This window comes from Planococcus antarcticus DSM 14505 (assembly GCF_001687565.2).
GTDB classification, from domain to species: Bacteria; Bacillota; Bacilli; order Bacillales_A; family Planococcaceae; genus Planococcus; species Planococcus antarcticus.
In genome coordinates this window covers 3,444,960-3,560,302 of sequence record NZ_CP016534.2, presented here as the reverse complement: position 1 = coordinate 3,560,302, position 115,343 = coordinate 3,444,960, and the positions used below count along the sequence as shown (strand labels likewise).

Here is a 115,343-nt window from a genome sequence, read left to right as displayed (position 1 = left end):
AAGCGATTACCCATGAGAATAGTACGGTGAAAAAACGTGGACCTGCGGTGATTACCCTTTCGATTAATGCTTTAAAATCGCTTTTTAATTATTTAACGAAAGAAACCGAGACTGAGGACGGAGAATCGTACTTCTACCGAAATGTCATGAGCAAAATCGTGCTTCATACAAAGAAAGAAACGGCTAGCCGTCGTGCGCAGAAAATTAGTTCCGTCATCCTGAATGAACATGAAATCAATGATTTCATGCAGTTCATCGAATACGCATACGAGGCTACTCTGGAAAGTGGACTTGCTCGCCAACGGTTCAATCGGGACAAGGAGCGGGATCTGGCCATTCTTTCCCTTTTCCTCGGAAGCGGCATCCGGCTCGGCGAAACGGCCCGTATCCTGGTGAAGAAAATCAATCTGAAGAAACAACTAATTGATATCAAGCGGAAAGGTGCAAAAGAAGATACCGTCCGTGTCATGGATCAGGCTATTCAACATGTAAAAGACTACTTGGATATTCGGGAGACTCGGTATACCGGATCGAAAGAAGTCCCTTTCCTATTCGTTACGCTTTATGGAGGGACAGCACGACCTCTCTCCCGTCGCGCCATTGAAAATTTGGTAACTAAGTATACTGCTGCCTTCGTCCAGGGAGAAGGCATGAGCCCGCATAAGCTGCGGCATAGCTTTGCGGCAGACTTCATCCGAAATGGCGGAAGCATTGTTCTCCTTCGGGACCAATTAGGCCACAGCAATATTGAAACCACTTCTCTCTATACAAACCTGTCCAATAAGGACAATGAGCAAGTGTTGACCCGTATGGAAGAAAATCGATTAAAGCAGTAGATATTGATAACCAGCAATGGCTATGGAAAAAAGACAAATGGCGTTTGAAAGCCGGTTGTCTTTTTATCCTTGAAGAATTTTAATGCTGGAGGTTCTTTTAATAGGTATTTTGCGAATAAATAGATGGTGAAAGTACGTAGGATACTCTCTCTCTTCTTTCGTCTATCTATTAATTAGTTCTAACTGGCTTTTCTTGCCGATGACCGTATCGATTTCCCAATGACCGAATTCGGTCCGGTCTTCCACGGCTTCCGGTCGCTCTTCGATACTGCGGCCAAGCACGCGCTTGTTCACTCGGATCCGCCGCTTTTTTGTATTCAGCCGCACTTTCATCGGGAGGTCGATGTTTTTGACCCCGATGTAGCCAAGCTCGATGTAAGTGTAAAGCGTTTTGGTGCACACCGGTTTCCCTTCGAATTGTTCATGGAGTGTTGCAGATCCGCAGACCGCGTCGGGTGACCAATGGTCGTCCAAGATTTTGGTTTCTGCGTACTGGATAAATTCGATGGCGTCATCTAGCTTGAGTTTGGCTCCACAGGCTTGGCGGTTTTCTTCGTATTTCAGCTGTCCGGTTTCCGGAAAGTAGGCTTCGAATGTCGCGCGGCCGGTCTTCATCTGCGTGACGATGCCACGTTTGAGTTCTCGGCTGATTGTGCTTTTGTCGCAGCCAATCGCTTCTGCAATAGCGGTTTGGGGTTTTTCCCTCCTCCTGAAGCGCGGCGATTCGCCCGCGGTCGAAAGGGATCATGTGTTTAAACGAGCGTTTTGATGTGGTAGACTGTATGTGCCATAGATAAACCTCCGTATCGATTGATGTTTCGTCGACTTAATCATACACGGTTTATCTGTGGCTTTTTCTGTTTTTTTAGCAAGTTAGCTGTTGCATTTCATTTTACAACTATATAAGTTGAACTAAACAAGTATCATATTGTAAATCGCTTCGGTCGCTTTGGGCATGGCTCTCGCTATGAGCCGAGAAGAACACTCGTCTCATAGCTTCGCCTAGCCCCTTGCCGCGCCTCCGCTAAGATATCTCTCGATATGGAGAAAAGCGTCTGTCTGGAGCGATTTCTTCTTTTACCCACCCTCATTGAGTTGAAAAAGCTATTTCTTTAGTTCAACTTATATAGCCTTTTTTTATTCTATTAAGCGATTTCAATAGAAAGCAGGGATCTTATGACGATTTTAGTTACAGGTTTTACTGGAAAAGTAGGATATGAAGTTGCGGAAAAATTAAAAGAAGAAGACCTTCCATTTAAATGTGCTGTTCGAAACGTTGAAAAAGCAAAAGAAAAATACGGAGAAAGTTATGAATTTGTCAGTCTTGACTTTTCAAAGCCTGTTACTTTTGGGGCTGCATTGAATGGAATTGACAAGATCTTTTTAATGTATCCTCCAGGTGATCATCTTCAATTTGAAAGATTTATCGAGAAGGCAAAAGAAGAGGGAGTCAAGCATATTGTCTATCTGTCTTTAAAAGATGTTCAATTCATGCCCTTTGTTCATCATTATAAAAATGAAAAATTAATAAGAAATTCTCTTATTCCGTATACTTTTCTGCGTGCTGGCTACTTTATGCAAAATTTAAACGATTTTCTTCATAGAGAGATCAAAGAAAGAAAGCGGATTTTTGTGCCCGCGGGAAAAGGGAAAACCAGCTTTGTGGATGCTAGAGATATTGCAGAGCTCGCCATGATTGCTTTAAAAGATACGGCAACACATACAAACAAAAAGTACATTGTGACAGGTGATGAAGCCTTAGACTTTTATGAAGTCTCGCAAATTCTTTCAGATGTGCTGCAGGTAAAGGTCGAATACACAAACCCATCTGTGAAGGATTTCAAAGAATACATGGTTTCAAGAGGAGAGCAGAAAGAATTTGTTAATGTTGTTGTGGGCATTCATTTCCCGACAAAGCTCGGCCTCGCCAAAGGAATAAGATCCGACTTTGAACAAGTTGCGAAAAGAAAACCGACAAAAATAAGAAAATATATTGAAGACTATAAAGAAAGTTGGATTTAAAAAATGACTAGGGAGGAATCTTAAATGAAGATTATTATTTTCGGTGCAAGTGGAAGAACGGGAAAACCTCTTGTAATGCAGGCCCTGGAAAGAGGGCATGAAGTGACGGCTTTTGTCAGAAGTAAAGCCAAACTTCCCATTCAACATGAAAATCTAACCATTTTTGAAGGAGATGTATTGATTTATGAGGACGTAGAGCTGGCTGTAAGAGGACAGGCTGCTGTACTGAGTGTCCTGGGACACACGAAAAATAGCCCAAAAAACCTTTTGACTCGGGCCATGGAGAATATTACAAAGGCTATGGATCTCTGCGGTATTAAGAGGTTAATCAATTTGACCGGTGCGGGAGTAAAAGTGGAGAAGGATGTGAAACAGGGATTGGTCAGCCGGTTATTTGGACTGGGACTAAAAGTAGTAGCCAAAGAATTGTGGATCGATTCCGTCAATCATAAAGAGTGCATTATCAAAGCTGATTTAGACTGGACAATTGTTCGAGCACCAAGACTAGTGGATGGAGAAAAAACAGAACAATATAGAACAGGTTATTTTAAGTTTAAAAAACCTTTCGTTCGTCGCTCTGATGTTGCCCATTTTATGCTGGAAGAATTAACGAAAAATGAGTACGTCAAAAAATATCCGCTAATCGGTGCGGTTTAATAGGCGAAGTAAAAACAGTATCTACAAAAGTGTAAGGTTATGGAACACTTACAGATATAAAGAAAATAACGACAATGATCTCCATTGTGGGAGAGATCACGTCGTATCGCCTTTGGTGGAACAGGAAATTGTCCCGATTGGTTGGCTTAATGAGGGAGCATTTTGAAGGTTATGGTGCTACGCGAGCCGATGGATTTTGCGTCGGTCGCGATTCTTTTTAGCGTGCTGGTCTATTAGAAACTGAAGCTTTGAATAATTATGATTTGCGGATCGCTTCTCATCTTGTTATAACGGTAGAGAAAGAACGATTTGTATAGCTGAAAAAGATAACTATCATTCGAAAAAATCACCCTCTGCATAAAAGCTGATTTAGCACTAGCTTTTATGCAAAGGGTGATTTCTATTGTTGATTTCAAAAATTTTTTATAAAGATTTGTCGTGTTTGAAGTTTTAACCCCTGTTTTGGAAGTCAATACATGGATAGTTAGGAAAGCTCAATCTATAGACTATTTGTTATCCGTTCAGCTGCCTGGCGAGCTCCAGAGATATTTCGGGCAATGGGTCCGATTTCAAGTTCTGCCAAAGCACCCATCACGTATAAATTGGGTCCCCATTGCAAAGTTTCAGAGATTATGGGATATCCGCAATCTGCGCATTTCAATTGATGCTTCTTGATAACAGGCGTCAACCATTCTTGCCCTGGAAGCGTCGGAATAAAACCGGTTGCTAATAAAACAGTCCCAGTTTGCTGAACTAAACGGCCTTGCTCATCGTAAAGCTTAACAGAGTCCTTTTCCATTCTTGCTTGATGAACCTGGCCGTCCGAAACCAGTAAATGATTTTGGCGTATTTGGTGACGTAACTTGATATACAAATCCCGTGGAATCGAACCTTTATGCCGAGCATGAACAATTTTTTCGCGGCGCTTTTTGTAAGAGCCGGTTTTGCGAAAAGCTGTTTGGTTTTTAGGGCCAAGCCAGCCCGGATCACTGTCGAAATCATGCATACGAAAGGGATGGCGTTTTAGCAAGCGTACTTGTTTAGGAAACAGCGTATTTAGTTTGAGGGTTAAATGAACAGCTGTGATTCCACCTCCGACGACAGTAAAGGGGGCTTGCATCTCTTTAAAGTCTGGAAGAGCCGGATCGAAAATATGATAGACCGAGGAAACAGCGTCTTTTTTCAGTTTTTTGGCCCATTCAGGCCAAGATAACTGCTCGCTGATGCCGATGGCCAATATCATGTTCTCCCCTTGCAGCAATTGTCCACTTTGAAGCTGGACTTGCCACCCATTCTGCGCTCGGTCGATGGTTTGAACAGAGCCCTGGACCCAGCTTCTTTTTAGCGACAAATCCTTGACCAAATGTTCGCAATGGTCCTGAAATAAAAGACGAGAAGGGCGCTTTAATCTTCCGAGAAAAGAAGAACCTTCGTTGTGTCCATTGTCTTTCACAAACGCCTCCAAGCTAAAGGGGTTCACATCGATGTGGTGGACAGATGGAGAGCGCAGAAAAGGCATCGAAATGGCATTTGTGTAGCGGTTCCAGTTGGCTAATGGTTCAGTATGCGGATCAATAATTGCCAACTCATCACTCGCGACTTTGTGTTGTTTCAACAAAAAATTCGCCATCGTCGTTCCCTGGATTCCTCCACCAACAATTATCCATTTATACATAGACCATCTTCTCCTTTCCCGTGCGAGTATCTTTTCTAGAAGTAAGATATTAAAAAGCACCGCAAGTTTCGCAGTACTTCGACTTACTTCAGAATGGTTTCCAACACGTCACGATTCTTTTCCATCAACGTGAAATAGGTCTCCCCGTTATCCAGATTTTCTTGAGTCAAGACGCTTAAATTATGCATCTCAATCGCCTCCGCACCGACTTCTTTTTGGATGATTTCTGTTAAATCGGATGATACATTCTGTTCAAAAACGATATAGTCAATTTCTTTCTCTTTTGCAAGATCAACAATCTCCGTCAATTCTTTTTGAGAGGGTTCATCCTCGCTGTTCAACCCGGCAACCGCCACTTGTTCAAACCCGTATGTGTCCGCAAGGTATCCAAATGCAGCATGTGAAACGAAGAATGTCTTGTTTTCAACCTGGTCTGATAATTCAGCGAAAGACTGATCCAGTTGTACCAATTCACTGACAAGCTCATCAAAATTTGCTTCGTATAGTTCAGCGCCTTCTGCATCTGCCTCTACTAGTGAGTTTTTAATTGATTCAGCAAGCTTCTGACTCAACACTGGAGAAATCCAAAGATGTGGATCTACAGACCCATGATCATGCTCATCATGACCTTCTTCTTTATGAGAATCATCGTCATGGCTTTCCTCTTCAGCATGATTATCGTGATTTTCTTCGTCATGGTGTTCATGTTCGTGATTCTCAAGACTTTCTTCTCCATGCGATTGACCAGATTCCAATTCTTCATCGGAAATGGCATCAGCAGTGGCGACAAGTTCCACATTTTCTTCGCTAAGTGTATTTTTGGCGCTGTCAATAAACCCTTCGAGGCCAAGACCGATATAAAAGAGCAGATCGGATTCGGCGAATGCGATCATGTCTTGCTGTGTAGGTTCAAACACGTGTACATTTCCCCCGGGGGGATAAATTGACTCTACATTGACCCGTTCACCACCGATACGCTTTGTGAAATAAGCAAGCGGATAAACGGTCGTATATACTTCAAGTTCTGATGCGGCGGGTGCACCAGCTACTTCAGTTGATTTCGAATCGTCTTCCTCTGTTATTGTCGGCTGACTGCATGCGGCAACAAATAAGGTAGGTATTAAAAGAAATAAGAGTTTTTTCATATACACCCTCCTTAAATCGTAATCATTACACTTTTCTATCAAACGAAATGATACACGCTCCATGAGAAAAAAACAAGCTATAATTAAAATAATTAAAGCAGTTTAGAATGCGATTACTAGTTAGAAAGAAAATAAGGAGTAAATGCACCGATTTGTTAACTATTTAGATTGAAGAACTTATTGAAGAGAATATGAAAAAGAAAAAGTGAAATAATTATTGCTGTAAAGAAAGCCTATTTATACACAATGATTGACGGTGTCGAAGAAATCCCTTATCATACGAATCGTAATGATTACTATTTATGCGATAACTTAACGATAGCCGTTTATAGATATTCAGAAACAAAAAACATGAAGGTGGCGATTTATTTGGGAGAACCCATCCATTTATTTATCTTAAGCGGATTTTTAGGCAGTGGAAAATCCACCTTATTGAAAGAGCTCGCAGAGAATGAAAAAGCAACTGGGAAGAAAGTAGCAGTAATTATGAATGAACTCGGCGAATACTCGGTGGATTCGGAAATTATTGGTTCGGATATGACCATTTTGGAATTATTAGATGGCTGCATTTGCTGCACCATGAAAGATGAGTTGGAAATGCAGTTACTGGAGCTGTACAGGAACGAACAACCGGATGTGATTTTTATAGAAGCAACCGGAGTCGCGCATCCAGTGGATATATTGGATGCCTGCCTGTCGCCAGTCCTTGCTCCATATATGGTTGTAAAACCGCTCATCACAGTAGTGGATTCAAAAAGGTGGGTGCACCGTGCGGAATTGAGCCCTCCAGTTCAGAAGTTATTGGAAGAGCAAGTCAAGTATGCGGATCATGTTCTATTGAATAAAGCTGATACAGTTTCTCCTCAAGAAATAGATTTCTTGCAACAAACCATCAAAGAAATCAATCCGACTGCGCAGCAGTCGATTACTACGTATGCGAAGACGGAGATAACAGATATGGAACATGCAAGGAAAATAGGAGACTTGAAGGACCATGAATCTCTGCATGTTGTCCACCATTTACGTATCCAATCTATGACTCATACATTTCAAAGCGAAGTCGACCGATCCGACTTTGAAGATTGGTTAGAAAAAACATCATCAAGTTTATTTCGGTTAAAGGGTTTTTTGCGCTTCACTGGAGAAAAAGAAACCTTTTTAATCCAGTTGGCATATGGCAAGCCTTTCATGTTACCCCTGCCAATTAACTTACCGATGAACATAGTCATCATTGGAGAAGATTTAGACAAGGAGCAGATAACAGAAGAATTATCTGAATTGGAAACTAAAGAGGGAAGCCAGTATGCACCAATCAACAATTTATGAAGGGGGTATTAAAATATGATTACAATTATTGGTGCAGGACCAGCTGGAATCGGGATGGGAGTTCTGCTCAGACAAAGCGGAGTGGAGGATTTTGTGATCATCGAAAAAGATACGGTAGGTTCGACTTTTTTTCAATGGCCAAGTGAAACTAAGCTCATCACGCCTTCTTTTACCGCCCATGGGTTCGGGCAATTGGATTTGAATGCGATCCTGCCTGACACTTCGCCTGCCTATACATTTGGAAAAGAACACTTATCGGGAGAGGAATACGGGGATTATTTGGATTTGATCGCGGGTCATTATGATTTGCCGGTTCGTGAACACACGATGGTCCATCATATTGAAAAAAGAGGAGAGCAGTATTGGATACAAACGGACGAAAATGGGGATGGCCACTTGTCGGCTTCCATCATTGTGGCTTGTGGCGAGTTCCAGTTTCCAAAGCGCCCCTTCTCTGCTGGACTGCATTATAGAGATGTAGTTTCGTGGGCAGAATTAGAAGGAACCAGAATGATTATAGGAGGTGGGGAGAGTTCGGCTGATGCAGCTTACCATTTAGCGTCCAAAGGCGAAAACGTCGATGTCTACTATTCGGCAGGTTCCTGGTTTGACACATCGGTGGATCCGAGTCGAACTTTATCCCCCTTTACAAGAGAGCGCTTAAGTTCATCAGCTATAACAGGGAAAATTACAGAGCATACACATAAAAAGGCGATCTCAGTTGAACAAGATGCGGATCTGCTGGGCTATACCGTGACTTTCGATGACGGAACAAGTATCGCAACAGAAAATGAACCGATCATCTGTACAGGATTCAGCCACGGGGCAAAACAATTTGGGGAATTATTCGAGTGGAACGAAGAAGGGCTTCCATTGCTGACGGATAAGGATGAATCCACCATTGCCCCATCAATATTCTTGATCGGTCCGAGCGTCCGTCAAGCCAACACGATTTTTTGTTTCATTTATAAATTTCGTCAGCGATTCGCCATTGTGGCTGAAGAAATATTCAAACGCCACCAACTGGCTCATAACCCAGCGATTTTTGACTCGTATAAAGCAGCTTCCATGTATTTGAGTGACTTATCCTGCTGTGAAAAAGATTGCGCGTGCTAGGAGAATTTGAATGAGAATTGTATTAGTAGGACTGGAGTCTTCGGGAAAGACAACTTTGCTCAATCGTTTATCTCCCAAAAAATATCCTTCCCAAGGATCGAATGTCAGAGGAGCAACTTCAAGGATAGGGGAAGTAAAAGAGCAACACCATCATTACATCGATACACCGGGAGTTCGTCTGGGGAGTGAATTGGTCACAAGCAAGTATACGAAAAAAACGGCAGCCACAGCCGACCAGCTGTGGCTGGTCGTTCGGGGAACGCATTTTTTAGAAGAGTTAAAAGCGCTGGAAAGCCTATTCTCTATTAAAGAAGTTCCGACAGCGATTATTGTCACGTTTCAGGACAAAATGGATGAAAGTTCCAAAAAGGCATTAATGGGATTTAAGGATGCCAGGGACTTTCCGCTATGCCTCATCGATACTCGCTCATATAACCCCGAACTCGTAAAGCAACTGAACGACAGTGCCCGGCAGGTAACTAATGAGGAGTTAATAAAAATCTATCGATTGCCGCTAAAAAAGGTAAAAACGTCAAAGCCTCTATTCCATCATCCGATATGGGGGCCTTATTTTGCCCTTACTGTCTTGATGAGCGTATATGTGCTTCCTATTTTTCTGGCTTACCAATTTTCTAGTCGAGCCGAAGCTTTTGTGGACCTTCATGTGCTGGCTCATCTGGAGAAATGGAGTTCGGCATTGCCGGAACCGTTTTATACTCTGACATTAGGAGACTATGGGCTTATTTCACTCGGCATCTATTCTTTTGTATGGGCTTTTCCGGTCGTTTTGCTGTTTTCGATGACTGTAGCAATTACAGAGGAGAGTGGGTTAAAAGATCTGATTACGGATGGACTTGACTCCGCCATGCGAAGATTCGGATTGACAGGACAGGATCTCGTGCCGATTATTAGCGGCTTCGGGTGCAATGTGGTTGCGATGGAAGCGACTCGCAGCTGCAATGTCTGTTCGAGGAAAAACTGCATCTCCGTCATTTCATTTGGTTCAGCCTGCAGTTACCAAATGGGTGCAACCCTTTCAGTGTTCGGAGCTTCCGGCAATATAATATTGGTTGTGCCTTATACAGCAGCGTTGATGATGGTGTCCTTGATTCATGTGAAGATTTGGAACCGCTCAATTGCTATTCCAAAACTCCAAAAGCATCAGTCTTTTCTACAAAGACCTTCGCTCAAGACGATTTCCTATCGGACTAAACCGGTCATTAGCCAATTTCTGTTTCAAGCAATGCCGATTTTCCTAATTATTTGCCTGGTAGCTTCCGTCATGGAAATGATTGGAGGCATGGCGGTTTTAAGCCTGTTTGCGGCACCATTTCTGGCTTTGTTCGGCTTGCCTGAGCAAGTGGCCCCAGCTTTCATTGCAAGTATTTTTCGGAAAGACGGCATTTTGCTATTGAATCAAGGATCCGGGAGCCTGCTGGAACAAATCACAACTGGACAGTTATTTTTGGCGGTATTTTTCTGCAGCACATTTACTGCATGTCTTGTGACCTTGATGAAAATAGCGAAGGAATTATCAATAAAAGATGCCTTAGCCATCGCCGGCAAACAAATGGCGACGAGCAGTGCCAGTGTAGCCGTCTTTGCGTTTATTCTTTATGTCATTCTATAGTAGCCAATTTTTAAAGGAAATAAGTACTATACTCTAAATGAGCATTTTTGCAGTTAAAAATTCCCAACGAATGTGAACAGACGGGTGCCTACGCTGGCTGTAGCTCATTTTTGATGTGGTCAAGCGCCACTCCGTTCTGGCATTCCTCATAGACAAACTCGATGAGACTGCCCATCTTTTGGCGCCGTAGTTGCCGGATGGCAATCTGGAAAACCTCGTCCCGCAAATACATCGCGAAGACGTAGGTGAACTGGACGATTGTCCAGTAGCGGCGGATCGCCCGTTCGTTTCGGATTTGATAGCCCGCGAACCCAAGCTGTTTTTTGACGGTCTGAAAGTAGGTCTCGATGCTCCACCGTTCGCCATAATAACGGAGAATCTGTTCGCTGGTTAATGTTGCATCCGTGCTGAAAAAACAGCGCATCAGCTTGGGATCCATCGGCTGATCCGGGGTCCAGGACAAGAGGACAGTGCCTGTCGTCCCATCGCTCAGCGGGCCTACGTAGCGGTACACCCGGTAGGTGGCTTTTCCGACTGTCACCAAGTCGGTGTCCACCTCCTGAATGGAAGCGGCGAATTCCTTCACCTGGATACGGATCCCATTGGGATAGATGATCCGATTGCTTTTTAGTGCGCTGATGACATGGAGATTTTTTGACCGGGCAGCTTTGATGAGGGAACTGGCCGTATACCAAGTATCAAACAGCACATAGGCAGTCTGCTTCAAAGTGGGAAGCTGACGGATCATGTCATCTGCCAATTGAATTTTGCTTTCCCCTGTCTCTTTGGTATACAGCCGGAAGTCAAACGGAAACGCCCGGCCAGCCGACTTCACCATCATCTCCACCCCCTGGTGGCCCCAAACACTTTTTCCGTCTGCATGCGAATAATGAAACCCGCAGGCATCTATTGGAGACTTGGCCCGTGACGAAGGCTTTGTCTTTTTACAGATGGTGTCGTCTATCAGGACGAAAAGGGGTTCGTCTTTCGCTACCTTTCGCAAAATGTGCTGCTGGGTCTGTCCGAGGAGGAATTGTTCATTCCAAACGCCCTGTTTCAAGAAATGCCCCAAAAGGGTCCGGTGATTCTCATTTCGGCTAGCGGTGTGGATTTCCGTCAACTTGCCGGTGAATCCAATACTTAAGATGCCATCGGTAAAATGGGCCAGGTGCTTCAGAACCGGTTTCGAGAAGTAAAAACCAAGGTTCCAGTCGGCGAATCCATTGTCGATCTCCTGTTGATATGATAATCTGTTCATGGGCAAACGACGCTCCTTTGGATAGATATTGGTTTAGGCACCTTGATTCTATCCCAAATTAGCGCGTTTGTCTTTTTTCGTTGTTTTAACTGGTAAAAAATGGTTCTAAATTTGCTCATTTAGAGTACTATAGAAAAAGACTGTCAGATTTTTCAACCTGACAGCCTTACGGTTTTTGAAGAATATGCTTTTCAATCATAAAACAAAGGGATTATGTAATTTACTAGTAATGACCATTCATTTAAGTTCTTCATCCAAATGTATCTTGCTTTCCAATGCCCGGTTCTGGCCAAAATACTTGCCATTATAGGCTGGTCCTTCCTGGTCCAATTCAGCCAGCACGATTTGGCAAATTCTTCTCCCGGCAATCAATTCAATCGGCACTTGGTTAGCATTATAAAGTTCAAGTGTAATATTCCCTTCAAACCCGGGGTCCACCCACCCGGCATTTTGAATGAACAGCCCGAGCCTGCCGATGGAACTTCGGCCTTCAACGAAAGCCGTGACGTTTTTAGGAAGCTTTATCCATTCAAGAGTCGTGCCGAGGATAAATCCATGAGGGGGAATCAGTATTCTCTCTTCGAAAACTTCTTTATAGGCAGCTGCTTTTTCAAGCGAAAGATGAGCAACAGATGATTCGTCCAGGCTCAAAAAATGATTGCCTAAACGAAGGTCCACTGAAGCCGGTTGATACTGGGCATTGGTAATAGGTGTGATTTCAAGCTCATGATCCTGTATTTTCTTTTTTATCGATTGATTGGAAAGAATCATCCATCAAGACCTCCTAAATCTTTTTTAGTAGCTATAGCATGCACTATAAATCGTAACAATTACGATTTATAGTGCATATACAATCTATCATTTTATGCAATTTCAAACAAGCTCTTCAAACCCAGCAGATATGAACCTACTGTTAAAAAGAGCCTCGCAACAGTACGAAATATGAAAGGGGCAGTCAGATGAAAACGAGTAACAACTGGCATTTCCAAGTTGGGGAATTTAAACTCATCGCTTTATCAGATGGGGCGTTTCCGGTATCCAAGGAATTCTTTTTTTCGAATACGCCTCAGGACATAATTGAACATATTCCTGAAGAGTTCAATGCTCCCCTAAACTTTTTGCTTATTGATACAGGAGAGAAAAAAATACTAATAGACGCAGGCTTTGGTGAGGAATTTTTTCCGACTGGGGGCTACTTGCTAAGGCAGCTTCAACAGGAAGGGATCCGGCCTGAAGATATTCACACAATCATCATTACTCACGGCCATTTAGATCATATCGGGGGGCTTTCCCAAAATGGAAAACCCGTCTTTTCCAATGCTGAACATCTGATTACAGCTGAAGAGTGGAATTACTGGTCAAAGCATCCGGAAACTACGGAATCAATGACCTTGGCTGCACTAAAAGGCCAGATCACCTTCATTCATTCTAATTTTCACATTTGTCGGGGCATCTCAGTTAAGCATACTCCAGGCCATACAGAAGGCCATCTGACGGTTTCTATTGAGTCGCAAGGCACACGCTTGTTGGTCGCTTCCGATATTCTCAACGACCCAGTCACTCTTTCACATCCTGCCTCTCATATTGCTGCCGAACTGGATCCTGGCAAGGGCATGGAGACACGCCAGGCTTTTTTGCAAGAAGCCCATGAGCAATCAGCACAAGTTTTTGCATGTCATTATCCGTTTCCAGGACTGGGTAAAGTGAAGAAAGTCGAAGGGCAATGGACATGGGTGCCCCTGGATAACTAAAAGAGGCGGTTCAGCAGAGAAGCACCGATGTGAATGCGAATCCTCTGCACCAAAGCTAGTGGAAGGAGTGAAAAAAGTGAAATTCCCCAGCAAAGCTGAACGGCTGGTTTTATTTGGATCCAAACCACCTGGTCCCAGAAATAAACCAGTGGAAAAAGAAGAGATGAAAGATTTACAGAATCAATCCGGGAAATACTTATTTCCGATTCAGGCAGTTGGGGTCAGCAACGTTAAGTATCCAATCGGAATTTCTTCGAGCCTGGATCCTGCAAAGCAGCAGGCTTTGGCTACATTCAGCCTCACCGCGAGTCTGTCGAGCTCCATGAAAGGTACCAATATGAGCCGCTTCATCGAGCAACTGGAAGAAACAAGAGTTGCAGGTGAGCTGACAGCTGATTTTGAATCGCTGACGGAATTGAGCCGCAAACTTGCCTGGCGGTTGAATCAGCAGGAAGTTTGCGTACGAGTCGAGTTCCCTTTATTGTTTGCAAGAAAAGGCCCATCTACACATTTGGAAGGCCTAAATCATGCGCAAGCCACTATGGAAGTAAATAAGGTGGAATCCTCCACAAGAAAAAAAGCGATTCTCACCTGCGCTGTTACTACACTGTGCCCGTGTTCGAAGGAAATAAGCGAGTACAGTGCGCATAACCAGCGGGGCTATATCACGATGGAAATCGAGCTCAACGAACGCTATACAGAAGGGTGGGACTGGAAAGCGGATCTGCTTGAGGCGGCAGAATCGAATGCAAGCGCCCTTATCCATCCGGTGCTGAAGCGGCCGGATGAAAAGATGGTGACAGAAAATGCATACGAAAATCCAAGGTTTGTCGAGGATATGGTGCGATTGGTGGCGGCCGACCTTTATGAAATCGATTATATCGATCGTTTTCGTGTTGAGTGCCGGAACGAGGAATCCATCCATCTCCACGATGCCTATGCGGAATTGACGGTCAGCAAGAACACTTAATGAAGTATAGGAAGTCCTACAGCCGAGTTACTTGAAGAGCTTTCCAAAGAGACAGGAATCACAGTTTTAAAATAGACAGAGCGACTATACAGGAAGCATAACTCATGGGGAAAATACCAGTAACAGTTCTAAGTGGCTATTTAGGGGGCAGGGAAAACAACCATACTGAATCATATTCTTCATAACCAGGATGGCTTGAAGGTAGCGGTCATTGTTAACGACATGAGTGAAGTAAATATCGATGCACAAACCATCAAGCGAGGTGGAGGACTAAAGAGGACAGAAGAAAAGCTAGTGGAAATGTCTAATGGATGCATCTGCTGAACGCTCCGTGAAGATTTGCTGATTGAAGTTGAAAAACTAGCGACGGAAGGAAACATTGATTACATCATTATCGAATCCACCGGAATCAGCGAGCCTGCCCCGGTCGCGCAAATCTTTTCATATATAGATGAAGAACTCGGCATCGACCTCATCCGTTTTTGTCAACTGGACACGATGGTCACGATCGTCGACGCTAACCGATTTTGGCATGACTTCAGATCAGGGGACAGCTTACTGGATCGGAAAGAGGCATTAGGGGGGAGATGATCGGGAAATTGCGGACTTGTTATTGGCTCAAATCGAATTCTGTGATGTGTTGATCATCAATAAAAGCGATCTTGTAGAGGAAGCAGAGTTGATTCATTTAGAAAAAGTTCTGCATAAGCTTCAGCCAGCGGCACGACTGATCCGGACAAGTAAAGAGGAAATCCAGCCGAGCGATATCCTGAATACCGGGCTTTTGATTTCGAGAAAGCCAATGAATCAGCTGGATGGATAAAGGAACTGTTGCCTGGATATCACGAACATCAACCGGAAACCGAAGAATATGGCATTACTTCATTTGTCTACAACCGGAAATTGCCTTTCCACAGCGAGCGGTTTTATCAATTGATGTATACACTCAGGAAAAATGTGGTCAGAGTAAAGGGCATCGCTTGGTGTGCGACACGGAACAATCTAGCTCTTTCTGTTTCGCAGGCAGGCCCATCTATTTCCATTGAGCCGGTATCTTATTGGGTAGCATGCTTGCAGGAGTGGGAACAAAAATAAATTATCGAAGAAAACCCCTATGTCATGGAAGAATGGAATCCTGAATTTGGAGACCGGAAGACCCAGCTGGTGTTCATCGGGACCGGTATGAATGAGCGGGAAGTATCCGCGCAATTAGGATTTTTGTTTGTTGACTGGCGGCGAGTTTGACGGGGATTGGAGGGCCTTAAATGATCCGTTCAAATGGAATATACCTGAAAGAGCGCGCTGAAAAAATTTGTTTTATGTGACATTCGAAATTAACAGGTCAACGCCAGGAAATTATTTATTCCTACTGCTGGCCTGTTTCTTTATGGGGTTCTTTTTCTAATGAAACGGACGTTTCATAGTAAAAAGTACTGCGAGCGATTTGCAGGACATTACATATTGCTGATACCGAATAGAGGTGTTGATTCTGTTGAATAATCTCTATTTTCGTCCCATGATCAGCGCTGCAAGACTCACATATCCACTTCCATCTCCAACTGTTTGTTTCGTTTCTTATAGACAAGTAATTCTGCCTCCAGTGGGCTTCGATTGTCCTTCTCTTCGAATGAACCCGTTTGATTGGATTGGGCAATCCATCGATCGAGTGCGGAAGCCGTTAGGTCATATTCTCGAACAATATCTGCCAGGCTTTTTCCACCTGCATGCAGTGCAACCACCTGTTTTTTGAATTTTGCAGAAAATGCGCGTCTCTTTTGGGTCATAGTAGATTCTTCTCACGTATTGTGGACTATTCTACGCCCCTTATATTTTCTGTCCAACTAAGTATAGACTATCCAACATGGTTAAATGAGCTTTAAAATTTCTTCTGGCCTCTTTTAAGGAGTAATCTCCATTTGACCTTCCACTAACTTTCTCAGGATTGTGCTCACTATAAGTCTCATCCTCCCAATCACAAAGCATACAGATTTCGTCATAAGATCTTTGTTTTAAGGATGGATAGCCACGAAAGGGACAGTTTTCTCTCTTCATTTACAAGCTCCTTTGTTGGAAAAGTTCCTTGATTTGATCCTTATTTTCATAAATGAGGAATTACTCATTTTGTTAAGTAAAAAGATATTTATTAATGTTATTTACAGAAAATTATAGAGAATTCTCACTCAACTTGAATGTAACGTAAGTCTAATTAAGTTACTTTCGAAACCTTAATACCATTGTGTTGTTAGAAAAAGAAATTCTCACAGTTTCTTAAGAAAATAAGTTGCACTCAAACCATTAATTCTAAAGGTTCTATAGGAAAAATCTTTGGGAATGGTCGTTTTGCACAACAGCAATTATCAGAAGCTGCACGGATAAAAGAAAGCGGAATAGCTGAAGTGAAAAGGAAGAGAAGGCGACAATAAAGGTCATACCAGCTACAGTCCAAACCGGAGTTTTAAGCCAACCACCCAAAAACTCAAGAAATGCTGTTGCATAACTTTGGTCCAATCGGTGTTCATGTTAATGGTCTGCCTATTAAGGTTTTCATAATAAAAGCCTGAAAGAAAACTGTTTAAGCAGTTTTCGTCCAAACTTCTATCTTTAATTTTCTTATCTTAAAAAGTAACGATGATTCAGTGAAGTTAAAAAACTAAAATACTTTAGGTTCTACTTATAAATGCTGTACTCGTCCTGATCAGATTTCTTGGCTTCATATAGAGCCATATCGGCGTATTTCATCAGCTGTTTTTCATTGACAGAGTCATCTGGATAAAGAGAAATCCCGATTCCTGCCCCTATTTTGATTTCAAATCCATTAAAGTTGAAAGGCTCTCTATACGACTTCAGAATCCGTTTTGCCGTGTCTTCGGCCACTTCCAACGAATCAAGTTCAGGCAAAATAACCCCCATTTCATCGCCGCCTAACCGTGCTGCTGTATCAATAGGACGAACACAGGCTTGCAGCCGGTTAGCCATTTCCTTGATCACAGCGTCTCCTGCATCATGGCCGAACTGATCGTTGATCTGTTTGAATTTTCGTCCATCCAACATTAAAATCGCTACTTTCCTGCCAGAACGGGTTGCTTGATAAATGGCCTTTTGCAGTCTGTCATCAAAAGTGCGCCGGTTTGGTATTCCCGACAAATGGTCATAGAAGGCCATTTTTGCAATTTTGTCCTGGAGCCGTTTTCTTTCGGTAATATCCCTGGCAATGGTCAGTAATTGGTTCACTTTTCCATTCTCTATGACAGGGGTAGGGAAAACTTCCATCCAGATAGAATGGCCGTCTTGATGAAGAAATCGGACTTCAATAGTGGCCGGTTTATCTCCATCCATAAGGGAAGTAACAGTTTCAATTAAACCAACTGCATCTTCAGGATGTACGTTTGTGGTAAAGGGATTTCCAATATAGGCTGTATCCGGATATCCCAGAATCTTCTCATTTGAAGGAGACACGTATTCAATCAGACCCGAGGAGTTAATCAGCGTAATGACATCAAAAGCGCTTTCCGTAATCAGCTTGTATTTCTCTTGGCTTTTTTGCAGTTCTTTTTCCGTTTTTTTAAGCTCGGTCACATTTTTGTAAAAAATGGTGGCCCCAATGATTTCTCGATTTTCATCTCGAACAGGGGTATAGGACGAAATGATATTTACTAGTTCTCCACTCTTGGTTATACGCATGGTTTCGTGCGAATTCACGGTCTCGCCTTTTTTGAGTCTCTTCACAATGGCTAAGGGATCAGCTTTCATATACTGTGGGACGATAGAACCTTTCTGATTCATCATTTCTTCTTCTGAGTATCCGAACGTTTCTTCAAATGCGGGGTTGACTTTCATTATTTCTCCTCTTGTGTTGATAAAAAAGACAGGGTCTGTGGTATTTTCCCAAAAAACTTCAAGTTTTTCTTTTGTTTCAATCAAAGCCTTTTGTGCTCGGTTTATTTCGGTGACATCTGTCACAATGCCATGTATCCCCACCAATTGTTCATCCACAATGATGGGGATATTGATCACCTGAAGCTCGATTTGTTGGCCGTTTTTGTGATGGAATGCCAATTCATAACGCCCAGGCTGTTTTTCCTCGATCGCTTTATAAAAGTGATCCCTCATTTTTTCAATGTCTTGGGGTACAATCATTCGCATAAACAATTTCCCTGCTAATTCTTCCATGGAATAACCTGTAATGTTTTCTGCCCCAGCATTTCCACTTGTTAAGTTGCCGTTCTTATCGTAAGTGAAAATTCCATGCGGATGGTTGTCGAATAACGATTTATACCACTGCTCACTTTCTTGTAAAAGGCGTTCCAGTTTTTTCTGTTCGGTAATTTCTTTGGCAATTGCATAAACGCCTGTTATTATTTCATCAACAATAATAGGCGTCGTATTCACAAGGAATAGAGCCTTCTGACCGTTACTCGTGTAGATGGACGTTTCGAATTCATCGGTATTACCATTTGAAGCCTTTTCAAAATGCGAAATAGTATCCTCTAGATATTCTTCAACAATTAGTGACATGTAAGACGTGCCGAGAAGATCTTGTTCACCCAAACCAGTCATTTCAGTAACCATTTTATTTATACTGACGAAATTTCCTTCTTGGTCGCACTCAAAAATAGCATTTCCATTGTTTTCTACAAGGGAATTCAACCTTTTTCGATCTTTTTCTAATTCTCTTTTCGTCTCTTGAAGTTCTTGCTCTTTCCGCTCTCTTTCGGTTACATCCCTTACGATGGCTAAAATATATTTGCAATGGCCGTTTTCTGTCAGGATAGGATTTAGCACGGTTTCTCCAATGAGTTCTCCGCTTTCAACTTCTATCCTTTGGATGAATTCAACCGGGTTTTGTGTAGAGTGAACTTCGCGGTAATTCTGGATCAGTATCTGAGCTTGTTCTGGTGACATCACGTCTTCTATTCGGCTTCCAATCACCGTCTTTGGAAGGTGCAGAATTTTGAATGCGGACGGATTTGCGTAAACGTAACGAAACGTCTCGTGATCTTTCTCCATCAAAAAAACCAAGTCTTTTATCAAATCAAAAAGAGCAGTAGATGTTAAAATGTCTTGTCCTATCTTTTCTGAAAAGTAGTTCATGTGTGCTTGTCTCCCCTTGTCGGTAAATAAAGATAATCGTTCCAGTCAGACTAATTCTCTGTATTCCAGCATTTCATGAGAAATACTTCAGTTTTTGTCTCTGCTCATATCTCACGGACTCCCATGAGTTGTTGGACAGCCATGACCCATTCCTTCGCCCCGATAGCGTGGGGTTACAAAAGCATGACAGATAGTGAAATAGTTTTGCTCTATTTCTATTTCGATCAGTCCGATAAAATCTTCTCTTTTTTCAAAAGGCGCAACTGGCAATCGGGATGTTCTTCTTACCACTGCATTGTTTATTGTAATGTTTTCAGCTGTTGTTCGCCAGGCATGAAAGATCACAGACCTATGTAATTTTTTTATATGATTTCTTGTATTTATTTAACATAACCCATCTCCAGTAGTATGATCTTTTCTTTTGTTATCAAGTGAGATCACGATCAATTTGCTGTCATTTGAACAGAAAGTAATAAACACATTTCAAATAATCTTCTTGAGCATTGAGCGTTTTAATATAACAGTCCACGTCTATAAACTCTCCTTTTTTTAGCGGAGTGGCCGCAAAAAAACACCGATCTCCTGTATACCAACTTTAATGGATAGTTTTTTTAGAGGATCGATTAAGCATTTCATCGAGCTGAATCTCCTTTAAAATAAAAAAGGTATTAATTCCCATGTTCCTTAAGTTTAATTGATTCATCAATAGCAAGATAGTAAATTCTAATATATTTTTGAAAATTCTTAATTATTTCTAAAAACATCCTCCATCTTAACTGCTTTCTTATGCCGGTAGTCTATTTTATAAAAATTAACATCATCATTTTTCGGTCAACATATGACGAATTATCAGAAGTAACATAAAGTGAAAAGCTCGATTAAGTAGAAGAGAAAAAAACTATTTCGAAAAGAATCTTTCTTTCTTTTTAATGAAGAAGGTTGATCGGATAAATACTAAAGGAATAATCACTTGTTATATGCAGATACGTCGTAAATACTAAGTGTCTAAATAGCATTTTGAGGAGCTTATTCGTATGCTGGAAATCAAGCGAAAAGTTAGTTATTAAGAGGTTTAACTTCAGAATTGGATTAACAGTATAGCGGTTCGATTTATAAAAAATCTCCTGCAGGAAGCCAAATTCGATGAAACTGAGGATACTGTACTTGATGTAGAGATTGAACCAAATCGAATTTTTTTGGTTCGAACAAACAAGTTGACTCCATTCCAAAAATTATTTGTTGGATACAATGGCGGAAAGCCTGAACCTCTCTGAGATGAAGTAGAACCGGTCGGAAAAAAAGATTGGAAATCTGTTAATAGGCTTAAAAATCATTTGCCTGTACTTAATTTCTCAATGGAAAAGTACAGGCGCTATTTAATTGGAGGAGAAGTGATGACAAATTTTCTTGAAGTGGGTAACATCATAAAGGCATGAACACCAGGCTTATCGACCAGCTATCGTAGGTTCAGAAGAAAATATACAAAAAGAGACTGATTTAGTAGAGGTCTTGCCAATCACCAACAGGGATAGAGGATACCCAACTCATATACCGGTAAATGGCAGAACCAAGAATAACAAAACAAACGGGGCAAGCAATCAGACAACTGGGTATGTATTGTGCGAAAAGATAAAGGGGGATTGAACCGTTGACCAGGATAGCAAGATTAGCAGATGAGGTCGATCAAGACTTGATTGAAGATTGTAAGGCAATTATTGATGCCCTTACTTATAGCGGATGAATAAAGCATGGACCAATCAGTAGGGTTGGTCTTTTTGAATACCAAAATTTTTATCAAACCGCTCGTGCAAGTGTACATTTACGAACGGTTTAATAGAAATTCATACACGGACTTGTCCTGACAACATGATGCCGAATACGTTAATCGAACTCTCCCACGTAACATTAAACACGATGGCATAGTGGTTCCGGGTCATATGTCCTTTTATGTTAAGATTATTTTTTAACAAAATAAAAAACCGGCATCTCAGAAGAGATACCGGTTTTTGACATATTATCGTACGTATGGAGCAGGATTGACCGCGTTTGACCGCGCGCCATTCCAAGGTCCTACGTGAATTTCAAAGTGAAGATGTGTGCCGGTTGAACGGCCTGTATTGCCCATTCCACCGACTTGTTGTCCTTGTGAAACTGATTGGCCCACAGATACATTAATTGAATTCATATGTGCATAGACAGTCGCGTGTGTCTGTCCGTTGATGGAATGTGTAAGAATAACGACATTTCCATATCCGCCCATGTTGCCGGCATAGGAAACCATACCGCTCGCCGCAGCAATAATCGGTGTTCCAGGTGAGTTTGCAATGTCCATTCCAAGGTGCGATTCTGCTCCGGCACCGATGTCACGGCCACCGTATCCAGAAGTGAATCGCCCAGTTGAAGGCAGGATGAATGTTGAACTGCCGGCACTAGAAGAAACAGAAGCTTGTGTAACATCCGCTGCAGGAGCTGGTGCCGAAGCTGCGGCTTGGCGCTGGGCTTCCGCTTTACGTGCCGCTGCTTCTCTGGCTAAACGTGCTTCTTCTGCTTTGCGTGCGATTTCTGCAAGACGTGCTTGTTCTGAGGCAATCTTCTTCTCAAGAGCTGCACTGATGTCTGCTGTTTCATTGTGCTCCATCTCAAGTGTTGATTTTTCTTTAGCTAAACGTTCTTGTTCAGCTTTCAAGTCGCTTTCGAGTTGAGCTTGTTCATTTTTTTGTGCATCAAGTGAATTTTTCAAGTTGACCAATTCGGCTTTTTTAGCTTCTTGTTCAGCTAGCTTCGTTTCAACTTCCGCTTGTTGTTCCGCTAAAAGTTTCTTGTCTTCTGCTTGCTCACGCATAATTTCACGGTCTGCTTCAATTAAGATGTTGACTGCTGAAAAGCGGTCAATAAAATCGACAAAGCTGTTTGCACCAAGAAGTACATCTATGTAATCGACTGATCCACCACTTAATTGAATTGCACGTGCTCGTTCTTTTAAAAGTTCTTCGCGTTCTGCAATTTTTCTTTCCAATTCTTCAATGGACTTTCTCAATTCATCGATTTCAACTTTTGTTTGATCGATTTCAGCTTGAGCAACGTCAATTTTAGTTTGTGTTTCGATAATTTGATTGTCCAGCTCGCGGATTTTTGCGATGATTTTTTCAAGTGTGGTTTGGTTTTGAGAGATTTCGCTCGTTTTTTGTTGAATCCCGGAGTTCAATTCACTTTGCTTCTGTTGAACCTCCTGTTGTTTTTTCTCTAAATCGCTTAACTTGTCAGCATTCGCATTAGGTAAAAACGTCGTTAAAGCCAATACAGCTGATAGAGCGATCATCATAAATTTTGATAATGGTTTCAAACTCTTGCTCCCCTTTCGTTTTCCGTGGCTATCTATAAGTCTTCCTAAATTTTACTAAATCATTGATTTTTCATAGCAATCCAGTTGCAAAATGAAAAATCCAGCAGACCTATTGTACCATCGTATAAACCTGTTTATTATTACAGTTTCTTATCAATTTGACTTCGAACATGACAAAATGTTAGGCATCTGTAATATATAGTGCTAAAGAGTATCTTAATGAACTGACTCGGATTGTCAGCGGATGAAGGGAGCAGAGGAACCGTATGAAAGAGGAAAAAAGACCAAAAAAAACCTTCCCCCAATCTTTACTGGGGAAAGGCATACATCTATTCGTCTGCTAGTACATCTGCTTGTTCTCTGCGAACAATTAGCACATCACATTTTGCTGTGCGGACAATTCGTTCGGAGACGCTACCCATTATAAATCGTTCAGCGGCATTCAATCCAGTCGCACCGCAAATGATGACATCGGCATTGAGTTTGGGTGCCAATTCTTTTGGAATGGCGATTTTGGGAATTCCGTATTCAACGATGACGTTTACGTTTTCTACCCCAGCAGCTATTGCTTCTTCTTTATACTTGGTTAATAGTTCTTGGGATGTTTTTTTTGTGCGGTCAGCTATGGTGCGGTCGTAGGCTTCAATGGAACCAAATGAACGGTTGTCGATAATATGTGCCAGATGCAATGTAGCGTTGTTGCGGGCAGCTGCAGCTGCACCTTTCTTGAATGCCAATTCGGATTCTTTGGAACCGTCTACTGCTACTAGAATATTGGAATATTTTAAAGACATTTAACTTTCCTCCTCTTCTCTATAATTAGTGGATTCGCTATCATTGAACAGAGTTCCTTCTTATTCTTTCACAATCTTTTAATGATAGATGTCCAAGTGGTGAATTTTCGAATAATTAACGGGAGATTTATGGTAAAGTGAAACAAACTGAACAGTTCGGAAAACAGCAGGAGAGGCTGGTGCGATTTGAAAAATAAGATTGAAAGCACGAACTCATTGACAGGCATAGAAGAGTTGCTGTCCATCCGCCATCAAGTCAAAGAATTAAAAAAAGATCATTATTTATTTCATGAAGGAGATGCTATCGAGGGAATCTTCATTATTCGCTCCGGCAAAATTAGGATTGAGAAAGTGACACCGAACGGCCGTGAACTGACATTGAAGATTTGTGGTCCAGATCAATTGGTCGGCGAAGTGACTATTTTTTCTGAAGCGCCTAAATATATGCTGGATGCCCGTGCAATTGAAGATACGGTTTGCCTTCATATCTCCATAAATGATTTGGAAGAGGCATTACTGTCAAATGGACGTCTAGCCATGGCCTTTATGAAATGGATGGGCATCGATCAGCAGAAAACCCAGACGAAATTTCGAGACTTGCTGCTGCATGGCAAAAAAGGCGCGCTGTATTCGACGTTGATCAGACTTTCCAATAGCTATGGTGTCCAGACAGAAAAGGGCATATTGATTGATATAGTGTTGACGAATCAAGACTTAGCGAATTTCTGTGGAATGACAAGAGAGGTGGTCAATCGTTTGCTGAGAGATTTGAACAAAAACGGAATTTTGAGTTTGTATGAAGGGAAAATCCTGCTTCATGACAGAGAACATTTAAAGACAGAAACAAATTGTGAAAATTGTCCGATCTATTTATGCAAAATCGATTAGCGGAAAAGCTTGCCTATAAGGCGGGCTTTTTTTTGTCTAAAATTTGTTAGTTTATCAAAAATCGGTAGCGGGTGTGAGAAATGTCACAGTATGAAATAGCAGAATAGCATAGGCTAAAAGTAAGAATGATATGCATAAGAGGTGAGAGAGAATGAGTCAAGAAAACCGGGAGCCGGAAGCCAGTCTGAAAGGTACTTTTATTAGTGTTCTCATAGTGGGGCTAATCATCATTGCGATGTGGGTCACCGTTTATTTACTATACGTAGCTCGTTAAATCAGGATGAAAGGAGTGGGTCTAAATGCATCTTCATAAATATGAAAAAATTTGGCTGGTGTTAGGTATTGCATCGCTGATTGTGTTTTTAAGCGTGGTAGGAGTGAGCGCATTCTCTCAAGATCACACCCCCGCTGGAGGAATGGAAACCATCGATCCCAAAAAGGTGAATGAAACTGCCCCATTTGATAATCCAGGAGTGACTCAATTAGATGACGACACGTATCAAGCGACGATTGTGGCTATGGCTTTCGGATACACGGCACCAGAATTAAAAGTTCCAGTTGGCAAAGAAGTTATTTTTAAAGTGACCAGCACCGATGTGGTCCACAGTTTCACCATCGATAATACAAAAGTTAATATGATGGTTGTTCCAGGACGTATTACGACAAAATCCTACACATTTGAAGAACCCGGCACCTATTTGATTCTTTGCAATGAATACTGCGGAACGGGGCACCATATGATGTATACAGAGATAGAGGTGTACGAAGAATGATTGCTTTGCAAGATCGCAAACTCGCTTTATGGAATATCGGGGTAGCTTATATCGCATTTTTAATTGGTACATTATGTGGGCTGCTTCAAGTGTTTATCCGCAATGATGCACTTCAGCTGCCAGCTTGGTTGGATTATTATCAAATTTTAACGGCACATGGTGTGCTGCTCGCACTTATATTTACGACATTCTTCATTTTTGGTTTCTTCATTACCGGTATGAGCAAGAGTCTTGGAAGTTTCGGTCCGAAAGTCCGGTTGTTTTCCTGGGTCGGCTTCTGGGTAACACTGCTTGGTACTGTAATGGCGACTGCAATGATTGTCGCTGGAGAAGCCTCGGTTCTCTACACCTTTTATGCACCACTTAAAGCAAGCGGATTTTATTATGTTGGCCTCGCGTTGGTGATTATTGGAACGTGGATCAGTAGCTTCGCACTGGTCGGACATTACAGAGTGTGGCGAAAAAACAATAAAGGACAGTTGAGCCCATTATTCGCTTTCATGACCATCACAACCATCATCATGTGGATTATTGCGTGTCTTGGTGTGGTCACAACAGTATTATTTCAATACATCCCGTGGGCATTCGGCTGGACCGACACCATTGACGTGGAGCTTAGCCGCACCTTGTTCTGGTTTTTCGGACATCCATTAGTGTACTTCTGGCTCTTGCCGGCATATATGGCTTGGTACGTCATTGTACCGAAAATTCTTGGTGTAAAAGTATTCAGTGATTCGTTGGCACGTCTTTCTTTTGTTCTCTTTATCCTGTTTTCCATCCCAGTTGGCTTCCACCATCAGTTGACTGAACCGGGAATTTCGAACTTTTGGAAGTTTCTTCAGGTTGTCCTGACATTTATGGTCATTGTTCCTTCTTTGATGACAGCATTCTCGATGTTCGCAACCTTTGAAATTGCGGGACGCAAAAATGGCGGAAAAGGCCTTTTCGGGTGGTTTACAAAGCTGCCATGGAAAGATATTCGTTTTACGTCCATTTTCATCGCAATGGCGTTCTTTATTCCCGGCGGAGCTGGCGGTATCATTAATGCCAGCTTCCAATTGAACGAAGTGGTCCACAATACATTATGGATTGTCGGGCATTTCCACATTACAGTTGGAACTCCGGTAGCCATGACATTCATGGGGTTAACGTTCTGGCTGATCCCTTATCTGACGGGAAGAAAATTCACTAAGTCTATGAAAGTACTAGGACTGATTCAAATCATCACCTGGTCGATTGGGATGCTGTTGATGTCAACGGCACAGCATCTCTTGGGTCTTCTTGGAGCGCCAAGAAGAACAGCTTACTCCAGTTATAATGACCACCCTGCCGCGATGGAGTGGTTTGATGGCATCTTGACAAATCACGTCACCATGGCAATCGGGGGAAGCATCCTTTTCGTTTCAGCGATGATTCTCATTTATATCGTTGTCATGACGATGTTCCTTTCACCTAAAGCTGTTGAAGCTAAAGACGTTGTCGATTTCCCAATGGCAGAAAGCGACATGTCCAATACACCAAAATGGCTAGAAAATTGGTGGATTTGGATCGGTCTTGCTGTGTTGCTTATTGTAATTGCTTACGCGATTCCATTAAGCCATATGATTCAACATGCACCGCCAGGCTCGGAAGGATTCAAAACTTGGTAGGAGTTGAGGAACAATGTTCACGATGGTAATTTCATTAACGATTGTCATTATCGTATTTACAGCAATGCTGGTCGAAGTCTCTTCTATGGAAGATTAAGTAAAAGACGGGCAAGGCATCTGGTTTCAAGATGCCTTGCCCGTCTTTTTTTGTAAGGTCAACTGGATGGATTTTTCAGATTAGCGAAAGCTGGAAATTGTATTCTTTCGGAGTGTTCTATAATATTGAAAGGAGAGAAACAGGAAGTTGAGGATTGTGATATGACCATTATCGAAATGATTTTTACAGCTGTAAGCTTAGTTTGGGTTAGTGAATTCCTATTGTTCCGAAATCGGGGCATAGGACAGGGAGACCCCTTGGAAAAACGTACTTTCTTTGCTATTTTAGCGGCTTTGATTGGCACAATTGTTTTGGGTCTGGTATTTCATGAGTTAACGCCATTCGAAAGTCTTGGTTTTATCAGTCAATTGTTAGGATTGTTTTTATTGTCAGTAGGTGTTTTTCTACGGTTTTGGGGAATTTTGCATTTGAAGTCGCAATTCACACGTTACGTCACAGTTCGTGAAGGAGATGAAATCGTTAGCACGGGACCTTACCGGAAGCTGCGCCATCCACTTTATACCGGGCTGCTTTTAATTACACTCGGTATGGCATTGTTCTTCAACAGCTTACTTGCAGCGGTCATCGGAGGCATTGTGATGGTTTGGGCATTGCTGCAGCGGATCAATTATGAGGAAAAGTTGCTCATCGAAAAATTCGGACCGGATTATCAAGAATGGATGAAAGAGCGTGCCCGGCTGATTCCGTTCCTTTATTAAAGACATAAAACAATGACCGTTTAACTAGAAGCTGTTATTCTCCTTACTGGCGAATAACAGCTTTTTTATTTTATATTAAGTTGCACTAATGGTTCCACCTATCGCGATTCCGCGAACTAGCTGTCATTAGTTTGAGCCGAACTAATCTGTGCAGGACTCTAAAGTAAATTTCTTTAATTCAGTCTCTGCATAATCCTAAGCAATTGTTTTTACATCATACACGATTTAATTGGATGGAGGAACAGTTATAATGAAAACACTATTTGAAACAACAATGACCAATACGGGTGGAAGAGACGGCGCAGCTTATTCACTGGATAACATTTTCTATTTGGACGTAGCAAAACCACAGGCTCTTGGCGGTTCAGCAACAACGGCGACGAATCCCGAACAGCTTTTAGCGGCAGGCTATAGCGCATGCTTTAACAGCGCATTGGAATTGGTGCCAGAAGCTGGTAAAGTGGAAATAGAGAAAAGTGAAGTGATAGCAACTGTAGCATGGATTGGAGATAAGGATAATGGCGGCGTTAAATTGGCCGTGAAACTTGTCGTCGATATTATTGGAATTGATGAAGAGCTAAAAAAGGAATACGTAGAAAAAGCACATCAGTATTGCCCGTATTCAAAAGCGATCAAAGAGTCAGTGGATATGGAAACGAGCGTTTTATAATACAAAGTATAGGTGAGATGTAAATGGAAAAACCCACAAAACTTGAACAGCAATTATGTTTTGAAGTCTATAAAGCTTCCAGCAATTTTTCGAAAATGTATGTTAAAGCATTAGAATCGTTCAATCTGACATTTTCGCAGTATCTCGTGCTCCTTGTTCTATGGGAGGAAGACAAGCTGCTGACCAAAAAAATAGGTGTACGATTGGGTCTTGGCACGGGAACATTAACCCCATTATCAATCGGATGATTGAGCATGGCAGACTGACTAAGCAGCAGTCCGAAAAGGATAAACGTGAATTTGTAATTTCATTGACAGAAAAAGCCCGAAGTGAACAAATAGCGGTCGAACAGGCTGTCTTTGAGAAAGTCACAGCTGCAATTTCATAGAAGTCAGCGCAATCAAGCTGATGAAAAACCTGAAAGAGCTGAATGCTTCTTTTAAAACGATGGATTTGTAAGAGAACCTATCTTGAGCTATCAAATGAGGAGTGATGCCGGATGAATATTTATGATATTACTGTGACTAAGCCGAACGGAGAGGACTATCAATTAAGTGAATACAGAGGCAAGGCCATGCTGATTGTCAATACGGCAACAAAATGCGGACTGAGAGATCAGTTTAACGGCCTGGAAAAAATGTATGAAGACTATAAGGATCAAGGATTAGTAGTTTTAGGCTTCCCGTCCAATCAATTTAAACAAGAAGAAGCCACTGGAGAAGAAGCGCAGGAAGCTTGCCGCATGACGTATGGTATTACTTTCCCCATGCACGACTTAGTAAAGGTTAACGGCGAAGATGCACATCCGCTTTTTACCTATTTGACTAGCAATACAAAAGGGTTTCTAACAAGTGGCATTAAGTGGAACTTCACAAAATTTTTGATTGACCAAAACGGCAACATCGTTTCACGATTTTCGCCAAAAGACACACCCGAATCGTTTGCAAAGGACGTTCAAAAAATACTTGCTAAGTAAAGGCAAGGAGGAAGAGCAAAGCCTTGCTTTTAGGGGCTTGCTCTTTTTGACATGAAAAATTATGCGTTGTCACCGTGCAGGAACTGTATCCCTGTATTTGCGGAAAATTGGCAAGTCGGTATTCATAATGAATCAGGATTTCTAAAAAGGTCTCCTTCCCGTAAATCAGGAGAACATTTAAGTTTCACTCTAGGCCTTGATGTGATAAACTGTACTTCATCGTAGCAGTAATGGAGTGATTAGAATGAGCAAAGCGAAAGCGAAAAGCGGTACAGGTCAGGGAACTGGCAAAAAAGGATGGACCCGCTGGAAAGCCGGCGCCAATAAAGCCAAGAGTTTTAAGCCTTACACAAGCAAAAACACTAAAAAAGCCGAGGAACCTAAAACAGAAAAAGAAAAAGCTTCTGAATGGATCGATGCATAGATAGGAAAGTAGGGGTTGTCCACGTGGGCAACTTTTTTTATTCGATATTAAGTTGAGAATTCTTAAAATCTCAAAAACCCCTTTACTCTCGGAGTAAAGGGGTTTTTGAAGATCCAATTTTTTTTCGTTGAGCAGTTTTTCTAGCACGATTTCCTTATCCAGCAAGAAGCCTATTTCTTTAGAAGAATTTTGAATTAGGAAGGGAGTGAACGCTGTCAAACGGATAATATGAAACCTTGCCAAAGCAAGTGGATAAAAAAGAAGCTGATAAACAACATCACTAGACTCGTCAAAAATTAATGAAACAGCAGGCGACGGCCAAGCAAATGGAAACAGCAATGACCATTTTCCGTGAATCATTGCGGTCGATTAAGCGTTCGATAAAAATCGGGTTAGAACAAGTTGTCGGGAACCAGAGAAAAATTGAGACAAAGCAGAGACCTCAATACTGAACCAGCCCCAATGAGAGGCGTTTCTTATAAATTGTTTCATCGCGCATCTCCAATTACTGTGACGTAATGTAAGGGTATTTTTGGAAAACAGATTAAAAATATTATAAAATAACAATTTCCTTTCACAGTATATTTATACTGTTTTAAAATAGTTAAGATATAACGATAAGTAATAGAATAATTCAGCTATTTACCATAGTAGGATGAAGCATGAAAGTTTTTCTAGAAAAGTGTAAGATGAAAGGTGAGGCAGTTTCTTAGCCAGAAGGAGTGAAGGAAAATGCCGACAGTATCATCTCCGTTATTGAGCATTCCAGAAAAAGAAGAATTGTATCAGCAAATTACGGATTATTCTCATGAAACAACTATTATTCATTCAAATCAGAAGGTTTTATACATAAATCAATCAGGTGCTGATTTTTTTAAAGCTAGCAAAGCCGCAGTTGTTGGGGCGAATGTAGTAGATGTTTTTACAGAAGACTATAAAGAATTGATCACCGAGCGTATCCGCAAAGGTATGGAGGACAGAACCATTGGGGAATTGATGGATACGACTGTTAAACGTTTTGACGGGACCAGAGCTGACGTCGAATTGTACTGCTACCCGGTTCAATACGGCAATACCACTGCAATCCAATCCATCTTGCACGATGTGACTGCTAAGAAAAAAACAGAACGCGATTTACTGCAATTGAAAAACGAAGTTTCAACGCCCATCGTTCCTATTATTGACGGCTTGGCTGTTTTGCCGCTTGTGGGATCGGTTGATGGTGACCGAAGCATGCGCTTGCTTGATATCATCCCGCAGAAAATTCAGGGAGAGAATCTGCATTGTCTGATCATTGATGTTTCAGGAATCTACAATATTGATAACGTCGTTGCGGAATTCTTGTACAAGATTGACCAAATTATGCGCTTGTTGGGCATTCAGCTAATCTTCACGGGAATTCGTCCGGAATTGGCATTAAAAGCTGTAGACGTACGTGTAGACTTCAGCCAATTGAAAACTATGGGCACAGTTAAACAGGCTTTGAAACTATATTTGATGGCTAACTAAGAAGCATTTATTCTCTAATTGAAATGTCTTGTCAAAGATATAAAAGTGGTTTATAGTTTACAGATACAATACTTAGTGTTTTTTCTAAATGAAAAAACTATATATAGTGAAATTCAATAACGAAGGTGCCTGAAAAGGCTTAAAAGGGAATCCGGTGAAATCCCGGAGCTGTTCCCGCAACTGTAAGTGCTGACGAGCTATCACAATCCACTGTCCAACGGGCGGGAAGGAGATAGCAGAGGATGATGCACAAGCCAGGAGACCTGCCTTTGTTATAGTTTATGATCTTCTTCGGGAGTTGAGAAGGATAACGAAGATATTCTGCGCGGACAGTTATTTTTTGCTGTCTTTATCCGCTATTCTGCGTTTTCCAACCCATCCTCCCCGAGAGGATGGGTTTTTTTTTTACATAGAAGGAGGAATCACAATGATGACAGAACCATTAGCTGCAGGTGTAGCAAGAACCATTCAAACAAAATTAGTGCTGCCGCCTGATACCAATCATTTAGGAACCATATTCGGTGGAACTGTACTCGCGTATATTGATGAAATTGCGGCTATTACAGCGATGAGACATAGTGGAAAAGCAGTTGTAACAGCTTCGATCGACACGGTGAACTTTTTGTCTTCTGCCAAAGTGGGCGATATCTTCATTTTAGAAGGTGTTGTGATATCGACAGGAAGAACGTCGATGGAAGTGTACGTCAAAGCCGAATGTCAGCAAATCGAAACTGGCGTTAAAAATTTGACAACTACAGCCATTTTAACAATGGTAGCAGTCGACAGTGACGGCAAACCGACACCGGTAACAGGAGTCATTCCGGAAACCGCTGCCGAGAAGAAATTATTTCAAAGTGCACAAGAGCGAAAACAACGGCGCATGAAAGTGAACGAATACGCAAAGGAGTTGTGCTGATATGAATATGAAAACTGAAACAACAGAAATGGATGCAGTAGAAAAAGCGCTCAAGCGGGCAACCGAGGTTTACGGTCTAGATACGCGCGAGCTACTTGAGCAAACAGCAAAACTCGCTGAACAAGCAAAAGGCGAGCAATCCTTACTTTATGCGTTAAACCGCATCACAATGGACGAACCGGATTGGACTTACGTGGCGGCAGAGTTATACATCAGTGATTTGTATAAGAAATCAGCAAACAGCCGCAATTATTCCGCTGCTAAAAAATATGGCGACTTTTACGAGTTAATTAAAGCATTAACACAAGTTGGCATTTATTCAAAAGACCTTTTAGCTGCTTATTCGCAAGAAGAAATTGCTGAAATTGGTCAAGAAATCGACCCCGAGCGGGATTTGCTGTTTAATTACATCGGTTTGTTTTTGCTGGCAGATCGTTATTTGGCGAAGGATTACGAAGGACGATTGTTTGAACTTCCGCAAGAGCGCTTTTTAGTTATTGCCATGACGTTGATGCAAAACGAACCAAAAGAGCGCCGTTTAGAACTGGTTAAAGAAGCTTATTGGGCAATGAGCCATCTGTATATGACAGTGGCAACGCCTACTTTATCGAATGCCGGTAAAAGCTTCGGCCAATTGTCTTCTTGCTTTATCGACACCGTTGACGATTCACTAGACGGCATTTATTTAAACAACTGGGATATTGCACGTCTCAGTAAAGACGGCGGCGGCATTGGAATTTACTACGGCAAAGTACGTGCGTTGGGCTCAGACATCAAAAAATTCAAAGGCAATTCTTCAGGCGTTGTGCCGTGGATTCGCTTGCTCAACGATACAGCAGTCAGCGTCGATCAATTGGGTCAGCGCCAAGGTGCAGTTGCGATTTACTTGGACGTCTTTCATAAAGACATCATGAACGGTTTCTTAGATTTAAAAACCAATAACGGTGACGAACGCCGTAAAGCGCATGATATTTTCACTGGCGTATCGATTCCCGATTTGTTTATGGAACGTCTGCAAGAAAAAGATGCAAACGGCCGCAGTATTGGCGAGTGGCATACATTCTGTCCACACCAAGTCAAGCAAGTGATGGGTTGGAAAGACGACAACGGGACGCCGCTCGGGCTTGAAGATTATTACGATGAAAAAGACAATAGATACTTTAGCGATAAATACCAAGAAGCTGTCGACCATCCATTATTGCCGCGCAAAACTTACCGTGCAATGGAAATTATGGCGCGCATTATGGTTTCTCAGCTGGAAACCGGCACACCGTATATGTTCTACCGAGACGAAGTTAATCGCCAAAACCCGAACAAGCATACAAGAGGCCGCGGGCTAACATCGATTTATTGCAGTAATTTGTGCACAGAAATAATGCAAAATATGTCAGCTACTACGATCGTCAAAGAATATACCGATGAAGAGGGCAACCTTGTAATGGTCCGTAAGCCAGGCGATTTTGTTGTTTGCAACTTGTCATCGATTAACTTGCCGAGAGCGGTTAAGGCAGATGTTTTGGAGCGGTTAATTCCAATTCAAACACGCATGCTGGACAACGTCATCGATTTGAATACGATTTCTGTTGGGCAAGCTGAAGCAACCAATAAAAAATACCGCGCTATTGGTTTAGGTACGTTCGGATGGCACCACTTATTAGCGCTTGAAGGCATTCATTGGGAAACTGAAAAAGCTGTGGAATATGCCGATACGCTATACGAAGAAATTGCCTATCAAACAATTCGTGCTTCGATGCAATTAGCCGAAGAAAAAGGTGTGTTTAGCCAGTTTTCAGGATCTGAATGGCAAACGGGTGAATATTTTGAACGTCGCAACTACACGAGTGAACGTTGGAACAACTTAAAACAAGAAGTTGCAACGACGGGTGTTCGCAATGGCTGGATGATGGCCGTCGCACCAAACTCATCCACTGCGAAAATTGGCGGTTCAACAGACGGCATCGATCCATTATATGCCGTTGAATACGCGGAAGAGAAAAAGAACTTCAAATTTAAAGTGACAGCGCCCGACTTGGATCACAACACCTACGATTATTACCGTCGTTCGCGTCATGTGCTAGACCAAAAATGGAGCATCCGCCAAAATGCAGCACGCCAACGACACATTGATCAATCCATTAGTTTTAATTTTTATGTGCCGCATACGATTAAAGCAAAAGAGTTGTTGGAACTTCATTTAGAAGCGTGGAAGCAAAACTTGAAAACAACTTATTATGTCCGTAGTACGTCTCAAGCGGAAATTGAAGAATGCGAAGCATGCCAAAGCTAAAGGAGGATTCTTATGACCATACATGAACCGTTAACAAAGATTAAATTATTAAATCCGGAGCATCCGAACAGATCGACTGGCGTCTTGAACGGCCAGTCTTCGGGGCTATTAAACTGGAACGATATTGCGTACCCGCAAATGTATGATTTGTATCAAGCGCTGCTTGCTAACTTCTGGAAAGCACAAGAGATTAATATGCAAGATGACATTAAGCAATGGGATAGCTTGAGCGATGTCGAAAAGGATGTCTTTTTGCGTATCAACACGCAACTGGCATCACTCGACAGCTTGCAAACGCCGACGATGAGTCAGGCAATGGATTACGTGACAGATTCCAGCTTTAAAGCCATTTTTGCGGTTATTTCTCAGCAAGAAGCAGTACACACAGAATCGTATTCGTATATATTGAGTTCACTGGTATCCGTGAGCGAGCAAAACGCACGTTTCGATCAAGCAAAAAGCGATCCGGTTGTTCAAAAACGCAATGATTTAATTTTAGACGCTTACGAAGAATTCAGACAAAATCCAACGCCGCAAAACTTATTTAAGCTGAGCGTCAATTCTATTAATCTGGAAGGCATTTATTTTTATGCAGGATTTGCCTTTTTCTATCACTTGGCGCGCCAACAGAAAATGCTGAAAACCAGTACGATGATCAGCTATATTCAACGAGACGAGATGCAGCACGCGTATTTTATTGCGCAGTTTATCCGCATCATGCTGACGGAAAATCCAGAACTGCATACGGATGAAAACATTCAATACATCTACACGACAATCGACCGAGCAGTCCAGCTTGAAAAAGAATGGGCGCATTACATTTTGGCCGATATTGAAGGATTGGATTTGGTAGAATTTGAAGGCTACGTCGAGTATTTAGCCAACAAACGTCTGCGTCAGCTTGGACTGGACAATTTATACGAAGAACGCAGCAATCCGATGCCTTGGATTCAAGTGTTTGGCGATGACATGATGAACGAGACAAAATCCGATTTCTTCGAACAGAAATCAAGAACATATACCAAAGTGTCGCAGTCGAATGGCTTTGACGAATTATAGGCCAAAACGCGCAATCGTCTACACTTCTGTTACTGGCAACACAGAACAATTAGCAGAAATGTTGCAGACAGCTATGCTAAATCAAGGACTCCAGAGTATGCTATACCGGATAGAAGACTTTCCGCTGACAGCATTGACCAGTTTCGACACCCTGCTAATCGGAACGTATACATGGGGAAGCGGAGAAATTCCGGAAGAAATGCGCGACTTATACGAAGCCATCGAAAGACTCGATAGAAAAGAACTGCAGACAGCTGCTTTCGGTACCGGGGACAGTTTTTTCGCAGAGTTTTGCGGAGCGGTCGACCGTTTCCGCGACATGCTGTACATGAAGACACAGCTGGTGGCGACACTGAAAGTGGAATTGATGCCGCAGCCAAGTGATAGCAGACGCTGTGAAAAATTGGTGGAACTGATCAAGCTACAAGGAATGCAGCTGTTTTTCTCAGAAGATCAAGGGGATAGGTGACTACACATCGTTATTTTGAGGAGCATATGCCGTGAGCAAAATTATCGAAGATGTACACTGCCGTTTTTTATCCATAGGTAGGCTTGCCTCCTTCGGCAATAGAAAAGAGGATATCGGCATAAATGATACAGAGTCACAAGACGGTTCATCTGAAGAGCAGAAATATTCTGGAAAGGGAGATTCAGCTTGATCGAAATCTCTACTCCCTAAGATGAAACAAAGCTTAGTTTAAAATCGCTGAAAGGCGGTTTTTTATTTTGACTGAAAAGAGTTTTATCTGAAAAGAAAGGGTATATGGAGAAAAAGGGAATAGATTGCAACCTTATTTTCCGCCACTCTGGCTGCAAGAACAACTGGTTTTTCTCGGCGTGAATCCTTGTTGTTCAAAGGTAGATTCGGCGCTAAAGGATGCGTTTTGGTCAATTCGTTCATCGAGAGAGCAACAAAAAGAAAAAAGTTTAACTTTTCCTTCGAAAGACCATAAATCGTTTGAGAACGAAGAAACAACTTTTTCCATTTAAAAAATCTGTTTTGACTTTGTTCGTTAGATCAAAAGAATATAGAAAATGTCCATGAATTAGTTGGCTGGATGCGACAGACGATAGCGCTGTAAACAACGCCGAAAAGAATTTTTCCAATTCTTTTCGGCGTTTTTGTATGCAAAATTACTGTTTTTAACAATAATTTATAGCATTTGGGAAAAATAGAAAGGATGAGCAAGATGGAACAGTTAGAGCAAGTAGCTGAGCAAGTTGGCATACTGTTAAATTCACAAGTGGAATTGGAAGCCGGTGAGTGTTTAATCAAAAGAAAAAGAACCATTAATATTTCTTCCTATAATAAAAGTTTTACCTGTACCTTAGATCATGATATCTCCTTTAAGAATCTCAAGGATAGTGGCAAAGCTTTAAACCAAGCAGAAGTGTTTCTGCTACCAGGAGAGCTGGCTTCATTTGTAAATGCGCTTCACTGGCACCCAATTCCGTTGCCGAACACTTATCAGCACCGGATGGATATCAATCCGGATATCATTTGCGTATATTTGTCTTCAGAGGAACCACCTGAGGACTTTGCCGCCAGGCTGTCAGTCGCTTTCGACATCATTGAGCAAAGTTCTCTTGTTTGAGTAGTTGATAGAGGAAAGGGGGGAGCCCCATGCTAACTAGATACAAGCGGTCAAATGAAAAAATCGCTATGGGCCTGTTGTCATTCATGCCTAAAGAGCGGAATTTCAAACAGCTGAAAAAGACCATGGAATTGTACAACGAACAAGCAGACTGGCAGCTTTTTCTCTGGAAAGTAGGCGATAGTTACGTGGGTGCCATCGGTATTCATATAGAAGACGCTGAAAGCTTTACAGTCCATCATATTTCAGTGATTCCATCATTTCGGAGAGAAGGAATCGGCCATAAAATGGTGATGCGTGTTGAAGGGTTAATGGCTCATCGAAGAGCAAAGCCAACTGAGGAAACACAAACCTTTATGATGAAGTGCGGGGTTTAAAAATACGACTCACAGAAAAAGTCGACTGTGTTAATTCGCGGTCGGCTTTTCCTTATGGAGAAATTTCCATCTCGGCCTATTTACAGCGTATAATAAAGGCATCTGACAGATCTAACTAAAGTGAAATTAAGAGGTGTTCATCATGATCATCATTATCGATAACCAGGATTCGTTCACTTATAACCTCGTTCATTACTTTGAGCAGCTGGACGATACAGTGCTCGTTTTTCAAAATGGTGAACTTACAACAAAACAAATAGAGCATCTTATGCCGGACCTGATTGTGCTGTCACCTGGCTCAGGGCGTCCTGCTGCACATGGCGCAGGGAAGATGGTGCTGACGGAGCTGAGCGGACACATTCCCATACTCGGCGTCTGTCTCGGGCATCAAACCATTATTGAGCATTTTGGGGGACGGATTGTTAAGGGAAGCCGGCCCATGCACGGAAAAATCTCTTTGCTGACGCATGATGGCAAAGGACTATTCAAAGAGATTTCCAACCCTTCAGCTGTGACCCGCTATCATTCCTTGGTGGCGGAAGAGCCGCTGCCTGAATGCTTATCAGTGACGGCCCGTTCAGACGATGGAGCAATCATGGCTATCCGCCATCATACGCTTCCGATCGAAGGCATACAGTTTCATCCAGAATCGATTTTGACTGTGGAAGGCTTCAACATGCTAAAAAACAGTTATGAACTAGCTAAGCGGTGGAAAGAAAATAATAAGGGAGGTGCCGATCATGCCAAACCCTTACCTATTGTATGAGTTTCGGAACGAAAGTGGAGAAATTGAACCGCTTCTTTTCAGTGAACCCTTGAACGTCCTTGAAACAAATGTGCTTTCAGAAGTGCCAAAGATTATGGAGGAAATTGAGAAGGCAGTCGGCGACGGATTTTACGCTGCGGGCTACGTTTCTTATGAAGCAGCTCCAGCTTTTCATCCCGAAATGCGCGTGCATTCACAAGGAGAAATGCCACTCCTTTGGTTCGGTATTTTCAATGGGCCACAAAAAAATCCGCCTGTTTTTGAAGGACAAAAATCATACACTGTTTCAGAATGGGAAATGGCGAGTTCTGTAGATCAGTACAAAAACGGAATTCAGCAGATCAAACAGGCAATTGAAGAAGGTGATACTTACCAAGTAAATTACACCGAGCGCCTATTTGCAGAATTCACAGGAAGCGACTTGGCGTTTTACCGTCAACTTGCGAGAAACCAGCAAGCCGATTATGGTGCCTATTTGAATCTAGGTAGGTTCCGTGTATTGTCAGCATCTCCAGAACTGTTCTTTAAAGTCCACAATGGCGAATTGACAGCCAAGCCGATGAAAGGCACTGCACCAAGAGGAACCACAACGCAAGAAGACGAAGAACATATTAAGGCGCTACTAAGTTCTGAGAAAGAACGGGCTGAAAACCTGATGATTGTCGATTTGCTCAGGAACGATATGAGTCGATTAGCCAAACGGGGAACGGTCAAAGCGAATCCTTTGTTTACGGTAGAAACGTATCCGACAGTTCATCAGTTGACGTCGACAGTCAAAGCGGAGCTAGCTGAAAGAACGACTATCTTAAACTGGTTTCAGGCATTATTTCCATGCGGATCGATTACAGGTGCACCTAAAATTAGCACCATGAAATATATAGCTGCTTTGGAACAAACACCAAGGGAAGTGTATTGCGGAGCCATAGGCTTTATCACTCCTGAAAAAAACGCGATCTTTAACGTACCCATCCGGACGGTTGTCATTGATCGGGAAAAAGACATGGCACGTTATGGTGTAGGTGGCGGTATCACTTGGGATTCAACTTCTGAAGGAGAATATAGAGAGTTGCAGACAAAAGCAGAAGTGCTGACTGCCAAACGGCCGGTGTTCAGTCTGCTGGAATCCTTGAAACTGGAGGATGGGAAATATCCATTGCTTCAGTATCATTTGGCGCGTCTTAAAGATTCTTCAAGCTATTTTCATTTCCCGGGAAATATTCAGCAAATCGAAAGAGAGTTGATAAAAATCTCAGAAAAATATCCGACCGGTGTCTACAAAATTCGGTTGCTGTTGGACATAAAAGGTCAAACAGAACTGCAGGTACAAGAGGTGATTTCTGTGGAAGAGCCGATAAAATGCTCACTAGCGCTTTCAACTGTAGACAGTAAAGATCCATTTTTATTCCACAAAACCACCCATCGAAAAGTATATGAAGAAGCTAGTGGAAAACTGCGTGAGGGTATATTTTCTACTTTATTATGGAATGAAAAACAGCAAATTACAGAGTTTACCATTGGTAATGTAGTGCTTGAAAAAAACGGTAAATTTTTCACGCCTCCAGTTTCCTGCGGCTTGCTCGCTGGTACGTTTAGGCAGCAGTTGTTGGACCAGCAGCTTATCGAAGAAAAAATTATCTATAAAGAAGAACTTGAGGACTGTGACGCTATTTGGCTAATCAATGGCGTGCGAGGCTGGCTATCCGTGGAACTAATGAGCAACGTAGAAATAAGTTGAACCAACAACCGGGCAATGAGTGGAGTGCGATGGAAAAGGAGGTCTTGTTATTTCATTTGACAAGGAAATGCGAATTTTGGATGAGTTGATGGAGAAAATTGAATCAAAGCAATTTTCAGCAGGCGAGAAGCTGCCTTCAGAAAATGAACTGGCGGATTGCTACAGAGTGCCGCGCATGACAGTGCGAGCGGCGTTGACGAAGCTGGAGGAGCGGGGCTACATTTATTCGAAGCAAGGCAAGGGAAGATTTTTAAAAGAAGAGTCCATACCGATCCAACTGCATTTAACCGGGAAAGTCAGCTTTACTGAAAAGATGGAACAGGCAGGCTACGATTTAGAAACACGCCTCATCAGCTGTGAAAAAATTAGTTATGAAGAAAAAATCTACAAACTGCTAGAGTGTGAGCGAGAGGATAAGGTTTATAAGGTTTCCAGAATCCGAATTATCGACGGGCAAACGATGGCTATCCACAATTCTTTTGTGAGCGAGAAGATGTTTCCTGAAATTGAAAAAGAAGGAGTCTGCATCAGCTCGATGTTCGCTTATTACCGGAAGCACGGGCACACCGAATTTGCTAGCAGCAAAACCATGCTTGGCATCTCCTTTCCGACGTCAACAGAACAGCAGCTTTTGCATTGTCAAAGTATGGTCCCCCTTATTATGGTGGAAAGTGACTGCGTCGACGCAGCGACAGGAGATGTTCTGGAGCACACAAGAATCCTATACCGCAGCGATAAATTCAAATACGACATCACCATGGATTAGGTGAACAGGCAAAGGAGAGTTTCTCCTTTGCCTGTTTTTTATGCTTAAGAAGTTTTGAGTTTTTCATTTTAGTGTTCAGACTCCAGCGCCCAGGTTCAAGGGTCACAAGCCACTCCAATGGCTAGTTCTTTGGGATGTAAGCTGATCCGGTGTCCAGTTGCAATTGTCTAGCTCTTCGGGTCATAAGTATACCCAACTGTGTGGTAAGGAGCGCCACACTGCAGATCTTCCTTATGTTTGCCAGAGCTGGACAGGCACTTCCACTTTTTGTGCTGTCATTGTGAAGCGGCTTTACATAAGCTTTACGAGAGTTTAAAACATAGCCACTTGGCGACAAGTTACGATGAACTTACAGAAGAGGAGGCAGTGAATTATGAAGAGACGCAAAAGAACTGAAATTCTCATTCAAGGAGACGGGCGTTTGGCAAAGAATTTGGCAGCCGGCATCGCAGAGAAATACGAATGCCGTGAAATCACTGCGCCGGAGCAAGGAATGGTTATGGTCAAAATGAGAGAATCAGCAAAAAATTCCTTATTTTATATAGGAGAAGTCCTGATAACGGTAGTGAAAGTGGAGGTAGCAGGGAAAATCGGAACTGGCTTGCTGGTGGGTATGGACGAACAACGAGCCATGCATTTGGCAATCATTGACGCCGCCTATAAAGCCCAGTTGCCTGAGACAGCTGAATGGGAACCTCAGCTTTTGGAGGAAGAACAGCAGATCAGTATAGCCAAAGCGCAGCAGCAAGCGGAGCTTTTCGAGACAAAAGTCAGCTTTGAAACGATGGAAGTCTAAGAGAACAAACTAAACTAAACGATCAGGAGAGATTATATGGCGATTGATCAAATACACGACTTGCAGCAGGTTTATCGGAAACTATTAAATAGTATGTCACGGCCAGGAACCATTTCGTTGATTGAACAAGAGACCGAAAGAGTGGATGTGGATTTCGGCTGTGCCAACGCTCTGATGTTAAGTGCGATGGTGCTGCTGGATGCAGAAGTCACTTTTCATGTCCTGTCGGAAAACCGGCGGGATCTGATTGAGAAAATTTCGGAATACACTTCAGCCCGTTTTGCTCCTTTGCAGGAAGCCGATTTCATCATTGTTCTGCAGAAAGACGAAGAATCGGAAATTTTAGCGGCAATGGCACAATGCAAAATCGGCAGCTTGATCGATCCGCAGCAATCTGCAACCTGGATAATTGAAACTACGGTTTTATCGAATAGTGGCGCATTGCTGCTGACAGGACCGGGGATCGAAACAGAAGCCCAGTTGTCGACGGGGCAATCGATCCGATTTTGGCAAGCCAGAGACAGCCGCATCAAGGAACATCCAATGGGCCTCGATATGATTTTTGCGGATGGCTCTTCTCAGATCGCTTGTCTACCGAGAACAGTTTCAGCAATTCCGATGGAGGTGGAGTAAATGGGCTATGTTCCTGTTAAAGGTGGAACTCAGGCTATTGCGGCTTCGATCAAACGCCTGACTTATGAACGGCTAAAAGGCGAAGAAATTTTAGAGATTAACACAATCTTAGCGACGATGGGCAGCATGGTGGATCAGGTGATGTCGGAAAGTAGTCTATATTCACCGGAACTTGCGGCTTTGGCCATCAAGCAAGGAGAAGGCAGTATGGAAGAAGCTGTGTTCCTGATGCGCGCGCATCGCTCCACTTTGCCGCGCCATTACTACAGCGAGGCAGTCGAAGCGGAAACGATGTTGGTCGAACGGCGGATATCGGCAAGCTTTAAGGATATTCCAGGTGGCCAGTTATTAGGTGCCACTTATGATTACACACACCGGTTGCTGGATTTCAGGTTATTGGAAGAAAGCGCGGAAACCAATCGGGGGTGGCTGCAGGATTATCAAGACAGCCTGCCGATGATTCAAGCAGGACAGGAAGTGGTCTATTTTCCGAAAGTCGTCGACTATCTGCGGCAGGAAGGCTTATTTGAGACATACCAACCAGACAATACACGCCCAACCGATGTCACCAAGCAAAGTCTGCAGTTTCCGACAACAAGAAGCGCCCGGCTGCAGGTGTTGACACGTGGCCAAACAGGCGCGGTCACATCATTTGGTTACGCGTCTCTGCGGGGATATGGTCAAGTCCATCCGACTGTAGGTGAAGTCCGTGTTGGTAAAATGCCGATTTACACAGTGCAACCGAACGAAATGGATCAGGAGCCGGAAGATCAGTTCTATATCGGCGAAATCCGGATAACGGAAGTGGAATCGTTTGTACCGGTAACCGTAAAAAATGACGAAAACGAAGACGAATTGGAGTTTGAAATCGGCTACGGCGTCTGCTACGGAAAAAATGAAACAAAAGCGATCGCGATGAGCATCCTGGATCAATGCTTGGAACATCCGAATTCGAATTTTCCGACTCATGACGAAGAATTTGTCTTATTGCATATCGATTCAGTGGAGTCCACAGGTTTTATTTCCCATTTGAAACTCCCGCATTATGTCACCTTCCAGTCGAAGCTAGACAGTATCCGTCAAGTAAAGAAAGGGGTGCAGAAAGTTGAGAGCTAATATGCATTTTGCATTTTTTGATGAAGGATCCAAAAAAGAGATTCGGCGGGCTACGCTGAAAGCTGTCGCTATTCCGGGCTACCAGGTACCCTTCGCTTCACGGGAAATGCCGATTGCACGCGGTTGGGGAACAGGCGGCTTGCAGTTAACCTTGTCTTTAATCGGCAAAATGGACGTGCTGAAAGTCATCGACCAAGGCGCCGATGAATCGGTCAATGCGGTCAGTATCAAAAAGTTGGTTCAGGAAACAACAGGGGTTCAAATTACTGATCAAACCAAAGATGCGGATCTTATTCAGTCACGCCATCGCATCCCTGAAACACCGCTGACCAAAGACCAAATCCTGGTTCTTCAAGTGCCGATGCCTGAACCTCTGCGTCCTGTCGAAGCACGCGAATATATGACCAAACGCATGCACTCTGAAGACGACTACAGCGGTGCCTGGCTGATGCTGTTCGAGCAGATTGTCAAATACGGTAGAACAGCAACAGCCGCGGATCATCCGGTTTATGTCAACGGCCGCTATGTAATGGCGCCGAGCCCGATTCCGCGCTTTGATAATCCCAAAATGCATCTGTCAGAAGCACTGATTTTACTCGGTGCAGGACGCGAGAAGAAAATCTATGCCGTCCCGCCCTATACAACTGTAGAATCTTTGGCTTTTGAAGATTACCCGTTTGCTGTTGAATCATTTGAAGGCCAGGAATGCCAGTTATGCGGATCAGCTCACGTCTTTCTTGATGAAGTGATTGACCAGAAAACGGGGAAAACCGTTTATCAATGCAACGATACCAGTTATTGCATGGAGCAATTGAACAGCAGAGAGAAAGCTGAGGTGGAGAGCAACTATGCATGAAGAACCGATTTTGAAAGTTCGTAACTTGCGAAAACAATTTGGGCCCGGGTGTTCTTATTGTGACAATTTGGATTCTGATCGATTGGAGAAAAACTACTGCACGGTATGCAGCACAGTCTATGCCGTCCGCGATGTGTCACTCGATCTATATCCTGGTGAAATTCTGGGGATTGTCGGGGAAAGCGGCAGCGGCAAGTCCACATTGATGCAATGCTTGTACTTCGACACTGACGTTGCGTCAGGAGAAGCATATATCCATACACCTGCTCTGGCGGGTATCAATGTCTTTAAATTGTCTTCCCAGCAAAAGCGTTCGATCCGTAACCACGATTATGGAATGGTTTATCAAAATCCAGTGCATGGCTTGAAAATGAATTTTTCCTCTGTGGGAAATATTGCGGAAAAACTCATTGCGGCGGGCAACCGGAATGTTGGAGATATGGAAGCGACAAGCAAAAGACTGCTGGAAAATGTCCATATCCCGCTGCATCGCATGAAAGAAGAACCACGCAATTTTTCAGGCGGTATGCAGCAGCGCGTCCAGATAGCTAAGGCATTATCGAATAATCCGCCCATTCTGTTTCTAGACGAAGTGACAACTGGACTCGATTTGTCGGTTCAGGCCAATGTCTTGGACCTGATCAAAAAAATTCAGCGTGAGCTTGGCATCAGCATGGTAGTGGTATCGCATGATTTGGCGGTTATCCGCATGCTGGCTGACCGGACCATTGTCATGTTGAATGGTGAAATCATCGAACAGGGCTTGACCGATCAAGTATTAGAAGACCCACAACATGCGTATACGCAACAACTTGTGTACTCATTACTCTAGGAGGATCGATATTTTGTATATTATCCATAATGGCAAAATCGTAACCGAGCAATCGATAGCAGAAGGATTCGCGGTCGTAGTGGAACAGGAGACCATTCAGGCAATCATCCCGCAAGAGCAGGTAGCGGATTATCCTGATGCTCAGCTAATCGACGCCAACGGGGGCTATATCTCTCCAGGCTTTATCGACATTCATTCCGATTACATCGAAACCATCGCTTCTCCGCGTCCGACCAGCATGATGGACTTCGACATCAGTTTGCGTGAAGCGGAAAAGATCCTTATCAGCCATGGCATCACGACGATGTTCCATTCGCTGTCATTCTACAAAGAAGATGTTTTCTCACATAAGCCAATGCGCAATCCTCACAATATCCAACGCATGGTGGATGCTATCGAAGCGACACATAACCGTCTGCATTTAATTCGCCATCGTCTGCATGCCCGTTTTGAAATCGATAATATCGGGGAAGTGGATCAATTGGTGAAAAATATCGAAGACGATAAAGTGCATCTATTGTCATTCATGGACCACACACCGGGACAAGGCCAATACCGTAACTTGGAAGTATACCGCGAGACTTTAAAAGGCTACCGGGAAATTTCCGATGACGACGTCAATATCCTCATTGCGGAGCGGCAAAGCACCGAGTGCCTAGCAGCAGAAAAAATCAAAGAAGTGGCGGATATTGCGCTGGCCAAAGGAATCGCTGTCGCTTCCCACGACGACGATGACGTTAAGAAGCTGGATTTGGTGAAAAGCTTCGGCACCACCATCAGCGAGTTTCCGATTACGCTTGAAGTCGCCATCAAAGCCAAAGAGCTGGGCATTCACACCATCGCTGGAGCTCCCAATGTGATGCTTGGCGGTTCACATTCCGGCAACCTGTCAGCTGCGGAAGCGATCAGCAATGGCTGCATGGACATCCTGTGCAGTGACTATTACCCGCCTGCTTTGCTGCACGCTGTCTTTGATCTGCATGAGAAATACGGCAATGACTTGCATGCGATGTTCATGATGGTCACCTTAAACCCGGCAAAAGCAGTAAAGCTGGATGACGAACTGGGTTCAATTAAACCAGGGAAAAGAGCCGATCTCCTAGTGATTGAACGCATGGATGATGGCTATCCGATGCTGACAGCAACAATGGTCAATGGGGCGTTGATTACCACGACGAATTACCGTATAAAATAGCATTCAACGGAAGGAGGCAATATGATGACGATGTTGGAAATAGTGGATTTCGAGAAACGCTTCACCATCCATCATTTAAACAAAATCATGCCCGCCATAAAAGATATCAGTTTTTCTTTGGAAACAGGTGAATTTATTGGCATCATCGGAAAAAGTGGGAGTGGCAAATCGACCATCTTGAAAAGCATCTACCGCACGTATTTACCGGATCAAGGGAAGATTCTGTACGATTCTACAGCTTTTGGAGTGGTGGACCTAGCACATATCACGGAGCGACAAATGCTGCACATGCGGAAATACGAAATCGGCTATGTTTCCCAGTTTTTAAATGTCATGCCGCGGACGACCTGCCGCCAATTGGTCACCAATGCCTTATTGGAAATGGGTTCGACGGAGGCAATAGCCAGCGAGGAAGCTGAAAAAGCGCTGGCTCATTTTGAAATCAATCCGAAGCTTTGGGACAGTTACCCTAATACGTTTTCAGGGGGTGAAAAACTGCGGTTGAACATCGCGATGGCGACCGTTAAACAACCGCGTTTGTTGCTGCTGGATGAACCGACCGCCAGCCTCGATCAGCAATCGAAAATGAAGGTTCGTGAAATTATTGAAAAACTGAAGCTCAACGGCACAACCCTGGTCGGAATTTTTCATGACATTGAATTCATGGAAGGACTTTGCGATAAAGTCTACGACATGCAAACGAGAAAGCTGACCGTTGGCGAAAAAGTGGGTGTGGGCGCTGAAAGCTGATTTGCATGTCCACAGTCACTATTCAGATGGAGCAGATTCGGTGGAAAATGTCATCAAAAAAGCGAAAAAAGCGGGTGTAACAGCCATAAGTTTTGTCGACCATGACACCGTATCAGGCTGGCCGGAGCAACGGCGTATCGCTGAAGTTTATGGTATTCAGGCGATACCCGGAATTGAAATTTCGGCTTATGATTTCAAGCGGCAGCGAAAAGTGCATATCCTAGGTTATCACTTTACTCCGGAAGCATCAGCAATCACCAACCTATGCAACGGCTTGCTGGAACTTCGCCAAAGCCTTTCGCTATGGCAAGTAGAGCGGATTAGAGAAGCTGGATTTCACGTGGATACCGAAGCGGTCATAGAGTCGGCTAAACCTTCAGCCACTGTCTACAAACAGCATATTATGAAGCAATTGATAGATGCCCCTTACACATCCAAAGAATATAAATTTCTTTATAAAAGCCTGTTCAAAGGGACGGGGGTCGCAGCTGGCGACATTGAGTATGCCGCTGCTACGGATGCTGTCCGGGCCATTGTCTCTGATGGGGGCCTGGCCGTTGTGGCACATCCTGGACAGCTCGATTCCTTTGATCTGATACCCGAGTTGCTTGAAGCAGGTCTTGGCGGAATCGAACGCAATCATTTCGATCATTCATCGGAAGACCACCGGAAAGTGGAGGAGCTCGCACAGCGATATGGCCTGGTGATGACCGGCGGCAGCGACTATCACGGAGCTTTCGGCACAGCTATAGCGCCTGGAGACATCATCAGCCCGGAAGATGTATACATCGTTAAAAAACTATAAAGTTCTTGTAAATTTCAGTGTTTTGCTGTGGAATTGTGTTGTAATGTAACAGACAAAGCAGGATTGCCTGCTCATTCCAGATAGACAAAAAGGAGAATCGACCATGAAAAAGAAAAATTCGGCAATGGCAATGTTAGTGGGAGCGGCTTTATTGTTATCGGCATGTTCGGAAGGCAACGCGGAAGCGGGTAAGGCAGAAGTGGATGATGTGATCAAAGTGGTTTGGTATCCGAATGAATCAGGATCGGATATGACTTCTTCCCGTGATGAAATCGGGGCGGCTATCGAACAAGCTACCGGTAAAGAAGTAGAGCACCAATTGACAACTGATTATGCTATAGCAATAGAGACACTGGTTAATAATAATGCGGATTTGGCATTTATGGGAGCACAAGGCTATATTGAAGCGAAAAACGGCAACGATGCAATTGAACCACTGGTCGTACCGACAGGAGAATCTGGCACACTCGATGATGCGATCTACCACAGCTGGCTGGCAGTCAATGTCGATGATCAAGAAAAATTTAAAGTAGACGGAGAGTTTTCACTGGATACATTGGAACAGAAGAAAATGTCCTTTGTGTCAAATAGTTCCACATCTGGTTTTGTCGTTCCTTCTTCAATCATTATCAGCCATTTCGCTGAGCAATCAGGCTATGAGGATCTGGTTGCGGAAGATTTGATGGAAGGCGGTCCGTTGTTCTCACAAGTCCTTTTTGGAAACTCTCACCAAGGATCAGCTGTGAACTTACTGAATGATAGCGCGGAAGTAGCAGCATTCTGTGACACATGCGTTGGAAACTATGTGGAAGTCACCGAAGGCGAAGCCAATGAAGTCGGTTCAATCTATAAAGTCAAAGACGATGCGGCTGAACCGTTTAATACAGTAACAGGCAGCGAATTTGCCTTGATGGGTGTTACACCTGTCTTGAATGCACCGTTCGTCGCCAACATGGAAGTGCTTGGCCAAGAAGATTATGATGCCTTGAAAGAATTATTCGTTTCAGATGAAATCGCGAACAACGAAAAAATCTTTGTACCAGAAGATTCGGGAGAATCTGGTTTATTCTTCAAATCAGCAGATGAGCGTTTTGCACCAGTTGAAGATGCATGGTTCGATCCAATCCGTGAATTATCTAAGTAGTAACCGAAAGACAGCGGCGCACTCCTTCACCGGGAATGTGCGGTCTGACAAATTACGGCGAAAAGGAGACGATGAACATGTCTTTACTACAAATCAAAGATCTTGGAAAGTCCTATAATTCGGATGCGAAAGTATTGCAGGGGTTGAATTTTGAAGTGGAATCCGGTGAATTTCTTACCATAATCGGACCTTCGGGAGCCGGAAAATCAACACTTCTCCGGTGCATCAATCGAATGGTCGAAATTGATGAAGGAAAGATCATTTTTGATGGGCAGGATGTTGGCGAATTGAATAAGAAAAAACTACGGAAACTGCGCACAAATATCGGAATGATTTTTCAACATTACAATCTAGTGCCGCGCTTATCAGTCATTGAGAACGTGCTGCATGGCCGTTTTGGCTATAAAACGACGATTCAAGGGATTTTGGGTCGCTTTACGGAAGAAGAAAAAGAGCATGCCTTTTACCTGTTGAAAAAGTTGGGCATCGAAGAGCATGCCTATAAACGCTGCGACCAGTTGAGCGGCGGGCAGCAGCAACGCGTTGGCATCGCGCGTTCACTGATCCAGGAACCGAAAATCGTCTTATGCGACGAACCGATTGCATCGCTCGATCCCAATGCTTCAAAAGTCATCATGGACCATTTGAAGTCAATTACTCAAGAGCTTGGCATCACGTGTATCGTCAACCTCCACCAAGTAGAGATTGCCAAAAGCTACTCTGATCGGATCATCGGGTTGAATAAAGGCGGTATCGTCTTTGACGGACCGAGTTACCGGCTTCACCGAAGCCATACAGACCTTATTTATGGCACGCAGACACAGACACCCCTTGAAATTAGGGAATTGATCACGGTCTAAGGAGTAATTATAGTGAATGAAAAAACAATGAAAGTCAGCAGGAAATGGCAAACGATTTTTTTTATTCTGCTAATTAGTGGAATGACTCTCGCATCCTCTGCCATTACCGGATTCAACATTGTTCATGGCATCGCTACTTTTCCAAAAGCCATTACATGGATTTTCTCGAATCTTTTGATTAGCCAAGAGACATGGGGACGTCTCCCGACGATTTTGGAGAAATTGCTGGAAACCATCTTGATGTCAATTGCAGCAACCACTACAGGAACTGCCGTCGCATTCTTCTTAGGCTTGATGGGATCGAAAACGACAGGGACCAGCAAAGCTCTTGGTGTATTAGCACGGTTTGTTGCATCGGTATCACGTAATATCCCGGTCGTGGCTTGGGCATTGATTCTCCTGCTGTCATTCGGACAGAACTCGGTGACTGGATACTTGGCTTTGTTCGTCGGGTCTGTCGGATTTCTAACAAGAGCTTTTATCGAATCCATAGACGAAGCAAGTCAAAGTGCGGTTGAAGCTCTGCGGGCAACCGGTGCGACGTACTTCCAAATTGTCTTTAAAGCGGTTGTGCCACAATGTCTGCCACAGATGGTCAGCTGGATTCTGTTTATGATTGAAACCAACATCCGCAGTGCGACTTTAGTGGGCATTTTAACCGGCACCGGAATCGGCTACACATTTGATTTGTATTACAAAACATTGAACTACAATGCTGTCGCCTTGGTTACGTTCAGTATCATTCTTGCAGTGATTGTCATCGAGCTGATGTCAAATTATATCAGGAAGGTGATTATTTAATGGAAGCAAGTCCATACATTAAACGTCAAGCCAACGGTCGGATAGCGATTAAGATGGGAAGCAAGTCAGAACGCGTCATGGCATGGACGATCACGCTGCTTGTTGCCTTGACGGTCGCCGCATTTGTGTTCTTCGATTACACCGGACTTGATTTGTCTAAAGCCATCCCAGAAACTTTTTACAATTTAAAAACGATGTTCCTGGAACCCGCACTCTCCCATTTCACTTGGGGACAGGCATTCTATCAGTTGGGTGTCACGTTAGGTTTGGCATTTTTATCGACGATACTTGGAGCCGGTATTGCGTTTTTTCTGGCATTAATGGCAGCATCGAATTTGTCAAAAGCCTGGATTTCAAAAACAGTGCGCATCGTTGTCGCCTTTATCCGTGCAGTTCCGACTGTACTGTGGGTATTGATTTTTGCCATTGCAGCAGGATTGGGCAGTGAGGCGGCAGTGCTCGGCATGCTGTTTCATTCGATCGCCTACTTGGTCAAGGCTTTTTCAGAAGCGTTCGAAGAAGTGGATCAAGGTACTATTGAAGCCTTACGCGCAACTGGAGCAAACTGGTGGCATATCGTTGTACACGCGGTTCTGCCGTCGACCTTTACTTATCTGTTGTCCTGGACATTCCTTCGTTTTGAAATCAATTTTTCAGTTGCGGTAGCCATGGGGGCGGCGGCAGGAGCAGGCGGAATCGGCTTTGAATTGTTCATGGCTTCAGGATTCTATTTCGATTTGCGCGAAGTAGGAATGATTACATATATGATATTGATTTTTGCCATCGTTTTGGAAATTTTTTCAACAAAAATGAAGGAACGTTATTTCCCAGCGGCCAAATCAGCCAGTTGAATCTTTATCTCTGGTTAAGTTGTAATACTCAGACGATTGCTGTTTAATAGAGGGTGAGAGAATTTTCCAATATGAGGAGGTAGAACAAATGGAATTAGCAGGAAAAGTGGCAATTGTAACAGGTGGGGCATCTGGTATCGGCTTGGCAACAGCGAAAGCGTTTCTTAAAAAAGGAGCGAAAGTGGTAATTGCTGATTTTAATGACGAAGGCGGCAAGCAAGCTGAACAGCAGCTGAAGCAAGGAGACGTCGAAGTGGTTTTCGTTCACGTCGATGTAGCCAGCGAAACATCGGTTGAACAATTAGTTGCGACAACAGTTGAGCATTACGGAAGAGTTGACATCATGATCAACAATGCGGGTGTCGGGGTACTTGGTGTCACCCACGAGTTGACGTATGAAGACTATCACAAGGTCATCTCCGTCAACCAGGACGGCGTCTTTTTCGGCGCTAAACACGCCATTAAAAACATGCTGAAGAATGGTGACGGCGGCGTCATCATCAACACATCTTCAATTCTTGGATCTGTCGGTGAAGGCGGGGCATTTGCCTATAATGCAACTAAAGGTGCCGTGAACCTAATGACCAAATCACTGGCATTGCAATATGCCGAGCATAAAATCCGTGTTAATGCAGTAGCTCCTGGTTATGTGGAATCCGGTATGGTCAGCAAAGAGGCTTTAGGCGATTTTTATGACGCACTGGTGGATAGACACCCTGTCGGCAGACTCGGTCAGCCGGAAGAAATTGCACATGCCATGGTTTTCTTGGTTGAAAATGAGTTTGTTACTGGCACTACGTTAATGGTCGACGGCGGATATACCGCTCAGTAATGAAAGAAAGAAAAAGAGCTGCTGCGTGCAGCTCTTTTTTTACTGGAAAGTTTTATTTCTGCTCATTAGGGAATTTCCCAATAAGATTGTTTTATTAAATGAGGAGCGACTGTCAGAAAAGGAAAGCTGAATCGAAAGGGGGAGCAATATGAAGAAGCTAGGAATGATCGGGGGTACAGGACCCGAGTCAACTGTAGACTATTACCAAACCATTATCAAAATGTTCCAGGAACGGACAGGAAGCCAGGAAAGCCTGCCGGAACTGCTGATCTATAGCATCAATATGTACAAAATATTCGACTTGCTCCAGAGTGGACAGGAAGAAGAACTGACGGAATATTTGGCTGCAGCCGTACTGAGCTTGGAAAGAGCAGGGGCGGATTTCGCGGTCATTTCAGCCAATACGCCGCATATCGTCTTTGACAGGGTTCAACAGAAAGTGAACATTCCGATGATCAGTATTGTTGAAGCGACATACCGCAAAGCCAAAAATCTAAGGCTTCAAAAAATTGGTTTGCTGGGAACCCAATTCACCATGGAAAACGATTTTTTAAAAGGGCCATTCACCGCAAACGGCCAAGAAGTTTTCGTGCCAGACGAAGATGAACAGCAATTTATTCATGGGAAAATCGTTGGAGAGTTAGAAAAGGGAATCGTTAAAGAAGAAACGAAAAAGGCATTTCTAGCTATCTCTGGACGGATGATCGAGCAGCACCAGATCGAAGGGTTGATCCTCGGCTGCACCGAATTCCCAATGATCTTTAAACCAGAAGACCTGGATATTCCTCAATTGAACACAGTGGAGATTCATGTTGATGAGATTATTAAAATGATTCTGGAAGACTGAACATAGAAGTCAACAAACCTACTGCTGAAATAACCGTTCCGATCAAGGGACGGTTATTTTTCGATCCAGCTTTTTGCCAGCAGACCTGGCGAAAATTTGCGGGATGGAAAACAAACATGGGATAAAGTATGATAAAACCATAAGCTAAACTCTTGCCTTTGAAGGAGAGGATATCAGATGACAACCGCAGTTCAATTGTCAATGTTAGACAAAACTCATGCAAAGCCGGTTTTGAAGTGGCGATACTTTGCATGGAATGCAAGCAAGCTCTAATCGCTCCCGCAAAACACTACCGTTCTTCGCGCCCTGCTTTTTTCCTTATACACGAAGCTAAAAAAACATAAGGAGTGGGTTTACATGATCCATGTAAAAGAAACAAATCAGAACAGTGACAGCACAGCGGACAATCCGAAAGCTTTTATCCGGAACGACCAATACAATTTCATCATGGACCAGACAAAAATCCTTGTTGCAGGACAGACCAGCACGAATGATGCGGAGGTATTAAATGTTCTGCGGCATCTCGCGCACGAGAAAGTCCATAAGCTGTTCCCATCACTTACTGAGCAGCAAAGGAAAATTCTTCAGCCATTGGTGCAGGTAAGGGAACGCAGCGATGCGGAAGTGTTTTTGGAACGGCTTCAGCCCTACATCATTCCATTTAAAGCAGTCACTGAGCAGGGATTAAAAAAGTTATTTCCCAAAGCAAAAAAGCTGAAAGGCCCGAAGCTTGAGAATATCAACTTTAGCAGGACTTCCTACTTAGCCTGGACGGAAAGTTCCAATCTAATGTATTTGGTGTCTGATGAAAATGGCCAGCTGATTGGCGTTCAAGGCAGCTTTTCGCTTAGCGGAAAGCAAGGCATTTGCCGGCTGTGCAATCGCCATAGCCGTGTCGGCATGTTCGTTGCTAAAACCAAAAGCTCGGGGCAGGACCAGTTTATCAAGCGTGGCAACTATATTTGTCAGGACGCTGAAGCCTGTAACGAAAATATTAAAGCACTGGACCGCCTAAACGAATTTATCGGCCAGTTCCAGAACTAAGCAAACCACTCAAGAACCGCTCCTAAAAGTTGTGTACAACGACTTTAGGGGGCGGTTCTTTTTTCTGGCTAAATAAGTTGAACTAGTGAATATTCATAATCGATATTCCACAAACCAGCTCCGCTTGCCGCGGGCGAGCGCCAAGCCCATAGCTGTCAACTTAAGAAAAAGGAGTAACTTCTCTCGAAAGATGGTATGGAAGACTCCCCATCAATGAGAGGAGTTTTTTCTATGGTAGCTCAAGTCACTCCCAACTACCTCAACCCGTTATTTGCATTTCTTGAACCGGAAAAGGTGGATGCCCTCGCCAAAGAAACGGGGTTCATCCAACGGAAAAGAAAATGGACCGCCAGCGATTTTCTGTCGTTGCTTTTTCAGGTTCATGGGAATTTGATCGACCCTAGCTTGCAAGAACTCAGCACCAAGCTCCTTTCCAAACAGGAAATCGCGATCAGCCGTACGGCAGTGGATCAGAAATTCACCGGAAAAGCTGTCCACTTTCTTCAGCGATTAGTAGAAGAACTGTTCTTGATTCAGCAACAGCTTCTACTCGCTAAGCATGCGTTCGCAACGGACTGTCCTTTCACCAGCTTACGGGTCTTAGATGCGACGCACATCCATGTGCCCAATTCCCTGAAAGCCCGCGCCAAAAAAACACGCCAGACTTCAGTGAAAATCCAACACGAATTTGATGTATTGACAGGACGGCTTACCTTTTTGCGCGTCGATCTTGAAAACGTCAACGACACCGTCATGGGAGCGAAACGGGTGCCGTTTCTTGATGAACAAGAATTGTGCCTACAAGATCTCGGCTATTTCCATTTTCAGGTGTTCGAACGGATTCATGAAAAAACAACTACTTCCTCACGAAGTTTCGGAACGACGCTTATTTGGCCTATCAAAATTCGTTTCCTGATCATCATCCGGATGGATCCGTCGTTAAGAGTAGCGAGTATCAGCGCATTGAGCTCGTTCAGCTCTGCGAGAAAATGGCGCCGGGGGAAACCTTGGAACTTGAACAAGTCTACTTTGGTCGAGATGCTCATTTTCCGGCACGGTGTGTGCTGTTCTCCCAAAGCGACGAACAGAAACAAAAACGCCTGCAAAAGCTTCAGCGACGGGCATCAAAAACGGGGAAAAAGCCCAAGCAACTGGTCCACGATTTAGCCGGTATGACGGGGTATATGACCAACTTGCCTGAACCTGTTTCAGGTTCGCAGCTTGTCGAATTGTATCGGCTGCGTTGGCAAATTGAATTGAATTTCAAAGCGATGAAATCTTATCTGGAAATCGATCATTTCCGATTGGTCAAACAGGAACGTTGGCTCTGCCATTTCTATGCCACGTTACTCGTTTTTCTTTTGAGCCAATTGTTTGCTTATCAAATCCGGAATACGATTTGGGAAGAAGAAGAGAAAGAAATCAGTGAAACCATCGCGATTCGAAGTATCGCCTGTGAATTTTTGGCGCAAATGTACGAAGCCATCAAACAAAAAAAGAAGACGCTTCTAAGCTTTGTCCCCTTGATTACCCAATTACTCATCAGGAGCGCACGGAAGCCGAATTCCGCTAAAGGGACTGCCTTAAAACGCCTTCAATTCACTTAGAACAATCCAACAAACGCCTCCTAAAAAAAGGGGGGTTATTTGGCGTTCTTAGGTATCTCCATTTCCGCAATCCTCCAAGTTCAAACCCTTCCCCCACACAATTTTATCGCCAACATTCTACGTCATTTCTTAAGTTGACAGCTATGGAGCGCCAAGCCTCCTCAGTCGAGCGGGGTCTCAGCTGTCTCGCTATCCCGCAGGCGTCTCTGCTGTTTTGCTCCATATCGAGAAATATCTTAGCGGAGCCATGCCCAAAGCGACCGAAGCGATTTTCAATAGGATACTTCTTTCAACTCGACTGGGATGAAGAAACGAAGAAGTGTCTCTAGGCTTCGCTTTTGAGTCCATAATGGGCCTGGAAGCGAAGCCGTTTTGCGGGATATTTACAAGAGCATAATATCTTTTATAAATAAATAGAATTTTCTTTCAATTAACTGTTGATTTATAATGTAAGCGCTTTTATAATAAGGTTAATACCAAATGTCACGTCGCTGAACAAATGTAAAGGGGGGCGAAAAGTATGTGGGGATGGTTCATTGTTGTGTTTGCCGCAGTGTGGCTGCTTCAGCTTTGGATGGCCAAAGCGCAGCTGAAAAACTACCATGGCACGATTAGAAAGTTAAGCAGAAGGCCATCGGGATATTTAGGGGTGGGAATTCAGAAACAAAAGCTTGGAATAGGTGCAATAGCAATTGTCGTAGTAGATGAAGCAGGAACTGTCGTCGACAGCCAGTTGATGCGAGGTGTGACCGTCTTCAGCCGTTTTGAACCGTTTACAAAATATATCAACCTGCCACTGGACACATTACAGATAAAACTTGGAGAAGAGCCAGTAGACTTGGCTTTTAAGATGGCAATTGAAAAAATAGAGGCCCAAATGAACGAGAAGACCAATCTAGCGGTATAAGGAGGAAGAAAAATGGATTTTTTAGTTAGATTAGCAGAAGGGTTTATAGGAATGTTCCAAGCAGGTGGCGATATATTTGTAGGTCTAGTGACCGGAATTATCCCGTTGCTTATTGTTCTGATCACCGCCGTCAATGCCTTTATCCGACTAGTAGGAGAAGAGCGCATCAACCGTCTTGCCCGTAAAAGTACAAAATACATGATTTTGCGTTACACACTGTTTCCTGTTTTAGCGGTTTTCTTCCTAACCAATCCGATGGCCTATACTTTCGGAAAGTTTTTACCAGAAAAGCAGAAGCCGGCATTCTATGATTCAGCTGTCTCCTTTGTCCACCCGATTACAGGATTGTTTCCACATGCCAATCCCGCTGAGTTATTTGTTTACTTGGGGATTTCCGCAGGCATCACACAATTAGGCTTTTCACTGGGGCCATTAGCGATCCGTTTCTTTATCGTAGGGGTAATCGTGATTCTGATACGGGGCATCGTTACAGAAATCATAACGGTCCGTATGATGAAAGCGCGTGGCATGGAAGTCTAATCATTCGAGTGGTTTAAAAAAGGGAGGCAATGGAAATGAGCAATATTGACAAGCCATTGAACTATAAACCAGTGAGCATAACGAAAGGCAGAGGCGGCTGGGGCGGTCCACTGACCATTCGGCCAAATGAAGAAAAACGCTATATTGTGTCTGTAACAGGCGGCGGGATTCATCCGATCGCAGAGGAAATTGCGGAGCTGACCGGCGCCGAAGCAGTGGATGGCTTTAAGGGCGCGTATGGTAAAGAAACCATGGCCTGTGTCGTTATCGATTGCGGGGGAACCGCACGCTGCGGTGTTTACCCGAAAATGAACGTTCTGACTGTCAACGTCAATGCGACATCGCCATCAGGACCATTAATGAAGTTCATCAATGAAGAAAATTTTGTTTCCGGAGTCAAGCATGAAAACATTAAGGCAGTGGCAGCTCCTTACGAAGATCAGGATGCTGTAGAGGATGCGGTCGAAAAAGTAGAAAGTCCTGCAGCACGTGACAAGACGCCGCAGCAAATAAAGGATGAAGCAAAGCAGAAGGCATCTGGCTACCAGAAGCCGAAAAAAATGAACATCATTGAAAAAATCGGCCGTGGAGCGGGTAAAGTGGTCGGTATTTTCTATCAGGCCGGCCGAGAAACGATTGATCAAGTATTGAAGAATATTTTGCCATTCATGGCATTTGTCAGTATGTTGATCGGGATCATTGTCTATACCGGAATCGGTGACTTGATTGCCAACTTTGTCTCCCCATTAGCCGGAAATATTGGTGGCTTGCTGATCCTGTCAGTTATTTGTGCATTGCCGATCTTATCGCCTTTACTTGGACCCGGGGCCGTTATTGCGCAGGTAGTTGGAGTTTTAATCGGCGTGGAAATTGGACGCGGAAATATCCCGCCGGAATTGGCGCTGCCTGCCCTGTTTGCCATCAATCCGCAGGTTGGTGCAGATTTCGTGCCGGTTGGCCTGACTTTAGGAGAAGCAGAGCCGGAAACGATAGAAGTTGGGGTCCCCGCGGTCTTGCTGTCACGAGTTATAACAGGTCCATTGGCAGTAGTCATTGCATATCTGTTCAGTTTTGGACTATACAGCTGACAAATAAGGGGGAAATCAAGTGGAGGATATTATGACAAAAAAATATGAAGCGAAAATAATTGAAATTGGTAAAGAAGTAGAAATCTTCATTGAAGAAAATATGCTGGTCATTTTTAACGATACCGTTCCTGAATCGCTGCGGTCAATTGGTGTCATCCATGAGCGGGCGGATCTTCTAGAGAAGATCGAAGTTGGAGACGTACTGGAAATCAATGGACAGCAATATGAGATTTTATTCGTGGGAAGCAAAGTCAATGATACCCTGGAAGAAATCGGCCATTGCACCATCGCCTTTAATGGAGAAACAGATGCCAGCTTGCCGGGAACCATGTGTGTGGAAAAAAAAGCGTTGCCCGAACTAAAGGTCGGTTCCGCTATTCGCATTATAAAGTGTTAAAAGAGGAGGTTGGCTCATGCTGGGAATAAATAGAAAACTCGAAGAACTTGAGCGAAATGGCGATATCATAAAAGTCGGACTAGTCGGAGCTGGCCAAATGGGAAGAGGAATGATTTCCCAGATTGAGAGCATGGCTGGTATGCGCGTAGTCATCACTGCGGATATTCAAATCGACAATGTTACCAATGCGTATGTGAAATCAGGGATTTCGGCTGATCATGTCCTACAAACCAATAGCGCACAACAAGCGGCAACGGCTGTCAAGGAAGGAAAGGTAGTCGCAACAACAGACGCACAGCTAGTGACTTCGTTGTCGGAAGTTGACGTTGTCGTCGACGCTACGGGAGTCCCCAACATCGGAGCGAAAATTGCCTGGGATGCTATCCTGAATCGCAAGCATATTGTCATGCTGAACGTAGAGGCTGACGTTACGGTAGGGGTTATTCTGAAGAAAATGGCAGATGCCAGTGGAGTGGTCTATACGGGGTCGGCGGGCGATGAACCTGGAGCCATCATGGAATTGTTCGATTTTGCCGATGCACTCGGGTTTGAAGTTGTTGCTCTTGGAAAAGGCAAGAATAACCCGCTCAATCTAAATGCAAATCCTGACACGGCAGCGGAAGAAGCAACTCGAAAAGGGGCAAGCCCGAAAATGCTAGCTTCTTTCCAAGACGGCACGAAAACGATGGTCGAGATGACTGCAGTAGCCAATGCGACAGGATTTTTACCTGATAAACCGGGCATGCACGGCTTTGTCAGCGATGTGAAAGGACTACCAGAAATCTTTAAATTGAAAGAAGATGGTGGAGAGGTCAGCAACAAAAAAATCGTTGAGTATATCAATGGCATCGCACCAGGCGTATTTGCGATTATCGCTTCTGAGAAAGAAGAAGTAAATCACGAATTGAAGTATTTGAGCATGGGGGAAGGGCCGAATTATGTGCTTTACCGCCCATATCATCTAACCAGTCTGGAAACACCGATTTCCATCGCGCGTGCCTATATCTACAAAGAAGCAACAATTGCACCTTGGCACGGGCTTCAAGCAGAAACGGTGACAGTAGCGAAGACCGATTTGGCAGCGGGCGATTTTCTGGACAGCATCGGAGGATTTACGGTATACGGACATATACTGACAGCCCCGGATGCTCGTGCCAAAAGAGCATTGCCGCTGGGGTTGGTTGATCAAAATGTCCGTTTAAAGCGAGATATCAAAAAAGGTGAAATCGTAAGTTATGATGATGTCGAACAAACCAGAGATTCGACGATCTGGCGTCTGCGCCGCATGCAAGATGACACATTTAAAGCGGGAACTGAAAAGGAGCTATCGGTGAAAGCATAGTCCATCCAATCTCATGTAGAGGAAAAACCCAATCAAAGAAATAAGAAGGTGTCCAAGCATGGAAATTAAAACTATGGAAGCGGCTTTATTCTGCAACCATTGCAGGGAAGAAGTGAATCATGAAATCACCTATATTAACGACGATATAAAAAGCATTCGTTGCGAGCAATGTGATAAGACCAAGCAGCTCAAGGTGGACGTCAATAAGAAGTTCTATAAAGAAGTCTACAATCGGATTTCCTCAAAGCCAACGCGGATTACTCAAGAGTACAAAGACGACTTGAGTCATCTGCTCTTGTCCATGCCCGTTCGTACGATCAGCAAACCGTACCGTTTGCTGAAAGATGTCAATGCTTCCCGAAAAATCCTTAAACAATACAAGCCCAAAAAAAGTCGGGTTAAATAGCATCTTTGTCCAAGGGCCAAACTTCTCCATAACCATTTGAGAGGGTTGGTCCTTTCAATTACTTGACTAAATAATCGAAAAATATTATATTTTACATATGTCACGATATAGAACATATGTAAAAGGAGGAAGACACATGACACAAAAACTGAAGTTGCCGCCTCACGTTAAAGAAACCGAGTTAAAGGGTTTGTATAAACAAATGTGGCTGATTCGCTTTTTCGAAGAAAAGGTCGATGAATTTTTTGCAAAAGGAATGATTCATGGAACCACTCACTTGAGTGTTGGGCAAGAAGCCTCTGCTGTCGGTTCAATCGCTGTTTTAAATGAGCAAGACAAAATTACCAGCACACATCGCGGACATGGCCATTGTATTGCTAAAGGCGCAACAGTCAACGGCATGATGGCTGAACTTTTTGGCCGAACGACGGGTTACTGCAAAGGCAAAGGCGGATCGATGCACATCGCGGATGTTGATAAAGGAAACCTTGGAGCCAACGGCATTGTAGGGGGTGGCTTTGCAATTGCTGCGGGAGCCGCGCTAACTTCACAGATGAAAGGAGCAGGCTATGTTGTATTGTGTTTTTTCGGAGACGGAGCTTCGAATGAAGGCAGCTTTCATGAAGCAATCAATTTGGCATCCATCTGGAAATTACCGGTCGTTTTTATTTGTGAAAACAATCAATACGGCATGTCGGGCCCAGTGCGGGAAATGATTAATATCGAAGACATTGCTGCACGAGCCGCAAGCTATGGCATTCCAGGAAAAGTAGTCGATGGCAATGATGTATTCGAAGTGATGAATGGCGTCAGTGAAGCGGTGGATCGAGCGCGAAATGGAGAAGGGCCTTCCATTGTCGAAGCCAAGACTTACCGCTCTAAAGGGCATTCGAAGAGTGATGCTAAAAAGTATCGAACACGAGAGGAAGAAAAAGAATGGCTCTTGCGGGATCCTATCAAGCTGATGGCTAAAGTGCTGATCGAAGAAGAAATTTTTACGCAGCAAGAAGCGGAAGAAATCAAAGCGGACGCGAAAAAGGAAGTTGAAGAGTCTGTAGAATTTGCAAAAAATAGTCCAGAGCCAACATTGGATGCTTTGATGGAAGACATTTACGCATAAGGCGGAGTAAAGGAGAATCTATGCATGAGAGAGCTGACCTATTTAGAAGCGGTAAGAGAAGCCATGAGCCAAGAAATGCGTGCCAACGAAGATGTGTTTGTATTAGGGGAAGACATCGGCGTCTATGGCGGCGCATTCGGTGTCACGCGCGGAATGATTGAAGAGTTTGGTCCGGAACGGATCCGCAATACGCCTATTTCAGAAGCAGCCATCTCAGGTACGGCAGTCGGAGCAGCATTGACGGGGATGCGGCCAATTGTGGAATTACAGTTTTCTGATTTTATGACCATTGCGATGGATAATATGGTCAATCAGGCAGCAAAAATTCGCTATATGTATGGCGGAAAAGGAAAGGTTCCGATGGTGCTTCGCACACCTGCCGGCTCGGGAACGGGGGCAGCGGCACAGCATTCGCAAAGTCTGGAAGCCTGGATGGCTCATATACCTGGCCTGAAGGTGGTTCAGCCTTCAACCGCCTATGACGCCAAAGGATTATTGAAGGCAGCGATTGACGATGACAACCCCGTCATTTTCTATGAGCATAAACTTTGCTACCCGAAAAAATCCGATGTTCCAGAAGAAGCTTATTCAATTCCACTGGGCAAAGCCGATATCAAAAAACAAGGGTCGGATGTGACAATCGTCGCTACAGCAATTATGGTCCATAAATCGCTGGAGGCGGCCGAGGAACTCCAAAAAGAAGGCATTGAGGTTGAAGTAATCGATCCGCGGACGCTTGTGCCGCTCGACATTGAAACCATTGTCCAATCCGTCAAAAAGACTGGGCGACTAGTGGTGGTCCATGAAGCGGTGAAACGCGGCGGATTCGGCGGCGAAATTGCCAGCTTGATCGCAGAAAGTGAAGCTTTCGATTATTTAGATGCACCCATCAAGCGGCTCGGCGGGAAAGCGGTCCCAATTCCTTATAACCCGGAACTGGAAAAAGCGGCGGTGCCAGTAGTGGCCGATATTGTTACGGCCGTCAAAGAAACGCTAAACCGCCTGTAGGGAGGAAAAAATAAATGGCTAAAGAAATTTTCATGCCGAAGCTGAGCAGTACCATGCAAGTCGGAACAGTACTTCAATGGTTCAAAGAAGAAGGGGACCCGGTCGAAGTAGGGGAACCGTTATTTGAAATCATGACGGATAAAATCAACATCGAAGTGGAGTCCTATGAAGACGGGGTTTTGTTGAAGCGCTATTTTGAAGAAGACGATGAAGTGCCGATCAATCATGTTGTTGGCTATATCGGTGAAGAAGGGGAAGAAGTTCCCGATTTGCCGCCTGGAGAATCCGGCGTCAGCAGCAAGCCTGTTTCCACGGAAACACCAAACCCACAACCAGAAGCCGAATTATCGGACCAACCCTCTGAAGAGCCGGAAAAAGTCCGGGCAACTCCGGCTGCCAGAAGAGTCGCCCGGGAAAGGGAAGTCCACCTCACGGAAGTCGAAGGCTCTGGTCCGAAAGGGCGGATTCACCAGGCAGACGTTGAAAGGTTTGCTCCGACTGCCACTGCCTCCGCTACCAGCGGTGTTACGCCGCTTGCTGAAAAAGTAGCAGTGGCCGAAGGAATGGACTTGCAAGAAGTTGAAGGCAGCGGTCCGCGAGGCAAAGTTTACCGTGCAGACGTAGAAAAAGCCCGGCAGCCAGCAGCTCAACCAGTCCCGCCTGCTAAGCGTGTGAAAATGGCAGGAATCCGCAAAGCCGTAGCGGACCGGATGCTCCACAGCAAGACGACTGCACCGCACGTCACTCTCAACTGTGACATTGATATGGCCGAGGTGGTGGCGATGCGCAAGCAATTGCTGGGGCCAATTGAAAAGCAGACCGGTTACCGTCTTAGCTATACTGAAATTATTTTGAAAGCGACAGCTCATGCTTTGAAGAGGCATCCAAATATTAATATTTCCCTTGAAGGCAATGAAATCATCCAGCATGACGCAATTAATATTGGAATGGCGGTAGCACTCGAAGATGGCCTGCTGGTGCCGGTCATCAAGGATGCAGACCGAAAAGGCTTGGTTGAACTTACCGTCGCCTGTAAAACAGCTGGCCAGGCAGCCAAAGATAACAAATTAAAGCCTGACGAAATGTCTGGCGGCACCTTTACCGTCAGTAATCTTGGAATGTATGCGGTCGATACGTTCAACCCGGTCATCAATCAGCCAGAATCGGCGATTCTTGGAATCGGGCGAATCCATGAAAAACCGGTCGGACTGAATGGCCAGATTGTATTGCGTCCCATGATGGGTGTCGGGCTATCATTTGATCATCGCGTGATTGACGGGGCTCCAGCGGCCGCTTTTTTGACGGACTTGAAGGCAGCGCTCGAAAATCCGTTCGAACTACTAATGTAAGGAGTAGATCCTATTGAAGACTTATGAAGTGGCAGTGGTTGGTGGTGGACCAGCAGGCTACGTAGCTGCTATCAGAGCTGCAAAGCTTGGCAGGACAGTGGCATTGGTGGAGGCGCGGGAGCTAGGCGGAACATGCCTGAATCGCGGCTGCATTCCTTCCAAAACCCTGCTGCGGCATGCCGAGGTCATCGAAAATATTAAGAAAGCCAAAAGCTGGGGCATTGAAACAGGACCCGTAACGGTATCCTTGTCCAAGATGATGAAACGCAAAGACGAAGTCATCCAAAAACTACGGACAGGCATCGCCTTTTTGATGGAGCAAGGGAAAATCGATGTCCTAAATGGCTACGGGGAAGTAGCGATGGATGGCGTCATCAGAGTGGACCAAAACGGCAACCAGCAAGCGATCAAAGCTGATAAAATCATTTTGGCTACTGGTTCGAAACCGATTGTTCCACCCATTCCGGGTTTAAGAGAAGGATACTTCCATACCAGTGATACGATTTTTAATATTACGGAAATTCCGGCATCGCTGGTCATTGTGGGCGGCGGCATCATCGGTGTAGAGTTTGCCTGTATTTTCGCTGCACTGGGCGTTCCAGTTACCATCGTTGAAATGAGTGACCGAATTGTTCCAAGTGAAGATCCACAGGCTGCAAAAGTTCTAGCGAAGTCGCTGAAAAACAAAGGGATTGCCATTTTAACATCGACCAAAGTGACGGCAGTAGATCAAGAAGGCAGTAAAGAACTGGTTCATACCGAAAACCAAAAAGGACAGAAAGAAATCCTGCAGACAGAGATGATTCTTCTGTCGGTTGGCAGATCTCCGAACACATCGGCGTTCAGTTCACTAGATTTGGCGATGAACGGGTCGTTTGTCAAAGTGGATGAATACATGGCGACTAGCTTGCCGAATGTTTACGCAGCTGGTGATTTGGTTGGAAACTGGTTACTTGCGCATGTAGCAAGTGCTGAAGGGTTGATTGCTGCATCCAATGCAGCAGGACAAAAAGAAGCAATCGATTACCACGTCGTGCCGCGCTGTGTCTACACGAGTCCCGAAATTGCGAGCGTCGGAATGACTGAAGAAGAAGCTGAGAAAAAAGGCATCTCCTTTAAAGTGGTGAAGGTGGACCATGCTGGAAATGCTAAGGCCCTTACCTTGGATGAAAAAGAAGGTTTCACCAAATTGATTGCGGACACAACATATGGAGAGATCCTAGGTGTTTCCATGGTCGGTCCTCATGTGACGGAAATGATCGCAGAACCTTCTGCCTATATGCGTTTGGAAGGAACGGTGGATGAGCTGGCATCCATGATCCATGCGCATCCGACCGTTTCGGAAAGCCTTTACGAAGCCGCGGCGTCCTGGCTTGGAAAAGGGGTTCATCATTAGAAAAGCGCTGGAGTCTGGACAATAAGTAAAGAACTAAAGTATTATACTTTCTTAGGCTAAAAAGCCGATTGGCCGGATGCATTGAGCATCGGGCCAATCGGCTTTTTTATAGTGTGTAACGGAGATCAGTTCGTTATTTTTTTCGGATGCAGCAATAAGTCTGCTGTTACGTCATCGATGACCAAAACATCTAGATAGCCGCCTTTTAACGCGGCTCTAATGCTTTCCACTTTATGTGCACCTTCGACAATACCAACAACTTGAGGTATTTTCTTAAATTCTTCCAAATCCAAGCCAATGACCAAATCATTCAACGGATGTTTAATTTGTTTACCGTCGATGTCAAAAAAACGTGATCCTATATCTCCTGCGGCACCGGCCAGCTTCAATGAATCCAAATCTTTCGGGGTCAAATACTGCATGTCGGTCATGGTCGAGCCTTCAAATGGATTACCAAGTCCGACCACTGCCATCTCTACGCCGCGTCCTTCTTTTAGGACCATCGCAATATCTTCCGACTGAATGAGGCGATCTTTCAACTCTTTTGATTCCACCATAGCGGGTGCGTAAAGATAAGCGCAATAAGAGTTCATCTTCTGCGCCAGCTGATAAGCCAAGAGATTCGAATGAATGTCCACGAACTTTCTGCCCATTCCGCCAACCAATGGGACAATTTGCAAATCACGATGCTGTTCGTAAGGATATTCTTGAACAAACTTGGACAAGGTGCTGCCCCAGGAGATCCCTAGTGATTTGATGTCTTTAATGTTCTTCGACACATAAGAGGCAGCCGCTTTTCCAAGGGCGTGTTTAACCATTTCGGTACTTAGATTGGCTGCGGGCACAACCAGTGCTTCCTGCAACTGATACGTTTTTTCCAACTGCTGCTCCAATTCCACTGTATGCGCGTTCTCGTCTTTGATATAAATTTCCACGATGCCCATTTCCCTTGCTTTGTTCAGCAGCTTTGAAATGACCGGGCGGGAAACACCCATCTTACTGGCGATTTGCGCCTGGGTTTGACCGTCGAAATAGTAGAGGTTAGCGACCTTAACGATCTGTCTGCGTTCTTCCCAATTCATCATTGTAGCACCTTCTCGTCAGAATCCGATTTGCGGCTGCAAAGCTATCTTGTAAACCGCTTTCATGTCTTTATTATACGGTCTCCAGTCTTCTTTGTATACTGCTTTAAAAGGCATGGGACGGTATGAAAAGGGGGGACGTTTGTATAATGACTCCTTTTAGTATAGTGAGTTAAAAGGATTTATTGCGACTTCTGTTTTGTTGCAGATATTCTACAATCCAGCTCCGCTTTCGACCATGATCCACGTGGAAGTTCACCGTGAAAAGGCAATCTCGAATATAAGCTTTTGCTGCGATTTTCGATTGCCTTCCAAGGCGACCCCATGAGTTGTCGGATCAATTTAAGTAAGTGGAGAACCTGACGGAAGATCTAAAAGAGTCTGGAAAGTAGGCAGCTTGTACATTAAGAAAGACTGTCTTTATCCAAACAAGATTGGACAAAGGCAGTCTTTTGTATTGAACAGGACAGAACCCTCAAAATGAATAGTGGAATAAAGCGTAATAAAGAGGACCAAGTAATGCCAACATCAAAAGACCTGAGATGATGGTCATAGAGGCAGTGCCGGCCGCTGGTTCTTCTGTAGTGACATGTGCTTTGATAAAGAAGAAAAACAGTAGATCCCATAAAACCACTGCTGCAAAGATCACTTGCCAGACAAATGGTGTGAAGATCTGATGATGGGTCACAAAACCAAACAGACCGATCCAGGCGATGACTGTGAATGCTAAGTCAATCAGGAAAATAGGGCTTCTATAGCCACCATGAACGAAAAATCCAATTGTGGACGTAGCAAGAAGTGCGGCATAAATGTACCAAAAAACTTGTATCATGAGCAGATTCCTTCTTTCATAGACATCTTACCCATTATAAAAGAAGACGGCTAGAATTAAAATTCTTCCGCTCGTGATTTTGCGGACTGAAAAGGCAAGATTGAGGATGCATGTTCGGGTCCGTAGTTATAGAATGGAGAAAACAAGGCGAAGCGGATAGCTGAAGATTGCGCTGTTCTGGGATATAATAGGACAAAGAGCTTGTAAAGAAGATGATAGAGCAACTGTACATAATTTAAGTGAAGGGAGACCAGACGATGGAGAAAATAAGTTTTTCTTTTGATGAGATGTGGAAAAAAGTCATGGCCTGTGACCGAAAATATGACGGCCTCTTTTATACGGCGGTCAAAACAACTAAGATTTTCTGCCGGCCATCCTGCAGGTCCCGGAAACCTAAAAAGATCAACGTCGATTTTTATTCGACGATAGAAGAAGCGGAAGCAAGAGGATTTCGGGCATGCAAAAGATGCCAACCCGAGACGGAATATTCACCTGATGAGGAACTTACACGCAAAGTGATGGCTTTCCTAGCGGGCAACTACCGGGAAAACATAAGCCTGCAAGACATGGCCAATCATGTCGGTATGAGTCCGTCTTATCTGGAGCGTGTGTTCAAGCAGGAAACTTCCGAAACGCCGCACTCCTCACTGGAGAAGATCCGGATCGATAAGGCGGTGCAATTATTAAAACGCACCAGCCTATCTAACTTGGAGGTGTGTTTTGAAACGGGTTTTCAAAGCCCGTCCAATTTCTACAAAATATTCCTCAAGATTAAGGCTCATTCGCCTTATGAATTCCGTAAGCTAAGCGAGCCGGTTACTTCATGAAGAAGGAGAACGATGACTTGTATATGGATATTGAAACGCCTGCTGATTTCAATTTTGCAGAATGCCTTGTTCATCTTGGCAGATCTTCACAGGAAAACCTGTATCAGCTTAACGATGGCGTCTTGACTAAATTACTGAAGCTTAACGGAAAACTCGTGCTGTTTCATGTCATTCCGGTGACTGGAGCTTTGCGTATCGAATTCCCACTCGGCTGTCCGTCTGTAGTCGAAAGAAAAATGGCTGCCGGCTACGTAGAAGATTGGTTTGATTTGAAAACGGATTTACGGGAATTTTATGCGATGGCGGAAATGGATCCGGTGTTGAGCAAAGTGGTTCAGCAATATTACGGTTTACGAATCATGGGCGTCCCAGACTTGTTTGAAGCGTTAGTATGGGCGGTTATGGGCCAGCAAATCAACCTGACTTTCGCTTATACTTTGAAGCGACGGTTTGTCGAGAATTTTGGGGAATCTCTAATCTATGAGGGAGAACGTTATTGGACGTTTCCAACTGCTGAAGCAATCGCCGTTCTTACCGTCGCTGATTTACGGGCGCTGCAGCTGACTGGCAGGAAAGCCGAATATATTTTGGGCATTGCTTCCGCGATGACAAAAGGTGATTTGAATAAGGAACAGTTACTTCAAGAACCCGACATAGAGCGTTCATTATTGAAAATTCGTGGTATTGGCGCGTGGTCGGCCAATTATGTCATGATGAAGTGCTTAAACAGTCAATCAGCGTTTCCACTGGCAGATGTTGGCTTGCACAATGCGTTGAAGGCCCAATTGAAAAAAGAGCGGAAACCAACAGTTGAAGAAATTATAGAGCTGGCGAAAAACTGGGAAGGGTGGCAGGCATATGCCACATTCTACTTATGGAGGTCTTTGTTATGAATGGACTGCATCGCGCTGAATTCCAATCTCCAATCGGCGTCGTGGAAATCATCGGAACAGAACAAGCGATCGTTTCGATCTTGTTCAGTGAAAAAGAAGAAATGGACTACCCAATCAGTCCGGACAGCCCGCAGGTCATCGTGGATTGTCAACGGCAGCTAGAAGAGTACTTCAACGGACAACGCTTGGAATTCACCATCCCTTGTCAATCGACAGGCACTGAATTCCAGCAGCAGGTGTGGTCGGCATTAACCGAGGTTCCCTATGCCGAAACCGTTTCGTACGGGGCAATTGCTAAAGCGATCGGCAGCGACAAAGCTGTGAGAGCGGTAGGGAACGCCAACAGCAAGAACAAGCTCACCATTGTCGTGCCCTGCCACCGAATCATTGGATCCAACGGCAAGCTGACAGGCTATGCCGGTACATTGACCCGGAAAGAATGGCTGCTGCGCCATGAAAAAGAGGTTGGCAAAAATACTCCGCCCGCCAATAAGACATAATAAAAACCCAGCTAATCAAAATTAGCTGGGTTTTAAAATGCAATTATATAGGTGTTTGCCACTTCTGGCATTAGGCCAGGAAAGCGTCCGCCTAGAGCGATGTCTTCGCTTCTTGGATAATGTAACCAACAGGCTTTTTCAGCCTGATACTTACTTTACTTCTGCTTCTGCTTTTTCAGATTCATTCAAGTCAACATCCACCGAAGTGACGAAATAGCGTTTCGTGTCGTCCGTTGTGAGTTCGACTTTCTTTCTGTCAAACAAAGAGACGGTTTCGATTTTCTTCATCTCGCCTGTTGCAATATCTTCCTCATAAATGCGGTAGCCGATAATGGCATCATCACGCACCGCGTACCAGGAGAGATTGAAAGCAGTAGCTGTTACGTTTGTCGGAGGCTCTGGTTGCACTTCTTTTGTATCAGAATCGGAGATCAATTCGGCTGTAACGACTAGACGCTCTTCGTGAGAGCCGATATCGCGGTTGAAATCACCGGTACAAGTGATTAAGTTAATCATCCGCTTGTCTGAGTTGCCGAATATCTCTTCAACTGGAGCTTCGTCGGTTTCATAGCTGGTCAAGTTTTTTACCTCGAAAACCATCTCGCGTCCGTCTGCGTCCTTCAGAATTACAGTTTCTCCTACCTTTACATTCTGTAGCTCATAAAAGACAGCTGGACCCGTTAGGCTATCAACATGCCCTGCCAAAACAGCATGACCTTTTGCGCCTGCTTTGAAGCCAGGCTCAAACCAACCGACTTGATCCACATCTTCTGGCACGCCCATTTGGCCGTTATCCAGAATGCCAGTCGGCTCTATGTTTGCTTTGACCCCGATAGAGGGGACTTCAATCTGTGAAGGCTCCATGCCTTTGATGCTTTCCTGGCGTTCTTGTTGGAGCATTTGAAGCTTTTCACGCTGTTCAGGAAGGATAGGAAACTCCGCAATCTTGTCGACATAGTTGCCGGATACTTCTTCCTCTTCAGCCGCTTGTTCTGTTTGTTCAGTCTGTTTAAAGGGTTCAACTTTTTCTTCAAACGTCGGACTGGCAGCCAAAGGCTTTAATATGATAAACAGGGCGAGGCATAAAATGATAGCCGTTCCCATGGTGACAAGCTGCTTCATCTGCAATCCCTCCTTTCTAATTAGGAACAGAGAGAGCCAGTGGCCCTCCCTGAAATGTTATTGCTGGTTTTTAGTTTGGCGATACGTGATTGTACCAGCTGCCAATAAGACCATCGTGCTCAATGTAATCCAAAGAATCATTGTGTTTGATTGGTTAGCTGTTCCGCCAAGTCCAGTTGCCGGCATTTTTTCAGGTGCTGTGTTTTCAAAGTTCTCAGGGAATTGATCAACAATTGCGCCGCTCAATCCTTTACCGATATCGAACATGATAGCATATCCTGCACGGTAAGTTTCATAAGAAGTTTCGTAGTCACCTGAAACGTACTGCTGGAATGTATCGATTACTGAAGTTTCATGCGCTTTGACACCTGCAATGGTTTCATCCAAAGGCATACGATCTTCGGTAGCGCTGTTTAAGAATGTTCCAAGGTCAGTTGCAAACGTGTTTGTCAAAGTATCTGTCGCTTCTTCAGCTGCTTGCTGATCGTCAGCTGCTACAGCTGTAACTAGATCACCTTGAACAGAAATGTGTTGGTTGTTCCATAGTTGAACAAATTGGTTGCTGGCTTCTTCACCGTAGACAGAAGCAAGTGCTGCACGGAATTCTTCTGTATTTTGATCTTGTGCCCAATCGGCAAAGTCAAAGTCTTCAGAACCATTATACCCTTTTGTCATGCTGAGTTGTGCTAAAGCGAAATGCTCAGCTGCAATGCGGTTTACAGTCGAACGGAAATCACCAGCTGGTGTGTTCGGATCAGAAAACTGATCTGGGAACTGCGCGGAAATAGCTCCACTTATTGCACTTCCTGCTCCAAAGATTTGCGTGAAGCCTTCAAGATAAGAAGTATAAGCGGCTTCGTATTCACCGTCTACATAAAGGTCGAATGTGTCTTGCACATAATCTTCATGCTCGCGAAGTGCTGCAGTCGCGCCATCTTCAGGAAGATTACCTTCTGTTGCAGTGCCAAGAAATGCACCCATGTCGTCAACGAATGACTGAATCTCGACTAGCGCTTCTTCTTTCATTTCTTCGTCGCCGTCTCTAACTGCAGCGGCGTAATCGTCCGTTCCAGTATTGTGCTTATCGAAAATTTCGACGAAAGCAGTTCCGCCTTCTTCGCCGTAAACAGAAGCGATGACCGGCTCCATGTCAGCTGCGTTAGCATCAAGCGCTGCAATGGAAGCTTCTGCAGCTTCGTCCTCATCATAGATTTTCATCATGGAATCGACGGCCAGTGCGTAATGCTCGGACAATAAAGAATCCAATGTTGCGCGAAGTTCCACGCCTGTTGTTTCAGTTGGTGGAAGCTCATCCGCCAATACGTTTGTTGCCATTCCAGGCATCAATAACGCGGCTCCGAGTACGGGTGCTAAAACTTTTTTCCAGTTCATATTCATCTAAAAACACTCCTCTTTTTTTGGGTTCTTACAGACATAACGGCGGGGGTTTAGAATTAGATCACTTTTTCGTAAAAAAAAAAGACGGCGTTTCAGCCTGTCTTTTCTTCCGATCTAACTGGCCTTATTTTACGCCAGCGCTTTTCAGGAAGCTCAACAATTCGTTGTTGAAGCGTTCAGGTTCATCGGCATTGATGCCATGTCCGCTGTCTTTGAAAGGAACAAGAACCGAGTTGGGTATTTGTTTTGCCATTTCTTCGCCCAATTCATAAGTGCAAATTTTATCTTTCTTGCCGTGAAAAATAGCTGTTGGAAGGTTAATGCCTGCCAACTCGTCGCGCAAGTCTTCATCTCTTAAGGCAATCGCGGAGTTGATGGTCGAATGAGCCCCCGCTTCAAGGCCGAGCATCTGGAACCAATGTAGAAATTCCGGTGACTTTTTCTGCTCGAAGAACATGTCTGCGAATTGAGCGAGAAAGGCTGGACGATCTTCTTTGATTTGTTTGATGATATCGTCCACTTCCTCCGGCTTCAGGTTGTGTTTGAAATCATCACGCTGTGTAAACAATGGAGCTGCAGCCGATAACAGCAACAATTTGTCCACGCCTTGTTCGCCAAACTTCGTTAAGTAGCGGATAGCAATCGGTCCGCCCATAGAAAATCCAGCAAGCACAAAGTTATCAAGTTTTAGATGATCAATAACCGCTTTAACATCGCTAGCTGCCGTATCGTAATCATAGCCGGACCATGGCTTGTCCGATTTTCCGTAGCCTCTGAGGTCGATGCCGATAAAACGGAAATTTTGCTGCGCCAGTAAACTGACCTGCGACTCAAACGATTTGCTGTTCAATGGCCAGCCATGGATGAATACGACCGGCTGTCCCGACCCAATATCTTCTGCATAAACTTTCACGCCATCTTCCACTTCAATATAATGTCCCAAGAATTTTTCCTCCTCTGATTTGAAAAGCTGTAGTAATGAGTAGCTTCCCTATGTCATTGTCAAATAAACAGCTGTCAAACAAGGATTTGCTGTTTAGTCTCAGTTTTTGCAATCGAGAACTAGGCCATCTGTCTAAGGAAAGGAATAAATTAGCAGGAGGAACCCGTGCGCAGCAACAAAAAAGCTGAACTCCATAGAGGAATCCAGCTTCTACATTAGACTGAAAATTAAGAAGAAAATTTTTTTACTATCGGATAGCTCAAATGACATACCAGACAATACTGATCGTCGTCCGTGAGTGGGTTTTGCTCACGGACATAGGCAGTTTGCCCTGGCAAACTGTTTCCATTATTTGTTTGAAACGGAGTTTGGGCGGTAGAAAGGGACTTTGGAAATTATTTGGGCTGCTTTGGAAAGTATTCAACCAGTTTTAGAAAGTATTGCGTGTAGAATGGAAAGTATTTGGGGTCGCATAAAAAGTATATCCAATTATATGGGGATGGGTGATCCGATAAAAACTGAAAAAGCTAAACTTCAAGCTGATTTTTCAATAATGCGCATTGAATACCAACTTCCCCCCAAAAAACCCTATTAAAAATGAAAAAACCGCCTGAGGGCGGTTTTTTGTTATTTAGCGCGAATATCTTCAAAAGCATCAAGCTTTTGGACATCTTCTGGAGAAATGGTGAAATCCAGTTGGCTGTTTTCGAGGATGCGTTCTTTATTCGTTGATTTCGGAAGTGGCAAGGTGCCGTGCTCTAAGCAATAACGAATGCATAATTGAGCTGGCGTTACATCGTATTTAGCAGCCATCTCCTTGATTTCAGCGTTGTTTAAAATCTGGCCTGTCGCGAGCGGTGAATAAGCTTCCACGACAATATGATGCTGTCTGCAGAATTGCAGCAAGCTTGCTTGATCGCGGCCGATATAGAACGGAATCTGGTTGGCCATCGGCACGATTTCACAGGCGTCGATAAGTGCTTGGATATCCTTTTCTGCAAAATTGGAGACGCCAATTGCACGGATTTTGCCTTCTTTATAAAGCTTCTCCATCGCTTTCCACGATTCAATATTGCCTTCCGTGCAGTCCTTGCCAATGTCATCCCATGGCCACGGCGCATGAATCAAATAAAGATCTAAATAATCAACGCCAAGATTCGAAATCGTTTCTCCAAAAGCTTCCAGTGTCACGTCATAGCCTTTGATTTGAGCCGGTAGCTTACTGGTGATAAAGACCTTTTCCCGGGAAATATTAAAATCCTGGATTGCTTTGCCGACGTTTTCCTCATTCTGATAGGCTAAAGCCGTATCAATATGCGTGTAGCCATTTTCTAAAGCAGTCGTCACTGCCGCGTAGGCTTCTTCGTTTGGAATTTGCCAAGTGCCAAATCCGATATCGGGAATTTCAACTCCTTTGTGTAACGTGAAAACTCTATCGTTTGCCATAGATAAATTTCCTCCTCTTTGCTTACCATTCCTTCTTATTGTACGTCTTTTCGGGTGGCAGGGTCCAGAATTCAGGATGCTCTGGGCCGCAACAACTTCGAAATGCGAAACTTTCTGCTGCCCTCCCCGTAAATAGAAGAACAGAGAAATAAAAGGAGGTGGCTGATCGTGTGGGTAGCTTTAACAACTGTCCTGCTGCTCATCCTTATAGGAATTACAGTCAAAAAAATCTTCATGAAAATGAAAGAAACGCCGGTCATAGATCCCAAAAGCCTAGTGACATCAATCTGTTTTCTGTTAATTGGCATAGTCAATCTAGCAGGCTATTGGTTTGGGTTTCTTGGAATCACCTCTATGGCACTAACCGTGGCATTGCTGATCACCGGCGCGTATTTTACCCGCTACCTGCAAACAGATCACGCAAGAAAATCAGAATGAAGGGAGTGGTACTATGCCAAGCTGCGAAAATTGCGGTCAAAAATGGAAGTGGAAGACGATTGTTTTGAAAACCTTGAAGCTTACGAATAAAGTAAATTGTCCATACTGTGGAAAAACGCAATACATTGTTCCGAAGTCTAGAAAAATAACAGGCATCTACAGCTTTCTTCCGCTATTTGTCATCATATTATCCAATTTGATTTTTGAATTGGAAGTGCGGGATGTTATTTTGCTAACCGCCACATTGCTTATTGTTGCTCTGGGACTATATCCATTCCTTATGAAACTCTCCAACGAAGATAAAATAGTTCAGCCTTAAACTGAATTGATGTGTAAACAGAAGAGCATTTCCTGATCCAGGCAGGAAATGCTCTTTTCTTTTATTTATTCAAAGCCAAGCATCACTTTTCTCTTTCAGCTCCTTAATCTCCTGCGTAAGCTCAATAAACCGCCGATCGAGCTCGGTGTACTGTAGATCCTTCGCTGTCATGAAGCTCAATTTCCCAAGGACTTCCTGCCGTTCCGTTTCAAGCCGCATCAGCAATTCCCCCGTTTCATCCCGTTCCGGAGCGGGTGCGTCGAGCTGTTTCTCAATGTGCTGGCCTGCGATGATCAGTTTGCTAGTGGTCGTTCTTTCCCGGAAAGCCTGGTCATGGGAGACGACCAGCATCGTGCCTGTATAATGCGCAAGCGTTTCCTCGAGCTGCTCACGTGACGGCAAGTCAAGGTGGTTGGTCGGTTCGTCGAGAATCAGCGCGTCCCGTTCTTCCAGGATATAGACCATCAGCTTGCATTTGATGCGTTCGCCCATGCTCATGGCGCCGATCGGTTCTTTCCACTGCTGTGCTGTAAAGCCGAGATGCTTCATCAAGTTCTGGACTTTGCCGCGTGCTTCAAATGTCTCTTTGTAAAACAGCTCACCCGGAGTTTTCTCGAGCGGCAAGTCGAACACTTCCTGGGTCAGGTAGCCGACGCTTGCAGAAGGGGACATCCAAACGCTGCCGTTCGCGGATTCCTGCCCAAGCAGGATTTTCAATAACGTCGTTTTGCCGCTGCCGTTTGGACCTTCGATGGCGACTTTTTCCCCGTGCATGATGGTGAAACCAGCTTTTTCAAACAGCAGCTTGCCACCGAACGCTTTCGACAGATCTTTCACTTCGAGAAAACGCTTGCCGGTTTTATGCGCGGCGTTCATCGAGAAGCTGACTTCGTATTCAGGCTCGGGCGCATCCGCGTTGACCTTCTCCAACTCTTTTTCCAGACGCTTTTCTTTGGATTTGACTTGCTTGTCCATGCGCTTGGCTTTCATCCGGTAATACTCTTTCGCACCTTCCTGCTTGGTCGATTCGGCATGCGCTTTATGCGACCAGGAAGTGAGTTCATCCATCTGCGCTTTGATGCGCTCCACCATTTTCTGTTGCTTGTCGTATTCGCGTTGCTGTGTCAGCCGTTTCTGCTTCCGCGCTTCCACGTAGCTTGTGTAATTTCCGCTGTGCTGAATAAGTTTTTGATTTTCAAGCGACCAGATTTTCGTCGCTACGGCGTCCAGAAAGTGACGATTATGCGACACCAAGATGATGGTGCCCGAGTATTTTCGAATCTGCGTCCGCAGCAGTTGGATGCTGCCACTGTCCAAGTGATTGGTCGGCTCATCTAGCAACAGTAGGTGAGCATTCCGAGACAGACCAGCAGAAAGGCGGGCTTTTAGTTTTTCCCCTCCGCTGAGAAGCGGGAAGTCATGTTCCGGCACGTGCCATTTTTTCAGCAGAGCGCTTTCGGAAGCCGTAACTTCACTGAACGAATGCGTTTCCGTTTCCTGTTCCACAAATACGGTTTCAATATTCGGCGGGATCCACTGGCTCCAGCCTGTCGATGGCTCCAATTCACCAGCGATCAGCCGAAGCAAGGTTGACTTGCCCGCTCCATTTTTGCCGATAATACCGATGACTTCGCCTTGCTGAACAGTCGCGTTGACCTTCTCGAAAATCACCGTGTCCATCAATTCAAAGCCGATATTCTGTAATTTCAATAGTTCTTTCATCCAATCATTCCCTTCAGGTCAGGGAGAACTAAAAAATCCTCCCAAAAAAATTTGGAAGGATTAGCCATATGGTGCCCGTTCTAAATAAGCCATCTGTGTGCAATGGCTCGACAGTTTTTCTAGATGTGGGCAGACTAATCCTATTTTGCGTGAGTTGAAATTATAAATTTCAGTCGCTAAAACAAGATTAGTTACGCATCGTCCACCCATCAGCCTTTCTGTCGTTTGATAAAGTCAGTATAGCACAGGGTTTAATGGCTTTAAAGCAGAAAATGTACAGGTCTCGAGAGACGTTTTTCAAAAATGTGGAAAAGGCACCGTTTTGTCTATTCAGTCAAAGGGTACTCTACTACTGTCTAATATAAAAATAAGGTATCTATACAAGGAGGCAATTATGGAAACTATTTATCTAGGAAACTCGGGCTTACGTGTTCCGAAGTACATACTCGGGACGGTCCCTTTCAGTGGAACAAACGGGTTTGAAGCAGCAGGCAATATCGATGAAAGTCTGGCACGCCGGATGGTGGACAGGTCGCTAGAAGCGGGTATCAACATGTTCGATACTGCTAATCTGTATTCACAAGGAGATGCGGAAAAAGTGTTAGGCGCAGCCATTAAAGGACGCCGCGATGAACTATTGCTGACATCAAAAACTGGTTTTCCAATGGGAGACAACCCTAACGCTAGAGGAGCTTCGCGAAACAACATCCTGACATCCATCGACCAGTCGCTCGAGCGCTTGGGGACGGACTATCTCGATGTCTATTTCGTTCACCTATGGGACGGGCAGACGCCGGTTGAGGAAACGGTGGAAACAATGACGAGCCTTGTGAAATCCGGTAAGATTCGCCATTGGGGCGTATCGAACTACAGTGGTTGGGCGCTGGCTCGAACGTTTACAGTTGCCGAGCAATCCGGTAACATTCCCCCAATCACTCAGCAGATCTATTACACACCAGAAGCACGAGAAGCGGAATACGAACTGCTTCCAGCAGGCCAAGAACTCGGCATCGGTTCGATGATTTGGAGTCCACTTGGTGAAGGGTTGCTAAACGGCAAAATTGGTCGCAACAAAAAAGCGCCTGACAACACACGACAAGGCGCCGGATGGCCAGAGCCATGGGTGCAGGACCAGGAGCGGCTTTACCAGGTAATCGATGTACTGGAAGAAGTCGCAGCAAATCACAATGCGTCTGTGCCACAGATCGCGTATGCTTGGGTTCGGGACCGTCCAAACGTCGGACCGATTGTCATTGCAGCCCGCAATGAGGAGCAATTAAAAGAAAACATCGCTTCTTTCGAAATCAAACTAACACAAGACGAGCATGATCAAATCGAATCCGCCGCGCGTCCGGTGCCAATCTATCCGAACTGGCACCGCGCTATGAGTTCGTTTGACATGAGCAGTTCGTCTGAGAAAACGTATTTGGAAGGGTATAAACAGTCGATGGGAATAGAAGAGTAAAGACTTCATTGTATAAAGAAAACGCATCAACCTTGAGCTTTAATCGGCTCTAGAGTTGATGCGTTTTTTTCTTTAATTGCCGAATAACCGATTACATACAATTCTTAATCGTCCAGTAGCTCTTTATTTTTGTTATAGGACTTTCTCAAAGAAAGATAGCTCAAAATAAAGAGAAAAATCGCCGCCAAGGTAGAGGGACCTAAAATATCCAGTGCTTCTTCTAGGTTGGATGGAATCCCTTTAAATAGACCGTACACAATAATAGAGATTATCCAAAAACGAAGAGCTCCGTAAACTTTAGAACGTTTCTCTGCTTTAAAGTTTTTTGATGTGGCAACTTGAGGAAACTCAATGCCCGTCAACGTAGACCGGAGAACTATATAGATACTCAAAAATCCCAAAGAAAAAAGTGCCAGCAGATTCCCTGGAACATCCAACGCTACAAAGAAAAGGTCAACGCTTAAATACAAAGAAAGCATGATCCCCAATATAAAAACAGATTCCGCAACAAAGTAAAGAAATCGTTTTTCTCTGTATTCATCTGTTGGCAGTAAATTAGCAATCCATGTTTTTTCCATTTTACTCAACCTCCCAAAATAAATCATCCAGCGTCTTGTTCAAGGCTTTTGCAATTGCAATACACAGATTTAGACTTGGATTATAGCTTCCTTTTTCAATTAAACCAATCGTTTGTCGGGTAACACCGGTTAGTGAAGCCAATTCATCTTGTTTAATAGAAGCTTGTATTCGAGCAATTTTTAAATTATTTTTCATAAATGCCTCCACTAAAATGCAATATATATATTGCGAATGTAATTTATATATTACATTTTCTTTCGGAAAAGTCAAACGAAGCGCATCGTATTGACACCTTGCACCATGACAGGCAAATTATTATCGATCCCCATAAATAGCGCGATGTCTATGCAGCAACAGGTAAAGCGACCAAAAGTGGAAAAGCGTAGTTTATCAAAGAAAGGATGAGGGAAATCGTCTACTATACGAGTAACGAAAAAGAAGACTGCTAAATTATTTGAAAACGGGCAGTCTTTTTTCGAAAGCTTATTCATCTAAAAAGAGAAAAAGCTTTTTTGCTCATACATAGCCTTTCGATGTCCGAGATCGATAAAGCTAATCTCGTCATCTTCAATCTGTTTCGAGCGAGAGCAGCTACAGCGCGTGTTTATGACTAAAGCGAGGATGAGAGAGACGCTTTTTGTACACATACAACAATATGAAAAATAGACACCAGGAGGCTGAGTCATGATGGATGAAAAAACATTGAAAAAAACAAAGAGATGGACTCTTTTAAATTTGGTTTTTTACTTTTTAACCTTAGGCATAAATTACTTGGGATCGTCCGGTTTTTTTAATGGCATGAGTCAAAAAGATCTATCAGACAAATACATGACGCTCATTTCACCCGCACCGTTCACGTTTTCAATTTGGGGCGTTATTTATACCTTGCTGCTGGTGACATTAATTTATTTCTTTATCAAACGAAAAGATGAAAACGTCGGTAAATTGATTCGAATGGTATCGCCATTATTTATCGCAAGCGCGCTATTTAATATGGCGTGGATCGTTACGTTTTCTTACGAACTATTGGGGATTTCAACGATTTTAATTTTTGGACTATTGTTCTCCTTGATCTTTATCGTAAAAAGAATAACGGTCAATCGTTCTCAATTTCCTTCAACTCTGGCAGGAATCAGTTTTACACTTTACGCGTCATGGGTTTTTATCGCGACAATCGTTAACATTTCGTTATTTTTAGTGCAGCAGGAATGGAATGGCTTTGGCGTGTCCGATTCCATTTGGACAATCCTCATTTTGTTGGTTGCCATTGGGTTTGTCCTCTTCTACTTGGCGTTATACAAAAACGCGGCATTTCCACTTCCCATTGCATGGGCTTTCTTTGGTATCTATAGCGCGTATAACAACGGACGACTAGATCCATCAATGTCGACGACCATTCAAATAGTTTTGGTAGCCGGAATTGTGATTTTACTGATTGCTAGCGTATGGACATTTATTAAAAACGACAAAGCTCTATATTCAATAAAGACGAGTTAAAAGAGCTACACAAATAAAACAGACACGAAATTTCTCTTGAAGAGATTTTTGTGTCTGTTTTTTTCTATTATCGCACATTATTTTGTTCTTCTTTAGCACCATTTTCAGGCTCACTTTCAAAAATGCTTGGATACTTCAGAGTTTCCACTACCTCGATTGGAAGCTCTACAGTGCTTTCTTTTCCTTCTTCAAATTTCGTATAAACTGTTGCAATTCCTTATTCTATGAAGTTTTTTCTTCTACTGAAAGGCTCGTACAGCCTGCTAAAAGGATGGGGGAAATAAGTAAATGAATGACTCTTCTGTAATAGCAAAAGTTCATTTCCGGTATAACTAGCAACCTTAGTTCAACTGAAAAGTAATCATTTGTCTATTTGCAAAAGCACTAATACTATTTGTGATTTATTTTAAAAAACACAATCCCAAGCTTTGAACAGTTCCGGGAGTAGTGTGTTTTACTTTTTTATGATTGTTGTGGCGTAACTTTTCTCTTAACTCATTGTCTAATGAAGAGAAGGAGTGAAGATGATGAAACTCAAACTCTCGTTTTTAGTAGGGGTTCTACTCTTGGCGGCAAGAGCTTACTCTGAAGAACAAGAAACAGCGATGGAAGTAAAAAACATAAATCCCCAAATAGAAGATTTGGAAGATGTGTCTAAAACTCCGCCAAACCTCAAAGTAGTGGTGGAGGGGATTAAAGTTTCTGCTATTCTCGGCACACGTGCATGGAGCTATTTTGATAAAGAAGAGAATGCGATGGTATCTATTGAAGCAGAAACGGTTTCCCCAGCAGAATTAGCTGAAAACCAGAAAGCTCCATCAGTAGATGCGAATGCAGTGATCGAGCTTGAGTTTGAAAAGGAGCCGGATTCTTATGAGGTGTACATACGGGGACCCAAACATCGTATGAAAGGACCGTACAGTGAAGTTGTGCTCGATGAGTCTACTGGGAAAATGGTTTATGAATTTGCAGCAGCTTGGGAACAAAGGACTACGGATTATGTTTTTTCTTTGAGTGTTGAGTAGTTGGTTTTTAGAGGAAAATCCATAGCACCGAAAAACAAATGCCCTCGATTACGGAAATTATTTATATCCTTCTTTTGAATTATAGATAATGCTTGTTATCCCTATACCAAGAACTGGTGAAGTAAGGGGCATTGTGGATAAGCTACTAGCTTTTAGATAGTCGTTAAAAAGTGAAAATGTCATTATACCTGCAATGATAAATCATGCTCGTTGCTTTATTGATCAATATGGTTTCTTAGATGATCGATTTTCACCTCAAATCTATATCGGAAAAACAACGAACATTAATTTATTGGTTATGAAAACAGAGGAATGTCGATACTGTTCTCATTTTCTACTGTAATCGTCGGTTTGATTTTACTTACTTCATGTAAACTTTAATCTCAACTTTAAATCCATAAGATAACAAATAAAAAGAGTAGCAAGAGCTACTCTTTTCTCAAACCTACACTCAAAATTGCATCTGTTGCTTGAACTAACAAGTTTTACAAATTCTAAATTGTGTTGTGCACAAGCACGTGCCTCTTTTGCAATCAAAGTTTAGATTTCAGTACTTCTTTAAACCTTTCTGGTTCATCTACTCGAATAGCAACTTGCTCATAATTTTTCTTCATTCCCATCAGCAACGTAGCTTCTCGTGGATGTTTTAATTAGATTATGACGTCCGGATAAGCTTTCTCAAAATCACGGGCTACAAAATCTATTGTGTTCTTACTGAGCTTTTTTTCTAGCGTGGAACGGTCTTCTATAATCTCGTCAATATCCTCCCATCTTATTTCCATACGTTTCATTAATCCCAATGAAACATACAGACGATCATCATCAATTTGCAGAGGATTAAATCTTATAGCCTGGATATCGCCTAAAAATAACATAATCGAATAGATGTTTACAACTAACAAGAGCAACGATAAGATCAATGACTTATCATGTAGCCACCAATGTACGCCCAAAGTTTCGACTACAATCGCATGAATCATCATGACGTAAAATGCAATCAGACTTGATTTCTGATGAAGTGTAAACGTATTTTCTTTATGTGCAGGCTCTTTTTTCCAAAGGCAAAAAGCGTAATAGAACATTAGTATTTCTGAACAGATTACTTGTATAATCGGTTGTTTCTTAACTTTTTGGTCGACTGCATTTGAGAAAGAAAATAGCTGCGGTAAAGAACTTTTCTTCACACTTCGGATGATTTCAGGCAAATACTTAAAGAGCGTTAACAGCAATAATACCTCAAGCAAAACGAACGCAGCTTCCACTGCAAAGCCCAGGAGTGTAAGCGTCTTAAATGGAGATAAGTATTGCATTGGAATCACAAAGCGAGCGACAATTAAGCCTCCAGCCATCAATGTAAGAAGGTACTTCCAACTTAATTTTTGTTGCCAAGCTAAAAATAATACGGGAGCCACAATAGTTAGATCGATAAGAGAGCCCAGAACCACAAGCTGAGTATTAGCCGGTAATATGCTGACTCCTAATGACGTGCGATATAAAGCAAAGTTGGAAGTCAGTACTAGTAGAAACAGGAGAAGCCATATCATACGCATAGAAACTTTATTAAACACCACACTTTTCACCTCGGTCATTTTTAAATATTAGTTTATTTTGTCTGGTAGTCGAAGATTAACCGTTCTTAATTAAATAATTAGTTAAATCAACGTGTAAGTAAGACGTGACATCTACATTCCCAAATGCTTTCCATAAATATACCGCTAGTTTATAAAAATAGAAGATTTTCTAACATTATTTGTAGAAGTGAAAAAGACCGCTTAAGTGCACAGTCTTCTAAATAAGTTGGTTTTAATAGTGCGGATCTGATAAGTTCTTGAACAAGCCGAATATTTCACCATGATTGCATGCAGTTCGTTACGGCAATTAAAGGGGCTATAAGCATCAGAGATCAAGCAAGTGGTGAGGTTCACAAGGTGTTTCTCTTTATGGCTACTTTGTTCTGTAGGGATTATTCGTATGTAGAAGTGTTTTATGCCATGAACAACCCTCGCTGATGCCATTCTTAATTAGGTGATTTAAAGTTTTCATTCCATGTTTATTGACGGAGAGATTTAGATGCGTGAAAGACTCGGGATTTATTCATAAGCATAAAAGTTACCTTTGATTCCTATATTGACTTTTTTTATTATAGACTTATAATTGATTATGATAATCATTGTCAATTAAGTTGCTTGCAGATAGCTTTAAGGAAGAGTAAGAGGAAGTAGATGTATATACAAAGCACCATTACGATGTCGATGATGCATTATATAAGGAGTTCGAAAAAGAAACTGGTATTAAAGTAAAGTTCGTTAAAAGTGAGCCAAAGGAGTTACTAGAGTTCATTAAGCGTTAGCGTCATCTGCAGGATGTAGTTGCCGAACTCTATAAAATTTGTCAGATATGGAAATTGGTTGAGCGAAAAAAATCTTCGCACAGATGCAAGTGAAAGTAATTATTGAAAGGATGTAAATGATGAAAAATATCGAAAAATATAGAAGTGCATTTATTGACGCGTTGGAATTGGAAGAAGACGAGGCATGGGGAGATTTAGCATTAGGAGAAACAAGAGAATGGGATTCGCTTGGGCATATGATTCTCATTTCTACGATTGAGGATGTTTTTGATGTTTCATTAGATTCTGAATGGATTACAGAGTTCAATTCTTACCAGTCAGGAATGGAGCTATTGAATCGGTTGGGAGTAGACTTTGTAAATGAATAGTTTCAAACAACTTGAGGAGTTTGGAAACCGTACCGCTGTATATGCTGAACAAGAATACTCTTACGCTGAAATGTTAGAAATTGCTGACGCTATCTGCGGTAATGTAGGTGAAAGAACGCTCGTTTTTTGTTTGTGTTCAAATAATATAGAGTCTTTATTTGGCTACGTGGGCTTTATTAGAGGTCGTGTTGTCCCTGTCCTTTTGGATGCATCCATCCAGATGGATCGGTTGCATAGACTGATTAACCTTTATAAGCCTGCATACATTTGGGCGAGTAGTGAAAATCAAGACCTATTAAAAACAATGGATAGTTCAGTTGTGTTTGGAGATTACACATTATTTAAATGTCCGACAATTTTCCAACATGATCTTGCTGAACATCTTGCGCTCCTTTTAACAACCTCAGGAAGTACTGGAAGCCCTAAATTTGTCCGCTTAAGTTATGAAAATATCTTCAAAAATGCTGAATCCATAGGGAAGTACCTTGACATCAAGGCAGACGATAAACCCATAACAACACTTCCAATGAATTACTCCTATGGTCTTTCGATCATCAATAGTCATTTCATTTGCGGGGCGACGATAATTGTAACGGGTGTATCTATCTTAAAAAAAGAGTTTTGGGACTTATGTAGAGAGCAACAAGTAACAACTTTTGGAGGAGTTCCTTTCGTGTATGAGATGCTTGATAGGCTGAAGTTTGAAGGGTTTAATCTTCCAAGTTTAAAGACACTAACTCAAGCAGGTGGGAAATTAAGCTCAAATCTATCGTACAAATTTGCTGAAGTATGTAATCAAAAAGGGATTCAATTTTTTACCATGTACGGTCAAACTGAAGCAACGGCGCGGATGAGCTATTTACCATATGAAAAAAACCTTGATAAAGTCGGAAGTATTGGGATTGCCATTCCAGACGGAGAACTGATGCTGCAAGATGACAATGGCAACAAAATTACAGCGCCTAATGTTATCGGCGAATTGATATACAAAGGAGCAAATGTTTCTTTAGGGTATGCTGAGTCGTTAGTCGATCTTTCGAAAAAAGATGAGAACAACGGTATGTTGCACACAGGTGATCTGGCTTACTTTGATCAGGATGAGTATTTTTTTATAACTGGACGAATCAAAAGAATAATTAAAGTCTCTGGAAACCGTATCAGCTTAGATGAAGTTGAAGAACTTTTAAATGAGTATGGTCATGATTGTGTTTGCGGTGGGACGGATGACCAAATGTATATATACACATTAAAAGAAGATTGTGTTCAAATCAAAAAAATAATTAAGGGGAAATTAAACTTAAAGGGCTTTAAGGTCATAAGAATTGAGGAAATCCCACGCAACCATTTCGGGAAGATACTCTATTCCGAGTTACCTAAATATAGATAATTTATTATTACCTCAACCCTTAACTGAGTGTTACACCTTTTACGCGAGCTTTGAAATAACGTAGAACCTACATGGTCAACAAATTTCAGAGGTTTAAACAACGTGGATCACTTAGGGGTATTGTTTATCTCGTTTTATAAATATTCTTAAGTTTATTTTTTATCAGGTGATTGGATGACTTTTATATCAATTGAGTTTCTCTTATTTTTCGCAGTAATCGTTTTTACGTATTATTTAATTCCGCATCGATGGAGATGGATTCTTTTACTAGCAGCAAGTTACGGTTTTTACGCTACTTTGAGTAGCTACTTTATCCTTTTATTACTTGCAAGCACAGCTTTTACATATTTTACTGGAATTATCATTGAGAAACAGGAGACAAAAAAACAGAAGAAAAAAGTCATGCTGGTTGGTATTTGTGCATTGTTATTTTTTCTCGGGTGGTTTAAATATTTTAATTTTGCAAATGACTCAGTTCGAGCAATTTTAACATACATGGATTGGAATTATGCCTTACCATACCAAGAAATTGTCCTGCCATTAGCCATTTCTTTTTATACATTTCAAGCAGTAAGTTATCTTGTAGACATCTCCAAAGGAAAGCAAAAAGCAGAAAGACACTACGGCTATTTTTCAATCTACTTTGCATTTTTCCCACAATTGGTTGCTGGACCGATTGAACGTGCGAAGAAATTGCTTCCACAATTTAAAGTGGAACAGACGTTAAAATATGAAAATTTAAGCTATGGAATGAAGCGAATCGCATGGGGTTTTTTTAAGAAAACATTAATTGCAGATCGACTAGCTCCAATTGTAGCTAGTGTTTACGATAGTCCTGACCCGACTGGTTCCCAAATTGTGCTAGCTACTATTCTATTCTCAATCCAATTATACGCTGATTTTTCAGCACTCAGTGACATTGCCATCGGTTGTGCGAGAATGCTAGGGATAAAATTAACAGAAAACTTTAAGCAACCACACTTTGCTGTTTCGATAGCGGATTTCTGGAGTAGATGGCATATAACGCTTTCTACATGGCTCCGAGACTATATATTTGTTCCGTTATGTAAAGGGAAAAAGAAGAGAAGTGAAATTTATTTAGTAATTATGATTACCTTTTTAATCAGCGGCATTTGGCACGGAGCCGCTTGGAGTTTTATTTTATGGGGTCTAATTCACGGATTTTATCGCGTTTTTGGAGACCATACAAAACATTTTCGTGGGAAGATGGCGACATTTATCCAATTGGATAAGAGTCCAACGCTGCATAAATGGGTGAAAATTTCAATAACGTTCCTGCTAGTTTGTTTTTCAAGAGTTTTTTTTCGATCGGATTCCGTTACAGATGCATTTGAAAATGCACAACTTTTCTTAACATTGAACTCGTGGAGACCTTCAGGAATTATGGAAGCATTTGAACTATTTTCGCTACTAGATTTAGTCGTTTTCATTTTTTTCTTTACCGTTGTTCAACTATTTCAGTATATCGAAAGAAAAAATACTTCAACCTGGAACTGGCTATCGCAACGCTCAGCATTCGCTCGATTTGCAGTTTATATTTTAATCATTGTCTCAGTCCTTGTGTTTGGTGTTTCGGGTCAGGGGTTTGTTTATGGGGGATTTTAATCTCAATACAAGTTTTTTGGGAATATTGTTTGCAAGCCCTTCAGTAATTTTAGTGAAAAGAGTACTGTATCGAAAGGATTTGCCATGGGCCGTTTATTCATTAAGTTAACAATTATCATAACTGTGGCTTTACTACTGTTTATACCAGTAAATAACTTTGTAAAGCATTCTCGGAGTTACAACATCAACGACGACATACTGTCGTTTAAGAAAAATCCATATCCAGTTGATATCATCAATCTCGGTACATCTCACTCTATGTATGGTTATTATTTTAAGCCGACGGGTTTGTCTCACCTCGACTTAGCTCTTCCTGCTCAGACGCTTCAATACGACTTTAAATTGTTGAAAGAGTACGGCGAGTTTTTGAAACCAGATGGAGTCGTCATTGTGTCCATTTCTCAAATGACGTTCGTGGCTGGTGAGGACCAGGACGTAGGACGTTATTATGAAATTTTGGATCGTACCCAAATTGAATCGTTTCGTTTGCTGGATTATTATAAGTATTTGTACTTCCCAGGAACAAATAGTGAGAGTTTTACTTCTGCGCTCTCAAGTAAATGGAAAGACTTTAAATGGACTTCTCATCAATCTTGGGCAAATGACGGCAAAAACTATGCGGAAAGAAAGTCTGAATACGTAGAAGAGAACTATAGAGAAGCAGCTGAAAAAAATTACGTTGAACAAAATATAAAGCAGTTACAAGAGATAGTAGCGTATTGTAAAGAGAAAGGTTACCAAGTTATACTCACCATGGAGCCAGTTCATCAAACTTATCAAGACCATTTTGATGAAGAAGCGATGAATCGACTTGTTTTTCAGCACTTAAACATGCTGGACTTAGATGTCCCTTTTTTAAATTATATGAATGATCAACGATTCGTAGACAACCAAGACTATTTTATCGATTCCGATCACTTAAACAGTGCAGGAAGAAAAAAATATTCGTGGATCGTTTACGAAGAGCTCAAGAAATTAGGGTATTTCTGAGTGACTTATGATTACTTAAAACAATATAAACAGTTCTACTTATTGTGAACTGCGTCTCCATTTTAGTCGCGACTAACAATGGAGAGGCAGTTTTAATATGGAAAAATTTATGGACGAATCCTCGATACCATCCACTCAAGACTATTTAATGCTGAAAAATTTTCCGACATGAACAAGAGCAGACTGGATTTTAATGCAAACACGGTTTTGATAGGGTGACAAGTCCTGTGGTGGTATAAATGGATTATAGTAGGAGGGATTGGGATGGAAAATAAATCAGTGATGCTACTCATAGCGATTGCGCATCACTTTGGGGAGTTATCGGGCTTTTCGTTAAGTATCTTTATGAGATAGGGTTTACTCCCCTTGAAATCGTGGCGGTTCGCGTGTTAACGGCTTCCATCTTTATGGTTCTTTATGTTTTTATTAAAAACCGTCATTTTTTCAAAATAAAAATGAGGGACTCCAAGTATTTTATAGGTACCGGTATTATTAGTATTATTCTGTTCAATTGGTGTTTGTTTAGTTCGACAAAAGAATCGTCTATTTCAATTGCATTTATCTTATTTTATACAGCACCGGCGTTTGTGAGGATTTTATCGCGGATTTTCTTTAAAGAATCACTAACCGCTCGGAAAATTACTGCCTTGCTGATTACGTTAGTACTCTTGTCATTGGCATCTTTTCTGGCTCTACTGCATCTATTTCGCCTTACGGATTAATCCTTGGACCGGGATCAGGGTTTTTCTATGCTCTTTACAGCATATTCGGAAAAGCAGCACTTTCGAAATATGACTCATTAACCGTAACGGTGTATACGTTTCTTTTCACAACAGTTGCTATTGTCCCTTTCAGTGGATTAGGTTCGAAAGTTTCTACTTTGACCGATTTAAAAGTGATCGGAATCGTAATCGGACTTGGCTTTGTTTCCACGATGCTGCCATTCATTTTCTACACGAAAGGTCTGCAATATGTGGAATCAAGCCGTGCATCGATGATCGCAACCATTGAACCAGTCGTCGCTTCTGTCACCGGTTTCTTCATTTTCAACGAAACCTTATCGAGGTGGCAATACATCGGTATGATCATGGTGATCAGTTCTGTAATCATCGTTCAAGAATCAAAAAAATAAAAAGCAAATCTCTTACCGGAATATGACCAGGCAGGCGCGTGATTTAGTTGAGATGCCTATTACTTAGTCGCCACCAATAACAACGGCACTACTTTTTCGGATCCATTCCGACAATCCGTAGGCCATCAAAAACTCATTTTGTTTAAGCGTATCGCCACCTAACAAGAAAATGACAGAAGCATTTTGAATGAATGTATGGGCAGCATCCTTCTGTACGCAATGATCGATTAAATGGTAGTCATCAAATGAAATGCCAACATGGTGAAGCCATGAGCGTTCAGTAGCACCATCTGCTTCAGTATCTAAGGGATTCGAGCTAATCATAACGAGTGATTTTCTATCCGTTATATCCTCCCGTAACCCTTGACTCAGACGCTCAGGGAAAAAATCGGTAAACCAACCTAAATAATAGTGAGTGTTCATAAATACCTCCGCATCAAAGGATAAGCAACAGTAATTTACTATGTTACTCCTTCTTTTCTAAAACACATGATCAGCAATCGCACCCGATTTTGGAAGAACAAGTCAGCAATTAGTACAGTTGTCCTTGGCTAGTTAAACCGACGTCCTTTTCGTTTAATAATCATTTTTTCGTCTGTTGAGCCAATTCTCTCTTGTTAAATTCATATTAATAGAGTCAATCCAGTCGCCTTCGAACTCCAGATCGTTTTTATCAATGCTCGATAGTACAAAGCCAACCTTTTCATAAACATGTTTGGCTCTTGGATTAAAGTCAAAAACGCTTAAAGTTAGTTGGTTGAGTGTTGTATTTTCAAATACATAATCAATGATAAGTCGAGTTGCTTCCGTTCCCAATCCTTGATTTCTTCCCCTCGGTCCAATGAGAATCCTGAAATTCATACTGTGATTTTTTGCATCGTATGCATTAATTACCACTTCTCCTACTAAGAAGTCCTTGGATGGGTCAACAATCGCAAGATCCAAGCGATCTGTTTGTCTATTTCTTGTATTATACCAACGGAGAGACGCTTCCTGATCAAAATCTGGATTGCTTCCTGTTAATTTTAATACTTCGGGGTCTTTTAAACATTCTTCTATAAACGGAAAATCCTTTTTCTTAAACGGTCTAAGAATTACTTTCTCTCCTGTTAATAGTGGTTTATCAGGTAGATCGACCATTCCATTCACACGTCCTTCATTCGTTTTAGTTACCCTTAACACCTAAAGCTCTACTTTAGGTTTCTTTCTATAAATACAATACGTAGTTATAAAATAGAGGAAAGACAGCTAGTTGACATTAGATAGATGAAGCGACAATAAGTAATTAGTTTTTGTTTTTTAGCTCCAAAAGTATAGGTGTTATATTTAACAAAATCGATAGGATCGTTAAAACCCATAATGCTCCTGCCATTATAGGAACCACATCTAATAAAGCAGACCAATCTTCCGCCTCTACCCAATTGGACACCATACTATAATCCGCGACAACGGTTAATGCTGTAAATGATAAGCCCATTGCCATCGCTAATTTATAATCTTTGCCTATTGCATACATAACAAGATTTATACAAGTCGCTGTTATTGCGGTAAGTCCCAATATGAACCACATAACCATACCTCCATTTACATTAAGAATGATTAATAAGTAAGACAGAACGAGGGAGCAATTAGTTTCATAATCATTAGCCTGCGCTTTTTTTATAAATAGATCAATTGATTTTAGAAATAGGGGATTGTTGTTACTGTCCTCGTTTTCTACTACGGTTTGATTTCACTTCCTGCATACTGACTGTAACCTTCACCTCAACCCTGAAAAAGAAAAAAGAAAAGAATGGTCAGAGCCACTCTTTTCTAAAACGTTTACTTAAAGGCCACGCTCTATTCTGGCACACAAAACTATCCAACGTATTGAAAAATAAGTTGATATATCGCTATGCAAAATCCTAAAGCACTCGCTTTTATTTTAGCTGGATGATACCTTTTACTGCTATACAGATAAGCCATAATAAAAAGAAATCCTAAGGGGATCCACAATTCGAAAATGCCATTTTCCGTACTTCGTGAATAAATGGGAACAATATAAGCGCTAATTAAAAAATAAAAAAAATCGTAAAACGGCGTGTTTCGATCTGTTTGCTCCATCTAACTAGAAGAACGATAATTATAATTGCGCTAATCGTAATGTGTAAAGGAGGTAAATGAAGAGAAACACCATTCCCTAAATTGAATTCCATTTTCATCACATCTCCTGATTGGAAATTACTTACTAAGCTGGCCCGTTTATTGAAGATTAACCTTTCTAAATCACATAATTAGGTACATCAACATGGCAATAAGCCATCATATCAACAGCTCTATTTGTATTTTCTTTCTATAAATATACCACTTGAATATAGAAAACAGAGGATTGACAAAACTTATTTAACGGGTGATATGTGAAGCTGTACCATAAGTGAACGAGGTTTTTGTTAGAAATTGAAATTAGCAAAGTAAATACCGATCTTTAAAGAATTCGTGATTTTAAAAAGTTTGAATACAAAAGAAAATGACTCTAAGAATTAGATTCTGTAGAGTCATTTTTTTTACTTTGCTGCTGTAACATATCGAAAACCTCAGTAAGATTGTCTACTGCGTATTCTTTAGAATGACCGTTTTCCACTGCTTGAATAGCTGCAGAATCGTTTACTGCTAGAATCAAGTCTTCAAACTGACTTTCGATTTCACTAATGCGGTTCTCTTGGGTTACCAAACTATTCAACAATTCTTCGTACTTATCCCACTTTAGCATGGCAATAGATACCTGATCATTGATAACTATCCCAACTTTTTCATTATTCTCAACAAGCGAGAGTAGGTTTTGCAGAGAAAGTGACTGAAACCTATCACCTGATAATAACTCTTTATTGGATGGAGTTTTCATTTGGACCCTCCCATAAAAATATTGTTTATAGATGGAACAATTAGAACAGATGTTAGTTACCAGAATACCTGTTTATCGTTATCGAGTAGTGGTATATGTCAATATCTTTAGCGATAAATCCTCTTCTTTGAGCACCTTTCAAAGTGTGAAACATATTTTCACGTCCGGCTCCATTATCTGTGTGTATATAAATCTTTTTCGCATGGTAGCCTCTTTCGCAAAAAATCTTCACTAAATCGTACCCGGTTGGAAGAAGATTCCCGTGGATATCCTCTCCTAGATCATGATCAAGTGAAAGTAAGTTAACTTTGTAATTCTCCAACATAAATATAGCTTCATCCATATTTCTAGCTACTATAAAACCTTCGGGGCAATCTCTTAAATCATCGACGTATAAATTGATCTCTTTACTCAATATAACACCTCTCTACAAGACGTTTATTAATTTACTTGCTAATAGTCATTCAAAGAGACAGCTGCTAGGGGATAGGAATAGATAACCCAAAGTGCTAAACGCCAAGAAAGCTTTAATAAAACGATATGTTAGCCAATTCTCTTGTAATTATTCTTCAGAGCGTAAGTCTGCAATTAACTCTTCCGCGTTGCGAAAAGTTTTTATATTCCCAGTTTTTATATCATGCTCAGCTTCGAGTTCTTCTTCTTGCCATTCTTTAGTCCAAAACCAAGCTTGGTCTTTTGGAATGGTAATAACAGGCTGTAAAATAATTTGTCCATCTTTAATTGTAATTGCTAATTGATCATTCTCTGTTAAACTAACTGCTTCACGAATTTTGATTGGAAGCGTGATTTGTCCATTTTTCTTTAGGGTTATAAGTTTTGAATCCATTAAACTTCCTCCTATTATCAGCTTTGTATAATTTCAGACTAATTTAAAAATTAAAATTGGATTATTCAATTATATAAGTTGAATTAAATATCTGACATTTCTGATAATAATGTTGTGTAGTTGGAGAAAGTCCGAAAGGAAGATCTCCATGGAAAAGGAAGCGCAAATCCAAGAATTAATAGAAGCGATGAACCAGACCCATGATCGGCGCATGTATGAGCGCTACCTGGCTGTGAAGCTCATCCTTCAAGGTAAGACCCAGAAGGAAGCTGCGGAAATCATCGGACGCAACGAACACACCGTCGGGAAATATATCGCCGGTTATCAAGCGTCTGGCCTGGAAGGGCTTGTCCGGCGCACAGCTCCCGGTAGAGAGCCGAAACTGAAATTTGAACAGTTGCGGGAACTAAAGGAAATCATCGCTTATCAAACACCAGTCGACTGCGGATTTCCAGCACGAGCCAATTGGACGCTATCCCTTGCGGTTCAACTCATTAATGTCAAATGGAATGAGAGCTATACTTTGAAAGGTGCTTCCCGACTTCTCCATTCACTGGGGCTTAGCTATACCCGTCCGACTTACACGCTTAAAAAAGCAGATCCGGTGAAGCAGGAGAAGTTCCGTGTTCAGACATTTCCAGCGCTAAAAAAAAACTGATGAACGGACAAATCGACTATCTCCTGTTTGAAGATGAATCGATGATCCGAGACTATCAAGCAATCGGTCGAACCTGGTTCATCCGGGGGAAACAGCGCCTCATCCCGACTTACGGACAGCACAAGGGGCTGAAACTGATTGGAACGCTCGAATATGAAACAGGTAAAATTTTCTGTGTAGAAGAGGAACGCTACGATGCCAAAACGTTTTTGGGATTCTTGCGAAAACTTCTGGCTGCTTATCCAGCGGGTAAAATTGTCATGATTCTCGATAATGCAAGAATCCACCATGCCAAGTTGATTCAACCATTTCTTGAAGAAAATCGAAACCGCCTTGAACTCGTCTTCCTGCTGCATACAGCCCTGAGCTTAATTAAATGGAAGACGTTTGGAAATGGTTGAAGGAATCGGTCATTCAAAATGTTTTCTTCGGCAATGTACAAAAGATTATCTTGGCGGTCCGGGCATTCTTAAAAGATGTCGAGCAGCGACAAGCTGAAACGATTGATCGCCTATGCGTAAGAATGTAACTTTTTAAATTCAACTTATATAGTGAAAAAGTTAATGAATCTTACTGTAACTATAGTATTGAATGAAAACGATGATTTAATGACATAATAACTAGTTTATAATAGCGAGTTTTAATTCTAATTCCAATTGTTGTTATTTTTACATTGGAAAAATGGTAAAATAAAATTATTACATATACATAATTATCAAAATATATAAAACAGAGAGGTGTTTGAAGTGACTAATTCATATATAAAATATCTTCAGTCAATGAACAACGCAAGTAGTGCTAATGATAATGCCATAGCAGAGTCGCAAATTACAAATTCTTATTATGATCACATTCGAATAGAAAGAGAATTGGGGACTTATTTAATAGATACTATAAAAGAGAAACCCTCCGTTATTCTCCTTACGGGCCATGCTGGTGATGGAAAAACGGGTTTACTTCACCAGATACTAAGAACTTTTAATGTTATCCGTCCTCAGGACAATTTGAAGATTAAAGATATCTGTTTTATTGAAGAACTTTCTAGCTCATTATTATATGTAAAAGATATGAGTGAATTATCCTTACTGCAGCAGGTTGCTTATCTTAAGGAAGGGTTCGAGGTTAAGGCGCAGGGTGGATCGGCAATCATTATTTCGAATACAGGTCCTTTAATTGAAGCGTTTAAAGAATATGAAAAGACTAGATCAAATGATGCTGACTTAGATGCTATTGAGATGGAAATTTTGGAAATGATGGATAATAATAATGGGGAAGCTGAATTTGTTGGGCAGCATGAAGTTGTATTGATTAATTTGGCGAGAATAGACAACACAGGTTTAGTGCCTATGTTATTTGAAAAAATTCTTCAACCTGATTTATGGTCACCTTGTCAGACGTGTGGTGCTGCAGGAAGTTGTCCAATATACAATAACTATAATACTATTCAAAGAAATAAAGAATCCGTAACAACTTTTATAGAAGCTTTCTATAGATGGTTGTATGAAACTGAGAAACGATTAACTATACGCCAAATTTTGGCACACTTAACTTATTCAGTCACAGGGAATTTAGATTGTGAAACCCTAAGTACTAAAAGAGTAGAAGAAAATTTATATAACTATCATTTTGCTAATTTATTTTTTGGCTTTATTGGTACAAAAAGTTCTAGTGATGCTTTGAAGATTAAAGCAATCCGAGAAATTCAATCATTGCGAATAGACGAGAAAGATCTGCCGCATAATTACAATATATTTGTAAGAAACGATTTTTCAAAACTAAAAAAGGAAGTCCGACATCTGACGGAGAAATTCTGGATTAATGAAATGCGTTTCTATAATAGAAATTCAAGTAATTTACATTCGGATGAAAAACCATATTTGTTGAGAAAAGCTATGAGACGTATGCAAGTGTTATTTGGAGAATACTCAATTGAAGAACAAGACATGCTATTAGCAAAAGTCTTTGTACCGGTTTTTCCTAAGTATCTCAAAATGACAGAAGAGCCTCTTAAAAAGAGGGAACTGCGGATTCTAGAACAAATGATCATCCGGGCACTTAATATCATCTTAGTTGGCAATACTGAAGGTTTGAAAGCTGAAGGAGTGTTGTATCTTCCCTTAAAAAGGAATGACGGTGGAGCACAGAACGTCCAGCTTTTATTGGGGAAAGTGGAGACGAACGAAATCTCAATTGTCCAGGAAAAAGTGGATTCAAAATTTGACAAGGGTATTAGCTTTTATCAAATTGAACTCAATTTTTCAAAAATTAAGGGTAGTTTTCCGCTTTCCTTATTGCTGCTAGATTACTTCGATAATGTTGCTAGAGGATCGGTCTCGACCAAGTTAAACCCTTCATTGACTCACGGTGTAGATAAGATGAAAGCGAAAATTTATAAATCGTATAAGTTCAATGATAAGAACGAAGAGATAAAGATTTTAGTTCAAACTTTACAGGGACCTTTATTATTGAATATGGAACTTGAAGAAGACTCTTTATACGTTGAATAAGATATTGGAGGAGATAAAGTTGGTAAAAGAATATCCACCGTTGCGCGATTTAAAAACATTTGAGAAAAACCCCCAAATTCAAATATATGGACATAGACTTTTTAAAGACCAAACCCTTTATGAATATTTGTTGGAGTTCTTGGTGGTCTTCATTTCTAAAAAAGGTGATTCACAATATAGTGATGCAGATGAAGGATTCTCCTTTTATGTGCCTACTAATGGAGAAAAATTAACGTATTTTCCTGCTCCTAAAATCGGGCTAAAAAGATTCGTTTTCTTTAATCATAGCGATCAAGAAAAACGATTTGCAATTGACAAATCTGCTTTAAATGCACATCGAAAACATTTAGATTCACTTATTGATCTGAATGGAAATAAAACTATGCCTAAGCAATTAGTTTTAGAAGTTTTGCAAGACTTGCTATATGGCTTCAATGCTGTGACCGGTAAACGCTCTTGGTTTGCACAATCCCTTTTGCCGATGGCTCCGGAAATGATCTTTTGTGAAGCGATTGGAAGTAAAAGTGTGCGAACAAAGTTGTCAGAATTAGAGGGAGAACAAGGTGATAATGAAAACAAGTGGGCAGAGATTGACAAAAAATTCAAATTTGATCAACATGCGTTTATGGCAAGAGGTGGAGAAGTTTACTACTTACATGTGGCTCAAGCGCTTCAAAATGCAGCTCCAGAGTGTAAATACTCAATTACTGTTGGCATAAAAGAAATGATTAGCGGTATTGAGCAACTCAGTCAAATATCTAGATTTATTCAAAATCAATGGGAAGAAGTAGTGGATAATTCGAAAGAGAATGATTTGTATTTTCATTACATCAAGAAGACTGCTGAATTTATACCGAACACTTATGCTAAAAGAGGCGATTTTACGGTAGAGGAAATTCATAATCTTATCAGCTGTGAATTAGATCCTTTTGAAAAAATAAAACTTTTTGGAACTCTAATTGCTATGCAAATTATTCGTTTAATGACGTTACAAGCCACTGAGACGATTAAGGCTGAAGATTCACAAGAATGGTTGATTGATTTAACAAACGACTCTAAAAGCCCTATCCGTAAAATCGCGGTAAATTCTTATAGGGATTTAGAGGAAAATGTATTTAGAGCCATCCATCATGCTGATTTAGAAAGTTATTTGAAAAAAAATGAAAATATAAATATGACAGCAACAAAAGCTTTTGATGCTGCAGCAAAAGATACAAATCTATTAGTGCGTCGGTTAGCCAAATCAATAGGCCTTGTTATTCCTGTGAAAGGACCAAATATGCGTTTCAGTTTGAACGAAGATTTAGTGAAGGTACTAGTTGTTACTTTAATAGAACCTGGAGAAAGACTTTTATTCTCAACATTTTTAAAGAAATGCTATAAGCATTTCAAAATTATTATTGGTTCAAAGGAAGCGGCACAACATTTTCATGAACGAGAAATGACTCATTTAGTGGATTTTGATGAAAACGAAGCTGCGTTCCAACAATTATTGAAAAACTGTGGTTTTTTAAGAAACTTATCTGATGCTACATCTATAGTAGAAAATCCGTTTAAAGGGTGAATGCAATGCTAAAATATGTCGAAGAATTAGAGAAAATCGTTAATGAAAAAAATAATCAAGCTTTAAATGCTTCTTTTTTTAGAATTGACCATATTAGTCATCCTGCTATCTATTTAAAATTAGCGAATTCTTTAAAAAAGAATAACGAGCAACTTATTATTAAATTGTCCCAAGAAAAATATGAAGAGTTTATCCAAGAAAACAAGTTTGGAGCGGTTCTCAATCAATTGAAAGAAAAGGACATGATTAGTGATAGCGACCGTTTAACAAAATGGCGTAATACCTTTGCTCAAGAAAAGAAAACAATCATTCTACTTGGTACAGAGAGTGTGCAAGATAAAGGTGGATTGGCAGATTTTTATTCCATTACCCCTAAAGATATTGAAAAATCTTTAAACGGGAATTATGCCAAATGGTTTGATGGGATAATTGATATTGAAAATAAAGCTGAGGTAAATTTAGTCAATAGTATGTTCGAAGTGATTTTTAAGCTAATACCTATAGATTTATTACAAGTGAGTGAAATAGTTGAAGATATAAAAGTTGAAGGGCTTACAGAAGCTTCGGAATTGATTCAATTTGTTTTAAGAAACTTATGGAATTATTTTGAGTTGCCTAATATTAAAACTATAGAAGCAAAGACAATTAGTAAGATGTCTAGTAATAATAAATTAACTCTTTTAGAAAGTGCAGCTAAGTTTATCCGCAGAGAAGAGTATAAGGACGGATTTAGTCTTAGTAAAGAAAAAAAGCTAATTCAAAAGTTTGAGAAGTTTTCCGAAAATGAGGATTTCGATTTCTATAAACATGATATTGAAGAAAAATTTAACTCTTATGAAAACCTTCAAGAAAAAGTTTTGGATTTCGCTAAAGGTATCAATATACAACAACTAAGAGAAGAACTTGGTCTTTTTGATTTCTGTATATTAAATAAAATATTAGGCGTTAAAATGGAAATTGTGAAGCCTAAAGTTTCTAAAATTAGAATGATAAAAGGTAATCCTTTGCATGCTTTTTCGATGATGATAATTGAATATATACAAGAAGCTAAAGAAGAAGGAGAGATTATTGAGGGAAGTAAACTGATAATTGATGTCCAACAAATTTCTTTAGCAGAAGGCATTATAAGAGAAGATCAAGAAAGCCGATGGAAAGAGCTGTGTATAGCAGTTAGAGGTATAACTGAGTATATAAATGACGAATTAGAAAATATTGTTACTATTGAATATTTAAACCAAGACGATGTTTTTAACATCGATAAATTTAGTAACCCAATCATCGACTTTCCTTCAACTAAAAAGGTTTCTAAAATAGAATTTCGATTAAGGATAGAAAAATTTGAAGCACTAACTTTTAATTGGTCCTTCAATCCGTATGATTACTGGCTTCAATCATTTTCCTACCTGTCAATACTAAAGGAACAGCTTGAAGAGAAGGACATGTTATTGCCTGTTTTCAGCTCAAATAATTTAGGTAACCTATTATCCAGTACAGACACGGCTTCTTTCCACTTTCAGCTAAAAGAAAATGAAATTTTAGCAAAAGATATATTAAAAACCTTAAAACATTTACAGTCGATAGATGGGATGTTATTTGGGAAGCTGCTTCGCTTAAGAGAGCCTTTTATTGATTTTTTGCATTACATGAATCAAGAAGGATTTTATAAATCTATAAATACGAATTATAGCAATACAGCAGCGATATTTATAAATAAATATATCGAAGTTATGAAAGAAATCTACGAAAATATTGGACAGATGAAGCAGGTTGAAAAGGATAGTCTTTACTTAGTGTCAAATTTATTTTGTATCCTTGCAACAGAAGATATAAGAGCTGCTGTCGGTAAGATTGAAGGTGCTATTATTCCTCCTTTCCATCCAGCAATGCTTGAAAAAATAATAGATCAACAAGCATATCAAAGAAAAGGAATGGCTGAGGTGGTAAAGGAAAGTCTTACATCTGATGCAATTTCTGCAGCAAAGTTAAAGTCGAAATTTGAGAAACTCGAGAGACAGTCAACTATAATATCGGGAGTAGATACCATTTTAAGCGAAGACAATCTGAGCCGTATCCCGTCACAAGTATTGGGGTATTTTGCTTTGCATGGATCTAACAGTAAAACTACCATACTTGATAGTACAAGTCTGTTAGGAGCGAGTTCATCTAACGGAGATGAGAATGATGAAGATGACTCAGCTTCTAACTCTGCAAAAGCAAAATTAATTCAATCGCATATTCAACAGTATATTACCACTTTCCCAGCTAATATTGATTCACTTTCAATTGGTTTTGTTAACTTTAATCAATTACAGCCAGTCATCGAAGGTTTGCACAAATTCATCGATAACTATAAAAATTCGCCGCATGGTGTCAATCTTCGACTAGATATATTATCATCAAAAACTAACTATAAAGCTAAAAACTACATGAGCATGTGGCTGGAAAGTGTATTTACTGAAGATGATAATATCATGATTCAAACATATTTCAATAAATTTGATCCAAGCAATATGAATAGTATTGAAGAAGTTATAGATGGAAAACAGTATGATTTATTATTCATTGAAAATCTCATGGTAACAAAAGAAATTAAGTATGAAAAAACCGGGGAACAGTCCATTAAACCAGGAGATACTCGTTTTCCTATGGTATTCCATCCAATGCCTGTAAGAAATGACGAAACTATTAGAAATGTGTCTATAAGCCAAAAACAATTTCAGGCATCTTTTGCACATTCTCAATTAGTATTCTGGATTGAGCACCCTTTTAGTGAAAAACAATTATACAGAGTTGAAAAGGTTCTGGGCCTTGAAGCTTCTATTAAAGAAATGCTACAACGCTTGCACAAGAATTCTCAGTGGGTAATCTCACTTGATACGGGACTTGATAAATCGATTTTTGAGAAAGAACATATCATAAGTTTTGCTACTGGTGAAGGTGCATTTGGTGAGTTGAATGTCGCAATTTCAGCTTCTGAAGCTATGAAAGAAGATATTGCGTTAAGACTTAAAAATCGTTTAAAGGCACTTTTCACATCCTGGAGTGTGGATATGTGTGAGGAATCTGCTAAGTATCTATTAGCTTCTTCTTCTGCTCTAGACGGAATAAAAGTACTGAAAGCCCTTAATCCTCGTGACTATGAAATTCACAGCTTTTTATCCGGAATTCTAGCTGTAAAAACTTTAGAAATCGATTCTCTTGGATCTCAAACGATTTTGAAAAGTTTTATTTCTTTAGATTCTTATAGTCACTGGTTTAACAATGAACCTAACAGACCTGACTATTTACTTCTTGAGATTGAAAAAGATAGTTTAAATGAGGAGCAGCTCATCATAAAAGCAAATTTATTAGAGTGTAAAATGGGCAAAGAAAATCAAGTGCATATCGATAAAGGCACTCTTCAGCTTAAAAACAGTCTTAACTTTTTAGGCAAGGTATTCAATGGGGATTCAACTGCTAATGATCGACGGTATTGGTACGCTCAATTATACCGGTTGTTAGCATTTTCTCCGGTTCATATTACAGATGACCAAATTACGAAAGATGCTTTAAATCATAACCTCCTGAAAATTCTTGATGGAGAGTTCAAAATTAATTGGAATGCAACACTTCTTACTTATTGGTTAGATCATAATAATAAAGAGGTCTCGAATTCAGAAATACTACTAGATGGCAACGATGTGAAAATTAATCATAAACCTGAATTATTCACGCTTGGTCGCTCATCCGGGAATTTAGCTGAAATTCACTGATTGTCGAAATTTTTTAAGGCATATTTCCTCTTTTTCATTTCATCTACGTGAAATTCTGCATCGACTCATTTAAAAAGAGCGTTTTTGGGCAGACGACTCCCTTGGCAGAGATCCAAATTTCAAAAAAGGAGTAATGAGAAGCTATTCGATTTTCAGCTGTTGAATCCGGGCGAGGATTTTCCAAAAGAAGTCTTGGTAGACAAAACTGGAAGACAATTTGAAGTAAAGAGACCGTCCTGACTTCACCAGCTTACTGGCCACTTTTACCAGTCGTGTCCGGATGGTCTGGATCTGCATCTTCTTTTGCCCTTCCGGAAACGTTAATGTGCGCAGCCAATTCACTAAATTATAAGCCAACAGGCTTAGCATCATTTTCGCTTCGTTCACTTGGTAGGAATGGCTGTTCATTCGATCAAATCCAAACCCATTTTTAGCTTCTTTGATGTAATTTTCCATGGTTCCTCTTTTTTGATAGGTGCGGACAATGGCTTCCGGGGAGAACACGTCCGTGAAATTCGTCACAAAAAATGTATGGGTAAAGAACAATTCACCCGCAGGCCGTGCGGACTGGATGACGACTTTCCGGGGCTTATCCCATTTTTTCGCCTGATAGGTTGTTTCTGAAACATGATATTCGGTCTTTGTGCTGTCAGATGGTGTCGAAGATGGATGGTATTCCTCCGCAAGACATTGCAGGATGGCATTGGATTTGAGCCGGATGACGTAATAGACCGATTCCTTTTCACATAGTTCATACAAAGCCGGAACGGCAAACCCACTGTCCCCGCGGATGAACGGCGTCGTCTCAGGAAACTGTTCATTATAATGTTCAATCAGCGGCCGGATGAAATCCACGACTCCGTTGGATGTGTAGACATTGCCGGGGCGCAGCTGGGCTTTCAAGAAATCACCGGTGATCCCGTCAAAAGCGACCAACGGATGGAAACCGACCGTCCCGTAATGGGCATTGTACGCCGCATCGCACTGGTTGCCGTAGGTATCGGCATGTGTCGAGTCCAGATCGAAGATGATCGCTTCAGCTTTCCGGTGCCGATGCACTTTATCGAGCAGTTCCTGGTTGGCTTGTTGTAATTGAATCATCGCTTCCGGATTAAAACGTGGCCAAAAACGAGATAGACTGGGTTGGGAAGCTAACGCTCCTTGTCCGAGAACTTGAGTGAAAATCGGATCGTCCGTCAGGTGGTCCGCAGCATCATCTTCCGCATAACCCGCTATTATCTGGTAGATTTTCTGGCCGAATAATTTTTCGTTCGAATGGATCCAATGAGAACGAGTATCTTTCAAATGAAGATGCTTCGCCACGGTTTGCGAAAAGCCAAGCTTTACGTCGAATTCCTTGAACAGGAACGCGCCGGTATCTGAGGAAAGTGAACCTCCATCATTTGATAATTTGATCTGACGATTGAAATCAAGGGATATTTGCGGTAATGTAGCCATAAGAAGAATCCTTTCTGTTGGTTATTTTGTGGTGATTTAACCTTAGCAGAAACGGATTCTTTTTTCATTTTTTTCATGCATAAGCAAAGGCCCCAAAAGCCGATGAACTCGGGTTTTGGGGCCTTTATCAATAAATCGGTGAATAATTCAGGATAAAGCATATGGGCAGCTCTATATTCAATCGCAGTTGTTACCACAAAAAGAAAGACAGGATATTGAGTTCATTGCTCCTATGACTAAAGAATTTGATGCTTTTGCAGATGATGAGGAGAATTACAAAGAAGTTATAAGAAGTCTTGATAATGATGAGTTATATATAGAAGAATATGATGTAATTAATGTTAAAATGCCACAGCTAGTTTCAGGGAATGTAAAAGCAGAAGTTGGCGAAGACTTTTACAAAAATGTAGCGGACAAAATTAATCACAAGTTTTCTCAAGCGGCAGAAAATCAGAAAGAAATGAAAAAGGATAAAGATTTAGTAGAAGATGATTCGAAAGAACAACATCTACCTGAAGTAGTAATTAAAGAAATAAAAAAATCTGATCAAAGTCTAGAGTCTATTAGGGTTTTATTAGGTGAAGATACCCGAACAAAGAAAAAGATTTATTGGGAATATGGACATCCAAAGCTCGAAAATCGACATATCTTAATTTCAGGGAAATCAGGAGTAGGTAAGACTTATTTTATGCAATGTCTTTTATTAGAACTAGCTAATAATAATATTTCTAGCTTGATTTTTGATTATACGGATGGTTTTAAGAAAAGTAAGTTAGAACCAGAATTTAAAGATTCTTTAGGGGATCGTATAAATCAATTTCAAGTTCAAAAAGAGGGATTCCCAGTTAATCCCTTTAAAAAGAATATGAAGGAAATTGATGAAGATGATTTTATGGAAGAATCGGATATTGATGTAGCGGAACGCATTCGAAGTGTATTTAGTGCAGTTTATCCTGGTATGGGTGATCAGCAAGCAAATGCTATATACCGCGCCACTTTTAATGGCTTAAAAAAGTATGGTAGCAAAATGAGTCTTCAATACTTGAAAACTGAATTGGAAAACGATAACTCTGGTAATGCAAAAACTGTTCTTTCGAAGATTGAACCTTTAATTGATCGTAATCCTTTCGATATTGAAAAAGAGTATGACTGGGAAGAGCACCGTACTAAGGATGGAATTGTTTTTGTTGTTCAACTTTCCGGCTTTGTTAGAGAAGTACAACTAATTGTTACAGAATTCATTTTATGGGATCTATGGAACTTCAATATATCTCATGGTGATAAATCAAAACCATTTCCAGTTATTTTAGACGAAGCTCAAAACTTAGATCACTCTGAAAAATCTCCAAGCGCTAAAATATTGACTGAAGGCAGGAAATTTGGATGGTCTGGTTGGTATGCAACCCAATTCATGCAAGGGCAAATGGCGAAAGATGAAATACGTCGTTTGCAAAATGCGGGGCAAAAAGTTTATTTCTCTCCACCGGAATCGGAAATAAATGATATGGCAAGCTTTTTAAGTACAGATACTTCAGAACGAAAAGAATGGGCCAATAAATTATCCAGAATTGGCAAGGGGCAATGTATAGTTTCAGGACCTATGTTGAAAGAAAATGGGGAATTGCAATACGGAAGACCTGCCATAATAGATGTCACCTCATTGAAAGAAAGGATTTAAAAAATGAAATATCAGTTAAATTTCCATCAAACATTTGCACCTGAAACAGAAGCACTCGCACAATTGTTGCGAGTAGCTTCTTCTAATCGTGAATATCTTTCAAAAGAAGAAATTTCTTCACTCACAATGATTCCGACTGGAGAAAAGTCAGGTAAGGTAGTACCGCATATTTACTATTCCAGGGCCATGGGGCTAATTAATTTCGACAAAAAAGATAGTAAGTATTACTTGTCATTAACAGCTTTAGGAGAAGTTATTTATCAAGAGGATCCTTTTTTGACTGAGGATTTATCGAAAATTATTTGTCATTGCGAAATGACTAACAAGTATTCTTCTACTTTGTTATGGTCATACTTGTTTAACAAGTACATTCCTGTCAGTGGAGAGATATTTTCACAAAGCAGTTTCTCTAATGCTGTTACTAGGGAGTTTGACAGCTCAAAAGTCAATTTGTCCCCTTTAAGATCCTTTTATACTGCTGAAAGGTCATTTGCAAGTTTAAGTTTTTTGTCTATAGAAAATGATAAGTTTATTATTTCAGCTCATCCTATAAATCGGGTTTATCGGTTTGTTTATGCCTATTTGCTTTTAAAAAATTGGGAAATACATTTGCCTACACAATCTGAAATTACATTTACAGAAATTACCGATACTTTGGGTTTCGGAAATTCATTTGTTTGGAATGAAGATACTGTGATGGAGGTATTAGAACTGCTGCAGGATCAGGGAGTAGTCGTCGTCAATAGACAATTGTCTCCAATTACAATAATTAAACAAGTTTCTTCTGATTATTGTTTAAGTAAACTATATAACTTTTTAATCTAAGTAAAGAAGGTGTACTATGCATCAATTAAAGGATATTTTAAGATTTAAAAAAGAATTATACTTTAATGGGGCAGTCCAGGTGGACTGGTTTTATAACGAAGAGAAACAAAATGAAATAGCTAAAAGTTTTGTTTTTCATGGACCTGAATATTTTGGAGTAGCAGAAAATGATATCGCATTTAAGTCTCACCGCTTAGTAGATACCGCAACCTTTACTAATATTCTGGCTAACAAATTATATGATGAAAGTCCTTTATCGAATTTCTTTATGACAATTGCTCCCTACGGGACAGGTAAATCCCATTTAGCTGTGACACTTGCAAGCCTCTTTAGTGGGGATACACAAGGACGGAAGAATGTGCTCTCAAATTTACAGAGTGTAGATTTAAAAATTTCTAAAGAAATATCTACTTATACATTAAAACCAAATTTAGTATTGATATTGAACGGTATGAAAGACTTTAATTTAAATTACGAGATATTAAATACAACTCAAAAAACCTTAGATATCAATGGTGTAAATGGAGATTTTCTTAAAGACTTAACTAAATCTTATGATATAGCTCGGAATTTCGTTTCTAATACTTTCGAGAACTACGTAAATCTATATGAGAAATATAGTGAAGAATTGTTAAATAAGATGCCTACTAATATGTTGAAAGAATATTTGGTTGAAAATATTTTACAAGAATCTAATGTTTTTGAAGTGGTTAATAAAGTTTATTTTGACATAAACGGTACGTACATTAGGTGGGATGAAGGTGTCTCAGCAGGAGATGTATTAACTAAAATAGCAGATGCCTTATGTGGTGAAAGAGCGCAGTTTAATAAAGTGGTTGTGTTTTTTGACGAATTTGGACGATATATTGAGTTTGCATCATCTTATCCAACTCGAGCAGGAGATTCGGCATTACAACAGATTTATGAAGCAGTTCAAGACAGTAACGATAAAATTATCTTTGTAGGTTTTATTCAGTCTGATTTAAAGTCTTACCTCACTCGAGTAGATCGAACTGCTAATATCAATCGCTATATAGGTAGATACGAGGCAAGTGAAAAAGTCCATTTATCTTCCAACCTGGAAACCATTTTTGCTAATTTAATTGAGCGTAAAAACCAAAGTGCTTTTAAAGAATTAGTGGTTAATAAAATAGATAATCAGATAAATGACTGGCGTTCGTACCATGAAGATTTCCTAGCATGGGCTCCTCAAGCAGAAAGCTCAAGTGTATGGGGAGATTTTGAGCACTTTAAAAAAGTTGTATTAGAAGGAATTTATCCTTTACATCCACTGACATCTTGGATGCTTTCTAATCTTTCCTCCTGGCTGCAACAACGCTCTTCACTGACTTTTTTAGAGCGGCAGATTGAATTCGAAGGAGAAAGAGAGTTGAGAGAGTTCGGGGATTTGGTAATTGTACCGGCTACTCGAATAATACGTACAGAATTTTTCAAAGAACTTCTTGCTGCCGAACAAGAAGGACGCAAGCAAAGCGAATATGCAATATTATATAATCAAGTATTGTCCAAATATGACGATAAGTTTGATGAGCGCCAAAGAGAAGTGCTTGCAGCAAATTTAATACTACGGATCGGTCGTTTCAAGACTCGAAATGCAGTAGATGCTAAAAAAGCGTTAGCGTATGCATCAAACCTCTCGATAAAAGAGGTAGAGGCAGCAATAGAGCAGTTAGAAGGAAACTTTGGTGTAATTAGTTTTGATGAAAGTGCAAACGTTTACGACTTTGTTGCCGATGCAATTGGAATAAATGATTTTAAACGACTGGTTAACAAGAAAAAAAGTAAGTTGGAATTAGATTTATCTTTAATATTTGACAATGCTTTGGACGACATCTTACCTCTTGATAAACAAGAAACTGCATTTGGTGGACATCATTTTATTAAAACAACAGAGTGGCAATTCACTCAAAAAATTGTTCATATTAAAGATATGAATTTGAGATTTTTAACTCAACTAAAAAAAGAGTGGAAAGAATCAGTAGGGCCGGACACTCCTAAAGGACGTTTAGTATGGATTTACTTACCTGCTGATATCAGTGAGGAGAGATTAAATAATGTTAAAACTATCTTAAAGAAAGAAAGTTTTAACGAAGCTCCTATAGCCTTTTGTATTCTAGATGATAAAGATAATAAATTTCATGAAGCTATTCAAGAATATCAAATCACTAATTTATTCACCCCACCAGAAAAAGAGAAGTATAGTCGGTTTATTACAGATTTTAAATTGAAAGTCAGTAACATTTTAGCGGACTCCTTCAATGAACTTGCGACAAAAAGGTTAGTATTAAAGGCTAGTGGAATTGAAAAAATCAATGTAAGGCCAAGTAAGTATATAGAACAACTTTTTATGGAGCTGTATAGCAGAGTTATTCCTTTCCCTTTTACTGAATTTGCTCAAAAGAATCTATCAAAAGGGAAAAAACATTTGTCTCGTATTGGGCGTTTGGTGTTATCGGAAGCTACATTTCAACTGATTCATTCAGAAACTACAGAAATTAGAAATCGCGTTGAGGATCTGCTCTTTGAGAAAAAAGCTGGTTCCTGGGGTGTTTTCAATGGGGATTATCAGATGATTTCTCCTACTAATCCCCGCGTATTGTACATTTTTAATGAATGGGATGAAATCCTTGAAAAAGAAGGGGAAATGGATATTCAAAACATTTTTGATCGATATCAAGTTCCTCCATTTGGAATAAATGATTATGCACTAGCACTTCTTATAGCAGTGTATTTAGTACAGCATAAATCAGAAACTCGTTTAAATGTGGACAATTCGCGACTAAGGTTAGAAGAGTGGAGTAAAGTAGTCTTCTTAGATAAAAATGTAGATTTCAAATCCTTATTTTCAACAATTGTATTACGTATTAATCCGGAAGAGTCTGCTAGCCGTTATCTAACTTTGTTTAAAAAAGTAAATCAAAATAATGATGTATTAATAGCAAATCAACTTTTCAATGACTATGAAAAATTAAAAAAAGAAGAAGACGTGCCTAGAGATTTAGAAGATAAAGTGGCACATCTTGAGTATCTTTTAAAAGAAGGACATCGACTTTATAATAATTCAATTCGCAAATTCGGTAAAATTCGTGCCGACATAAGTGAAGCAACTAGAAAAAAAGATGACTTCAAATTATTGTTCGAAATATTAGATACTGTTGAAAATATACACGGTCAAGTAGAAGATTCAGAGAAATATGTTTATAACATTAGTCAAATAGAAGAGGCAAAACAGATTGAAGTGCGTTGTCATAATCACATTAAAGAAACTTTTCCTACTTATATTAAGGAATTAAAGTGCCAAAGTCTTGCACAAGCTAGCGGTTTTGATAAGTGGGTAGATAAAATTATTGATTCCTTGAATAAGCATGATTATTTATCAGAAGCACGACAACTAAAAAGTCGAAAAAATGCAATACTGGATAACTTAAACGAAGGTCTTAAAACTAGAGAAATTGAAGATACTATTAATCAATTTGCTAGAAAGAATGCTCCTTCTGTTTCTCTTGGGTACCAAAGATTAGTACAAATTAAAGAAGAAGGTTCGAAAAATATCGAATTTGTAAAAAAAAGTAAAGTTGATAATAAAATTAAAGAAGAATTGCATAAAATTATAGAAGGTATTCTGCAAAAAACAGACGATTGTCTTAAAAAACTAAATGCAGAAGTTGGAGAAATTTATGATGCTATCTACGACTTATCAACAGTAGACGAGTGTGAGAATTTCTTTATCAAAGTAAAACAAATCTTAAATAAAGAAATACGAGAAGAAGACCGTGAAGGAATAGAAGAAGCTGCAAACAATTTGCAAAACTTTTTAAACGACATTCAAGTACTTCATAGTATCAAAGAGAATCGAGAAGCTTTGATGATAGAAATAAGAGCTTTAGAAAAAAAATGGATGAACATTGAATCAGAAATTGATTTTTCAGTTGTATTAGTGAATTATAAAAATGATTTAGTAATTCGTTTAAATGAACAAGCTGAGAAATGGAAAGTGAAATATATCGTTGAAGAGAATGATTTAAATTCTTGGGACTTTAAACAATGTTCAACATGGTTACAACATACAAACGTAATACCACTTTATTTAACATCTGAATTAATTCAAGATGTAAATAAGTTAGATCAAAATATTCAAAAACGACTAAGTGAGTTAAATGTAGATGCAGTGATAGGTTTGTTCTTCGATTTGACTAAAGAACAACAAGAAGTGACTTTACAAAAAATGAAAGAAGTTGTTGGATTGAATTAACGACTGAGATTAGTAATATTTTAAAGCACAAATAGAAGTGATTTAGTTAGGCCATTTATGATATAACATGTTAAAATTAATAATGTATTTGTAATAAAAATTAGATTAATAATTTTGGAGAAAACGTATGAATAAAGAAAAATTAATTTACAAACATACAGTAGCAAAGAAAAAGGACTTTTAGTCTTTTTTCTTTGTAGCAATTTTTACTGGAGGTCAACTCCACTGAAAGAAGGTAAGGTAAATGGGTTATAGTCAACATCAAAGTTTCTATTTGCGTGATAGATGGCTCAGTAAGGCTATTAAGAATATAGAGGTAAATAATTCCTTTTTCTTTGAAAAGGATACTTTCGAAAAGATGGGCTTAGGAAAGAATATGGTCCAATCGTTAAAATATTGGATAATAGCAACGAAGTTGTTTGAAGAAGTTCGAGACAATAATCAAAAATACCATCAAATTACTTCCTTAGGTAAGTTTATTAAGGAAAAAGATCGAGCTGTCAAATATTATAATACTGCTGGGTTGTTACATCATTCTTTAACTACAAATAGAGATATCAGTACTACTTGGTATTGGTTTTTCAATATATATACGGAAACTGTTTTCACTAGAGAAGAAATTTTGAGAGATCTTACTAAATGGGTGCAGAACCGTGAAAAGCGAGTTGTTTCTGAAAACTCTTTGAAGCGGGATATTGACTGCTTAATTAAGCTTTACACTAGCGGCGGAAGTGCTGCTGATCCGGAGGAAATTATATTAAGCCCATTATATAAGCTCAATTTATTAGAAGAAAGAAATGGAGTTATATATAAAAAAGAGGCAAAGATCGATAAAGGCAATATGCTACTCGTAGGATATACCTTGCTTAAATACATGCAAGGGAGAAATTTAAGGGCGATTAGCATCGATGACTTGGTACATAAAGAAGAGTTATTAGGAAAACTATTTAATATGAAGAGATCGACCATTGTGAGTTTAATCAGCGATTGGACAGAACACCTGGAATATCCAGCAGTGTTTACAAGAACTAATAATTTGGATACACTTCGTCTTCCTGAAATCTCACCAGAAGACTTTATTTATTACGAGCATGAACGAAAGGTAGAAAAAGTCTATGATTACTAGAAGTAAAAAAGTATTTACTACGAGTATAAATTTGAAGTTTGATATTGGAAACAAAGAATTTGTCCAACGCTACTTGCCCACACCCTCTCATGCAGATTTTTTAAAAGGCATTATCGGAGGGTTTTTGGGTGAAAGAAAAAAAAATGCTCATATTATGATAGGACCTTATGGCAGTGGGAAATCATTAGCAGCTACAATCGTAGCTGATATCTTCTCTGAGAGTATCAATGATCGAGACTTTAATAGATTAATAGATAAGTTTAAAGATGTTGATCAGGAAATCTTTGAAAAACTAAATGCTGCTAAGCAATCTAATGAGTCCTTTATTCCGGTTGTTCTTTCAGGAAATGAAGGACCTTTTAGTCAGACAATCATAAATTCTATTGTCAAGTCAGTAAAAAATGCGGGCTTCCATATAGATGTTCCCGGAGAAGTTGAAAGAATTTATAACGTTTTGGAGAGTTGGGAATCAGTATTCCCAAAAACTTTTAACTCATTTAAAAAGTCGCTGAAAGAGCATGGCTATACACTGATTCAGTGGAAAAAGGAAGTCAATAGTATTAATCAGGAAGAAATAAAATGGTTTATAAAAGAATACTCTAACTTAAGTGCAGGTGCTAATTTCCAGATAGATTATACTGCTGGTTTTATCGATAATATTGCTCATATTATTGCTCAATTGAAAGAACAAAACCTTAAGATTTTCATTGCATACGATGAATTTGGGCGCTTTTTACAATCATTAGAAACATCACAAATCTATAAAACAATGCAGGATTTGCAGGATTTAGCAGAAGTGGCTGATCGCAGTGAGAATACCCTTCAACTTTTGCTTATATCACATAAAAATATGTCTCAATATATGTTGGGGCATAATGAAGAATTTAAAGCAGAATTCCAAAGGATTGAAAAACGATTTAAAACCTATTTTGTAGAAAGTGATAAAGCTACTTTTTATAGAATTGCTCAAGAATACACAAAAAGTATGCAAAAAGAGTTAATGTTGCTCAATCTTGAATCAGCAGATTCCAAATGGATTTTAAAAAAATATAATTTATTTAGTGAATTGAATCATCAAGAAACTGAAAAATTGATTGTAGAAGGTTCATATCCGTTACATCCTCTAGCTTTGTTTTTGCTTCCAAGGCTATCCAATGTGTTTGGGCAAAATGAGCGTACACTATTCACTTTTCTTGAAAGTGAAGAAACAGGCGGGTTAACTAACTTTGTTACAAAGCAAAAAGAAGGAATGTATTATCCTCATATGCTTTTTGATTATTTTTTTCGAAATTCAATGAACGAATTTCTTGGAGATGAGAATTTCGATTCTTTAAAGACTTTCGCTAAAGTTACTAATAAAATGAAAATAACTAAACAAAATAAAGGTCAAATAGATTTGCTGAAAATAATTACCTTATGGGATTTATCGGGTGCTACTAACGTGTTGAAATTAAATGACGATTTACTAATGTTCGGCACTGGACAAATAGTAGAAGAGTTAAAAACAAATTTAAAAAAACTAGTTCAACAAAAAATGTTGCGATTTAATCGTATCTTAGGACGATGGGAATTAAATGAAGGTAGTTCTGTTTTAGTTGATGAGATGCTGAATGAAGAAAGAAAAGTAATTAAAATTAATAATGAAAACCGTTTAGATATGTTAAAGGGCCTTCTTGAAAGAAAATTTTATCTCGCAACGGATTACAACGACGAAAAAAATATTACTCGTTTTATGCAAGTTAACCTCTTAACCTCAGAACAATTGTTAGAAGATAGTTTTCTGAAGAAAATAGAGTTTGATGCAGACGGTTATATATATTATGTAATTCCGACAGATGAAGTTTCTTATTTGGAATCTCTTTCTAAAATTGCTTCTATTAAAAATAAAAGATTAATATTTTCAATTACTGATAAAAATTTTAAATCGATTCAAACTTCTTTGGATAAACTAATTGTTATGGAATCTATTTATTCGAATAAAAAATTGCTTTCTGAAAATAGTCGTCTAGAAGAGGAAATTAGCGTATTATTAGCAGAAATCCAATTTGAGATTAGCGGATTTTTAAAGGACTTTGAAAATTTTCAAGAGAATATAAAATGGTTCTATAAAGCTGTTCCCTTAAACGTAAATCATCAAGTTCAATTAGAGAATAGTTTGAGTGAAATAATGTATGAAATTTATCCAGATACTCCCGAAATTAGAAATGATTCTATAAATAGAAGAAATTTAAATGGTATGCAAACAAAAGCTATTCATACAGTACTAAATAATGTTATTAAAAATCCAAGTTTTGAGCGGCTAGGAATCGAAGGGCAAGGACCAGATTACTTGATTTATGCAACAGTATTTAAGAATAATAATCTTGATGTAAGTCATTTAAGTAGAATCACATATGGCCCTTATAATCAGCTCAGAAAATCAATTCTCAATTTTATTGTTAGTAATAAAGAGGGCTCTGTCCTTGAGCTGGAAAACATTTTCACTTCTTATCCTTTCGGCATTCGTAAGCCGCTGATTCCTTTATTATTTGCTGGTTTGTTAAGAGATGTTTGGGAGCAGCTTATGTTTTACAGAAACGGCATGTATGTTACAGCCATAGATGCCGAAAAATTATATGGAATGTTTAAAGAACCAACAGAATATCAATATGTTTTCAATGATTACTCACCAGAATTTCTAACATTTGTTAGAGATGTAGAAAAAATATTTCACTCCTATGAAAGCGAGTATGTGCGAGAACAAACAATTGTCATTATGGCCAGCAGCGGCCTATTAAATTGGCTGAGGCAATTGCCACGCCATACTCAAACTACTAATAAAATAAATGATGATTTATTAGAATTTAAAAATTTGGTTAGAAAAATTGAGGTTAATCCAATTACTAGTCTGGAAATGTTGAAAGATAAGTTTTCAGAAGCTCAAGCATTGGTGGAAATGAAAGCAGAATTAGAAAGACATTTCTCTCGATTTGAGAATGAATTGATCGATAAATTGTTGGAAACCTTCGGTGTTAATTCGTTAGAGGAACTAGAAAGGAAACGTAAAAATTTTTCTGCAAGCTTAGCAAAACGGAACCGTCTGCTCAAGTCGATTTGTGCTGAGAGTGAGAATTTTACTCGTGAATTTGCACTTAACTACACAGGTATAGAATTAGAAAATTGGTCAGACACAACATTTGATTTATTTGTCCGCCAGATGCAGAATGATTATAGAGATATGGAAATGTCTTCCGATGATAGTGATACAATACTATTAGGTTATGGTGATTCACAAAAATCCATAAAAAAAGTGGAATTATCTAATAAAGCAAATACAGTTTATGAGAACGTAAATCGTATAATAAACAACGCTGGAAGAAGCGTTCCTAGAGAAGAAATAGAATATCTTATCTTCAAGTTGCTTGAAGAATATATAGAGTAGTAGGAGGGTTTGAATTGGAAAGAAAAAAAGTACACGTTGCTATGTATAGTGGAGGCGCATCAAGTGCATATGTGGCCTATCAAATGGTACAGGCTCACGGAAAAGAAAATAGCATACTGTTCTTTACAAATACCCTGTGGGAAGATGAAGACAATTATCGCTTTATGTATGAAGTTTCAGATTATATAGGAGTAGAAATTACTGAGAGAGTAGATGGAAGGACGCCTGAAGAGGTATTCTATGATTATCGATTCCTTGGAAATTCTCGACTAGCTAAATGTTCAGAAGAGTTGAAAGTTCAACAAACAATTGTCTTTCTTGAAGAATTAAGAGATGTTCATAATCTTGAACCTATACTTTATTTTGGTATTGGTCCGCATGAAACACATCGTTCTGATAATTTAAGAGAATTTTATTCTCATCGTCCATTAGAGCCGGTTGAGACGAGATTCCCTATGATAGAAACTTTTAGAGAAGATATTGATGTAAAATCGATAATTGAAGAAGAGTGGGGAATTAAACTTCCGAGAATGTACGCTATGGGATTCTCGCATGCAAACTGTGGAGGGCGTTGTGTACGTGGAGGTTTCCAGCATTATGCACAACTATATAACGTATGGCCAGAGCGTTACGCGTTACAAGAAGAAATGGAAGAAAACTTCCGCAAAGACTTCGAAAAAAATGTGTCTATTCTTAAAAAAGATGGTGGACCCTATACTTTGCGTGAGTATCGTGAACGTATGGATCGAGAAGGCGTGGAAAAATTCTTGAAGATTCAGGATGAAACAGTTCCTTGTGTTTGTTCATTCTCGTAATTATATAAATAGTTGGATAAAAATTAAGGAGTTTGAGCTTAAGCAAACTCCTTATTTTTAAAATTATTGAATTTTCTAATACCCCAATAGCCTTTTCCTATACCTTCAATAGAATAAAAAAGATCATTTTGATCCCCAGTTATTCCTTTGAAAATTTTACAGTCACTAGAATTTAGATATAGATTTTTTCTAACCTGTGACTTCCAATCGGTGTAGGAGTTAAAGTCTATGTTATCTTGCTTTTGAATTCTTTTA

General features: G+C 41.2%; 106 protein-coding genes, 5 pseudogenes and 1 riboswitch (2 of these 112 cut by a window edge). Of the genes and pseudogenes, 83 read left to right on the top strand and 28 right to left on the bottom strand.

Annotation, left to right across the window (positions count from 1 at the left end):
* Window positions 1-836 carry the 3' portion of a tyrosine recombinase XerS gene (gene xerS, locus BBH88_RS17465; protein WP_065536398.1) on the top strand. It extends 277 nt beyond the left edge of the window, so the window shows 836 of its 1,113 coding nt (coding positions 278-1,113); the start codon falls outside the window, past its left edge; the stop codon is at window positions 834-836.
* A 171-nt stretch (window positions 837-1,007) separates the two neighbouring features.
* Here the strand turns inward: xerS and BBH88_RS17460 are convergent.
* Window positions 1,008-1,584, bottom strand: a pseudogene (locus tag BBH88_RS17460) (IS30 family transposase); the annotation flags it as partial.
* A gap of 428 nt (window positions 1,585-2,012) precedes the next feature.
* Here BBH88_RS17460 and BBH88_RS17455 point away from each other — a divergent pair.
* Complete coding sequence (locus BBH88_RS17455; RefSeq protein ID WP_006831129.1) at window positions 2,013-2,858, top strand: SDR family oxidoreductase; 846 nt, start codon at window positions 2,013-2,015, stop codon at window positions 2,856-2,858.
* Between the two features lie 24 nt (window positions 2,859-2,882).
* On the top strand, window positions 2,883-3,515 hold the full coding sequence (locus BBH88_RS17450; RefSeq protein ID WP_006831128.1) for an NAD(P)-dependent oxidoreductase: 633 nt from the start codon (window positions 2,883-2,885) through the stop codon (window positions 3,513-3,515).
* Between the two features lie 499 nt (window positions 3,516-4,014).
* Here the strand turns inward: BBH88_RS17450 and BBH88_RS17445 are convergent, their stop codons facing one another.
* Together BBH88_RS17445 and BBH88_RS17440 are read right to left on the bottom strand one after the other, a co-directional pair.
* Window positions 4,015-5,190, bottom strand: a complete 1,176-nt coding sequence (locus BBH88_RS17445) for an FAD/NAD(P)-binding protein (RefSeq protein ID WP_006831127.1) — start codon at window positions 5,188-5,190, stop codon at window positions 4,015-4,017.
* A gap of 83 nt (window positions 5,191-5,273) precedes the next feature.
* Window positions 5,274-6,335 (bottom strand): metal ABC transporter solute-binding protein, Zn/Mn family, encoded by a 1,062-nt coding sequence (locus BBH88_RS17440; RefSeq protein ID WP_065536400.1) that lies wholly within the window; start codon window positions 6,333-6,335, stop codon window positions 5,274-5,276.
* 369 nt (window positions 6,336-6,704) lie between these two features.
* Here BBH88_RS17440 and BBH88_RS17435 point away from each other — a divergent pair, with 369 nt between their 5' ends.
* Genes BBH88_RS17435 through BBH88_RS17425 form a run of 3 tightly spaced genes read left to right on the top strand, consistent with a single transcriptional unit; the run spans window position 6,705 to window position 10,407 of the window.
* Window positions 6,705-7,661: a CobW family GTP-binding protein gene (locus tag BBH88_RS17435; protein ID WP_238323363.1), complete on the top strand. Its 957-nt coding sequence runs from the start codon at window positions 6,705-6,707 to the stop codon at window positions 7,659-7,661.
* Between the two features lie 15 nt (window positions 7,662-7,676).
* On the top strand, window positions 7,677-8,777 hold the full coding sequence (locus tag BBH88_RS17430) for an NAD(P)/FAD-dependent oxidoreductase (protein WP_006831624.1): 1,101 nt from the start codon (window positions 7,677-7,679) through the stop codon (window positions 8,775-8,777).
* 10 nt (window positions 8,778-8,787) lie between these two features.
* Complete coding sequence (locus BBH88_RS17425; RefSeq protein WP_006831623.1) at window positions 8,788-10,407, top strand: nucleoside recognition domain-containing protein; 1,620 nt, start codon at window positions 8,788-8,790, stop codon at window positions 10,405-10,407.
* Window positions 10,408-10,495: 88 nt separating this feature from the next.
* On the opposite strand, the gene BBH88_RS17420 is transcribed toward BBH88_RS17425, so the two are convergent.
* Together BBH88_RS17420 and dcd are read right to left on the bottom strand one after the other, a co-directional pair.
* Window positions 10,496-11,665, bottom strand: a complete 1,170-nt coding sequence (locus tag BBH88_RS17420) for an IS701-like element ISPlan1 family transposase (RefSeq protein WP_065536401.1) — start codon at window positions 11,663-11,665, stop codon at window positions 10,496-10,498.
* 237 nt (window positions 11,666-11,902) lie between these two features.
* Window positions 11,903-12,436, bottom strand: a complete 534-nt coding sequence (gene dcd / locus BBH88_RS17415) for a dCTP deaminase (protein ID WP_006831622.1) — start codon at window positions 12,434-12,436, stop codon at window positions 11,903-11,905.
* A 188-nt stretch (window positions 12,437-12,624) separates the two neighbouring features.
* Between dcd and BBH88_RS17410 the strand changes: the two genes are divergently transcribed.
* The 3 genes and pseudogenes from BBH88_RS17410 to BBH88_RS17400 all read left to right on the top strand — a co-directional run bounded on the left by BBH88_RS17410 (window position 12,625) and on the right by BBH88_RS17400 (window position 15,692).
* Window positions 12,625-13,416, top strand: a complete 792-nt coding sequence (locus BBH88_RS17410; RefSeq protein WP_065536402.1) for an MBL fold metallo-hydrolase — start codon at window positions 12,625-12,627, stop codon at window positions 13,414-13,416.
* Between the two features lie 76 nt (window positions 13,417-13,492).
* Window positions 13,493-14,386 carry a GTP cyclohydrolase FolE2 gene (gene folE2, locus BBH88_RS17405; RefSeq protein WP_331243711.1) on the top strand — a complete coding sequence of 298 codons (894 nt, stop codon included), beginning with the start codon at window positions 13,493-13,495 and terminating at the stop codon, window positions 14,384-14,386.
* A gap of 104 nt (window positions 14,387-14,490) precedes the next feature.
* Window positions 14,491-15,692, top strand: a pseudogene (locus BBH88_RS17400) (CobW family GTP-binding protein).
* A 229-nt stretch (window positions 15,693-15,921) separates the two neighbouring features.
* Here the strand turns inward: BBH88_RS17400 and BBH88_RS17395 are convergent.
* The 3 genes from BBH88_RS17395 to BBH88_RS17385 all read right to left on the bottom strand — a co-directional run bounded on the left by BBH88_RS17395 (window position 15,922) and on the right by BBH88_RS17385 (window position 19,477).
* The gene (locus BBH88_RS17395) at window positions 15,922-16,170 is read right to left on the bottom strand and encodes a transposase (protein WP_006828436.1); all 249 of its coding nucleotides are present in this window, start codon (window positions 16,168-16,170) and stop codon (window positions 15,922-15,924) included.
* Window positions 16,171-16,210: 40 nt separating this feature from the next.
* A complete protein-coding gene (locus BBH88_RS17390; protein WP_006828435.1) occupies window positions 16,211-16,438 on the bottom strand; it encodes a CPCC family cysteine-rich protein in 228 nt (75 codons plus the stop codon).
* Window positions 16,439-17,053: 615 nt separating this feature from the next.
* On the bottom strand, window positions 17,054-19,477 hold the full coding sequence (locus tag BBH88_RS17385; protein ID WP_006828434.1) for a PAS domain S-box protein: 2,424 nt from the start codon (window positions 19,475-19,477) through the stop codon (window positions 17,054-17,056).
* A gap of 1,443 nt (window positions 19,478-20,920) precedes the next feature.
* On the opposite strand from BBH88_RS17385, the pseudogene BBH88_RS20065 reads away from it, so the two are divergent.
* Window positions 20,921-21,121 (top strand): annotated as a pseudogene (locus BBH88_RS20065) (type II toxin-antitoxin system PemK/MazF family toxin); the annotation flags it as partial.
* Window positions 21,122-21,491: 370 nt separating this feature from the next.
* Here BBH88_RS20065 and BBH88_RS17380 read toward each other — a convergent pair.
* Window positions 21,492-22,820 (bottom strand): murein hydrolase activator EnvC family protein, encoded by a 1,329-nt coding sequence (locus BBH88_RS17380; protein WP_154669182.1) that lies wholly within the window; start codon window positions 22,818-22,820, stop codon window positions 21,492-21,494.
* Between the two features lie 329 nt (window positions 22,821-23,149).
* Window positions 23,150-23,614 (bottom strand): universal stress protein, encoded by a 465-nt coding sequence (locus BBH88_RS17375; protein ID WP_006828432.1) that lies wholly within the window; start codon window positions 23,612-23,614, stop codon window positions 23,150-23,152.
* Between the two features lie 186 nt (window positions 23,615-23,800).
* Here BBH88_RS17375 and BBH88_RS17370 point away from each other — a divergent pair, with 186 nt between their 5' ends.
* The 48 genes from BBH88_RS17370 (at window position 23,801) to lpdA (ending at window position 65,342) form a co-directional block, all read left to right on the top strand.
* On the top strand, window positions 23,801-24,502 hold the full coding sequence (locus BBH88_RS17370) for a Crp/Fnr family transcriptional regulator (RefSeq protein WP_006828431.1): 702 nt from the start codon (window positions 23,801-23,803) through the stop codon (window positions 24,500-24,502).
* Between the two features lie 151 nt (window positions 24,503-24,653).
* Window positions 24,654-24,776: a hypothetical protein gene (locus tag BBH88_RS17365; protein ID WP_040851764.1), complete on the top strand. Its 123-nt coding sequence runs from the start codon at window positions 24,654-24,656 to the stop codon at window positions 24,774-24,776.
* Window positions 24,777-24,801: 25 nt separating this feature from the next.
* Window positions 24,802-25,275 carry a cytochrome c oxidase subunit II gene (locus BBH88_RS17360; protein ID WP_006828430.1) on the top strand — a complete coding sequence of 158 codons (474 nt, stop codon included), beginning with the start codon at window positions 24,802-24,804 and terminating at the stop codon, window positions 25,273-25,275.
* A complete protein-coding gene (locus BBH88_RS17355; RefSeq protein WP_006828429.1) occupies window positions 25,272-26,924 on the top strand; it encodes a b(o/a)3-type cytochrome-c oxidase subunit 1 in 1,653 nt (550 codons plus the stop codon). Before BBH88_RS17360 ends, BBH88_RS17355 begins: the two co-directional genes overlap by 4 nt.
* 222 nt (window positions 26,925-27,146) lie before the next feature.
* Window positions 27,147-27,740 (top strand): methyltransferase family protein, encoded by a 594-nt coding sequence (locus BBH88_RS17350; RefSeq protein WP_006828428.1) that lies wholly within the window; start codon window positions 27,147-27,149, stop codon window positions 27,738-27,740.
* 250 nt (window positions 27,741-27,990) lie between these two features.
* Window positions 27,991-28,410 carry an Ohr family peroxiredoxin gene (locus tag BBH88_RS17345; RefSeq protein WP_006828427.1) on the top strand — a complete coding sequence of 140 codons (420 nt, stop codon included), beginning with the start codon at window positions 27,991-27,993 and terminating at the stop codon, window positions 28,408-28,410.
* Between the two features lie 23 nt (window positions 28,411-28,433).
* Window positions 28,434-28,658, top strand: coding sequence for a MarR family winged helix-turn-helix transcriptional regulator (locus BBH88_RS19730; protein ID WP_006828426.1), 225 nt, complete (start codon window positions 28,434-28,436; stop codon window positions 28,656-28,658).
* Window positions 28,571-28,798: a transcriptional regulator, SarA/Rot family gene (locus BBH88_RS20060; RefSeq protein WP_407946487.1), complete on the top strand. Its 228-nt coding sequence runs from the start codon at window positions 28,571-28,573 to the stop codon at window positions 28,796-28,798. Before BBH88_RS19730 ends, BBH88_RS20060 begins: the two co-directional genes overlap by 88 nt.
* A 111-nt stretch (window positions 28,799-28,909) precedes the next feature.
* On the top strand, window positions 28,910-29,386 hold the full coding sequence (locus BBH88_RS17335; protein ID WP_006828425.1) for a glutathione peroxidase: 477 nt from the start codon (window positions 28,910-28,912) through the stop codon (window positions 29,384-29,386).
* A 244-nt stretch (window positions 29,387-29,630) separates the two neighbouring features.
* Window positions 29,631-29,810 (top strand): DUF3934 family protein, encoded by a 180-nt coding sequence (locus BBH88_RS17330; protein WP_040851762.1) that lies wholly within the window; start codon window positions 29,631-29,633, stop codon window positions 29,808-29,810.
* Between the two features lie 732 nt (window positions 29,811-30,542).
* The gene (locus BBH88_RS17325) at window positions 30,543-31,319 is read left to right on the top strand and encodes a PAS domain S-box protein (RefSeq protein WP_006828424.1); all 777 of its coding nucleotides are present in this window, start codon (window positions 30,543-30,545) and stop codon (window positions 31,317-31,319) included.
* Between the two features lie 106 nt (window positions 31,320-31,425).
* A riboswitch (cobalamin riboswitch) is annotated at window positions 31,426-31,604 on the top strand.
* A gap of 145 nt (window positions 31,605-31,749) precedes the next feature.
* Window positions 31,750-32,235 carry an acyl-CoA thioesterase gene (locus BBH88_RS17320; protein ID WP_040851784.1) on the top strand — a complete coding sequence of 162 codons (486 nt, stop codon included), beginning with the start codon at window positions 31,750-31,752 and terminating at the stop codon, window positions 32,233-32,235.
* A 1-nt stretch (window position 32,236) separates the two neighbouring features.
* Window positions 32,237-34,522, top strand: a complete 2,286-nt coding sequence (locus tag BBH88_RS17315; RefSeq protein ID WP_083387808.1) for a ribonucleoside-diphosphate reductase subunit alpha — start codon at window positions 32,237-32,239, stop codon at window positions 34,520-34,522.
* A gap of 12 nt (window positions 34,523-34,534) precedes the next feature.
* Window positions 34,535-35,581: a ribonucleotide-diphosphate reductase subunit beta gene (locus tag BBH88_RS17310; RefSeq protein WP_006828421.1), complete on the top strand. Its 1,047-nt coding sequence runs from the start codon at window positions 34,535-34,537 to the stop codon at window positions 35,579-35,581.
* A complete protein-coding gene (locus BBH88_RS17305; RefSeq protein ID WP_006828420.1) occupies window positions 35,562-36,050 on the top strand; it encodes a flavodoxin domain-containing protein in 489 nt (162 codons plus the stop codon). Before BBH88_RS17310 ends, BBH88_RS17305 begins: the two co-directional genes overlap by 20 nt.
* A gap of 31 nt (window positions 36,051-36,081) precedes the next feature.
* Complete coding sequence (locus BBH88_RS19295; protein WP_154669181.1) at window positions 36,082-36,240, top strand: hypothetical protein; 159 nt, start codon at window positions 36,082-36,084, stop codon at window positions 36,238-36,240.
* Between the two features lie 531 nt (window positions 36,241-36,771).
* The gene (locus BBH88_RS17295; RefSeq protein WP_006828418.1) at window positions 36,772-37,176 is read left to right on the top strand and encodes a DUF1259 domain-containing protein; all 405 of its coding nucleotides are present in this window, start codon (window positions 36,772-36,774) and stop codon (window positions 37,174-37,176) included.
* Window positions 37,177-37,205: 29 nt separating this feature from the next.
* Entirely contained in the window at window positions 37,206-37,553 is a 348-nt protein-coding gene (locus BBH88_RS17290; protein ID WP_006828417.1) for a GNAT family N-acetyltransferase, read from the top strand.
* Between the two features lie 142 nt (window positions 37,554-37,695).
* Complete coding sequence (locus BBH88_RS17285) at window positions 37,696-38,319, top strand: anthranilate synthase component II (RefSeq protein ID WP_006828416.1); 624 nt, start codon at window positions 37,696-37,698, stop codon at window positions 38,317-38,319.
* Window positions 38,294-40,054, top strand: a complete 1,761-nt coding sequence (gene pabB, locus BBH88_RS17280) for an aminodeoxychorismate synthase component I (RefSeq protein ID WP_006828415.1) — start codon at window positions 38,294-38,296, stop codon at window positions 40,052-40,054. The genes BBH88_RS17285 and pabB overlap by 26 nt, the downstream gene beginning before the upstream one ends.
* A 76-nt stretch (window positions 40,055-40,130) precedes the next feature.
* A complete protein-coding gene (locus tag BBH88_RS17275) occupies window positions 40,131-40,820 on the top strand; it encodes a GntR family transcriptional regulator (protein ID WP_006828414.1) in 690 nt (229 codons plus the stop codon).
* 373 nt (window positions 40,821-41,193) lie between these two features.
* Window positions 41,194-41,616 carry a phosphonate C-P lyase system protein PhnG gene (gene phnG / locus BBH88_RS17270; RefSeq protein ID WP_065536403.1) on the top strand — a complete coding sequence of 141 codons (423 nt, stop codon included), beginning with the start codon at window positions 41,194-41,196 and terminating at the stop codon, window positions 41,614-41,616.
* A 36-nt stretch (window positions 41,617-41,652) separates the two neighbouring features.
* Window positions 41,653-42,249 carry a phosphonate C-P lyase system protein PhnH gene (gene phnH / locus BBH88_RS17265; protein ID WP_006828412.1) on the top strand — a complete coding sequence of 199 codons (597 nt, stop codon included), beginning with the start codon at window positions 41,653-41,655 and terminating at the stop codon, window positions 42,247-42,249.
* Complete coding sequence (locus BBH88_RS17260) at window positions 42,250-43,365, top strand: carbon-phosphorus lyase complex subunit PhnI (RefSeq protein WP_006828411.1); 1,116 nt, start codon at window positions 42,250-42,252, stop codon at window positions 43,363-43,365.
* Complete coding sequence (locus tag BBH88_RS17255) at window positions 43,355-44,221, top strand: alpha-D-ribose 1-methylphosphonate 5-phosphate C-P-lyase PhnJ (RefSeq protein ID WP_006828410.1); 867 nt, start codon at window positions 43,355-43,357, stop codon at window positions 44,219-44,221. Before BBH88_RS17260 ends, BBH88_RS17255 begins: the two co-directional genes overlap by 11 nt.
* Entirely contained in the window at window positions 44,214-45,053 is an 840-nt protein-coding gene (locus BBH88_RS17250; RefSeq protein ID WP_006828409.1) for an ATP-binding cassette domain-containing protein, read from the top strand. Before BBH88_RS17255 ends, BBH88_RS17250 begins: the two co-directional genes overlap by 8 nt.
* A gap of 13 nt (window positions 45,054-45,066) precedes the next feature.
* Window positions 45,067-46,248: a phosphonate metabolism protein PhnM gene (gene phnM / locus BBH88_RS17245; protein WP_006828408.1), complete on the top strand. Its 1,182-nt coding sequence runs from the start codon at window positions 45,067-45,069 to the stop codon at window positions 46,246-46,248.
* A 24-nt stretch (window positions 46,249-46,272) separates the two neighbouring features.
* On the top strand, window positions 46,273-46,998 hold the full coding sequence (gene phnL, locus BBH88_RS17240; RefSeq protein WP_006828407.1) for a phosphonate C-P lyase system protein PhnL: 726 nt from the start codon (window positions 46,273-46,275) through the stop codon (window positions 46,996-46,998).
* Window positions 46,988-47,803: a PHP domain-containing protein gene (locus BBH88_RS17235; protein ID WP_040851779.1), complete on the top strand. Its 816-nt coding sequence runs from the start codon at window positions 46,988-46,990 to the stop codon at window positions 47,801-47,803. Before phnL ends, BBH88_RS17235 begins: the two co-directional genes overlap by 11 nt.
* A gap of 103 nt (window positions 47,804-47,906) precedes the next feature.
* The gene (locus BBH88_RS17230; protein WP_006828405.1) at window positions 47,907-48,947 is read left to right on the top strand and encodes a PhnD/SsuA/transferrin family substrate-binding protein; all 1,041 of its coding nucleotides are present in this window, start codon (window positions 47,907-47,909) and stop codon (window positions 48,945-48,947) included.
* 77 nt (window positions 48,948-49,024) lie between these two features.
* The gene (gene phnC, locus BBH88_RS17225; RefSeq protein ID WP_006828404.1) at window positions 49,025-49,807 is read left to right on the top strand and encodes a phosphonate ABC transporter ATP-binding protein; all 783 of its coding nucleotides are present in this window, start codon (window positions 49,025-49,027) and stop codon (window positions 49,805-49,807) included.
* Window positions 49,808-49,819: 12 nt separating this feature from the next.
* The gene (gene phnE, locus BBH88_RS17220; RefSeq protein WP_006828403.1) at window positions 49,820-50,608 is read left to right on the top strand and encodes a phosphonate ABC transporter, permease protein PhnE; all 789 of its coding nucleotides are present in this window, start codon (window positions 49,820-49,822) and stop codon (window positions 50,606-50,608) included.
* Entirely contained in the window at window positions 50,608-51,459 is an 852-nt protein-coding gene (gene phnE / locus BBH88_RS17215) for a phosphonate ABC transporter, permease protein PhnE (RefSeq protein WP_006828402.1), read from the top strand. Before phnE (BBH88_RS17220) ends, phnE (BBH88_RS17215) begins: the two co-directional genes overlap by 1 nt.
* Before the next feature lie 88 nt (window positions 51,460-51,547).
* Complete coding sequence (locus tag BBH88_RS17210; protein WP_006828401.1) at window positions 51,548-52,291, top strand: SDR family NAD(P)-dependent oxidoreductase; 744 nt, start codon at window positions 51,548-51,550, stop codon at window positions 52,289-52,291.
* A gap of 148 nt (window positions 52,292-52,439) precedes the next feature.
* Window positions 52,440-53,138 (top strand): aspartate/glutamate racemase family protein, encoded by a 699-nt coding sequence (locus tag BBH88_RS17205; protein WP_065536404.1) that lies wholly within the window; start codon window positions 52,440-52,442, stop codon window positions 53,136-53,138.
* Between the two features lie 357 nt (window positions 53,139-53,495).
* Complete coding sequence (locus BBH88_RS17195) at window positions 53,496-54,182, top strand: FusB/FusC family EF-G-binding protein (RefSeq protein WP_006828399.1); 687 nt, start codon at window positions 53,496-53,498, stop codon at window positions 54,180-54,182.
* A 231-nt stretch (window positions 54,183-54,413) separates the two neighbouring features.
* Window positions 54,414-55,349, top strand: a complete 936-nt coding sequence (locus tag BBH88_RS19290; RefSeq protein ID WP_006828398.1) for a transposase — start codon at window positions 54,414-54,416, stop codon at window positions 55,347-55,349.
* On the top strand, window positions 55,244-55,789 hold the full coding sequence (locus BBH88_RS19000; protein ID WP_162098191.1) for a transposase: 546 nt from the start codon (window positions 55,244-55,246) through the stop codon (window positions 55,787-55,789). Before BBH88_RS19290 ends, BBH88_RS19000 begins: the two co-directional genes overlap by 106 nt.
* Window positions 55,790-56,309: 520 nt before the next feature.
* Window positions 56,310-56,696 (top strand): transcriptional regulator GutM, encoded by a 387-nt coding sequence (locus tag BBH88_RS17180; protein ID WP_006828396.1) that lies wholly within the window; start codon window positions 56,310-56,312, stop codon window positions 56,694-56,696.
* A 12-nt stretch (window positions 56,697-56,708) separates the two neighbouring features.
* Window positions 56,709-57,236, top strand: coding sequence for a PTS glucitol/sorbitol transporter subunit IIC (gene srlA / locus BBH88_RS17175; RefSeq protein ID WP_006828395.1), 528 nt, complete (start codon window positions 56,709-56,711; stop codon window positions 57,234-57,236).
* Between the two features lie 35 nt (window positions 57,237-57,271).
* Window positions 57,272-58,324, top strand: a complete 1,053-nt coding sequence (srlE, locus tag BBH88_RS17170; protein ID WP_006828394.1) for a PTS glucitol/sorbitol transporter subunit IIB — start codon at window positions 57,272-57,274, stop codon at window positions 58,322-58,324.
* Window positions 58,325-58,355: 31 nt separating this feature from the next.
* Window positions 58,356-58,721, top strand: coding sequence for a PTS glucitol/sorbitol transporter subunit IIA (locus BBH88_RS17165; protein WP_040851774.1), 366 nt, complete (start codon window positions 58,356-58,358; stop codon window positions 58,719-58,721).
* Between the two features lie 16 nt (window positions 58,722-58,737).
* Window positions 58,738-60,063 (top strand): NAD(P)H-dependent oxidoreductase, encoded by a 1,326-nt coding sequence (locus tag BBH88_RS17160; protein ID WP_006828392.1) that lies wholly within the window; start codon window positions 58,738-58,740, stop codon window positions 60,061-60,063.
* A 58-nt stretch (window positions 60,064-60,121) separates the two neighbouring features.
* Window positions 60,122-60,469, top strand: a complete 348-nt coding sequence (locus BBH88_RS17155) for a hypothetical protein (RefSeq protein WP_006828391.1) — start codon at window positions 60,122-60,124, stop codon at window positions 60,467-60,469.
* A 136-nt stretch (window positions 60,470-60,605) separates the two neighbouring features.
* Entirely contained in the window at window positions 60,606-61,589 is a 984-nt protein-coding gene (locus BBH88_RS17150; protein ID WP_006828390.1) for a thiamine pyrophosphate-dependent dehydrogenase E1 component subunit alpha, read from the top strand.
* A 24-nt stretch (window positions 61,590-61,613) separates the two neighbouring features.
* Window positions 61,614-62,597, top strand: a complete 984-nt coding sequence (locus tag BBH88_RS17145) for an alpha-ketoacid dehydrogenase subunit beta (protein WP_006828389.1) — start codon at window positions 61,614-61,616, stop codon at window positions 62,595-62,597.
* A 14-nt stretch (window positions 62,598-62,611) separates the two neighbouring features.
* Window positions 62,612-63,946, top strand: a complete 1,335-nt coding sequence (locus BBH88_RS17140) for a dihydrolipoamide acetyltransferase family protein (RefSeq protein ID WP_006828388.1) — start codon at window positions 62,612-62,614, stop codon at window positions 63,944-63,946.
* Between the two features lie 13 nt (window positions 63,947-63,959).
* Window positions 63,960-65,342 (top strand): dihydrolipoyl dehydrogenase, encoded by a 1,383-nt coding sequence (gene lpdA, locus BBH88_RS17135; RefSeq protein ID WP_065536405.1) that lies wholly within the window; start codon window positions 63,960-63,962, stop codon window positions 65,340-65,342.
* A gap of 125 nt (window positions 65,343-65,467) precedes the next feature.
* Here lpdA and BBH88_RS17130 read toward each other — a convergent pair whose 3' ends face one another.
* Window positions 65,468-66,427 carry a sugar-binding transcriptional regulator gene (locus tag BBH88_RS17130; protein WP_006828386.1) on the bottom strand — a complete coding sequence of 320 codons (960 nt, stop codon included), beginning with the start codon at window positions 66,425-66,427 and terminating at the stop codon, window positions 65,468-65,470.
* A gap of 472 nt (window positions 66,428-66,899) precedes the next feature.
* Window positions 66,900-67,256 (bottom strand): hypothetical protein, encoded by a 357-nt coding sequence (locus BBH88_RS17125; protein ID WP_065536406.1) that lies wholly within the window; start codon window positions 67,254-67,256, stop codon window positions 66,900-66,902.
* Between the two features lie 257 nt (window positions 67,257-67,513).
* Between BBH88_RS17125 and BBH88_RS17120 the strand changes: the two genes are divergently transcribed.
* The 3 genes from BBH88_RS17120 to BBH88_RS17110 are packed head-to-tail and all read left to right on the top strand — an operon-like array spanning window position 67,514 to window position 69,476.
* Window positions 67,514-68,083 carry a bifunctional transcriptional activator/DNA repair enzyme AdaA gene (locus BBH88_RS17120; RefSeq protein WP_006828384.1) on the top strand — a complete coding sequence of 190 codons (570 nt, stop codon included), beginning with the start codon at window positions 67,514-67,516 and terminating at the stop codon, window positions 68,081-68,083.
* On the top strand, window positions 68,080-68,976 hold the full coding sequence (locus BBH88_RS17115; protein WP_065536407.1) for a DNA-3-methyladenine glycosylase family protein: 897 nt from the start codon (window positions 68,080-68,082) through the stop codon (window positions 68,974-68,976). The genes BBH88_RS17120 and BBH88_RS17115 overlap by 4 nt, the downstream gene beginning before the upstream one ends.
* Entirely contained in the window at window positions 68,973-69,476 is a 504-nt protein-coding gene (locus BBH88_RS17110; RefSeq protein WP_006828382.1) for a methylated-DNA--[protein]-cysteine S-methyltransferase, read from the top strand. The genes BBH88_RS17115 and BBH88_RS17110 overlap by 4 nt, the downstream gene beginning before the upstream one ends.
* A 150-nt stretch (window positions 69,477-69,626) precedes the next feature.
* Here BBH88_RS17110 and BBH88_RS17105 read toward each other — a convergent pair whose 3' ends face one another.
* The 3 genes from BBH88_RS17105 to BBH88_RS17095 form a co-directional block, all read right to left on the bottom strand.
* The gene (locus tag BBH88_RS17105) at window positions 69,627-70,598 is read right to left on the bottom strand and encodes a class F sortase (RefSeq protein WP_083387807.1); all 972 of its coding nucleotides are present in this window, start codon (window positions 70,596-70,598) and stop codon (window positions 69,627-69,629) included.
* A gap of 57 nt (window positions 70,599-70,655) precedes the next feature.
* Window positions 70,656-71,996 (bottom strand): hypothetical protein, encoded by a 1,341-nt coding sequence (locus BBH88_RS17100; protein ID WP_238323361.1) that lies wholly within the window; start codon window positions 71,994-71,996, stop codon window positions 70,656-70,658.
* Between the two features lie 124 nt (window positions 71,997-72,120).
* The gene (locus BBH88_RS17095; protein ID WP_006828379.1) at window positions 72,121-72,939 is read right to left on the bottom strand and encodes an alpha/beta fold hydrolase; all 819 of its coding nucleotides are present in this window, start codon (window positions 72,937-72,939) and stop codon (window positions 72,121-72,123) included.
* 388 nt (window positions 72,940-73,327) lie between these two features.
* Between BBH88_RS17095 and BBH88_RS17090 the strand changes: the two genes are divergently transcribed.
* A complete protein-coding gene (locus BBH88_RS17090; RefSeq protein WP_065536408.1) occupies window positions 73,328-73,534 on the top strand; it encodes a hypothetical protein in 207 nt (68 codons plus the stop codon).
* A gap of 32 nt (window positions 73,535-73,566) precedes the next feature.
* Here the strand turns inward: BBH88_RS17090 and BBH88_RS17085 are convergent, their stop codons facing one another.
* Window positions 73,567-74,385, bottom strand: a complete 819-nt coding sequence (locus BBH88_RS17085; RefSeq protein WP_006828377.1) for an aldo/keto reductase — start codon at window positions 74,383-74,385, stop codon at window positions 73,567-73,569.
* Between the two features lie 168 nt (window positions 74,386-74,553).
* Here BBH88_RS17085 and BBH88_RS17080 point away from each other — a divergent pair, with 168 nt between their 5' ends.
* Both BBH88_RS17080 and BBH88_RS17075 read left to right on the top strand, forming a co-directional pair.
* Entirely contained in the window at window positions 74,554-74,823 is a 270-nt protein-coding gene (locus tag BBH88_RS17080; RefSeq protein ID WP_006828376.1) for a hypothetical protein, read from the top strand.
* A 13-nt stretch (window positions 74,824-74,836) separates the two neighbouring features.
* Window positions 74,837-75,142: a TIGR04104 family putative zinc finger protein gene (locus tag BBH88_RS17075; RefSeq protein WP_065536409.1), complete on the top strand. Its 306-nt coding sequence runs from the start codon at window positions 74,837-74,839 to the stop codon at window positions 75,140-75,142.
* Window positions 75,143-75,211: 69 nt separating this feature from the next.
* Here the strand turns inward: BBH88_RS17075 and abc-f are convergent, their stop codons facing one another.
* A complete protein-coding gene (gene abc-f / locus BBH88_RS17070) occupies window positions 75,212-76,864 on the bottom strand; it encodes a ribosomal protection-like ABC-F family protein (protein WP_065536410.1) in 1,653 nt (550 codons plus the stop codon).
* Window positions 76,865-77,258: 394 nt separating this feature from the next.
* Between abc-f and BBH88_RS17065 the strand changes: the two genes are divergently transcribed.
* A complete protein-coding gene (locus tag BBH88_RS17065; RefSeq protein ID WP_065536411.1) occupies window positions 77,259-78,329 on the top strand; it encodes an aldo/keto reductase in 1,071 nt (356 codons plus the stop codon).
* Between the two features lie 104 nt (window positions 78,330-78,433).
* Here the strand turns inward: BBH88_RS17065 and BBH88_RS17060 are convergent, their stop codons facing one another.
* Both BBH88_RS17060 and BBH88_RS17055 read right to left on the bottom strand, forming a co-directional pair.
* Window positions 78,434-78,907, bottom strand: coding sequence for a hypothetical protein (locus tag BBH88_RS17060; protein WP_065536412.1), 474 nt, complete (start codon window positions 78,905-78,907; stop codon window positions 78,434-78,436).
* Window position 78,908: 1 nt separating this feature from the next.
* Entirely contained in the window at window positions 78,909-79,103 is a 195-nt protein-coding gene (locus BBH88_RS17055; RefSeq protein WP_006828371.1) for a helix-turn-helix transcriptional regulator, read from the bottom strand.
* A gap of 489 nt (window positions 79,104-79,592) precedes the next feature.
* Here BBH88_RS17055 and BBH88_RS17050 point away from each other — a divergent pair, with 489 nt between their 5' ends.
* The gene (locus tag BBH88_RS17050; protein ID WP_238323359.1) at window positions 79,593-80,405 is read left to right on the top strand and encodes a TspO/MBR family protein; all 813 of its coding nucleotides are present in this window, start codon (window positions 79,593-79,595) and stop codon (window positions 80,403-80,405) included.
* A 524-nt stretch (window positions 80,406-80,929) separates the two neighbouring features.
* The gene (locus tag BBH88_RS17045; protein ID WP_238323357.1) at window positions 80,930-81,430 is read left to right on the top strand and encodes a hypothetical protein; all 501 of its coding nucleotides are present in this window, start codon (window positions 80,930-80,932) and stop codon (window positions 81,428-81,430) included.
* Window positions 81,431-82,080: 650 nt separating this feature from the next.
* Here BBH88_RS17045 and BBH88_RS17040 read toward each other — a convergent pair.
* Window positions 82,081-82,998, bottom strand: coding sequence for a beta-carotene 15,15'-monooxygenase (locus BBH88_RS17040; protein WP_331243696.1), 918 nt, complete (start codon window positions 82,996-82,998; stop codon window positions 82,081-82,083).
* 898 nt (window positions 82,999-83,896) lie between these two features.
* Here BBH88_RS17040 and BBH88_RS17035 point away from each other — a divergent pair.
* The 6 genes from BBH88_RS17035 to BBH88_RS19945 all read left to right on the top strand — a co-directional run bounded on the left by BBH88_RS17035 (window position 83,897) and on the right by BBH88_RS19945 (window position 89,283).
* Entirely contained in the window at window positions 83,897-84,148 is a 252-nt protein-coding gene (locus BBH88_RS17035) for an acyl carrier protein (protein ID WP_238323356.1), read from the top strand.
* Entirely contained in the window at window positions 84,141-85,535 is a 1,395-nt protein-coding gene (locus BBH88_RS17030; protein ID WP_065536415.1) for an AMP-binding protein, read from the top strand. The genes BBH88_RS17035 and BBH88_RS17030 overlap by 8 nt, the downstream gene beginning before the upstream one ends.
* A 174-nt stretch (window positions 85,536-85,709) precedes the next feature.
* Window positions 85,710-87,161: an MBOAT family O-acyltransferase gene (locus tag BBH88_RS17025; protein ID WP_065536416.1), complete on the top strand. Its 1,452-nt coding sequence runs from the start codon at window positions 85,710-85,712 to the stop codon at window positions 87,159-87,161.
* 84 nt (window positions 87,162-87,245) lie between these two features.
* Complete coding sequence (locus tag BBH88_RS17020; RefSeq protein WP_065536417.1) at window positions 87,246-88,151, top strand: hypothetical protein; 906 nt, start codon at window positions 87,246-87,248, stop codon at window positions 88,149-88,151.
* A 275-nt stretch (window positions 88,152-88,426) separates the two neighbouring features.
* Complete coding sequence (locus BBH88_RS19950) at window positions 88,427-88,873, top strand: DMT family transporter (protein WP_331244265.1); 447 nt, start codon at window positions 88,427-88,429, stop codon at window positions 88,871-88,873.
* Window positions 88,771-89,283 (top strand): EamA family transporter, encoded by a 513-nt coding sequence (locus tag BBH88_RS19945; RefSeq protein WP_331244262.1) that lies wholly within the window; start codon window positions 88,771-88,773, stop codon window positions 89,281-89,283. Before BBH88_RS19950 ends, BBH88_RS19945 begins: the two co-directional genes overlap by 103 nt.
* 72 nt (window positions 89,284-89,355) lie before the next feature.
* Here the strand turns inward: BBH88_RS19945 and BBH88_RS17010 are convergent.
* From BBH88_RS17010 to BBH88_RS16980, 6 genes and pseudogenes are all read right to left on the bottom strand, one after another.
* Window positions 89,356-89,706 (bottom strand): annotated as a pseudogene (locus BBH88_RS17010) (cyanophycinase); the annotation flags it as partial.
* A gap of 153 nt (window positions 89,707-89,859) precedes the next feature.
* Window positions 89,860-90,423, bottom strand: coding sequence for a GNAT family N-acetyltransferase (locus BBH88_RS17005; RefSeq protein WP_065536418.1), 564 nt, complete (start codon window positions 90,421-90,423; stop codon window positions 89,860-89,862).
* A gap of 145 nt (window positions 90,424-90,568) precedes the next feature.
* Window positions 90,569-90,853 carry a hypothetical protein gene (locus tag BBH88_RS17000; RefSeq protein ID WP_065536419.1) on the bottom strand — a complete coding sequence of 95 codons (285 nt, stop codon included), beginning with the start codon at window positions 90,851-90,853 and terminating at the stop codon, window positions 90,569-90,571.
* 942 nt (window positions 90,854-91,795) lie between these two features.
* Window positions 91,796-92,164, bottom strand: a complete 369-nt coding sequence (locus tag BBH88_RS16990) for a hypothetical protein (RefSeq protein WP_065536420.1) — start codon at window positions 92,162-92,164, stop codon at window positions 91,796-91,798.
* 52 nt (window positions 92,165-92,216) lie between these two features.
* Complete coding sequence (locus BBH88_RS16985) at window positions 92,217-92,579, bottom strand: cyclic-phosphate processing receiver domain-containing protein (RefSeq protein ID WP_065536421.1); 363 nt, start codon at window positions 92,577-92,579, stop codon at window positions 92,217-92,219.
* Window positions 92,580-92,726: 147 nt separating this feature from the next.
* On the bottom strand, window positions 92,727-93,011 hold the full coding sequence (locus tag BBH88_RS16980; protein WP_065536422.1) for an AbrB/MazE/SpoVT family DNA-binding domain-containing protein: 285 nt from the start codon (window positions 93,009-93,011) through the stop codon (window positions 92,727-92,729).
* A 148-nt stretch (window positions 93,012-93,159) separates the two neighbouring features.
* On the opposite strand from BBH88_RS16980, the pseudogene BBH88_RS18995 reads away from it, so the two are divergent.
* From BBH88_RS18995 to BBH88_RS16955, 4 genes and pseudogenes are all read left to right on the top strand, one after another.
* Window positions 93,160-94,198: pseudogene (locus BBH88_RS18995) on the top strand (IS630 family transposase).
* A 217-nt stretch (window positions 94,199-94,415) separates the two neighbouring features.
* Window positions 94,416-96,176, top strand: coding sequence for a hypothetical protein (locus tag BBH88_RS16965; protein ID WP_065536424.1), 1,761 nt, complete (start codon window positions 94,416-94,418; stop codon window positions 96,174-96,176).
* A 19-nt stretch (window positions 96,177-96,195) separates the two neighbouring features.
* Window positions 96,196-97,740, top strand: a complete 1,545-nt coding sequence (locus BBH88_RS16960; RefSeq protein ID WP_065536425.1) for a hypothetical protein — start codon at window positions 96,196-96,198, stop codon at window positions 97,738-97,740.
* 5 nt (window positions 97,741-97,745) lie between these two features.
* Window positions 97,746-101,492: a hypothetical protein gene (locus BBH88_RS16955; RefSeq protein ID WP_065536426.1), complete on the top strand. Its 3,747-nt coding sequence runs from the start codon at window positions 97,746-97,748 to the stop codon at window positions 101,490-101,492.
* Window positions 101,493-101,633: 141 nt separating this feature from the next.
* Here BBH88_RS16955 and BBH88_RS16950 read toward each other — a convergent pair whose 3' ends face one another.
* On the bottom strand, window positions 101,634-102,950 hold the full coding sequence (locus tag BBH88_RS16950; RefSeq protein ID WP_065536202.1) for an IS1380 family transposase: 1,317 nt from the start codon (window positions 102,948-102,950) through the stop codon (window positions 101,634-101,636).
* 232 nt (window positions 102,951-103,182) lie between these two features.
* On the opposite strand from BBH88_RS16950, the gene BBH88_RS16945 reads away from it, so the two are divergent.
* The 6 genes from BBH88_RS16945 (at window position 103,183) to BBH88_RS16920 (ending at window position 115,088) form a co-directional block, all read left to right on the top strand.
* Entirely contained in the window at window positions 103,183-104,628 is a 1,446-nt protein-coding gene (locus tag BBH88_RS16945; protein WP_083387825.1) for an ATP-binding protein, read from the top strand.
* A gap of 3 nt (window positions 104,629-104,631) precedes the next feature.
* On the top strand, window positions 104,632-105,453 hold the full coding sequence (locus tag BBH88_RS16940) for a DUF4007 family protein (protein ID WP_065536428.1): 822 nt from the start codon (window positions 104,632-104,634) through the stop codon (window positions 105,451-105,453).
* Window positions 105,454-105,469: 16 nt separating this feature from the next.
* Window positions 105,470-109,726, top strand: coding sequence for a hypothetical protein (locus BBH88_RS16935; protein ID WP_065536429.1), 4,257 nt, complete (start codon window positions 105,470-105,472; stop codon window positions 109,724-109,726).
* 244 nt (window positions 109,727-109,970) lie between these two features.
* Window positions 109,971-110,852, top strand: coding sequence for a DUF4007 family protein (locus BBH88_RS16930; RefSeq protein ID WP_065536430.1), 882 nt, complete (start codon window positions 109,971-109,973; stop codon window positions 110,850-110,852).
* The gene (locus BBH88_RS16925) at window positions 110,842-114,273 is read left to right on the top strand and encodes a hypothetical protein (RefSeq protein ID WP_065536431.1); all 3,432 of its coding nucleotides are present in this window, start codon (window positions 110,842-110,844) and stop codon (window positions 114,271-114,273) included. The genes BBH88_RS16930 and BBH88_RS16925 overlap by 11 nt, the downstream gene beginning before the upstream one ends.
* A gap of 14 nt (window positions 114,274-114,287) precedes the next feature.
* Window positions 114,288-115,088, top strand: a complete 801-nt coding sequence (locus tag BBH88_RS16920) for a hypothetical protein (protein ID WP_238323354.1) — start codon at window positions 114,288-114,290, stop codon at window positions 115,086-115,088.
* Between the two features lie 38 nt (window positions 115,089-115,126).
* On the opposite strand, the gene BBH88_RS16915 is transcribed toward BBH88_RS16920, so the two are convergent.
* Window positions 115,127-115,343, bottom strand: the 3' portion of a protein-coding gene (locus BBH88_RS16915; protein ID WP_065536432.1) for a forkhead box protein. Its footprint extends 83 nt past the window's final position; only the last 217 of its 300 coding nucleotides appear in the window; its start codon lies off the right edge, out of view; the stop codon is at window positions 115,127-115,129.

Coding starts and splice junctions, on each gene's coding strand:
- BBH88_RS17345 (WP_006828427.1), top strand. CDS start 27,991: ATGAAAACACTATTTGAAACAACAATGACCAATACGGGTGGAAGAGAC.
- BBH88_RS16930 (WP_065536430.1), top strand. CDS start 109,971: ATGGGTTATAGTCAACATCAAAGTTTCTATTTGCGTGATAGATGGCTC.
- BBH88_RS17100 (WP_238323361.1), bottom strand. CDS start 71,996: ATGAATATGAACTGGAAAAAAGTTTTAGCACCCGTACTCGGAGCCGCG.
- BBH88_RS16990 (WP_065536420.1), bottom strand. CDS start 92,164: ATGAAAACTCCATCCAATAAAGAGTTATTATCAGGTGATAGGTTTCAG.
- BBH88_RS17195 (WP_006828399.1), top strand. CDS start 53,496: ATGATCCATGTAAAAGAAACAAATCAGAACAGTGACAGCACAGCGGAC.
- BBH88_RS17420 (WP_065536401.1), bottom strand. CDS start 11,665: ATGAACAGATTATCATATCAACAGGAGATCGACAATGGATTCGCCGAC.
- srlE (WP_006828394.1), top strand. CDS start 57,272: ATGAGCAATATTGACAAGCCATTGAACTATAAACCAGTGAGCATAACG.
- BBH88_RS17065 (WP_065536411.1), top strand. CDS start 77,259: ATGGAAACTATTTATCTAGGAAACTCGGGCTTACGTGTTCCGAAGTAC.
- BBH88_RS17085 (WP_006828377.1), bottom strand. CDS start 74,385: ATGGCAAACGATAGAGTTTTCACGTTACACAAAGGAGTTGAAATTCCC.
- BBH88_RS17230 (WP_006828405.1), top strand. CDS start 47,907: ATGAAAAAGAAAAATTCGGCAATGGCAATGTTAGTGGGAGCGGCTTTA.
- BBH88_RS17250 (WP_006828409.1), top strand. CDS start 44,214: ATGCATGAAGAACCGATTTTGAAAGTTCGTAACTTGCGAAAACAATTT.
- srlA (WP_006828395.1), top strand. CDS start 56,709: ATGGATTTTTTAGTTAGATTAGCAGAAGGGTTTATAGGAATGTTCCAA.
- BBH88_RS17325 (WP_006828424.1), top strand. CDS start 30,543: ATGCCGACAGTATCATCTCCGTTATTGAGCATTCCAGAAAAAGAAGAA.
- abc-f (WP_065536410.1), bottom strand. CDS start 76,864: ATGAAAGAACTATTGAAATTACAGAATATCGGCTTTGAATTGATGGAC.
- BBH88_RS17050 (WP_238323359.1), top strand. CDS start 79,593: ATGATGGATGAAAAAACATTGAAAAAAACAAAGAGATGGACTCTTTTA.
- BBH88_RS17115 (WP_065536407.1), top strand. CDS start 68,080: ATGAAGAAGGAGAACGATGACTTGTATATGGATATTGAAACGCCTGCT.
- BBH88_RS17410 (WP_065536402.1), top strand. CDS start 12,625: ATGAAAACGAGTAACAACTGGCATTTCCAAGTTGGGGAATTTAAACTC.
- BBH88_RS17020 (WP_065536417.1), top strand. CDS start 87,246: ATGGGCCGTTTATTCATTAAGTTAACAATTATCATAACTGTGGCTTTA.
- BBH88_RS17150 (WP_006828390.1), top strand. CDS start 60,606: ATGACACAAAAACTGAAGTTGCCGCCTCACGTTAAAGAAACCGAGTTA.
- BBH88_RS17060 (WP_065536412.1), bottom strand. CDS start 78,907: ATGGAAAAAACATGGATTGCTAATTTACTGCCAACAGATGAATACAGA.
- BBH88_RS20060 (WP_407946487.1), top strand. CDS start 28,571: ATGGGAGGAAGACAAGCTGCTGACCAAAAAAATAGGTGTACGATTGGG.
- BBH88_RS17310 (WP_006828421.1), top strand. CDS start 34,535: ATGACCATACATGAACCGTTAACAAAGATTAAATTATTAAATCCGGAG.
- BBH88_RS17450 (WP_006831128.1), top strand. CDS start 2,883: ATGAAGATTATTATTTTCGGTGCAAGTGGAAGAACGGGAAAACCTCTT.
- BBH88_RS17390 (WP_006828435.1), bottom strand. CDS start 16,438: ATGAAGAGAGAAAACTGTCCCTTTCGTGGCTATCCATCCTTAAAACAA.
- BBH88_RS17295 (WP_006828418.1), top strand. CDS start 36,772: ATGGAACAGTTAGAGCAAGTAGCTGAGCAAGTTGGCATACTGTTAAAT.
- BBH88_RS17180 (WP_006828396.1), top strand. CDS start 56,310: ATGTGGGGATGGTTCATTGTTGTGTTTGCCGCAGTGTGGCTGCTTCAG.
- BBH88_RS19290 (WP_006828398.1), top strand. CDS start 54,414: ATGGTAGCTCAAGTCACTCCCAACTACCTCAACCCGTTATTTGCATTT.
- BBH88_RS17445 (WP_006831127.1), bottom strand. CDS start 5,190: ATGTATAAATGGATAATTGTTGGTGGAGGAATCCAGGGAACGACGATG.
- phnC (WP_006828404.1), top strand. CDS start 49,025: ATGTCTTTACTACAAATCAAAGATCTTGGAAAGTCCTATAATTCGGAT.
- BBH88_RS17210 (WP_006828401.1), top strand. CDS start 51,548: ATGGAATTAGCAGGAAAAGTGGCAATTGTAACAGGTGGGGCATCTGGT.
- BBH88_RS16980 (WP_065536422.1), bottom strand. CDS start 93,011: ATGGATTCAAAACTTATAACCCTAAAGAAAAATGGACAAATCACGCTT.
- BBH88_RS17030 (WP_065536415.1), top strand. CDS start 84,141: ATGAATAGTTTCAAACAACTTGAGGAGTTTGGAAACCGTACCGCTGTA.
- phnL (WP_006828407.1), top strand. CDS start 46,273: ATGACGATGTTGGAAATAGTGGATTTCGAGAAACGCTTCACCATCCAT.
- BBH88_RS17145 (WP_006828389.1), top strand. CDS start 61,614: ATGAGAGAGCTGACCTATTTAGAAGCGGTAAGAGAAGCCATGAGCCAA.
- BBH88_RS17375 (WP_006828432.1), bottom strand. CDS start 23,614: ATGTCTTTAAAATATTCCAATATTCTAGTAGCAGTAGACGGTTCCAAA.
- BBH88_RS17025 (WP_065536416.1), top strand. CDS start 85,710: ATGACTTTTATATCAATTGAGTTTCTCTTATTTTTCGCAGTAATCGTT.
- BBH88_RS17205 (WP_065536404.1), top strand. CDS start 52,440: ATGAAGAAGCTAGGAATGATCGGGGGTACAGGACCCGAGTCAACTGTA.
- BBH88_RS17430 (WP_006831624.1), top strand. CDS start 7,677: ATGATTACAATTATTGGTGCAGGACCAGCTGGAATCGGGATGGGAGTT.
- BBH88_RS16940 (WP_065536428.1), top strand. CDS start 104,632: ATGAAATATCAGTTAAATTTCCATCAAACATTTGCACCTGAAACAGAA.
- BBH88_RS16955 (WP_065536426.1), top strand. CDS start 97,746: ATGCTAAAATATGTCGAAGAATTAGAGAAAATCGTTAATGAAAAAAAT.
- BBH88_RS17305 (WP_006828420.1), top strand. CDS start 35,562: ATGGCTTTGACGAATTATAGGCCAAAACGCGCAATCGTCTACACTTCT.
- BBH88_RS17365 (WP_040851764.1), top strand. CDS start 24,654: ATGAGTCAAGAAAACCGGGAGCCGGAAGCCAGTCTGAAAGGTACTTTT.
- BBH88_RS17120 (WP_006828384.1), top strand. CDS start 67,514: ATGGAGAAAATAAGTTTTTCTTTTGATGAGATGTGGAAAAAAGTCATG.
- BBH88_RS17395 (WP_006828436.1), bottom strand. CDS start 16,170: ATGACCCAAAAGAGACGCGCATTTTCTGCAAAATTCAAAAAACAGGTG.
- BBH88_RS16945 (WP_083387825.1), top strand. CDS start 103,183: ATGACTAAAGAATTTGATGCTTTTGCAGATGATGAGGAGAATTACAAA.
- BBH88_RS17005 (WP_065536418.1), bottom strand. CDS start 90,423: ATGGTCGATCTACCTGATAAACCACTATTAACAGGAGAGAAAGTAATT.
- BBH88_RS17285 (WP_006828416.1), top strand. CDS start 37,696: ATGATCATCATTATCGATAACCAGGATTCGTTCACTTATAACCTCGTT.
- BBH88_RS17335 (WP_006828425.1), top strand. CDS start 28,910: ATGAATATTTATGATATTACTGTGACTAAGCCGAACGGAGAGGACTAT.
- BBH88_RS17290 (WP_006828417.1), top strand. CDS start 37,206: ATGCTAACTAGATACAAGCGGTCAAATGAAAAAATCGCTATGGGCCTG.
- BBH88_RS17140 (WP_006828388.1), top strand. CDS start 62,612: ATGGCTAAAGAAATTTTCATGCCGAAGCTGAGCAGTACCATGCAAGTC.
- BBH88_RS19730 (WP_006828426.1), top strand. CDS start 28,434: ATGGAAAAACCCACAAAACTTGAACAGCAATTATGTTTTGAAGTCTAT.
- BBH88_RS17125 (WP_065536406.1), bottom strand. CDS start 67,256: ATGATACAAGTTTTTTGGTACATTTATGCCGCACTTCTTGCTACGTCC.
- BBH88_RS17045 (WP_238323357.1), top strand. CDS start 80,930: ATGATGAAACTCAAACTCTCGTTTTTAGTAGGGGTTCTACTCTTGGCG.
- BBH88_RS17155 (WP_006828391.1), top strand. CDS start 60,122: ATGGAAATTAAAACTATGGAAGCGGCTTTATTCTGCAACCATTGCAGG.
- BBH88_RS17110 (WP_006828382.1), top strand. CDS start 68,973: ATGAATGGACTGCATCGCGCTGAATTCCAATCTCCAATCGGCGTCGTG.
- BBH88_RS17455 (WP_006831129.1), top strand. CDS start 2,013: ATGACGATTTTAGTTACAGGTTTTACTGGAAAAGTAGGATATGAAGTT.
- BBH88_RS17330 (WP_040851762.1), top strand. CDS start 29,631: ATGAGCAAAGCGAAAGCGAAAAGCGGTACAGGTCAGGGAACTGGCAAA.
- phnH (WP_006828412.1), top strand. CDS start 41,653: ATGGCGATTGATCAAATACACGACTTGCAGCAGGTTTATCGGAAACTA.
- dcd (WP_006831622.1), bottom strand. CDS start 12,436: ATGATTCTTTCCAATCAATCGATAAAAAAGAAAATACAGGATCATGAG.
- phnE (WP_006828402.1), top strand. CDS start 50,608: ATGGAAGCAAGTCCATACATTAAACGTCAAGCCAACGGTCGGATAGCG.
- pabB (WP_006828415.1), top strand. CDS start 38,294: ATGCCAAACCCTTACCTATTGTATGAGTTTCGGAACGAAAGTGGAGAA.
- BBH88_RS17035 (WP_238323356.1), top strand. CDS start 83,897: ATGATGAAAAATATCGAAAAATATAGAAGTGCATTTATTGACGCGTTG.
- BBH88_RS17440 (WP_065536400.1), bottom strand. CDS start 6,335: ATGAAAAAACTCTTATTTCTTTTAATACCTACCTTATTTGTTGCCGCA.
- BBH88_RS17260 (WP_006828411.1), top strand. CDS start 42,250: ATGGGCTATGTTCCTGTTAAAGGTGGAACTCAGGCTATTGCGGCTTCG.
- BBH88_RS17165 (WP_040851774.1), top strand. CDS start 58,356: ATGACAAAAAAATATGAAGCGAAAATAATTGAAATTGGTAAAGAAGTA.
- BBH88_RS16925 (WP_065536431.1), top strand. CDS start 110,842: ATGATTACTAGAAGTAAAAAAGTATTTACTACGAGTATAAATTTGAAG.
- BBH88_RS17315 (WP_083387808.1), top strand. CDS start 32,237: ATGAATATGAAAACTGAAACAACAGAAATGGATGCAGTAGAAAAAGCG.
- BBH88_RS17130 (WP_006828386.1), bottom strand. CDS start 66,427: ATGATGAATTGGGAAGAACGCAGACAGATCGTTAAGGTCGCTAACCTC.
- BBH88_RS17360 (WP_006828430.1), top strand. CDS start 24,802: ATGCATCTTCATAAATATGAAAAAATTTGGCTGGTGTTAGGTATTGCA.
- BBH88_RS17425 (WP_006831623.1), top strand. CDS start 8,788: ATGAGAATTGTATTAGTAGGACTGGAGTCTTCGGGAAAGACAACTTTG.
- BBH88_RS17000 (WP_065536419.1), bottom strand. CDS start 90,853: ATGTGGTTCATATTGGGACTTACCGCAATAACAGCGACTTGTATAAAT.
- BBH88_RS17320 (WP_040851784.1), top strand. CDS start 31,750: ATGACAGAACCATTAGCTGCAGGTGTAGCAAGAACCATTCAAACAAAA.
- BBH88_RS16935 (WP_065536429.1), top strand. CDS start 105,470: ATGCATCAATTAAAGGATATTTTAAGATTTAAAAAAGAATTATACTTT.
- BBH88_RS17355 (WP_006828429.1), top strand. CDS start 25,272: ATGATTGCTTTGCAAGATCGCAAACTCGCTTTATGGAATATCGGGGTA.
- phnG (WP_065536403.1), top strand. CDS start 41,194: ATGAAGAGACGCAAAAGAACTGAAATTCTCATTCAAGGAGACGGGCGT.
- BBH88_RS16950 (WP_065536202.1), bottom strand. CDS start 102,950: ATGGCTACATTACCGCAAATATCCCTTGATTTCAATCGTCAGATCAAA.
- BBH88_RS17075 (WP_065536409.1), top strand. CDS start 74,837: ATGCCAAGCTGCGAAAATTGCGGTCAAAAATGGAAGTGGAAGACGATT.
- BBH88_RS17160 (WP_006828392.1), top strand. CDS start 58,738: ATGCTGGGAATAAATAGAAAACTCGAAGAACTTGAGCGAAATGGCGAT.
- BBH88_RS17055 (WP_006828371.1), bottom strand. CDS start 79,103: ATGAAAAATAATTTAAAAATTGCTCGAATACAAGCTTCTATTAAACAA.
- BBH88_RS17105 (WP_083387807.1), bottom strand. CDS start 70,598: ATGAAGCAGCTTGTCACCATGGGAACGGCTATCATTTTATGCCTCGCC.
- BBH88_RS17385 (WP_006828434.1), bottom strand. CDS start 19,477: ATGAACTACTTTTCAGAAAAGATAGGACAAGACATTTTAACATCTACT.